This is a genomic window from Actinoallomurus bryophytorum (genome assembly GCF_006716425.1).
GTDB classification, from domain to species: Bacteria; Actinomycetota; Actinomycetes; order Streptosporangiales; family Streptosporangiaceae; genus Actinoallomurus; species Actinoallomurus bryophytorum.
In genome coordinates, this window is the sequence record NZ_VFOZ01000002.1 from 56,707 (window position 1) to 168,060 (window position 111,354).

The following is a 111,354-nucleotide window of genomic DNA, read 5'->3' on the forward strand; positions in this document are numbered from 1 at the left end:
AGTGCGCCGCGGCGTTCTTCATCGGCAGGAAGTGGCCCTTCAGGTGCACCCGCATGACCGCGTCCCACTCGTCCTCGCCGAGGTTGACGAGCATCCGGTCGCGCAGGAACCCGGCGTTGTTGACCAGCACGTCGAGCCGCCCGAAGGCCTCGATGGCGGTGGCGACCAGCGCGGCGGCGCCGTCGGAGGTGGCGATGTCGACCTCGCTCGCCACGGCCTGGCCGCCCAGCGAACCGATCTCGCGCACCACCTCGGCCGCCGGTCCCTCGTCGCCGGGTCCGGCACCGTCGCGTGCCACCCCGAGGTCGTTGACGACGACCGCGGCACCCTGCCGGGCGAACTCCAGGGCGTGCGCCCGCCCGAGTCCGCGTCCGGCACCGGTCACGATGACGACTCGTCCCGCGCAGATCATCGCGTGGCCTCCTCTGCTAGATTCCTTCTAACAAATGTTTGGTGGAAAGGTAACACTTATGGGAGTCTCCACCACAGCCCATCCCGACGGAGTCGCCGAGATCGTCGTGGACGTCCCGCCGGTGAACGCGCTCACCGTGCGAGGCTGGTACGACCTGGCCGACGCGGTCACCGCCGCGGGCCGCGACCGGCGGGTGCACGCCCTCGTGCTGCGAGCCGAAGGCCGCGGCTTCAACGCCGGCGTCGACATCAAGGAGATGCAGGCCACCGAGGGCTTCGACGCGCTGCTGGGCGCCAACCGGGGGTGCGCCGCCGCGTTCGCCGCCGTGTACGACTGCGAGGTCCCGGTCATCGCCGCGGTGCACGGGTTCTGCCTGGGCGGCGGGATCGGCCTGGTGGGCAACGCCGACATCATCGTCGCCAGCGAGGACGCCACGTTCGGGCTGCCGGAGGTGGACCAGGGCGCCCTCGGCGCCGCCACCCACCTGGCCCGGCTCGTCCCCCAGCACCTGATGCGCGCCATGGTCTACACCTGCCGGACCGCGACGGCGCGGCAGCTCCACCACTACGGCTCGGTGCTGGAGGTCGTGCCGCGCGAGGAGCTGCGGGACACGGCGCTGGAGGTGGCCGCCCGTATCGCGGCCAAGGACCCGCTCGTCATCCGGGCGGCCAAGGAGTCGCTCAACGGCATCGACCCGGTGGACGTCAGACGCAGCTACCGGTTCGAACAGGGCTTCACCTTCGAGCTCAACCTCGCGGGCGCCGGCGACCGTCACCGCGACGCCTTCGTCGGCAGGCGGGAGACCCCGGCATGAGCACCACGGACAAGGTCATGTCGATCGACGAGGTGGTCGGCTCGCTGGAGAGCGGGATGACGATCGGCATCGGCGGCTGGGGTTCACGGCGCAAGCCGATGGCGTTCGTACGCGCGATCTGCCGGTCGTCACTGACCGACCTGCGCGTCGTCTCCTACGGAGGACCCGACGTCGGCCTGCTGTGCGCGTACGGCAAGGTCCGCAGCGTCACCGCCCCGTTCGTCACGATGGACTCGATCGCGCTGGAGCCGCACTTCCGTGCCGCCCGGCAGAACGGGTCGATCACGTTCACCGAGTACGACGAGGGCATGTTCATGTTCGGCCTGTACGCGGCGGCGCACCGGCTGCCGTTCCTGCCCACCCGCGCGGGCCTCGGCTCCGACGTGATGCGGGTCAACCCGGACCTGCGGACCGTCCGCTCCCCCTACGACGACGGCGAGGAGCTGGTGGCCATGCCGGCGCTGAACATGGACGTCGCGCTCGTCCACATGAACCGCGCCGACCGGCGCGGCAACGCGCGCTACCTCGGACCCGACCCGTACCTGGACGACCTGTTCGTGAAGGCGGCGACGGCGGCCTCCTACGTCTCCTGCGAGCGGCTGGTGGACACCGCCGACCTGCTCGCGGACGGCCACGTCCAGTCGCTGCTCATCAGCCGCGTGCACGTGACCGGCGTGACCGAGACGCCGAACGGCGCCCACTTCACCACCTGCGAGCCCGACCACGGCCGTGACGAGGCGTTCCAGCGGGAGTACGCCAAGGCCGCCGCCGATCCCGCCGCGTGGGAGGCGTTCCGGCGCCGTTACCTCGACGGAGACGAGAAGGCATACCAGGAGGCGGTCCGATGACCGAGGCCACCCGCGCGGAGATCTGCGTGACCGCGTGCGCCGAAGCGTGGCGGGGCGACGGGGAGATCCTGGCCGCCGCCATGGGCACCTGCTCCGTCCTCGGGGCGCGCCTCGCCCGGCTGACGTTCGAGCCCGGCCTGCTCACCACGGACGGCGGCGCGCTGCTGACCGCCGAGGCGATCCCGCTCGGGGCGGAGGCGGGCGCGATCGAGGGCGGCCTGCCGTTCCGCGACCATCTGTGGCTGGTCGCGGCCGGGCGGCGGCACGTGATGATGGGCGCCAGCCAGATCGATCCCCACGGCAACACCAACATCTCCGCGATCGGCGACTGGGAGCGGCCGAAGTCGCAGCTGCTCGGCGCCCGGGGCGCGCCGGGCAACACGCGGTGCAACCCGACCAGCTACTGGATCCCCCGCCACTCGACGCGGGTGTTCGTGGAGCGGGTCGACTTCGTGAGCGGCGTCGGCACCGACCGCGGCGCGTTCGACCTGCGCCGGGTGGTCACCGACCTGGGCGTGTTCGACTTCGCCGGGCCCGGCGGAACCCTGCGGCTGGTCTCGGTGCACCCCGGCGTCACGGCGGACCAGGTGCTGGCGGCGACCGGTTTCGACCTGCCGGTCCCCGGAGACGTGCCGACGACCCGTACGCCCACGGATGAGGAGCTGCGCCTGCTGCGCGGGTTCCTGGACCCGAAGGCCCTGCGCGACCGGGAGGTGCCCACGTGACCGAGCGAAGCGAGGGAACCAGGCAGCACGGCATTCACACCGCGCTGACCGAGCTCACCGGCGTCCGGCATCCGGTCGTGCAGACGGGCATGGGCTGGGTGGCCGGGCCACGGCTGGTGTCGGCGGTGGCCGAGGCCGGCGGGCTCGGCGTGCTGGGGTCCGCGACGATGACCGTCGACGAACTCGCGTCCGCGATCGGCGAGGTCAAAGACCGTACCGGCGCGCCGTTCGGGGTCAACCTGCGGGCCGACGCCGGCGACGCCGCCGACCGCGTCGACCTGCTGATCAGGGAGGGCGTCAAGGTCGCCTCGTTCGCGCTGGCGCCCAGCCAGGAGCTGATCGGGCGGCTGAAGGACGCCGGGGTCGTGGTGATCCCGTCCGTCGGCGCGCGGCGGCACGCCGAGAAGGTGGCCGGATGGGGCGCGGACGCGGTGCTGGTCCAGGGCGGGGAGGGCGGCGGGCACACCGGCCCGGTCGCCACCACGCTCCTGCTCCCCCAGGTGGTGGACGCGGTGGACATCCCGGTGATCGCGGCCGGCGGCTTCTTCGACGGGAGGGGGCTGGCCGCCGCGCTGGCGTACGGCGCGGCCGGGGTGGCGATGGGCACGCGGTTCCTGCTCACCGCCGACAGTTCGGTGCCGGACGCGGTCAAGCGGGTCTACCTGGACATGGCGGAGACCGTGGTGACCCGGCAGGTGGACGGCCTGCCGCACCGGGTGCTGAGGACCGGCCTCGTCGACGCCCTGGAGACCCACGGCCGGATTCGGCGGCTGGCCGGGGCGGCCCGCAACGCCGCGCGGTTCCGGAAGCTGTCCGGGATGAGCGTGCGGGCCCTCGTACGCGACGGCCTGACCATGCGGCGCGGCAAGGACCTGTCGTGGTCACAGGTGCTGATGGCGGCCAACACCCCGATGCTGCTGAAGGCCGCCATGGTGGACGGCCGTCCCGACCTCGGGGTGATGGCGTCCGGTCAGGTCGTCGGGGTGATCGGCGACCTGCCCTCGTGCGCCGAGCTGATCGAGCGGATCATGCACCAGGCCGTGGCGGCGATCGATGCCTCACACGGCCTCCTCGGGCAGGACGTCACAGGCGCTCGATGATGGTGACGTTGGCCTGACCGCCGCCCTCGCACATGGTCTGCAGGCCGTACCGCCCGCCGGTGCGCTCCAGGTGGTGCAGCAGCGTCGTCATCAGCCGCGCGCCGGTGGCGCCGAGCGGGTGGCCCAGCGCGATGGCGCCGCCGTGGGGGTTCGTGCGCCCGGGGTCGGCGCCGGTCTCCTTGAGCCACGCCAGCACCACACTGGCGAACGCCTCGTTGATCTCCACCGCGTCGATCTCGCCGATGGTCATCCCGGCCTTCTTCAGCGCGTACGCGGTGGCGGGGATGGGCGCCGACAGCATCCGGATCGGGTCCTCGCCACGGGCGGAGATGTGGTGGACGCGGGCGCGCGGGGTCAGCCCGTGGTCGCGTACGGCCTGCGCCGAGGCGATGAGCAGGGCGGCGGCACCGTCGGAGATCTGGGAGGACACGGCGGCGGTCAGCCGTCCGCCGTCGACCAGGGTCTTCAGCCCGGCCATCTTCTCCGGCGAGGTGTCGCGGCGCGGACCCTCGTCGGTCGTGACCCCCTCGTACGGGGCGATCTCCTTGCCGAACAGGCCGTCGTCGATGGCCCGCAGCGCCCGCTGATGGGACTCGTAGGCGAACCGCTCCATGTCCTCACGCGTGATGTCCCAGTCGCGGGCGATCATCTCGGCGCCGTTGAACTGGGAGACCTCCTCGCGGCCGTAGCGGGCGACCCAGCCCTTCGAACCGTGGAACGGACCCTCGGGGAAACCGAGCGCGGTGCCGCTCGCCGATCCGATCGGCACCTGCGACATGTTCTGCACGCCGCCCGCGACCACCAGGTCGGCGGTGCCCGACAGCACGGCCTGGGCGGCGAAGTGCACCGCCTGCTGGGACGAGCCGCACTGCCGGTCGACGGTGACGCCGGGCACCTCTTCGGGCAGCCCGGCGGCCAGCCAGCACGTGCGTGCGACGTCCCCGGCCTGCGGGCCGATCGCGTCGACGCAGCCGAAGACGACGTCCTCGACCGCGGCGGGGTCGGCACCCGACCGGTCCATCAGCGTGCGCAGCACGTGGGCGCCCAGGTCGGCCGGGTGCACCCCGGACAGGCCGCCGCGGCGCCTGCCCACGGGGGTGCGGACCGCATCGACGATGTAGGCCTCGGCCATCGCGCTTTCTCCTTCTAGTCTTCGGGACTCGCCTGGATCCCTTCGAGGACCATGGCGAGGTACTGCTTGGCGACCTCTTCGGCGGACATGCGCGCGCCGGGCTGGTACCAGCTCGCGGCGACCCACACGGCGTCGCGGATGAACCGGTAGACCAGCGGCCGGTCCAGGTCGGACCGGAACTCGCCGTCGGCCACGCCGCGTTCGAGCAGCGCCAGCCACATCTCCTCGTGGCGTTGCCGGGAGTCGGCCAGGTAGCCGAAGCGCTCCCAGGTCGCGACCAGGTACGGAGACTCCTTCTGGTAGATGACGACGGCGTGCCGATGCGCGTCCATGCACCGGAACGACTCGGCGATCAGCGCCTCCAGCGTGTGCCGGGCGCCGAGACCGGCGTCCAGGACGCGGTCGAAGCCGGCCCACATGTCGTCCAGGAAGGTGGACAGGATCTCCTCCACCATCGATTCCTTGGAGTCGAAGTGGTAGTAGAGGCTGCCGCCGAGGATGCCGGCGGCGTCGGCCACCTCGCGCACGGTGGTGGCGGCGTAGCCGCGCCCGGCGAAGACCTCGGCGGCCGCGGCGAGCAGCTCGGCGCGCCGGACCGCGCGTGCGCTGGTGGTGCCCTCGGCATCGCGGCGTCGTGGACTCATCGGGCAGGGTCTCCTAAGGGTGCTGGCTGGACACGGAGACGACCTCCCCGGTCAGGTACGAGGAGTAGCCGCTCGCCAGGAACACTATGACGTTGGCCACCTCCCACAGCTCGGCGGACCGGCCGAACGCCTCGCGGCTGACGAGCTCCTCCAGCACCTCGGGAGGTGTCACCTTCGCCATGTGCGGGTGCATCGCCATCGACGGCGAGACCGCGTTGACGCGTACTCCGAACTCGGCCGCCTCCAGCGCGGCGCACCGGGTCAGCGCCATCACGCCCGCCTTGGCGGCGGCGTAGTGCGACTGACCGCGCTGCGCCCGCCAGCCGACCACCGAGGCGTTGTTGACGATCACGCCACCGCCGTCCTGCTCGCGCAGCACGCGCAGGGCCGCGCGCGTACAGCGCATCGTGCCGCCCAGCGTGACGTCCAGGACGCGGTCCCACTGGTCGTCGGTCATGTCGACGAGGTCGGCGGTGCCGCCCAGGCCCGCGTTGTTGACCGCCACGTCGATGCGGCCGAACCGCTCCAGGGCCGCGGCGTACAGGGCACTTACCTGCTCGCCGGAGGTGACGTCACAGGGCTGGGCGGCGACCCGGTCGGCGCCGAACTCACCGGCCAGGGTCTCGAGGGACGCGCCGAGGCGCCGCTCGTGCGTGTCGCTGACGAGGACGCGTGCGCCCTCCTCCAGACAGCGGTGGGCGGTGGCCCCGCCGATGCCCGCTCCCGCCGACGCGGTGATCACCACGACCCGGTCGCGGAGCAACCCGTGGGCGGGGACGTACGCCGGGGCCCCCTTCTGATGTTCGGTCACGTCGGTTACTCTACCAAACAGTTGTTAGAAAGAAGGTTTCATGGACCTGGATTTCGGCCCGGCCGAGGAGGAGTTCCGCACCGAGGTGCGGGCCTGGCTGCGGGCGCACGTACCCGCCGAGCCGCTGCCGTCTCTGGAGACCGCGGACGGGTTCGCGGCGCACCGGGAGTGGGAGCGCACGCTCGGCGCGGACCGGATGGTGGCGGTCTCGTGGCCGCGGGAGTACGGCGGCCGCGGCGTGTCCCTCCTGCAGTGGCTGGTCTTCGAGGAGGAGTACTACGCGGCCGGCGCGCCGGGGCGCGTCAACCAGAACGGCACCGACCTGCTGGCCACCACCCTGTTCCGGCACGGCACCCCGGAGCAGCTGGCACGGATCCTGCCGCCGATCGCGGCCGGCGAGGTGATCTGGGCGCAGGCGTGGTCGGAACCCGGCGCGGGCAGCGACCTGGCCGGGCTGCGCTCGACCGCCACCCGTACGCGCGGGGGCTGGCTGCTGGGCGGGCAGAAGACGTGGAGCTCGCGTGCGCCGTTCGCCGACCGGGCGTTCGGGCTGTTCCGCTCCCACCCCGAGGCCGGACGTCACCGGGGGCTGACGTATGTGATGTTCCCGCTGGACGCGGACGGCCTGACGGTACGGCCGATCGGGCGGCTCGACGGCAAGCCCGCGTTCGCCGAGCTGTTCCTGGACGAGGTGTTCGTGCCGGACGAGGACGTCATCGGCGTGGCGGGTGAGGGCTGGAAGGCCGCGATGAGCACGGCGGGCAACGAGCGCGGCCTGACACTGCGCCCTCCGGGCCGGTTCATGGCGTCGGTCGACCGGCTGGTCGAGCTATGGCGCGAACGGGCCGACCCGTCTGACACGGCCCTGCGCGACCGGCTCGCGGACGTCTGGATCCGGTGCCAGGCGTACCGGCTCAAGGGTTTCGAGACGATCTCCCGCGAGGACGACATCGGCGTCGAGGCCAGCCTCACCAAGGTGTTCTGGTCGGAGCTGGACGTGGCACTGCACGAGACCGCGCTCGACCTGCTCGGCACGGACGGCGAGCTGACCTCGCCGTGGCTGGAGGGCTATGTCTTCTCCCTCGCCGGGACGATCTACGCGGGCACCAACGAGATCCAGCGCAACCTGATCGCCGAGCGGCTGCTCGGCCTGCCGAGGGGAGCACGGTGAAGTTCGTCCTGGACGCCGAGCAGCGACTGTTCACCGACACCCTTCACGCGCTGCTGACCGGAGCGGACACCGCGCGGGCCGTACGGGCCTGGGCGGCCGGGGACACCAAGCCCGGCCGTGCCCTCTGGTCCGCGCTCGCCGACGCCGGGGTGTTCGCCCTGGCCGTCCCCGAGGCCCACGGCGGAGCCGGGCCGCTGCCGGTCGAGCTGGTCTGCGCGGCCGAGCAGCTCGGCCGGCACGCGGTGCCCGGCCCCTTCGTGGAGACGCTCGCCGCCGCCGAGCTGCTCGGCCGCCTCGGCGACGATCCTCTCGCCGCCACCTGGCTCCCCCGGATCGCCGCCGGGGAGGCGCTCGTCTCGCTCACGCTGCCGCCCGCGGTCCCGTACGCGCTGGACGGGGACGTCGCCGACCTGGTGCTGACCGCCGACGCCGAGACCGTACGGGAGGCGACGGCGCACGGCGGGACGGCCTCGCTCGACCCGTCACGCCGGCTGCTGCCGGTCGTCCCGGGCGAGCCACTGGTCACCGGGGCCGCGGCCGCGTCGGCGGCGGCGTACGACCTCGGCGCGCTGCTCTGCGCGGCGCAGCAGCTCGGGCTGGGCCGCGCGCTGCTGGACGTCTCGGTGGAGTACGCCAGGACGAGGCAGCAGTTCGGGCACCCGATCGGGGAGTACCAGGCGGTCAAGCACCACCTCGCGGACGTCCTCGTGGAGCTGGAGTACGCGCGGCCGCTCCTGTTCGGCGCGGCGCTGGCATACCGGACGCCGGAGTTCTCCCGTGACGTGTCCGCCGCCAAGGCCGCCGCGTCGGCCGCCTCGTACCTCGCCGCCAGGGTCGCCCTGCAGGTGCACGGCGCCATCGGCTACACCGACGAGTACGACCCGTCGCTGTGGATCCGCAAGGTACGTGCGCTGTACTCCGCCTGGGGCTCCCCGGCCTCGCACCGTGCCAGGGTCGTCGACGCGCTGTGAACACCGTGGTGGACTTCGGCGGCCGTGCGGTCCTGGTCACCGGCGGGACGAAGGGCATCGGGGCGGTCATCGCGCGGTCCTTCCTGGAGGCGGGCGCCGACGTGGTGGTGTGCGGGCGCCACGACCCCGGCTCGCCGCCGGAGGCGAACGGGCGCACGGCGCGGTTCCTGGCCGCCGACGTCCGGGACGCGGGCGCCGCGGCGGCGCTGGTGTCGCGGGCGGCGGAGCTCATGGGCCGCCTGGACGTGCTGGTCAACAACGCCGGGGGCTCGCCGGACGCCGACGCGGCGACGGTCTCCCCCCGCTTCGTCGAGCGGGTCGTGCAGCTGAACCTGCTGGCCCCGTTCTACGTCGCGCAGCCCGCCAACGCGGTCATGCGGGCCCAGCCGGACGGTGGATCGATCATCAACATCGGCAGCGTCTCGGGCACCGACCCCCAGCCGGGCACCGCCGCCTACACCGCCGCCAAGGCGGGCCTGCTGGCGCTCACCAGGGCGCTGGCGCTGGAGTGGTCCCCTCAGGTGCGCGTCAACCACATCACCGCCGGCCCGGTACGTACCGAGGCGGACCTCTACGGCGAGGACGGCGGCGCGGCCATCGACGGCCTGGTCCCGATGGGGCGGATGGCCGGCCCGCGTGACGTGGCCAACGCCTGCCTCTTTCTGGCCGGCGACCTGGCGTCGTACGTGACCGGCGCGGACCTGGCCGTCCACGGCGGCGGCGAGGTCCCGGCGCGCTACGTCGTGACGCGGAACTGAGCCCGCCCGCCCGAGATCACCGTCGTCCCGTCGACGGCGGCCTCGAACAGCAGGTCCTCCCCGTCGTTCCAGCCCGACACGTGGATCCGGTCGCCGGGGAAGACCGGCGCGGCGAAGCGCCCGTCCAGCGCGACCAGGCCGGCCGGATGCGCCCCGGCCCGTCGTGCCAGCGGCAGCGTGATCGCGGCCAGGGTGCACAGGCCGTGCAGGATCGGCCGGGGCATCCCGGCGGCTTTGGCGGCCTCCGGGTCGATGTGCAGGTGGTGGCGGTCGCCGAGCAGCCGGTACAGGGCGGCCTGTTCGGGCTCGGTGTCCAGGGTGAACTCCAGGTCGGGCGGCCCGTCCGGCCGTGCACGCGCGGACGGTCCCCTCTCACCGCCGAAGCCGCCGCGGCCGGGGGCGAAGATCGACCAGGTGGCCGCGAAGTACGCGCACTCGACGACGACCTCGAAGACCGCGGCGGTGCCCTTGTCCCAGACCTCCGCGACGCGCGCGGTCAGCTCCAGCTCGCCCTCTTTCGGCAGCGGGCGGTGAACCCGTAGCCGCTGCGAGCCGTGGACGGCGGTGGCGACGTCGAAGGCGCCGGCCTCGCCGAGGGCGTCCGGTGCCCACTGCGCCCGCGTGAGCGCGAAGGTGGGCAGCACCCGTAGCCGCTCCTCGAACACCAGGTCCAGGTCGGTGGCCGGCGCGCCGACGGCGAGCGCGTAGAGGATCGCGTCGCGGTCGTCGTAGCGGACGGTACGGGTGCCGAGATCTCGCCCGCGCCACTGTGGCTGGTCCATGGACGCCTTTCGTCTCTCAGGGGAGGAAGCGTTGGCGGCCGTTCGCGGCGAACTCCGCCTTCAGCGCCGCCTTGTCGTCGGCGGTCATCAGTTCGTACGCGGGCGCGTCCCGGCCTCTCCACCGGTACACCGGGTCCGTGGTGCGCCAGCCTTCGAGCTGGAGTTGCCGCTTGCCGAGCTTGCCCGAGCCGGTGGTCGGCAGCGCGCGGGAGACCCGTACGTAGCGCGGTGCGCCCTTGGTCCCGAGGTCGTCCTGGCGGGCCAGGAAGGCGGCGAGATCCAGGTCCTCGAAGCCGACGCCGTCGCCGACCTCGATCGCCGCCATCACCTGGTCGCCGGACCACGGATCGGGCACGCCGAACGCCGCGGCATCGATGATCTTCGGGTGCCGGCGCAACGCCGACTGGGTCGGCAGCGCGGAGATGTTCTCTGAGTCCACCCGGATCCAGTCGCCCGAGCGGCCCGCGAAGTAGACGAACCCCGCCTCGTCGACGTACCCGAGGTCGCCGGTCCAGTACCAGCCGTGACGGACACGCTCGGCGTCGGCCTCCGGGTTCTTGTAGTAGCCCTCGAACCTCGCCGCGCCGTCGACGTCGACGAGCTCGCCGACGGCCTCCTCGCCGTTGGTCACCCGGCCGTACTCGTCCAGCACCGCGGGCGCGCAGGTCTGGCGCGTCCGCGGGTCCACGATCCGCACTCCGTCACGCGCGGGACGGCCGAGAGCGGCCGGCGGGACGTCCGGCGGCCGTGTGATCATGCCCGCGCTCTCGCTGGAGCCGTAGCCCTCCATGAGCCGGCAGCCGAAGCGGCGCCCGAACGCGACCTGGTCCTCCGGGGATGCCTCGGTCCCGAACGCGTGGGTGAGCGGGTTGTCCGCGTCGTCCTGCCGCTCGGGCGTCGCGAGGACATAGGCGATGGCCTTGCCCACGTAGGAGAAGTACGTCGCGCCGAAGTACCGCACGTCGTCCAGGAACCCGGAGGCGGAGAACCTCGGCGTCAGCGCGATCGTGGCCCCGGCGACCAGCGCGGGCGCCCAGAGCGCCATCAGCGCGTTGCCGTGGAACAGCGGCATCGGGCAGTAGGTGACGTCGTCGCGCGTCACCCCGTACTTGGCGCTCATGACGTGCGCACGGTCGGCGAGCCGGCCCTGCGAGCAGCGGGCCGCCTTGGAGGCACCGGTCGTCCCGGAGGTGAAGAGCAGCAGCATCTGCGTGGCCGCGGTGACCGACGGATCCCGTACGGGACCGCCCTGATGCGTGGCCACCCTCGCGGCGTACCCGGCGTCGTCGACGAGCAGGAACCGGTCGTCCGGGACGCCGATGTCCAGCCCGTCCAGCAGCCCGCGTCCGGCCGCGTCGGTGACCATCAGCTGGAGGTCGGTGTGCCGCACCTCCCGCGCCAGCCCGGCACCGCGCCGGGTGGAGTTGACGCCCACGATGGTGGCGCCGGCGAGCGCCGCGGCACCCAGCCAGAAGACGTACTCCGGCAGGTTGTCGAGCAGGACGCCGATGTGGAACGGGCCGTCGCGCCGCAGTGTTCCTGCCAGCGAGGCGCGCGCGGCACTCTCCCGTACGACCTCGTCCCAGGTCCAGTCCCGCTCCCGGGTACGCAGCCCCGTACGGTCGTCACCGAGCCGGTCGAGCAGCAGGTCCGCGATGGTGTCATGCGTCATGGCAGCGCCGACGTTAGTCAGCGGGACGCTCGTACGGCTCGGGCGTCCCGCTGACCGGGAGTCGGCCGGGGACCATGTGGCTAGAAAAGGGTGGAAGCCTCGCCATTGCTCCCTCCGGGTGGATCGCCGCGTAGCGTTTCGAGCGTCGTGGCGTCGGAGGCGAGACGGACGAACAGGCGGGCCGCGACCAACGCGTCGTAGCCGGCGCGGTGTGGCGTCAGGCCATCGGGCAATCCCTCGGCCAGCTTGAATTTTTCGACCAGCGTGCCGAGCCTGAAGCTGCCCCCGTGAGGCAGCAGCCGCCGGGCGAGCTTGAGGGTGTCGAACACCTCGGGCGTCTTCCAGGCGCCGAGCTTGCGTTCCAGAACACTCACGTCAACGTGCGCGTTGTGGGCGACTAACGCGTCGGCCTCCAGAGCGACCAGCACCTCGTCTTCGACTGCCGCGAACGGCGGCGCGTCCGCGACGTACCGGTCGGTCATGCCGTGGATGCGGGTGGCGAGGTGCTTGATCGGCTGATCCGGCTGAACCAGCCAGGTGGCCGACTCTCCGATGATCCCGCCGACGATCGGCACGGCGGCCAGCTCCACCAGGTCAGGCGGCTGATGACCGTTACCTTCTACGTCCACGGCCACATAAGTGAGCCTCGTCCAGTCAGTCACCGTGACCCGTCCCTCTCTACCGACATCGGCGCGACCATGCCGGCCCTCGGCGTGGCGATGGCGCGGCCGCGCTCCTGGAGTAATCGGTCGACGTGGTGAGCGCCGGCGCGGAGCGAGAGTGGCCGCCGGCCGAACGCGACCAGAGGACGCGGGAATGAGCGACGGAGACATCGAACCCGGTGGACCTTTCGCTGAGCCGCGCAGAGCGCCGCTCTTCGTCATCGGCGACCACGTCGAATGGCGCGGACAGCGTTATTCGGCAACCCGACTGCCGCGCTATCCGACTATCCTGGAAGCCAGCCCGGTCGCGAGGGCAGCCCCAACGCAGACCTACGCGTTTGTTTCTTCGTCGAATTCCAGGATTGCACGCGAAATCAGTACAGCTTGATGCAGCCTCCTCAATAGAATTGCCCGCGGATTAGCCGAGAGCACACGTCATCGCACTCGGTTCATTGTCTCCGTGCGATGTCCCACCGTTCATTCGCGGTCGGCTGGGGCGGTGATCTTCCAGTGGCCGGTTGGTCCGATCCACAAGATGACGCCTGGCCACAGGTGTTCCAGGTGCCATCCTGACGTCACTTTGAGTCGGTGGTGGCGGCGGCAGAGCATCGCGATGTTGCAGGGGCAGGTCGCTCCGCCCCGATGGAACGGGATGGAGTGATCGGCGTCGCAGCGGCGTACCGGGCGGCGGCAGCCCGGGAAGCAGCATCGGCGATCGCGGTGCTCGATCAGACGCCGCATCGCGGCCGGTAGACGATAACCAGGCACAGCATGCCCGAGATCCCTGGGCTCGAGAGCACTGGCCCTGAGATCCCTGAGCACACGATCCCCATGCCAGGGGTCCCCATACTCGAGATCGGTGTACGCGGGAACACCGGGCCCGAGATCCCCGGACCCGAGCGCACCGTGGTGCGGGCCGTGGCGATGCGGGCCATCGCGGTGTGGACTGTCGCGGTGTGGACTGTCGCGGTGCGCGCCATCGCGGTGCGCGCCATCGCGATGCGGGCTGTCGTGGTGCGGGCCATCGCGATGCGGGCTGTCGTGGTGCGGGCCATCGCGGTGCGCGCCATCGCGGTGCGCGCCATCGCGATGCGGGCTGTCGCGATGCGGGCCATCGCGATGCGGGCTGTCGTGGTGCGGGCCATCGCGGTGCGCGCCATCGCGGTGCGCGCCATCGCGATGCGGGCTGTCGCGATGCGGGCCATCGCGATGCGCGCCATCGCGATGCGGGCTGTCGTGGTCGGACCAGCACCAGCGGACCCGTAGAGCGGCCAACGACTCGGTGATACGCGTGCCGGCCTGTGCGATGAGCGCGCCGACGTGGCGGTGCCGGGTCGGTAGGTCCGAGGCGAGCGCGGACAGTTCGGTGCGTGCGGCCCCGGCAATGGCATCAGCGATGGCGTCATCGGTCCCGGACCAGCCCAGATCGGGCGGAATATCCGGTCCGGCGACCAGGCGATCGCTCGTGTCGGCGGGCGGCTCGGTGGTCCTCAACGTGCCACGCAGCAATGCGAGGAACACATCGGCCCGCAACTGATCGATCCGCCGGCCATCACCATCACGCTTGAGGCCGGCCGCGATCGCGGCGACCCGACCATAGGCGGCCCCGGCCGCATCCGCGGGAAGGTCAACGCCGGACAGATGGGCGGTACCGTCATCGGTCTCCATCAGCGTGACATCACGCCCCCGCTCCGCCTCCTCACGCCGCCGGGCCAACGCCTGCGGATCCAACCGCTTGACCAACCGCCGGACCTTCGCCCGGATCTCACCCGTCGTCTGCCCCGGCGCCCGGGGCAGCACCTTCGCCTCGATGGCCGCCGCGACCTCATCACTGACCTGGCCGGTGCCCTGCCACAGCGTGCGGGCCTTGAGATGGTCGACATCTCCGGCGGCCAGCGCAGCGAACGTAGCGGGCAACCGCCCTACCAACTCCGTAGCGAACCGGATCAGCCCATCAGCCGAGGTCGGCGTGAGCGTCAACGCCGCCGCGACCTCATCATTGAGATACTCACGCGGCGAGATCACCTCAACACCCGAAGCATCATCCTCAGCCCGCCGCCGGCGAGCCAACTCCGCCACCGCCGCCAGCTCGACCGCTTGCACCCGCGACGCGAGCCGCCGCGCCGCGATCATCACCTCGACCAACTCACGATCAGGCAACTCACGATCGAGCAACTCACGATCGAGCAACTCATGGTCGAGCAACTCCGGATCGAACCGGTCACGACCGAGCAGATCAGCCGCATCCACCCCAAGTGAGCCGCCAAGCGGTGTCCCCGGTATCCGCATCAAAGCATCCACCCGTTGCACACCCCCCGACGAATTCAACCCCCGGACTCGAACATGATAGCGACTATTCCATCCACGCCACAGCGACATTCCAGACAATACAAAAAGGATCACAAAGGAAAATCACCCGACCCGAAAGAGACCAATGTCCAACCATGGGGCGAATTAATACACTCGATGGCATTACTGGCCGCTCAAAGCTCAAAGCCGGTTATATCTGCCTTACGTTGCCGATCACCCGATCCCACCGGCAATGGTGAAGTGAGAGCGCCTCACCTGGCTGCCCGTGGGGTCGAGCGCGCTGACCAGCACATCCGGTGCGATCTCGCGCGGCTGCACCTCCGCCATGCAAGGAGGCACAAGCCCAGTTCGGCCGACAGAGATGGCTCGGGGACTCGCAGGCGATATCCGGCCGCGACCACCCGTACCTCACCGCGTCGTCGCACGACCTCGTCGATGACGTGCGTCAGAACGTTCGGCGACTCCTCCGAGCGCGCGACGAGGCCGCCGACTCAGCCGATGAACGGTCGCGCCGGAAGATACCGAAACGGCCAGGCCGGCCATGGGCCGGTTGGTGTCCTTGCCGCCCGTACCGCGCGGTGGCCCGCCTTCCCCAGGCCCGCAGCAGGCATCCGCGGTCAGATCAGGCCGTGGCCGCCGTCGACGTAGAGGACCTGGCCGGTGACGTAGCCGGACTCCTCGGCGGCGAAGAACGCCACCGCGTTCGCGATGTCGGCGGGCAGGCCGCCCCGGCGTACGGGGACGGTCGCCGCCACGCCCTCGCGCATCTCCTCGATCGTCGTACCGACTCGGGCGGCCGTCGCGGCCGTCATCGCGGTCTCGACGAAGCCCGGCGCGATGGCGTTGGCCGTGATGCCGAAGGGGCCCAGCTCCACCGCCAGGGTCTTGGTGAAGCCCTGCAGTCCCGCCTTCGCGGTCGAGTAGTTGGCCTGGCCGCGGTTGCCCAGCGCGGACGTCGAGGACATCGACACGATCCGGCCGTACCCCGCCTCCACCATGTGCCGCTGCGCGAGCTGGCTCGCCAGGAAGGCGCCGCGCAGGTGCACGTCCATGACGGTCGACCAGTCCTCGTCGGTCATCCTGAACAGCAGGTTGTCGCGGATGACGCCGGCGTTGTTGACCAGGATGTGCAGGCCGCCGTACAGGTCCACCGTTCCGTCGATGGCGGCCGACAGGTCGGCACGGCTGGTGACGTCCGCGGCGAAGGCGGCGGCCGTGCCACCCGCGGCGGTGATCTCGGCCGCGACGGCCTTGGCGTTGTCGCCGGCGAGGTCGATCACGGCGACGTTCGCGCCGTGGGCGGCGAGGTGGCGTGACACCTCGGCGCCGATCCCCTGGCCGCCGCCGGTCACGACGGCGACCCTGTTGGTGAAGTCGGGCATGGAGCTTCCTTCCTCATGGGCCCGCGACGGCGTAGCGGTCGCGGAGCAGGCGCTTGTAGAGCTTGCCGGTGGGCAGCCGGGGCAGGCTGTCCACGAAGTCCACCGATCGCGGGCACTTGTAGTGCGCCAGCCGGTCCCGGCAGTACGCGATGAGCGAGGCCGCGAGGTCCGGCCCGGCAAGGCGGGAGTCGACGAGCTGGACCACGGCCTTGACCTCCTCGCCCAGGTCGGCGTTCGGCACGCCGATCACGGCGACGTCCGCGACGGCCGGGTGGGTCGCGAGGAGGCTCTCGGTCTCCTGGGGATAGATGTTGACCCCGCCGGAGATGATCATGTGGCTCTTGCGGTCGGTCAGGTACAGGTAGCCGTCGGCGTCGAGGTGCCCGACGTCTCCGACGGTCGAGGCGACGCCACGCTCGTCCTCGATCCGGCTCTCGGCGGTCTTGGCCGGGTCACCGAAGTAGACGAAGCCGGTCGCGCCGCGGAACCAGACGGTGCCGTCGGTCCCGTGCGCGACCGGCCGCCGCGCGTCGTCCAGGATCTCGACCTCGCCGATAATCGACCTGCCGACCGTCCCGGGGCGGGCGAGCCACTGCTCCGAGTCGCACCAGGTGAAGCCGTTTCCCTCGGTGGCGCCGTAGTACTCGAGCACGATCGGGCCGAGCCACTCGATCATCGCCCGCTTGACCGGCACCGGGCACGGAGCGGCGCCGTGCACGATGTGCTCCAGCGACGACAGGTCGTACCGGTCGCGTACCTCCTGGGGCAGCCGCAGCAGCCGGATGAACATCGTCGGCACCATCTGGCAGTGCGTGACCCGGTACTCCTCGACCAGCGCGCACCACCGCTCCGCGTCGAAGCGTTCCATGACGACGACCGTGCCGCCGAGCCGCAGCGCGCCCGCGACGCTCCCCTGTGGCGCCGAGTGGTACAGCGGCGCGGGGTTGAGGTACGTCATGCCCTCGCGGAAGCCCAGCAGGTCACGGACCCAGTCGAGGACCTCGTCCGCGTCCCCGGGCCCCAGGTCCTGGAGCGGCCTGCAGATCCCCTTCGGCCGCCCGGTGGTGCCCGAGGAGTAGAGCATGACGTTGCCGCGCTGCTCGTCGGCGACCGGCGTGCCCGGATAACGGCCGGCGGTGGCCGCGAACGGCTCCCAGAGTGGATCCGGTTCGGAGAGCCCGACCATGAGGAACCGCTCCACCGCCGGGCAGATCGAGGCGGCCTCGGTCGCGACGTCGCGCAGCGCCACCGTGCTGACGAACACCCGCGCCCGGCAGTCGCCGACGATGTAGGCGGCCTCGTCGGCGGACAGGTAGGTGTTGACCAGCGTGTAGTACAGCCCGGTCCGCTCGGCCGCCGACTCGACCACGAGCAGCTCCAGCCGGTTCTCCGCCATGACCGCGACGTGGTCGCCGCGCCGCAGGCCCTGTGAGCGCAGCAGGTGGCTCACCTGGTTGGCGGCGTGCTCGAACTCCGCGAACGTCAGCGAGTCGCCCGAGTCCGCCATGACGAGCGCGGGCCGGTCCGGGTGAGCGACGGCGTGGTGGCCTGGGTACATCGGGTGACTCCTCCGGAACTATGCGACGTCGAACAGCCCGGCGGCACCCATCCCGCCGCCGATGCACATCGTGATCACCACGTGCCGCGCGCCGCGGCGCCGGCCTTCCAGCAGCGCGTGGCCGACGAGGCGTGCGCCCGTCATGCCGTACGGGTGCCCGACCGAGATGCCGCCGCCGTCCACGTTGAACCGGTCCGGGTCGATGCCGAGCTCGTCGCGGCAGTACACCGCCTGCGAGGCGAACGCCTCGTTGAGCTCCCACAGATCGATGTCGTCGATCGTCAGCCCGTGGGCCTTCAGCAGCTTCGGGACGGCGAGGACGGGCCCGATGCCCATCTCGTCGGGGGCGCATCCGGCCACCGCGATCCCGCGGTAGACGCCCAGCGGCTCCAGCCCGCGGCGTTCGGCCTCCCGGCGTTCCATGAGGACGGACGCGGAGGCGCCGTCCGACAGCTGTGAGGAGTTGCCCGCGGTGACACTCGCCCGCCCGCCGGGAAGTACGGGCCGCAGCCCGGCGAGCGCCTCCAGCGTCGTCGCCGGACGGTTTCCCTCGTCGCGGGTCAGCGTGACGTCCTCGTAGTGGGTCTCACCCGCCGAGACGACCTTCTTACGGCTCGGCAGCGGGACGATCTCGGCGTCGAACCGGCCCGCCTCCTGGGCCGCCGCCGTACGCCGCTGGGAGCCGAGGGCGAACTCGTCCTGCCGCTCACGGCTCACGCCGTAGCGTTCGGCGACGACCTCCGCCGTCCGCAGCATCGGCAGGTAGAGGTCCGGCACGTGCTCGACCAGCCACGGGTCGGTCGCGCGGTACGTGTTGAGGTGCTCGTTCTCCACGACCGAGATCGACTCGACGCCGCCGCCGACCGTGATCCGCATGTCGTCGGCCAGGATCTGCTTGGCGGCGACGGCGATGGCCATCAGGCCGGACGAGCACTGCCGGTCGATCGTCATCCCGGCGACCGAGTCGGGCAGCCCGGCGCGCAGCAGGCCCTGACGTGCCACGTTCGCGCCGGAGGATCCCTGCTGGACCGCGCAGCCGAGGACCACGTCGTCGACCTCGGCGCCGTCGACGCCGGCCCGCCGTACGGCCGAGGCGATGGCGTGCCCGGCGAGCTCCTGTGCCTGGGTGTCGTTGAACGCGCCCCGGCGCGCCCGCCCGATCGGCGTACGCGCGGTCGAGACGATGACGGCTTCTCGCATGGTGGGCTCCCCACGACGTCGGGCTGTGCCGCAGACAGTAGGCTATATATGAACATGAACTCAAGTTCTGATCGAAGGAGTGTCATGAGTGCTCCCGTGCGACCGCGCACACTCGCCGACCTGCGGGACCTGACGGGGGCTCCGCTCGGGCCGACCGCGTGGCACGAGGTCACACAGGAGGCGATCGACCGGTTCGCCGAGGTCACCGGCGACTCCCAGTGGATCCACGTCGACCCGGTGCGCGCCGCGTCCGGGCCGTTCGGCGGGACCGTCGCCCACGGCCTGTACAGCCTGTCGCTCGTCCCGATGTTCTCGACGCTGCTCATGCGCTTCGACGGGTTCGCCCACAGCCTCAACTACGGCTACGACCGGATCCGCTTCCCCGCCGCGGTGCCGGTCGGCTCCCGGCTGCGGATGCACCTCACGGTCGCCGCCGCCGAACCGGTGGCCGGTGGCGGAATCCAGCTCCGTACGAGCCAGACTGTGGAGTGCGACGCGGCGGACAAACCCGTACTCGTCGCCGAAGGTCTCGCCCGGGTCTTCGAGGCGAGCGCGAACGCGACAGCGAGGAACGGATGACTGACGACGAGACGACCACGGCGGACCTGGACTCCCGCGTCGACCGCCTGCTCGACGGCGTCGACGTGGACACCGCCGGCCGCGAGGACTTCCTCGGCGCCCGGTGGGACGCGGGCCTGGCCTGGGTGCACTTCCCGCCCGGCGCCGGCGGCCTGGGCCTGCCGGCCGGGTTCCAGGAGCACGTGGAGACGCGCCTGCGTGAGGCGGGCGCCCCGCAGCAGCTGCCCGGCCGCAACGGCATCGGACGCGGGATGGCCGCCCCCACCATCGCGGCCTACGGCACCGGCGAGCAGAAGACACGGATGCTGCGCCCGCTGTGGACCGGCGAGCACGAGTACTGCCAGCTGTTCAGCGAGCCCGGCGCGGGTTCGGACCTGGCCGCCGTGGCCACCCGCGCGGTCCGCGACGGTGACGACTGGGTCGTGAACGGCCAGAAGGTCTGGACGTCGAGCGCGCACACCGCCCAGCGCGCGATCCTCGTGGCCCGTACCGACATCGACGTCCCGAAGCACCGCGGCCTGACGTACTTCGTCATGGACATGACCGGTCCCGGCGTCGAGGTACGCCCGCTGCGCCAGATCACGGGTGAGGCGGAGTTCAACGAGGTCTTCCTGACCGACGTCCGCATCCCCGACGCCGACCGCCTCGGCGCGGTCGGCGAGGGCTGGCGGGTCGCGACGACCACCCTGAACAACGAGCGCGTCGCCATCGGCTCGGGCGGGGTCCCCCGCGAGGGGGGCATGATCGGCAAGACCGCCCAGGCCTGGCGCGAGCGGCCGGAGCTGCGCGACCCCGCGACGCACGACGAGCTGATGCGCCTCTGGGTCGAGGCCGAGGTCGCGCGGCTGTCGGCGGTCCGCATGCGGCAGCGCCGCGCCGCCGGCCAGCCCGGTCCCGAGGGCTCGGCGATGAAGCTCACCTTCGCCCGCCTCGCGCAGGCGATCTCCGGTTTCGAGCTGGAGCTCCTCGGCGGTGAGGGCCTGCGCTACGACGACTGGACGCTGCGCCGGCCGGAGAGCGTCGACTTCACCGGGCGCGGCGCCGGCTACCGCTACCTGCGGGCGAAGGGCAACTCCATCGAGGGCGGGACCTCGGAGATCCTCCGCAACATCATCGCCGAACGGGTCCTGGGCCTGCCGCCGGAGCACCGGACCGACAAGACCCTCCCGTGGAAGGACGTCCCCCGATGACCGAAGCCGACCTGCTGTACGGGGACGTCGAAGAGGAGCTTCGCGCGAGCGTACGCCGCCTGTTCGCCGAGCGGGCCGCCGTGCCCGTGGTGGCCGCGGCCTACGACGGGCACGGCGACTTCTCCGCCCTGTGGCGCGGGCTCGCCCGCGACCTGGGTGTCGCCGGACTGCTGATCCCCGAGGAGTACGGAGGCGCGGGGGCCACCACCCGCGAGGCCGCCGTCGTGGCCGAGGAGATCGGGCGTGCGGTGGCACCCGTCCCCTTCCTCACCAGCTCCGTGATCGCGACCGTCGCACTGCTCCAGGCCGGAGACCGGGAGACGCTCACGGCGCTCGCCGCAGGCGAGGCGACCGCCGCGCTCGCGCTGGGCCTGGACGCCGCGGCCCCGCCCGGGGTGCCGGCGGTGCGCGCCACCCCGGACGGGCTGTCCGGCCAGGTCGCGACCGTCGCCGACGCGGCGACCGCGAGTGTCCTGGTCGTCCCCGTGCAGGGCACCGGCGGGATCGAGCTGCACACGGTCGCGGTGCCCGGGCCGGGCACGACCGTGACACCGGTCCCCTCGCTCGACATGACCAGGCCCCTGGCCGACGTCACGTTCGACGGGGCTCCGTCGCGCCGGATCGACCAGGGCGACGCCCGCCGCGCGGTCGATGAGGCGCTCCTCGCGGGAGCCGTGGTCCTGGCGTCCGAGGAGTTCGGTGTCGCGAGCCAGTGCTTCGAGACCACGCTGGAGTACGTCAAGCAGCGCTACCAGTTCGGCCGCGCCATCGGCTCGTTCCAGGCGATCAAGCACCGGCTCGCCGACCTGTGGGTGGAGGTGGGCCAGGCCGGCGCCGCGGCGCGCTACGCCGCCGACACCCACGCCCGCCGGGACGAGGACCGCGCCGTCGCCGCCGCCGTCGCGCAGTCCTACTGCGCCACCGTGGCCGTGCACACCGCCGAGGAGTGCGTCCAGCTGCACGGTGGCATCGGGATGACGTGGGAGCACCCGGCACACCTGTACCTCAAGCGCGCCAAGGCCGACTCACTCACGCTCGGCACACCGCACGAGGTGCGCGGCGCACTGGCCACCCTGGTCGGCCTGCCACGCGAATGACGTCGAGGGCCGGTCATCCGTGGCACGACGGGTGACCGGCCCTCAGTGGCGCCGGGTGACCGGTACGGGCCCGTGCGCCTGAAGATCAGACGCTCACTCCGGCGCCTCGTTCCAGGTGAAGCAGAACGGCTTTCCGGCGGGGTCGGCGTACACACGCCAGTTGTCGCCCTCGCCGGGCAGCCTCGTCGCGCCGATCGCGAGCACGGCCCGCTCCGCCCGCTCCAGGCCGGCGCGCTCGACGAGCAGGTCGAGGTGGACCTGCTGCGGCGCGGCCGGATCGGGCCAGCGCGGCGCCCGGTAGTCCTCGACCTGCTGGAACAGCACGGGCATCCTGCCGTCCTCGCCGATCATCGCGACACCCGGAGCCTCGTACGTGACCGCCTTGCCCAGCAACTCGGAGTAGAACGTGCTCAGCGCCTTCGCGTCCGGGCAGTCGAGCATCACACCCATCACCGTCGTGTTCGGGTCGTCCTCCTTGACGCACAGGTCGAACGGGTGCCCGGCCGGGTCGGCGAGCGTGTGCCAGCGCTCGTTGCGCCGCAGCAACGTCGCGCCGAGCGCGACCGCCTTGTCCGCACCGGCGTCGATGTCGGGTACGCGCAGATCGAGGTGGGCCTGCTGCGGCGCCGCCGGGTCGGGCCACCGGGGCGCCACGTGATCCGGCGCGTACTGGAACGCCATGCGCCACCCGTCCGGCGTCCTCATCGTGATCCACTCGTCGTCGGCGTGGCTCCGCGTCCAGCCCGCCAGGGCGGCGTAGAAGTCGGCCTCCGCGGCGATGTCCGGTGCGTCGAACACCACCGTCTTCAGCTCGGCGATCATCTGCTCTCCCCTCCGTCGTCAACCCGCCCATCCTTCACGACGGGTCCGACACTCGCGACCACCCGGCAGTGGCCGTGCCTCAGCGGCCTTCGAAGACCGGCGTCTCCTTGGCGGCGAAGGCCGCGACGGCGGCGGCGTGGTCGGCCGTCTCCCCGCACCGCATCATCTCGTTCACCTCGAGGTCCATGCAGGTCAGCAGGTCACCGTCGACCGCGCGCAGGACATTGCCCTTGATGGCCCCCATCGCGATCGACGGCCCGGCCGCGAGCGTACGGCCCCAGTCGAGCGCCGCCTCCAGGGCCTCACCGGCCGGCACGACGCGGTTGACCAGGCCGGCCTCCGACGCCTGCGCCGCCGTCATCCGGGGCGAGAACAGCAGGAGCTCCATGGCCTTCGCCTTGCCGAGCATCCGGGTCAGGAACCACGTCGCGCCGTAGTCGCCGCTCAGCCCGACGCGTGCGAACGACGTCACGAACACACCGGCGTCGGAGGCGACACGCAGATCGCACGCCAGCGCGAGCCCGAGGCCGGCTCCCGCGGCCGCGCCCTCGACACACGCGATCGTCGGTTTGGCCATGGCGTGCAACCGCCCGGCGGTCGCACGCTGCAGCCGCCGCTGACGCTCGATCCGCTCGTGCACGGGCGTCTGGGAAGGGCCACGCGCGACCCTCTCGGCGAACCCCTTCACGTCACCGCCCGCGCAGAACGCGCCACCGGCGCCGGTCAGGACGACGCAACCGACCTCACGGTCGGCCTCGCAGACCGCCAGCGCGGCGGCCATCCCCTCCAGCATGGCGTCGCTCAGCGCGTTGCGGCGTTCCGGCCGGTTCATGGTCAGGACCGCGACGCCCCGGTCGATCTCGGCGAGCAGGTCGTCGGTGCCCGTTTCGAGGACACGATGTGTCACGTTCACTCCTTCGAAGCGTCGGGGGGAACGGTCAGCCCGAGAGCGGCGCCCCACAGCATGGACAGCGTGCGTGCCGATTGGTCGAAGTCGACCGGTTTCTTCACGGCCGGGTTCCCGACGAGCAGCGAGTACGCCGTCCGGCTCACCATCGAGGTGAGCGCGATCGCCGTCGAGTAGGGGTCGAGGCCCTCGGGCAGCACGCCGAGGCGGCCGACGGCGAGGATGTGCGCCTCGGTACGGGCGAGGTAGGCCTCCGAGCGCTCGGTGAGCATCTCCTGCACACCGGGGTCGAACGTCGCCACCTGCTCGATCACGCCCATCAGCGCCGCGTTCTCGCGATACCTGACGAGGTATCGCCGCGTGGCGCGCGCGATCCCGCGTGCCGCCTGCTCGGTGCTCGTGTACTCGATCGCGCGCGTCGTGGGCGCCGTCGTGGACAGGACGCTGGAGGCGACGACGCGGAAGAGCTCCTCCTTCGTCGCGAAGTACGTGTAGAAGGTGCCGTGCGCCACGCCCGCCTCACTCGCGATGTCGGTGATCCGCGCGTGCAGGAACCCGTCGCGTTCGAACACCCGGCGTCCGGCCTCGACCAGGGCGTCGCGGGTGCGCCGGCCTCGCGGCGTCCGTCGTGCCGTCGTCAACGCGACTCCGCCGGCGCGGGCGTCCCGGCGACGGCGGGCTCGGGCTCGCCGCCTCCCGGTGCGCCGCCCCCGCGACGGCGCACGGCGTGGGTCCCCTTCTCGATCACGCCCGCGAGCCCGCCGGGCAGGAACAGGACGAACAAGATGAAGACGACGCCGAGCAGGAGCTGAGGCTGGGCGAGCGGGATCCGCAGGGCCTTGGGCAGCGCGGCGACTCCGGAAGAGGACGAGACCGCCGGCAGCCGCTGCTGCAGCAGGGTGTACACGACCGCCCCGAGCAGCGCGCCCCACACGCGGCCTCGGCCACCCAGAATCAGCATGATCACCAGTCCGATCGAGAAGCTCAGCGACGTCTCGCCGGGGTCCGCCGCGCCCAGCAGTATGGCGTACACGATCCCGGCCACACCGGCGATCGTCGACGCGATGAGGGTCACGGCCAGCTTGTACTTGTAGGTCGTGTACCCCATCACCCCGGCGCGCAGCTCGTTCTCCCTGATGGCACGCCACACGTGCCCGATCCTGGTCCGGGTCAGCCATCGCGCGAACGTGTACACCAGGACGAGCAGCCCGAGCGCGAGCCAGTAGACGTGCTTGGTGTTGACGATCCCGACCAGGCCGTGAGGGAGCTTCTCGTACGGGATCGTCACCCCGTCCGCGCCTCCGCTCCTGAGGTAGTTCTGGCCGATCGCGATGGCCATCAGCTGCGCGGCCGCGAGCGTCACCATCGAGAACGCGATGAGGCTGGCGCGCAGCGCGACGGCGTTCACGACCGCGGCCACCACGATCGTGATCCCGGCGGCCGACAACGCCGCGACGCCGAAACCCGCCGAGGTGAAGGCCAGCAGCATCACGAAGGTGTACGAGCCCAGGGCGAAGAACATGCCGTGACCGAAGGAGACCAGGCCGGTGTATCCCATCAGCAGGTCATAGGAGATCGCCAGCACGGCGATGACGCACGCGGTGCCGAGGATCTGCATACTGGCGATGCTCCCGACCGTGTCCGGCAGGATGCCCAGGCCCGGCACGGCGAGGTAGGGCATGCAGGCCATCAGCACCACCACGGCCACCAGCACGAGCGGGGTCCAGAACCTTCTCAGCGTGTTCAAATCAGCCGGCCCTTCTTCCCGCCGACGCCCTCGGGCCGCAGGAGCAGCATGCCGCCCATGAGGACGAAGGAGAGGATCTCGCCGAGCCCCGGATTGACGTAGAAGTTCGCGAACTGCTGGAGCAGCCCGACGGCGACCGCCGCGATCGCGGCCCCGCGCAGGGAGCCGAGGCCTCCGACCACGAGCACGATGAACGCGTACAGCAGGTACGAGTCGCCGATCGAGGTGTTGACGGCGTTCGCGTACAGGGCGGCGAGCACACCGCCCAGCCCGGCCACCGCCCCGCCGATGGTGAAGACCAGCGTGAACGACCGCCGTACGTCGATACCGAGCGCGCGCACCATCTCGCGGTTCTCGACGCCCGCGCGCACCACCAGCCCGTGCCGGGTGTACTTCAGGAACACCTCGAGCGCGACAAGCAGCAGGATCGCGGCGCCGACGAGCACGAAGTCGCCGCGCGCGATGTGGGCGCCGAGGATGTCGGTGGTCGTCCGGGTGAACCACGCCGGGGTCGGGACCGCCCGGTTGTCCGGACCCCACACCCCGTTCAGCAGCGCGACGAGCGAGAAGCCCAGGCCCGCGGTGATGAGCAGCTGGTCGAGGTGGTCCCGCTTGTAGAGCGCGCGCAGCAGGATCCGCTCGGTGAGAAAGGCGAGCGTACCGCCGACCGCGATCCCCACCAGCAGCGCGAGCAGCAGGCTCGCGACGGACGGCGGGCTGGCCAGGCTCGAACGCCGCAGCACCAGCCAACCCGCGTACGCGCACGCGGTCAGGTACGCGCCGTGCGCGAAGGTCAGCACCCGCATCAGGCCGAAGATCAGTGCCAGGCCGGACCCGAGCAGGAAGTACACCGCGCCGACGGACAGGCCGGTGAAGATCAGCAGGATCACGTCGCTCACGAGCTCGCCCCCGATACGGCCGATCCGACGCTGAGATAGGCGCGTACGGCCCCGTCGTCCTCGGCCAGCCGGCCGGCGGGTTCGCGCAGCACCACCGCGCCGTCGACCATCACGGCGATGTGGTCGGCCAGGCGGCGCGCGACGGCGAGGTTCTGCTCGACCATGAGCACGGTGGTCTGCCCGGCGGCGCGTTCGAGGACCTCGACGACCTCGCGCACCACCACCGGTGCGAGCCCCTTGGTCGGCTCGTCGACCAGCAGCAGCTCGTTGTCGTTCAGCAGGCCGCGGGCCAGCGACAGCATCTGCTGCTGGCCGCCCGACAGCGTCCCCGCCAGGTGCTTCGTGCGTTTCTTCAGCTCGGGAAAGAGCTCGAACACCAGGTCGTGGCGGGGCTGCCCGCCGCGCCGTACGGCCAGCCGGAGGTTCTCCCCGACCGTGAGGCCGTGGAACACGTCGCGGTCCTCGGGGACGTAGCCGATCCCGCGGGCCACGATGTCGTGCGTCTCCTCCCCCGCGATGTCGGCCCCGGCGAACGTGATGCGGCCCGTACGGCGGACGAGCCCGAGGATCGCTCGCATCGTGGTGGTCTTGCCGACGCCGTTGCGGCCGAGCAGCACCGTCACCCGGTGCCGCGGCACCCGCAGGGAGACGCCCTGCAGAATGTGGGACTCCCCGAGGTAGGCGTGGACGCCGGCCAGCTCCAGGGCCAGGTCCGGCTCCTCCCTAGACAGGCTCGTGTCCGGTGGGCTCACAGCGGCTCCCCCAGGTAGGCGTCGCGGACGGTGGCGTTCGTGACGACGTTCGCCGGTGTGTCGAAGGCGAGCAGGGAACCGTGGTGCATCACGGCGACACGGTGCGCGAGCTCCATGACGACGTCGATGTGGTGTTCGACCATCACGATCGTGGCGTCGGTGTCACGCTGCACGTCCCGGATCAGCTCCATCAGCGAGGGCAGGTCCTCGCTGTTCACCCCGGCCATCGGCTCGTCGAGCAGCACGATCGTCGACTCGCTCGCCAGCATGAGCGCCAGCTCCAGCTTCCGCCGGTCGCCGTGCGAGAGCGATCCGGCCAGGTCGTGCCGTACGCCGTCGAGCCCGACCCGCGCCAGGTGCTCGCGGATCGGGCCGAGCGCGGCGGCGGACGAGCCCGGCGCACGCCAGAGCCCGCGGAACCGCTGCTCCTTCGCCTGCCGGGCCAGCCGCACGTTCTCCAGGACGGTGAGGCCCAGGAAGAGGTACGAGGTCTGGAACGTGCGGCCCAGCCCCAGCCGGGCCCGGCGCGCGGGACCGGCCGAGGTGACGTCCTGCTCGTGCAGCATGACCCGGCCGCTCGTGGCGCGCAGGGTCCCGCTGACGACGTTCAGCAGGCTCGTCTTGCCGGCCCCGTTGGGCCCGATCACCGCGACGAGCTCGCCGGTGGCGACGCCGAGCGTGACGTCGCGCAGGATCTGGGCCCCGTCGATGACGAGGCTCAGCTCCTCGACCCCGAGGGCCGCCGACTCCGTACGAAGCACGCCTACCTCTTGATGGGGTCGGTCACGGCGGTCGCCATCTCCTTGGACGTGTACGCCTTCACGAGCTGCGGAGTCCATGTGTCGCCCGCGCCCTTGGCGAGCTTCACGGCGAACTGCGGGGTCAGCTCGGCGTGGTCCGCGGCGCGCATGGTGACCTCACCCTGCGGGCTCGTCCACGTGTAGTCGTCCAGGGACGCGGCCATCTTCTTGGTGTCGTCGGTGCCGCCGGCCTGGATCGCGTGGACGATCATCGCCGCCGCGTTCCAGCCCGTCGGGTCGTCGTACTCGACCTGGTGTTTGTGCTGCGCGGCCCAGGTCATCAGGAACTTCTCCTCGGCGTTGCCGGAGAAGCCCGGGTAGTAGTAGAGGCTGAACAGCGCGTTCTCCACGCCCTTCGGCCCGAGCGCCTGGCCGATCGAGGCGTAGGTGTTCCGCGTGATCAGGTAGCCGATGAACTGACTGGTGTCGAAGACCCCCTGGGCGCGCAGCGCGGCGAAGAGCTGGTCCGTGCCGGCGCCGGCCCACGAGCTGTAGATGTAGTCGGGCTTCTCGGCCTTGATCTGCGCCGCCACCGCGGTGAAGTTGGTGGTGCTCATCGGCAGCAGGTGCTTGGTGGACGTGACGTGCACCTGCTCCAGCGGCACCTTCAGCGACGTGTAGGTGTCCTGCCCGTACGCGTAGTCCTGGCCGACGTAGGCGAGCTTCTTCTTCGACAGGTCGCCGCCGCCGAGCAGCTTCTGGAAGATCTGCGAGCCGTTCTTGTTGGCGTTGCCGAACACCAGGGGGTTCACGCCGGTCAGCTGGTAGCTCGCCGAGCCGCCGGGCAGGTAGATGATGTTGTTCTGCACCGCCTGCTGGGCGACCGGGATGGCGATCGACGAATCCGTGATGCCGGTCAGGAACTTGGCGCCTGAGGCGATCATCGCCTTGGCCTTGGCGATGCCGACCGGCGCCTGCCCCGTGTCGTTGGCGTAGGTGACCTCGATCTTGTGCCCGTCGACGGTGTTCGTGCCCTTGGTGAGGTAGTTCAGGCCGGCCTCGAGCCCGTCGCGGAAGTCGGCGGACTGCACGGAGTACGTGCCGGTCTGCGATGAGATGACGCCGACCTTGACGGTGTCGGAGCCTCCCCCCGACGAGCCCGAAGCCGCGCAGGCGGTCATCGCGAGTCCCAGCGGGACGATGAGCAGCGCCGTGCGAAGACGTCCACCGGTGACGCGCATAGACACTCTCCTGAAATTTTCGTGGTCGTCCGTCGACGAGCTGCGCCGCCACGCGGAGCGGACGGAAGAGGGAGGAATACCCCGGGACTGTCGAGGTGCGTCATTGTTAGTTGACTATGAGGTCAGTGTCAAGTTATAGACCTCCAACATAGCCAGCTCGCGCCACTTTCCTCCCGTATCCCCCCGGCCGACCAGGGATTTCGACACCTGCCGAGCCGCCGGCCACGGATTCATACTTGACGGTGACCTCAATCTCAGTTGTAGTGTGACCCATGCAACACCGGTGCCTCCAGCCCCAGCTCAGCAGGCCCTCCGCGGGCCGGTCCCAGCCCAGGCTCGAAATCCCCCCGCCGAACTGTGCGCCGGGGGGCGCACAGCCCTGCCTCCGGGTTTCGGCACGCGTCCCGCGACGAGGCGGTCGCGGTGCCGGACGTCCGGTGTGCGCTTCGTGATCCCGACCCGCCGGCCGGACGCGGCCGTCTGCGGTCGTTCACGCGTTGCCGACCCGATCCCCCTCAAACCGTTTGGGAGATGGCAGTGAAAGCACCGAGAGTTCCACGCCGCCCGCGGACCAGCACGTGGCGCCGCCTGACCCACGCCGTCCTCGGCACCGCACTGGGCGCCGGCCTGCTCATGGCGCTGGCGCCGGCGGCGTCGGCGGCGAGCGCGGCGTACGTCGCGATCGGCGACTCCTACACTTCGGGCTACGGCCTGCCGGGGCAGCTGTCGAGCCCGCCGATCATCGCCGGATGCGGCCAGTCCTCGAACAACTACCCCCACCTCGTGGCCCGCCACTACAACACGACGGTCGACGACCGTAGCTGCGCCGGCGCCACGACGGCGCAGTTCACCGGATCGCAGGGGGCGAACCCTGCCCAGGACAGCGCGCTCGGCCCGAACACCGTGCTGGTCACCGTCAGCATGGGCGGCAACGACGTCGACTTCTCCACCACGACCTCGCAGTGCCTGGCGGCGGGCGCGGCGAACCGCAGCTGCCAGACGACGCAGCTGAACAACCTGATCAACAGCGACCTGTCGAGGCTGGCCTCGCACCTGCCCGGCGACATCGCCCACATGAGGTCACTGGCGCCGAACGCGACCATCGTCTACATCGGCTACCTGTCCGGCCTGCCGGACCAGGCGACGTGGAGTGCCACGGGATGCCGGTCGAACCTTCCCTACTACCCCGGTGACATCGCCTGGCTGAACACCCAGGGCCAGCGCCTCAACAGCGTGCTCAGGTCGGCCGCGCAGTCACAGGGCGCGATCTTCGTGGACTCGCTGGCCAAGAGCGCGGGCCACGACCCCTGCCGCCCCGTCGGCACCCGCTGGACGGAGGGCCTCCACCCGGCCGCCCCGGCCACCGCGACGTTCCACCCGAACCTCGCCGGCCACTCCGCCTACGCATCAATGATCATCAGCGCCCTCGGCGGCTGATCCCCGAAGGGTCCGGCCGATCACCCCCCGGCCGGGCCCTTCGCATGCCCCGCCCCCGGGCGGCCGCTGGACGGGGCGGCGATCGTCACGATGAGACAGGCCCAGGCCGCGAAGCTGCTGAGCGCCCGGCTGATCTGTCCGTCACGGGCACGGGGTGTGGTTTTTGGTTCGCGGTCAGGGCGCGGTGAATGCCCGGCCGCAGGCCTGGGGCGCGGCGGCAGACCCCGCGCGCGGCGGGACAGAGACAGCGGAAGGCCGATGGATCCCGTCGGCGGCGGCCGGTGCGCGGGCGCCCCTCGCGCACTGCCCCGAGGACACCGGTCAGTCGGCCGCGCGCCTCGGGCGGCTGGCCCTCGCCGGGGTGCGGACGGGCTTCGCGACGGAACGCGGGGCCGGCGCGTCGTCTTCGCCGCCGGTCTTGATCTTCAGGGCGTTCACCCACAGCCGGGTGAGCATCGAGACGAGCTCCTCGAACGGGCACTCGTCGCCGAGGACGTAGACGCCGTAGGCCATCCGGCCGACCATCGCGTCGACGGCCTTCGCCGCGAGCAGCGGGTCGAGGTCCGGGTCGGCCAGCCCGCGTTCCTGGAGCTCCTTGATGCTGCGGGCATTGCGCCGCGCGAACGCCTCGCCGCGCTTGCGGCGCAGCTCGCGCAGGTTGTCATCGCAGGTGGCCGCCTGCTCCAGCGCGCGCATGAGCCGCGCGTTGCGGCGGTACCAGGTCAGGTAGGCGCGGTTGCCGGCCTCGATCTCGGCGATGGGGCCGCTGCCCTGCGTGGCCGTGCGCACATGCGGGTGCAGCGCCGAGTCCTGTACCTGCTCCAGGACCGCCGCGAAGATCTCTTCCTTGCTGGTGAAGTACACATAGAAGGAGCCGACGGACACGTTGGCCTCGGCGCTGATGTCGCTCAGGCGGGCGTCGAGATATCCGTCGTGCTCGAAGACGCGGCGGGCCGCCGCGATGAGCCGCTCGCGGGTGCGCTGCCCTCGCGCGGTGGTGGGCAGCGATCGCTGCCCCGCGTTGTCGGGGTCACCGACGACGGCGTCATCCGGGGAGTCTGTTGAGGTGGCACGGGATCGCGAGCTCATGTCGCCATCAGAATAGCTGAGGACGAAGTCAGCGCCAAACGACGGCGCGCCATGGACGATGGGGAACGCCTCCCCAGCTCGGCACGGGTTTTGGTCGCATCGAACCACCCGAACCGGCCAGAATTGACGTTGACCTCAATTTCAGATAGAACCACGGAGCCGGTGCCCGCTCCCGGGACGGCCCCTTCCCACAGCGAAAGGTCGGTGGTGACGTGCCGTACTCGGAGATCGAGCGGCAGCGCGACGACTCGGGCGTGGTCACGATCACGATGAACCGCCCACAGAAGCTCAACGCGTACACCACGAAGATGTGCGAGGAGCTGTCGGAGGCCGTCGACGAGTTCGCCCGTACCGACGCCGACCGGGTGCTGGTTTTGACCGGCGCCGGACGCGGCTTCTGCTCCGGCGGCGACCTCTCCGGTCACTTCGAGGCGCTGAAGGCCACGACGCGCCGGCTCGGGCACGCCGCCGTGATGCGCGAGGGCATGCACCCGCTGTCCCGCAGGCTGTTCGCCCTGGACAAACCCACGATCGCGATGGTCAACGGCCCTGCCATCGCCGGCGGCCTCGCCCTCGCGCTGCTGTGCGATCTGCGCATCGCCGCCGACACGGCGATCCTCGGCGACACGAGCGGCGCCGCCGGAGCGCTCCCGGACGAGGGCGGCGCGTGGCTCTTCCCCCGTGCCATGGGGTACGACCACGCGTTCAGGATGGTCGCGCTCGGCGAGAAGTACGACGCCGCCACGGCGCACCGGCTCGGCCTGGTCACCGAGGTCGTTCCCGCCGCCGAGCTGCGCGAGCACACGATGACGCTCGCGCGTGACCTCGCCTCCCGCGCCGCCGTGACCGTCCGCATCGCCAAGCGGATCATGCGGCGCGGCCTGGAGTCCACGTTCGAGGCATCCCTCGGCGACGCGGAGATGGCCGTCGTGATGAACAACGACACCGAGGACGCGCAGGAAGGCGTCAAGGCGTTCCTGGAGCACCGCCGGCCACGCTTCGAGGGCGCGTGAACGCCGTCGGGGACCGTGCGGCCCCCCTGGCGGGCCGTACGGCGCTCGTCACCGGCGGGTCGCGCGGGATCGGCCTCGGCATCTCCCGGTTGTTCGCCGAGCTCGGCGCGAACGTGCTCATCGTGTCGCGCCGCGAGCCGTCGCTCACCGAGGCGGTCCGCACCATCACCGAGGCCGGCGTCGACCCGGGCGCGGTCGCCTACCGCGTCGGCAGGGCCGACTCCGAGGAGGACGCCGACGCGAGCGTCGCGCTCGCGGTCGAACGCTTCGGGAGCCTCGACATCCTGGTCAACAACGCCGCGACCAACCCCTACTTCGGCCCTCTCACCGGCATCGGCCGGAGCCAGGCCGACAAGACCCTCGGCGTCAACCTCTGGGGCCCGCTGCGGTGGATCCAGGCCGCCTGGGAGCAGTACCTGCGCGACCACGGCGGCGCGGTGCTCAACATCTCCTCCACCAGCGGTACCGCCGTGGACCCCGGTCTCGGCTGGTACGGCACCGGCAAGGCCGGGCTGATCCACCTCACCCGCCAGCTCGCGATGGAGCTCGCCCCGGGGGTCCGGGTCAACGCCATCTCCCCCGGGCTGATCAAGACCGACATGTCACGCGCGCTCTGGGAGAACGGCGAGGAAGAGCTCGCGGCCACGATGCCGCTGGCCCGGCTCGGGACCCCGCGCGACATCGCCGAGGCCGCGGCCTTCCTCTGCTCCGGCGCCGCGGCCTGGGTCACCGGCCAGACGCTGACCGTCGACGGCGGTTACCTCGTACGGCCGTCGTCGTGAGCGACCTTCCGGGCCTCGATCTCCCGCGCCTGACCGCCTGGCTGGACGAACACCGGCCGGGACTGCGCCAGGGCGGGCTGCGCGCGGGGCTGCTGGCCGGGGGAAGGTCCAACCTCACCTACCGGCTCACCGACGACGTGCACGCGTGGGCGCTGCGCCGGCCGCCGCTCGGCCACGTCCTGCCCACGGCGCACGACATGGCACGTGAGTATCGCGTGATCAGCGCGCTGCGCGGCACCGGGATCCCGGTCGCCGGCGCGGTCGCGTTCAGCGAGGACCCCGGCGTCATCGGAGCGCCGTTCTACCTCATGGACTTCGTGGCCGGCCGGGTCCTCGCCACCGCGCAGGACACCGCGGCGCTCTCTCCCGTGGAGGCGGCCCGTACCGGACAACTCCTGGTGGACACGCTCACCGCGCTGCACGAGCTGGACCCCGTGGCGGCCGGGCTGGGCGGCTTCGGCCACCCGGCCGGGTTCCTCGAACGTCAGGTGAGGCGCTGGCACCGGCAGTGGCGCTCGTCCGAGACCCGGCCTCTCGACCTCGTCGGGACGACCGTGGACCGGCTCTCGATGTCCGTCCCCCAGGGGGGACGGCCGGGCATCGTCCACGGTGACTACCGCCTGGCCAACACCATCCTCACGCCCGCCCTCGACCGGATCGCCGCCGTCATCGACTGGGAGATGGCCACGGTCGGCGATCCCCTGACGGACCTGGGCCTGCTGGTGGTCTACCAGTCGCTCGCCGCGGACGGGGAGTTCGGCCTGGCCCCGCTTCGGCCCGCCGACGGCCACCTCACCGCCGGGCAGCTGGCCGCACGCTACCGCGACCGGTCCTCCCGGGACCTCGGGAGGCTGAACTGGTACGTCGGGTTCGGTTTCTTCAAGCTGGCGGTCATCTCCGAGACCATCCGCCACCGCCACCTCGCCGGCCAGACCGTCGGAGCGGGCTTCGAACGCCCCGGCGACGACGTCCCGGCGATTCTCGAGGCGGCTCAGCGCGCCCTCGCCGACGATTAGGGAGACAAGCATGGACTTCGCCCACAGTGAACGGTCCCTGGAGCTGCAGGCCGGCCTGCGGAGGTTCCTCGACGAGCAGGTCTATCCGGCGGAGCCGGTCTTCGAGGAGCAGGCGGCCGCGAACCGCGCGGCCGGCACCCCGTTCCGTACGCCCGCGGTGCTCGCCGACCTCAAGGTGGAGGCACGCAAGCGCGGGCTGTGGAACCTCTTCCTGCCCGACGAGCGGCACGGCGCCGGGCTGAGCGTCCTGGAGTACGCGCCGATCGCCGAGCTCAGCGGCCGCTCGCACGCGATCGCGCCCGAGGCGATGAACTGCTCCGCCCCCGACACCGGCAACATGGAGCTGCTGTCCATGTTCGCCACCGAAGAGCAGGCCGCGCGGTGGCTCACGCCGCTGCTCGAAGGGGAGATCCGGTCCTGCTTCTCCATGACCGAACCGGCCGTGGCCTCCTCCGACGCCGCCAACATCGCCACCACCATCACCCCGGACGGCGAGGAGTACGTCGTCAACGGCCGCAAGTGGTGGTCCACCGGCGCGCTGCGCGAGGAGTGCGAGGTCGCGATCGTCATGGGCGTCAGCGACCCGGACGCCGGCAAGTACGAACGGCACTCGATGATCCTCGTCCCGCTGGACACCCCCGGGGTCAGGGTCGAGCGGTCCACCAGCGTCTTCGGCTACGACGACGGCCCGCACGGCGGGCACGGGGTCATCCACTACGACAACGTCCGCGTGCCGCGCGACAACCTCCTCGGCCCGCAGGGCGGGGGCTTCAAGATGGCGCAGGCCCGGCTCGGACCCGGCCGGATCCACCACTGCATGCGCTGCATGGGCATGGCCGAGCGTGCCCTAGAGCTGATGTGCGACCGCGCCGCCGCGCGTACGACGTTCGGGCGGCCGATCGCCTCACACGGCGTGGTCCAGGAGTGGATCGCCGAGTCCCGGCTGGCGATCGAGCAGGCACGCCTGATGGTGCTCAAGGCAGCGTGGCTCATCGACACCGTCGGCGCCGGGAAGGCACGTACCGAGATCGCGGCGATCAAGGTCGCCGCCCCGCGCGCGGCGAGCTACGTGCTCGACCGCGCCATCCAGGTCCACGGCGGCGCCGGAGTCTCCTCGGACACTCCGCTCGCCGAGGCCTGGGCCCAGGTCCGTACGCTGCACCTGGCCGACGGCCCGGACGAGGTGCACCTGCGGACGCTCGCCCGGCAGGAGCTGCGCCGCCGGAGCGGCGCGTGAACCCGGCGGGTTCGGTCGTCGTCGTCACCGGCGCCGGCGGCGGCATCGGCGCCGCCCTCGCGGCCCGGTTCGCCGCCGACGGTGCTTCGGCGGTCGTCGTCGCCGACCTCGACGGCGACGCCGCGCGGGCGGTCGCCGCGCGGATCGGCGGGGTGCCCGAGACGCTGGACGTCGCCGACGCGACGGCCGTGACGGACCTGGTCGAGCGTACGGTGGGCCGCTTCGGGCGCGTCGACCTGTTCTGCGCGAACGCCGGGATCACCACCGAGCTCGGCCTCGACGCACCGGAGGCCCTGTGGCGGCGGTCGTTCGAGGTCAACGTGATGGCGCACGTCCACGCGGCGCGTGCCGTCGTGCCGCACATGCTCGCGGGCGGCGGCGGCCACTTCCTGGCGACGGCGTCGGCGGCCGGGCTGCTCACGGCGCCCGCCGACGCGCCGTACTCGGTCACCAAGCACGCCGCCGTCGGCTTCGCCGAGTGGCTCGCGATCGCCTACGGTGACCGCGGCATCGGGGTCAGCGTGCTGTGCCCGATGGGCGTGGCAACTCCGATGCTGATGGGACCGCTCGACGCCGGTGCCGCCTCGGCCAGGGCGGTGGCCGCCTCCGGGGAGATCCTCAGCCCGGAGGCGGTCGCCGACGCGGTGGTCGGGGGTCTGGCCGCGGGTGAGTTCCTGATCCTCCCGCACCCGGAGGTCGGTACGTTCTGGGCGAAGAAGGCCGCGCGCCCGGACCGCTGGCTGGCGGCCATGCGCGGGCTCGCCGGCCGGTCCGCCTGATCACCAGGGAGTACGCACCATGGGCAAGCTCGAGGGCAGGGTCGCCGTCGTGACCGGCGGCTCCTCCGGCATCGGGGCGGGAACCGCCCGCCACCTGCGCGACGAGGGTGCCAGAGTCTGCGTCACGGACATCCAGGCCCCGGGCGCCGACGACGGCCTCCTGTTCCTCGAACACGACGTGTCCTCGGCGCACGCCTGGCTACGGGTACGCGACCAGGTCCTCACCGAGCTCGGCGGAGTGGACATCCTGGTGAACAACGCGGGGATCTTCGTGCCCGGCATGATCGCGGACATTCCGCTGGAGGCGTGGGACCGCACGCTGGCCGTCAACCAGACCGGCATCCTGCTCGGCATGCGGACCTTCGCCGACGCGCTGGAGTCCTCAGGCCACGGCTCGATCATCAACATGTCCTCCTACGCGGGGATGCAGGGCTACGGCACGTCCGTCGCGTACCAGGCGGCGAAGTGGGCCGTGCGCGGCATGACCCGCTTCGCCGCCCACGAGTTCGCGCCTCGCCGGATCCGCGTCAACGCCGTCGTGCCGGGCTTCATCGACACCCCCATGCTTGCCGCCGGCGGCCAGAAGCTCCGCGACACCGTCGTCCGCCGCACCCCGCTCGGCCGGCTGGGCGACGTCACCGACATCGCGCACGCGATCGCCTACCTGGCGAGCGACGAGAGCTCCTTCGTCACCGGCACCGAACTCGTCCTCGACGGCGGAATGCTCGCCTAGCACGCCGGCGTGACTCACGCCGGTCAGGTGGCCAGAATGGGGACATGCTGGTGGATCATTTCCCGCTGCTGGGGCTGAGGCTGAGGACACCACGACTCGAGCTGCGGCTGCCTTCGTCCGCAGAGCTGGCCACCCTCGCCGAGGTGGCGGCCGGCGGCATTCACGCTCCTGATGTGATGCCGTTCCTGGTCCCCTGGACCGATCGGCCGCCGGCCGAGATCGCCCGCGGCGTTGTCCAGCACCACTGGCTGCGGCTGGGGAACTGGTCTCCGCAGGACTGGTCGCTCAACCTCACCGTGTTTCACGCGGGTGAGGTCGTCGGGCAGCAGACCATCAGCGCGCATGACCTGGCCGTCATCCGCGAGGTACATACCGGCTCGTGGCTGGGACGGCGCCATCAGGGGCAGGGAATCGGGACCGAGATGCGAGCCGCCGTGCTGCGCCTCGCCTTCGCCGGACTGGACGCCGACGAGGCGGTCTCGGGCGCGTTCGAGGACAACCCGGCGTCACATGCCGTCTCGCGCAAGCTCGGTTACCGACCCGACGGCGTCAACCGTCACGTCGTCCGCGATGCCATGGTCATCGAACATCGCATGCGCCTCACCCGGTCGGCGTGGGAACGCCAGCGCACCATCTCCGTCACCATCGACGGGCTGGCCCCATGCCTACCCATGTTCGGGATCGGCACCGCGTGACGGCAGGCGGCCGGATAACTCCCCGCTGGTCCCCTGGGACCTGGGCCGTTGGCTCTGCCAGGGCCAGCGGCCCTCCAGCTCGACCTCGAGGGAGAAGCTCAGGAAGGTCCGCACCAGGACGATCACGGCGAGGACGCCGACGCTGGTGAAGGTCGGCGAAACGGCGACGGTGCGGATGATGTCCCCGGCGACCAGGAACTCCAGCCCCAGCAGGATCGCCCGGCCGAGGCTCTGCCGGTAGAGGCGGTACACGGCCTCACCGCGGCGGGTCAGCAGCCGGTGGGCCAGGACGGCCGTCGCGAACAGCGCTCCCCCGACGATGACCGCGACCCCGGCGACGTCCACGGCGGCGCCGACGTCCTCCACGGTGTGCGCGAAATCCACGCGATCGCCCTCAGCTCACTCGAACCACCGGCCACGGTCCACCTGAGTCTTTCCGCCCAGCGGCCCACGAACACCGCCGCCCGGAAATACGGATGCCCTGGACGTATGTGCGCCGCCATACTCATGCGGAACTCACTTGGGGGTGAAGCCCATGAAGCTTGCCGAAGCACTGGCCGAGCGCGCGGAGGCCACGCGGCGCGTCGAACGACTGCGTGCCCGCGTGGTGGGCAGCGCGCGCTACCAGGAAGGCGAGACGCCCGCCGAGAACGCGGCGGACCTGCTCGCGGAGGCCGGAGAGGCGCTCGACTCCCTCGAGTCCCTGATCCGGCGGATCAACAGGACCAACGCCGCGGTTTCGATGGGCCGGGACGGCACCGTCACCGACGCGCTCGCGCGCCGGGACGTGCTCCGGTTGCGGCACGGGGTGGTCACCGCGGCCGCGGACGCCGCCGCGGGCCAGCGCGGAACCGTCCGCCAGCTGCGGTCGGAACTGATGATGCTCTCCGCGCTTCCCGTCGCCGACCTGCGGGCGCAGGCCGACGTCCTCGCGCGTGAGATCCGCGAGCTCGACCTGCGGATCCAGCGCACGAACTGGGAGGCCGACCTCCTGGACTGAACGCGGCGAGACGATGGGAGCAGGTAGTCGTACCGGAGGCGTTGCACACACCGCGGGCCGGCGGTTCATCCGGTCCCTCCTGGTGCGCGAAGAGCAGTGCGCGGGGTTCGATTCCCCGATACAGAGCAGCTCAGCATCGCGCACAGGTGACCGTGCACGGCGCACAGCACACAACCGCGTGCAGATCCGGGACGACGAGGGCGGGAATGGGGCATTCCCATCGTCTTAGGAGGTCGTACGGCGGACGTTGACGCCGCCGACGATGCCGTACGCGTGGACCCGCACGACGGGGGCGCCGGGGGCCACCTCCCCCTCCTCGACGCGCCTGCGGCCGATCAGGTTGAAGCCCTGGACCTGGACGTCCGTGCCGGCCGGTACGACGAGCTTGAGGCCGCCCGCCAGTGACACCTTGACCACGGTCGTACCGCCGTCGGGGATCACGGCCTCGGTGAGGTCCAGGTCGGCGCCGCCCACGGCCGCGACCGAAACGGTCCGGTCGCGCGTCTCCCAGCGGCCCCGGCGGTCCAATCCGCCCAGCAGACTCAGATGCCAGTTCGTCTCGCCATTCTGGTTTCGCATGACCATTCCTTTTTCGATGCTTTTATCTGCCACGCCCCAATGTACGGATCGGCCCGGCGGCTGATTAGTCCCGCCTATAATCACCTGACCATGACTTTTGTCATGCGATTCATCTCTGTCCGATCGGGCGCCGGCAGACGAGACCTAGATTCCCAGGTAGATGCGCCGGACCCGGACGTCATCGCGCAGCTCGGCGGACGTTCCCGTCATGGCGACCTCTCCGTTCTCCATGACCAGGCAGTCGCTGGTGGCCTCGAAGGTGAGCTTGGCGTTCTGCTCCACCAGCAACAGGCTCAGCCCGTCCTCGCGCAGGCGCCGCAGGACGGCGAGGATGTCCTCGACGAGCTTGGGCGACAGGCCCATCGACGGCTCGTCCAGGAGCATCAGCCGCGGTTTGGCCATCAGTGCCCGGCCGACCGCCAGCATCTGCTGCTGACCGCCGGACAGGGCACCGGCCAGCCGGCCGCGCATCTCCCCCAGCACCGGGAACAGCTCGTAGACCTCGGCGAGACTCTGCCGGGTCTGCTCGCCGCGCCAGGACCGGGCGTACGCACCGAGCAGGAGGTTCTTCTCCACGGCGAGACCGGGAAAGACGTGCCGGCCTTCGGGGACGTAGCCGATCCCGTGCCGTACCACGTCGCGGGCCCTGATCCGGGTGAGGTCGGTCCCGCCGAAGCCGATCCGGCCGCCGCTGCGCGGCACGAGGCCCATCAGCGCCTTGAGCGTGGACGTCTTGCCCGCCCCGTTGGCGCCGATGATCCCGACGGCCTGGCCCGGCGCGACGGTGAAGCCGATCGAGCGCACCGCGCAGACCCCGCCGTAGTGCACCGAGAGGTCCTCCACGGTGAGCGTGCCGGCGGCGGTGGCCGGGTCTGCGGGTTCGCTCATTGCGACACCTCCGGCAGCGGCAGCCCGGCCATCGCCGAGTCTCCGAGGTAGGCCTCGATCACGGCGCGGTCGCCGGCCACCTCGGCCGGCGTGCCCTCGGCGATGACCTCGCCGCCCGCCAGGACGGTCACGCGTTCGCACAGTGACATGACCAGTCCCATGTTGTGCTCGATGAGGACGACGGTGACGCCGCTGTCGCGGATCGACCGTACGATCTCGGCGAGCCGGCGTACCTCCTCGCCGTTGAGGCCCGCGGCCGGTTCGTCCAGCAGCAGGAGGCGCGGTGACCCGGCCATCGCACGGGCGATCTCGATCCGGCGCTGGATGCCGTACGGCAGCGAGCCCGGCGGAGCGTCGGCGAACTCCGTCAGGCCGAAGCGGGCGAGCAGGTCGTCCGCCTGCCGGTTCAGCGCGTGCTCCTGCCGCCAGATCGCCACCGGCCACAGCGCGTACCGCCAGATCGCGCGGGTACGCGTCCGGTCCAGCGCGACCAGCAGGTTGTCCCTGACCGTCAGGTCGGCGAACAGGCGCAGGTTCTGGAAGGTGCGTGCGACACCGAGCATGGACAGCCGGTACGGCCGGGCGCCGCCGACGGCGCGCCCGGCGACGCTCACCTGACCGCCCGACGCCTTGTAGAACCCGCTGATCACGTTGAACAGCGTGGTCTTGCCCGAACCGTTGGGCCCGACGATGCCGCGGATCTCACCCCGGTCAACGCTCAGCGAGACGCCCTTGAGCGCCTTGAGCCCGCGGAACTGCTTGGCGACCTCGCGGATCTCGAGGATCTCCGCGCCGTCCGCCGGTCCGTCCGCGGGCTCGACGGGATCGTAGGGCCGGAACGGCAGCAGCGCCGCCCGCCCGGCCGGGCCGCGCCGGCGCTCCAGCACACCGCGCACCCGGGCCGGGATGCCGGCCAGCCCGGTGGGCGCGAAGACCACCATGGCCACCACGACGACGCCGAAGCCCAGCTGGGCGTAGGTCGGATAGTCCGACAGCCGCTCCCGGATCAGTGTCAGGCCGGCCGCGCCGATGACGCACCCGACCAGGCTCTGCCGTCCGCCGATGACGACCATCGCGAGCAGCAGGAACATGTTGGCGATGTTGAAGGTGTCGGGCGCGACGAAGCGGATCAGGCCCGCGTACAGGACGCCGGCGATCCCGCCGTACACGCTGGACAGCAGGAACGCGGTCATCCGCAGTAGCGGAATCTCCGCGCCGATCGCCCCGGCGGCGAGCGGGTCGTCCCGCATCGCCCGCATCCGGCGGCCGAGCGACGTGCGGACCACGAACAGGCCGAAGGCCAGCGCGGCGGCGAAGACCACCACTTCGAGGTAGTAGTAGAGGTACTCGCTCGACAGGTCGACGCCGAACATCGGCGGGACCGGGATCGCGGAGATGCCGTCGGCCCCGCCGGCCGGCCCCGCGTTGGTGGTCCAGTTGATGAAGCCGAGCGCCAGGCCGAGGGTGACGATGCCCAGGTAGTGCGACTGCATCCGCAGGGCCGGGATGGCGACCAGCAGACCGGTCAGCGCGGCGGCGAGGATGGCCAGGACCGCGGCCGGCCAGAAGCCGAGGCCGCTCCGCGTGGTGAGGATCGCCGTCGTGTAGGCGCCCACCCCGAAGAAGGCGATCTGGGCCAGGTTGATCTGGCCCGCGATGCCCATGGCCAGGCCCATCCCGATCGCCAGCAGCGCGAAGACCAGCGCGATGTCGACGACGTGGATCGCGTACCCGCCGAGCCCGTACGGCAGCGCCCAGGCCAGGACGGCGAGCAGCAGCAGCCCTCCCGGCCGGGAGAGTCGTCGCAGTCTCGGGCTCATGCTCGGCTCACCGTCGTCTCGCCGAACAGGCCGGTCGGGCGGATCATGATGAGAACGGTGAAGACCAGGAAGACGACCAGCTCGGAGTAGCCCTGGAAGTGGCCCGCGGCGTAGGAGTCCAGCACTCCGATGGCCAGGCCGCCGACGATGGCGCCGGGGATGTTGCCGCAGCCGCCGAGCATGGCGGCCGCGAACCCCTTGATGCCGAGGGTGCCGCCCATCGTCGGGTTCACGTACAGCATCGGCCCGGCCAGGCCGCCGGCGAGCGCCGCGAGGCCCGCGCCGATGGCGAACGCGATCGCGTTGCTGCGCCCGACGTGGATGCCCACGGCGGTGGCCGCCTCGTGGTCCATCGCCACGGCCTGCATGGCCGCACCGCGCTTGGTGCGCTGCAGGAAGGCGACGAGCAGCACGACCGCGATCGCGGCGATGGCCACCACGACCAGGTCGTAGGTGCGGATCCGCAGGCCGAAGACGTCCAGCGGCGCGGACTTGACCGGCGAGGCGACCGCACGCCCGGTCGCGCCCCAGATGAGGATGGCCAGCGCCTGCAGGACCATGCCGAAACCGATCGTGCCGATCAGCATCAGCGTGACGTCCTTGTTCTCCAGCGGACGCAGCACGCGCTCGATGACGAGGCCGATCAGTCCGGTCACCGCGATGGCCGACACGATGGCCACCGCGAACGGAAGCCGGGTCGAGGTGTAGAACGTCGACGCGGTGTAGGCACCGATCATGAGGACGTCACCGTGGGCGAAGTTGACCAGCCCCATGGTGCGGTAGACGAGGGAGAAGCCCATGGCGACCAGGGCGTAGACCGCACCCAGGCTCAGCCCGCCGACCAATGTCTGAAGAAAGACCTGCACGGCTCAGCCCTCGGCCTTGACGAGGGTTCCCTTTCTGATGATCCCGATCGAGGTCGCGGTGATGCCCACTCCGGTGGCGTCGAAGGCGAAGTCGCCCATCAGGCCCTCGTACTTCACCGCCCGGATCGCGTCCGCCAGCTTCTTGCCGGTCGCGACACCGGAGTTCTTCATCGCGGTCAGCATGATCTGGGTGCCGTCGTAGGCCTTCGCGCCGTGGAGTTCGGCCTCCTCGCCGAAGGCGGCCTTGTACGCGGCGGCGAACTTCTTGGTGGCGGCGCTGGTGTCGTTGCTGAGGTAGGGCGAGCTGACGATGGTGCCCTCGGCGTTGGCCGCACCCGCCGTGTCGCGGAAGACCGGTGTGCCCTGCGGCGCCGCGCCCGCGAACGGCGCGTTGATGCCCAGGTCACGGGCCTGCTTGACGATCAGCCCGGACTCCACCTCTTCGGCGCCGATGAAGACCACCTGCGGCTGCCTCTGGCGGATCTTGGTCAGCTGGGCGCTGAAGTCCTTCTGGTCGGTCGTGACGACCTCGTCGTCCACCGGGGTGATCCCGCGCCCGGACAGCGCCTTGAGGAAGGCGTCGTGCTCGCCCTTGCCGTAGGCCCCGTTGTTGCTGATGAAGGCGATCTTCTTCAGCTTCTTGGTGTCGACGAGGTACTTGGCGAGCGTCTCGTCGTAGGTCGTGCTCGTCGGCCCGTTCAGGAACAGGAACGGGCTCTTCAGCGCCACCATCCCCGGGGACTGGCCGGAGGCGATGTTGGGGATCTCGGCCTGGCGCAGCGTGGGGGCCATGGCGATCGTGACGGCGCTCTCCGCCGTACCGATCATCGCGAGGTACTTCTGACTGTCGATCTTGCGGGCGATGTTGGTCCCCACCGTCGGGTCGCCCTGGTCGTCGAAGACATCGAGCCGGATCTTGCGGCCGTTGATGCCGCCCGCCGTGTTCCACTCGTCGACGGCGAGCTTGGCGCCCTTGTACTCCCACTTGCCCAGCGAGCTCAGCTGCCCGCTCTGCGCGTCGACCAGGGCGATCTTGATGGGGCCGGTGCCGCTGGAGCCGGAGTCCTTGGACTCACCGGGGGCCGCGCAGCCGCCGGCGAGTACTACGGCGAGGACGCCGGCGGCGAACGTGAACGTACGGAACCGTGGAAGACCGGGAAGATCGGACATGGAGGTCACCTCTGCAAGGGGGGATGGTGGAGGAGATCGGTCAGGTTCGGGCCGCTGCCCCGGGCGGCTCACGACGTCCCCTGCTCGGGGAAGACACCGTGGTAGATGTCCTTGATGTTCCAGTGCCCGGGTGTCGGCACCGGTTCGTTGACCATGGGCACGTCGAGTACGGCGGGGCGCCGCCCGGCGATGGCCGAGCGCAGCGCCGTCGCCAGGTCGCCGGGTGCGGCGATCGCGTATCCGTCGGCCCCGCAGGACCGGGCGAACGCGGCGAAGTCGGGGCTGTAGGCCTGGCCGTCGCGGTCGCGGAACTCACAGCCGTACGCGTTGCCGAAGTTGGCCGTCTGCAGGTCGGCGATGGTGCCGTGGGCACGGTTGTTCATGACCACGAAGATCACCGGAAGTCCCTGCTCGACCGCCATCGGCACGGCCGGAAGCTGGGCGCTCATGCCGCCGTCACCGACGAGGGCCACGACGACACGGCCTGGCGAGGCGAGCTGGACCCCCACGGCGGCGGCCGGCCCGAACCCCATCGTGGAGGCGCCACCGGGGGTGATGAAACCTCCCTCGGGCGGGAGCTCGTAGCACTGGGCGACACCGTTCTTGTTCCAGCCGACGTCGGTGACCAGCACCGCGTCGGCGGGCAGCGCGTCGCGCAGGTCGCGCAGGATGCGTTCGGGGCGGAGGGGGAAGTCGTCGCTGCGGCCGCGTTCGCGGCTGCCGGCGAACAGCTCGGCACGCGCGACGCGGATCCGCTCGCGCAGCGCCGGGCGGCCGACGGGCTCGGCCTCACGTACGGCCCGCGCGATCGCCTGGACCGCGAGCGTCACGTCGGCGACCGCGCCGATCTCGACCGGGTAGTTGCGGCCGATCTCCGCCGGATCGATGTCGATCTGGATCAGCCGGGACTCCGGTGCGCCGAGGTTCCAGGTGTGGTCCGGATCCCAGGAGCTGGCGTCGGTCTCGGCGAACCGGGTCGCGAGGGCGAGGACGACGTCGGCGCCGCGCGCGTAGTCGTTGGTGGCCTCCAGACCCCAGAATCCGGGCATGCCCAGCAGCAGCGGGTGTTCGTCGGGGATCGCGCCCTTGCCCATGAGCGAGTGCAGGATCGGGACGTCCAGCCGCTCGGCGATCGACAGCAGCGCGTCCCGGCCGGCACCCCGGCGCAGGCCGCCGCCGAGATAGATCAGTGGCCGCCGGGCCTCCGCGAGCAGGGCCGCGATCCGCGCGGCCGCCGGGGCCGGCAGGTCGGGCACCGCGTCCTCGGCCGGCAGCGGGCAGGCGGTCCACGCGACCTGGCGGGAGAACAGGTCCATCGGGACATTGAGGAGCACCGCGCCCGGCCGGCCGGAGGTCGCGGTCCAGAACGCCCGCTCGGTGAACCGGCTCAGGTCCTGAGCGCGGTGGACGTGCCAGGCGCGCTTGACGAAGGGACGGTAGATCGCGGTCTGGTCGGCGTCGGCGTGGAGGTTGACCTCCTGGTGCGGATGCCTGCCGTGGTAGTAGGACGGCACGTCACCGGAGATCGCGATCAGCGGCACCGAGTCCATGGCGGCGGTCGCCACTCCGGTGACGGCGTTCATCATCCCCGGCCCGACGTGGGCCAGCAGCACGCCCGGACGGCCCGAGGCCCGTGCGTAGCCGTCCGCCGCGTGCGCGGCCGCCTGCTCGTGCCGGGCGATGACGAACTCGATCGAACTGCCGCTCAGCGCGTCCAGCAGCGCGATGTTGGTGTGGCCGCAGGTCCCGAAGACGTACTCCACGCCATAGGATTCCAGCTGCCCGGCGAGCGCGTGCGCCGCCGTCAGGGTCGTCGCCTCTGCTGCGGGGTGGTCGGCCACGGTCATGAGGCCATCTCCTCGGTACGGGGCAGGCTGATCCAGGATTTGCCGGGAACGCGGGAGGCCTGGGCGAACGCCTCGGGCGCCTCGGCGAGCTCGTACCGCTCGCGTAGCACCCGGCCGGGCCGCAGGTCGTGGCTGCCGAGCATGGCGATCGTGTGGGCGAACCCCCCCGGGTGGTCGTAGATGAGGCAGCCGCGTACGGTCAGCCTGCGCTGCACGAGGGTGAACGTGGACAGGCGTGCGGGCCGGCTGCTCAGGCCCACCGCGATGAGACGGCCACCGTCGGAGACGAGGTCCACCGCGTCCTCGAACGCCTCGGGGACTCCCGAGGTCTCGATCACGACGGGGAACGTCGTGCCCGGCTTACGCGGCTCGGCGCTCCGCGCGCCGATCCGCAGGGCGAGCGCCCTGCGGCCCTCATGGGGCTCGATCACGTACGGCACGCCGCCGGCCTGCAGGACCGCCAGGCACACGAGCAGGCCCTGGGCCCCGGCGCCGACGACCAGGCACGCGTCCCCGTTCCGCAGGCCGCTCGCCTGGACGGCTCCCACGGCGACGGTCAGCGGTTCGACGCAGACCACGTCGGCCTCGTCCCATGAGTCGGGGACGGGCCAGGTGAACCGCGCCGGGACCGCGACGCGTTCGGCCAGCAGGCCGTGTTCGGAGATGCCGGCGGCGCGACGTGCCTCACAGCCCGCCGTGGCGCCGGCGCGGCACGGCCCGCAGACCAGGCAGGGGTAGTTCGGCTCCACCACCACGCGCTGACCGGGACGCCGGTCGGCGACGTCGCCGCCGACCGCGAGGATCACGCCGAACGCCTCGTGGCCGAGCACCCAGGGCAGGGCGGGTACGGAGCGGCGGCCGGACACCACGGCGAGGTCGGACCCGCACAGGCCCACGCCGTGGACCGCGACGATGACCTCCCGCGGCCCGCACGAGGGCTCCGGCCAGTCGTTCACGACCGCCACGGTCGCCGGGGACACCAGGGTGACGGCCCTCACGCGTCCTCGCCCCACAGGGAGGTGCCGCGCAGCAGCAGCGTCTTGACGACGGTGTAGTCCTCGACCATCCAGCGGGGGGCCTCGCGCCCGAAACCGGAGTCCTTGACCCCGCCGAAGGGCACGTGGTCCAGCCGGAAGTTGGAGGATCCGTTGACGACCAGGCCGCCGACCTCCAGATCCCGCCAGGCGGTGATGACGCGGTCGAGGTCGCGGGTGAACAGGCCGGCCTGCAGTCCGGACCGGCCGGCGTTGCACTCCTCGATCACCGTGGACAGGTCGTCGTAGGGCAGCACCGCGACGAGCGCCCCGAACACCTCGTGGGTGATGACCGCGGCGTCCGGCGGTGGTTCCGCCACGATGGTCGGAGCGACGGTGGCACCCTCTCTGGTCCCGCCGAGCAGGATCCGCGCGCCCGCCCCGGCGGCCTCCGCGCTCCAGCGCACGACCCGGTCGGCCGCCTGCTCGTCGACCATCGACCCGATGTCGGTGGCGGGATCGAGCGGGTCGCCGACCCTGAGCTCGGCCACGAACGCGGTGAAGTGCTCCAGGAACTCGGCGAACCGGGACCGTTGCACGTACACGCGCTGGACCGAGACGCAGCTCTGCCCGGAGTTCGTATAGCCGGTACGCGCGCACGCCCGTGCCGCCTCGGCGACGTCGGCGTCCTCACAGACGATCGAGGCGGCGTTGCCGCCCAGCTCCAGCACCAGCCGCTTGGCGCCCGCGGCCCGGGCGACCGCCGCACCGGTGGCGACACCGCCGGTGAAGCTGATGACGCCGACCTCCTCCGCAGCACACAGCTCGGCGCCGACCTCGCCGTCACCGTGCAGCAGTTGCACGGCCTCGACCGGCATCCCCGCCTCCACCAGCAACGCCACGATCGCGGTGGAGATCGCCGGCGCCTGCGGCGGCGCCTTGACGATCGTGGTGTTGCCCGCGGCGAACGAGGCGCCCAGCTTGTGCGCAAGCAGGTTGGCCGGGGCGTTGAACGGGGTGATGGCCAGCGCCACGCCCACCGGGGCCCGGTAGGTGAAGGCGGTGTTGCCCACCCCTCGCGCCCAGCCCGCCACCGGCAGCGTCTCCCCGCCGATCCGGCGGGCCTCCGCCGCGCAGACCGCGAAGGTGTCGGCGACCCGGTCGATCTCACCGCGCCCGTCCTTGAGCGGCTTGCCCAGTTCGAGCGCGAGGAGGCGGGCCAGCTCCTCCCGGTGCCGTGCGGCACTGGCCGATGCCCGCTCCAGAACCGTGGCACGGGCGGCCGGGGACAGCCTCGCCACCGTACGGGCGGCGTCTCGTGCGTAGGTGCGCACGGCGGCGATGTCCGCCGGCCGGGCCGCGGGCGCCCGGCTGACCGTACGCCGCAGATATGGTCCGACCCGTCCGCTCTGTGGGCCCTCGGTGATCCACTGACCACCCACGAGTGCGGCGGCCTGCACGACCGAGTCCTCGGCTCCGGGCTTGAGGATGGCTTCCAACACGAGTTCCTCCAGAACCGTTCAGCGGTCTGTTGGTCCGGCAAGCCCCCCGGCCCCGCACTACCTAATGTTCGAACCAGTGAGTTAGTTATAGGTGACGGGCTCACACGAGGGAAGGGCCCGTCGCGAATTTCTCAGATCTGCGGATCAGGACCGCCCAGTGGACCGGATAGACCGCTCTACGGACTCGATGTAACGTACGGACCGTGGGAGGGCACTGTCGGGCGAGGCCGCCGCGCGGGATCGGGGAGCAGGACCAATGGGCACAGCGAACGGTTCCGGCGACTCCGCGCCGGACGCCCCCGGCGTACGCAGCGTCGAGCGGGCCCTGGACATCCTGTCGCTGCTGAGCGAGGAGCGCCCCGCGGTGTCGATCCGCGAGATCGTCCAGGAGACCGGGCTGGCCAAGACGACGGTGATCCGGCTCGTGCAGACCCTGGAGCAGAACGGCCTGCTGTGGGCCGCTCCCCACGGTTACCTGGCCGGGCCGGGCCTCTGGCGCTGGGCGCACCTGGCCCGCAGCAGCTGGGAGCTCCCGCCCGAGACGCGGAAACTCATGCGCGACCTCGGCGCCCGCCGGCGCGAGACCGTGAACCTCTACATGCTCCGCCACGTCCACCGGGTGTGCGTGGCCCAGCAGGAGAGCCCGCAGCCCCTCCGGCACGTGGTGCACGTCGGCGACGAGCTGCCGCTCTGGGCCGGAGCCTCGTCGAAGGTGCTGCTCCACGACGCCCCGGAGAGCCTGCTGACACGGGTGGCGCGCAGCTCCCCGTACGGGGACGGGCACGTTGAACGGCTGCGCGAATGGACCGAGGAGGCGGGCCACCAGGGCTGGGCGGTCAGCCACGGCGAGCGGGAGGACGGGCTGTCCGCCGTCGCCGTCCCCGTCCTCGGGCGTTCCGGCGCGGTCGTGGCCGCGCTGTCGCTGAGCGGTCCCACCGTCCGCTTCTCCGGCGACCAGGTCGAGCGGTTCACCAAGGATCTGCGCCAGGTCGCCCGGCAGATGTCCGAACGGGGGTTCGACCACCCGCTCAGCCCCACGATCTGACCACACGCGGCGCCGGGCCCCGGGGCTTCGTCGAAGGAGCAGGCGAATGCAGGAACGACCGCTGAGCGGAGTCCGGGTACTCGATCTGACCAACGTGCTCGCCGGGCCCTACTGCAGCTACCAGCTCATGCTGCTCGGCGCGGAGGTCGTCAAGATCGAGGTGCCGGGGCAGGGAGATCTGGCCCGGCGTCTCGGCCCGGATCCGGAGCTCAACGAGGCCGGCCTGGGCACCTCCTTCCTCGCCCAGAACGCCGGCAAGAAGTCCGTCGAGCTCGATCTCAAGTCCCCTGCCGACCGGGACGCGTTCGTGGACCTGGTCCGCGGCGCGGACGTGCTCCTGGAGAACTTCCGTGCCGGGACCCTCGCCCGGCTCGGCTTCGGCTGGCCACGGCTGCGGGAGCTCAACCCCCGCCTCGTCTACTGCGCCATCTCCGGCTTCGGGCAGACCGGGCCGATGAGCCAGGCACCCGCCTACGACCAGATCATCCAGGGCCTGTCCGGGATGATGAGCGTCACCGGCACTCCGGCGACCGCTCCGTTGCGGGTCGGGTTCCCCGTCTGCGACACGGTGGGCGGCCTGGCCGCCGCCCTGCACATCTCCGCCGCACTGGCCGGGCGCGCCCGTACGGGCCAGGGCGCCTACCTGGACGTGTCCATGCTGGAGGCCGCCATCTCCGCGATGGGATGGACGATCTCCAACTACCTCGTGAGCGGGGTCGCGCCCGAGCCCATGGGCGACCAGAACGCGACGGCGGCGCCGTCGGGCACCTTCGACACCGCGGACGGCCCGCTGAACATCGCGGCCAACCGGCAGCGGCAGTTCGAGACGCTCTGCGCCCTCGTCGACCGGCCCGAGCTCGTCACCGACCCGCGCTTCGCCGATCGCGAAGCGCGCAAGCGTCATCGCGGTGAGCTCAACGACGAGCTCAACACCGCGTTGCGCCGCCGGCCGGCGGCGGAATGGGAGCGGATCCTGGCGTCCGCCGGAGTGCCGGCCGCGCGGGTCGCCACCGTGCCCCAGACGCTCGACCTCGACCAGCTGAGCCATCGCGGGTTCCTCACCGACCTGCCGTTTCCCGGCAGCGACGGCCGTACGCTGCGCGTCGCCGGCAGCGGGGTCCTCCACGACGGCGCACCCCTGCCGCCCGTCGCTCCGCCTCCGCTCCTGGGCGAGCAGAACGCCGAACGCGAGGCGCTCGCCGCCCGCTGGGCCGCTACGGCGGAGGACGTCAGGGTGAGGGGGCCGCATGAATGACATCGACCCGACCGGGGCCGTCGCCGGCTGGTGGGCGACCGCCGTCTCCCGCATGGAACCCGGCGTCATCGAGCTGCGCGGGCATCCCGTTCAGGAGCTCATCGGGACGACGAGCCTCACCTCGATGATCTGGCTGATGCTGCGCGGCGAGCTGCCCGGCGCACGGGAGGCGGCGCTGCTCGAGGCGGCCCTCGTCGCCGGCGTCGACCACGGGCCACAGGCGCCCTCGATCGCCATCGCGCGCATGGCGGCCACCTGCGGAGTCGGGCTCAACAGCGCCGTCGCCAGCGCCGTCAACACCCTCGGCGACTCGCACGGCGGGGCCGGCGAGCAGTGTGTCGAGCTGCTCACCGAGATCCTCCAGGCCGAGGCCACCGGCATCGGCCTGGAGACCGCCGTCCGGCAGGTCATCGCGGCCCGGCCGCGCTACCTTCCCGGATTCGGGCACCGGTTCCACCCGGTCGATCCGCGCCGGGACCCGCTGCTGTCCCTGGTGGACTCCGCGGTGGCGGACGGTGTCGTCCCCGGTGACCACCTGCGGGCCGGACGGGCGGTGGAGGACATCCTCAACCGCGGGCGCGCCGAACCCGTGCCCATGAACATCGACGGCGCCACCGCCATCATCTACGCCGAGCTCGGCTTCCCGGCGCCGCTGGCCCGTGGCCTGTTCGTCCTGAGCAGGAGCATCGGCATCCTCGCGCACGCCTGGGAGGAGACCGAGCAGGGACGGCGCAACAAGGGCCCGATCCCCCGCTCGATCCTGCCCGCCCATCTTCCCTGACACGTCCGCGCGGATATCCGGCTCAGCCCGACCGGGGGTCGATATGGTGCCGATGTGAGTGATATCGGGGATTTCCGTGCAATTGACCCGGATGAGTTTGGTAAACCGCCGGTGGACATCGACACATCCGTGCCCAGCCCGGCACGCATGTACGACTACTATCTGGGCGGCAAGGACCATTTCGCCTCCGACCGGAGAGCGGCCGAGGAGATCTACACGCAGATCCCCGACCTGCCCGAAGTCGCGCGCGACAACCGTGCCTTTCTGCGGCGCGCGGTGCGAGCCCTGGCCGACGCGGGGATCCGCCAGTTCATCGACGTGGGCACCGGCCTGCCGACCCAGGGCAGCGTGCACGAGATCGCCCAGGCGATCGACCCGGCGTCGCGGATCGTCTACGTCGACAACGACCCGATCGTCCTGGCCCACGCACGCGCGCTGCTGACCAGCGCTCCCGAGGGTGCCACCGCCTATATCGACGCGGACCTGCGGAAACCCGAGGAGATCTTCGACCATCCGGACGTGCGCGCCCTGATCGACCTCGACCAGCCGGTCGGCCTGCTGATGGTCGCCGTGCTGCACTTCATCACCGACGAGGAGGACCCGCGGCGGTTGCTGTCCCGCTACCGGTCCCGGCTGGCGCCCGGCAGTCACATCGCGCTCGCGCACGCGACCAAGGAGGATCGCCCACCCGAGGCCGTCCAGAAGATGACCGACGTCTACCGGCGGGCATCGGCGCCGTTCAACTTCCGGACCAGGGAGCAGATCCTGTCGTTCTTCGACGGGACCGACCTGGTCGAACCCGGCCTGGTCCACTGCCCGGACTGGCGCCGCGAACCGGGCACGCGACCCTCGCGGTCCGCCGGATGGAACTTCGCCGGTGTCGGCGCACTGCCCGCGACCGCGCTCTAGACCAATGGTGGGGACGGGCGGAAGGTCGTGGTGGACCCGGGGCCTCCTCCTGGCCGGCGCCGCTCTGCTGCATCGTGAGCGCGGATGCTCGTCGACCCTCACGGCCTGCTGCGGCCCGAGCTCGCCGAACGGGTTCACGTGCACAAGGACGAGCTCGCCCTCGTGCTGTCACTGCTGCCGGCGCCGGCACAGTGGTCGCCGCCCTGATCAACCGGCGCCGCGACGACGGCCGCGTACGCCCGGTCGTCTCACCGCGCGGGACGACCTCCCCGTAGGGAGCCGGTACCGCGGTGGCCAGGTGGCGCCGGACCGGGTGCAGGCCGTGGCGGGATAGCGTTGGCGTTCTATGAGCGCAACCCTTGTCGCGAAGGAACTCGCCGCCGGGCACGGCGACCATGCCCTGTTCTCCGGGCTCGACCTGGTCGTCTCCCCCGGCGAGGTCATCGGCCTCGTCGGGGTCAACGGCGCGGGCAAGTCCACTCTGCTGCGCACCCTCGGAGGCCTGCTCGCCCCCGAGGACGGCTCCGTCACGCTCAGTCCCTCGTCGGCGGCCGTCGGCTATCTGCCGCAGGAAACGGAGCGGCGCGACGGTGAGACCGTGCTCGGCTTCCTCTCCAGGCGTACGGGAGTGGCGCGGGCCCAGCGGGAGCTCGACACCGCGACCGAGGGCCTGGTCGGCGGACGTGCCGGCGCCGACGACGAATACTCGGCCGCCCTGGAGCGATGGCTGGCGCTGGGCGGCGCCGACCTGGACGACCGGGCCGGCGAGGTGGCCGCGGAGCTGGGGCTGGCGGTCGCTCTCGACCAGCCGATGACCTCGCTCTCCGGCGGCCAGGCGGCACGCGCGGGGATGGCGTCGCTGCTGCTCAGCCGCTATGACATCTTCCTGCTCGACGAGCCGACCAACAACCTGGACCTCGGCGGGCTGGAGCGGCTGGAGCGGTTCGTCACGGGCCTGCGGGCCGGCACGGTGCTGGTCAGCCATGACCGTGAGTTCCTGGACCGTACGGTCACCCGGGTGGTGGAGCTGGACCTCGCGCAGCAGCAGGTGAACGTCTACGGCGGCGGCTACGCGGGATACCTGGCCGAGCGTGAGGTCGCGCGCCGGCACGCGCGGGCCGAGTACGAGGAGTACGCGGGCCGGGTCGGCTCGCTGGAGGACCGTGCCCGTACTCAGCGGGACTGGGCGGCCAAGGGCGTCAGGAACGCCAGGAAGAAGGCCAGGGGCGCCAACGGGGGCGACAACGACAAGGTCGGCCGGAACTTCCGCGTCGACGCGAGCGAGAAGCAGGCCTCCAAGGTCCGGCAGACCGAACGCGCGATCGAGCGCCTCGACGTGATCGAGGAACCCCGTAAGGAGTGGGAGCTCCGGATGGAGATCGCCGCCGCTCCCCGTGCCGGTGCCCTGGTCGCGACCCTGCGCTCCGCGGTGGTACGGCTCGGAGCCTTCACCCTGGGCCCCGTCGACCTGCAGATCGGCTGGGCCGAGCGGGTGGCGATCACCGGAGCGAACGGAGCCGGCAAGTCGACGCTGCTGGCGGCGTTGCTGGGCCGGACCCCTCTCACCGAGGGCCACGCCTCGCTCGGTCCCGGTGTGGTCGTCGGCGAGGTCGACCAGGCGCGTGCCCTGTTCCTCGGCGAGATGCCGCTGCTGGACGCCTTCGGCGCGGTGGTCCCGGAGCTGCCGCCGGCCGAGATCCGTACCCTGCTGGCGAAGTTCGGCCTCCGTGCCGAGCACGTGACCCGCCCGGCGGCGACGCTGTCCCCCGGCGAGCGCACCCGTGCGGCCCTCGCCCTGCTCCAGGCGCGTGGCGTGAACCTGCTCGTCCTGGACGAGCCCACCAACCACCTGGACCTTCCGGCGATCGAACAGCTGGAGTCCGCGCTCGACTCTTATCCCGGCACTCTGCTGCTGGTGACCCACGACCGCCGCATGATCGACGCGGTGCACACCACCCGCCGTCTGCGGGTCACCGACGGCCGCGTCACCGAGACGGACCCGGGCTGACGGACTCGCCGGTGGCCGCACGGCGTCCGCCGGCACAACCGGCCGTACGGGCGTACCGGCGCGGCCACCGGCCGGTCGCTCAGCTCGCGGCCACGAGACGCTGGCGCTGCCGGCCGAGACCGTCGATCTCCAGCTCCATGACGTCGCCCGCGGTGAGATAGGGAAAACGTCCGGAGAGTGCGACGCCCTCGGGGGTTCCGGTCAGGATGACGTCTCCCGGTTCGAGCACGAGGTACCGGGACAGGTCGAAGACGATCTGCGCGACCGAGAAGATCATGTCCCCGGTGGTGGAGTCCTGGCGAGGCTCGCCGTTGACCCAGGAGCGGAGCCCGAGCCCGTGTGGGTCCACCTCGTCGGCCGGGATCAGCGCCGGTCCCAGCGGGCAGAACGTCGCGCACGACTTGCCCTTGGACCACTGGCCGCCGGACAGGTCCATCTGCAACCTCCGTTCGGAGACGTCGTTGCCCACCGTGTAGCCGGCGACGTGTCCGAGGGCCTCCTCGGCGGAGCCGAGATACTGGGCGCGGCGGCCGATGACGGCGGCCAGTTCCACCTCCCAGTCCGTCGTGGTGCCGCCCCGTGGGATGGTCACCGGGTCGTCGGGGCCGACGACGGTGTTGGGGTGCTTGAAGAACACGATTGGCTGTTCGGGCGGGGCGTTCCCGGACTCGGCGGCGTGGGCCGCGTAGTTCTGGCCGATGCAGATGACGGCCGCGGGCCGCGCGATCGGCGGGCCCGTACGCAGCGCCTCGGCGCCGTCCAGCAGCGGCAGCCCGCCCTCGCGCAGGGCGGCTCGGGTGCGTTCGACGCCGCCGGCGGCGAGAAAGGCGCCGTCGATCTCCGTGGTGACCGGCGACAGGTCGTGGACGGCTCCCTCATGCCGTACGGCGGGCCGTTCCTGTCCCGCCGGGCCGAGACGAAGTAGTTCCATGATTCACGTTCCTCGTGGTCGGGGTCGATCGCGTCGCGCCGTGTCGTGTCGTGTCATGTCGTGTCGGTGAGGACATCGGTAGTCGACATTCGGCTCAAAGCGTGCCAGAGACCGTTTCCAGGCCACGACCAGGGCCGGCCGGTCCCGACCACCACGACTTTTCATACTTTGGTATTGCCGGGTGCCGACCCCTCGGCCGATGCGGTCGCGGATGGGGCAGGGAAGCCTCTGCGCCATGAAGAAACCCGAGAATGGCCGGCTGGCGTGGCCGGTGGTCGTGCTGGTCGCCGTCGCGCTGGCCGGCGCCGTATCGACGGCAGCGGCCGGTGCGATGACCGGTGGCCGGACCGGTCAGGACCCACACGGCGATCCGGCCGGGCAGCGGCGGTTCGCGAAGTTCTACGGGCAGGCGGTGACCTGGACCTCCTGTGACATTGAGGCGATCCCGCTGCAGTGCGCGCGGGTGCGGGTGCCGGTGGACTGGTCCCGGCCGGACGGGCCGGTGGTGTCATTGGCGGTGAGCCGGCACCTGGCCACCGGGAGCCGTCGCGGTTCCCTCCTGCTGGATCCGGGCGGTCCCGGGGCCTCCGGAGTCGACTTCGTGCCCCAGGCCGTGGGCGGGATCGGCGCGGACCTCGTCGCCGCCTATGACCTGGTCGGCTGGGATCCGCGCGGCTCGGGCAGGTCGCACCCGCTGACGTGCCCAGCCGGTGCGGACGCCGCGTTCGCCTCGGCCGACGGCTCACCGGACACCCTGCGCGAACGCCGGGCGTACGAGACGGCGGCAGCCGGCTGGGCGCGGGCGTGCATGCGTGCCTCTGGGCCGCTGTTCGCGCATGTGGACTCTCTCAGCACCGCACGCGACATGGACGTGCTGCGGGCCGTCCTGAAGGAAGACAGGCTGGACTACGCCGGATACTCGTACGGGACCGTGCTCGGCTACCACTACGCCGACCTGTTCCCGTACCGGGTGGGGCGGATGGTCCTCGACAGCGCCGGGGACCCCACGCTCGACTACCGGGCGTGGATGCGGGGCAACACCTCCGCCAAGGAGGACGCCCTGAACGGTTATCTGCGGTCGTGTGACGACCGCGCCGGGTGCCCGTTTCACGGCATGACCGCGGCCCGGGCACGCGACTGGCTGCTCGCGCTGCTCAAGCAGGCCGACACCACGCCGCTGCCGGTCACCGGCGGCGGCACCGTCACCCAGTCGATGCTCTACGACGCCGTGTACGGCCAGCTCATCCAGCCCCACACGTGGGCGCGGCTCGACCAGGTGCTGGCCGCGCTGCGGCACGGGGATGCCGGGCCGGCGTTGGAGGCCTCCGGCGAGAAGGACACCGACCCACCCATCACGATCGCCAACGCCGCGCCGCTCTGCCTGGACCTGCCGGACCACCGGGACGCGCGCCAGGTCATGGCCGACGCGCGACGCGGTGAGCGGCGGCAGCCCGTGTTCTCGCGGCCGACGATCGCCGGCACCAACACCGTCTGCGCACGCTGGCCGGTGCCGCCGGTGGTACGGCCGCATCCGGTCGGGGCGTACGGCGCCGCGCCGATCCTCGTGGTCGGCATCACGCACGACACGGCCGGTCCGTACGCCTGGGCCCGGTCACTCTCCCGGCAGCTGACCAGCGGGCGGCTACTGACCTACGACGGGTACGGCCACGGTGCCGTCATCGCGAGCGCCTGCGCCCGGACGGCGGAGGGCCGGTATCTGATCGGCGGAGTGCTGCCCGCGCCCGGTACGGTCTGCCGTACCTGAGCGGACCGGCCCGAGGCGGGTCATGGTGTGTCCGGGCCTCAGGCCGGCTCGGAGTCGTGCACGATGAGCGCGACCTCGACCCGGTTGCCGACGCCGAGCTTGCTCAGCACGCTCGAGACATGGGTCTTGACCGTGGCCGTGCTGAGGAACAGCTCGGCACTGATCTCGGCGTTCGACCTGCCACGGCCGACGGCGTACGCGACGTCACGTTCGCGGTCGCTGAGCCGGGCGAGCGCCTCCCGTGCACGTGACCGGCGCTCGGCCCGGGCGGGATCGCTGATCTGGGCGAGCAGCCGCCGGGTGACCGCCGGGGACAGCATGGCGTCTCCGCCGGCCACGGTCTCGATCGCACGGAACAGCTCATCGGGCGCGCAGTCCTTGAGCAGGAAGCCGGCGGCTCCGGCCCGAAGCGCCCGCATGACGTACTCGTCCGCGTCGAAGGTGGTGAGGATGATGATCCTCGGCGCCGCGGCCCGGACACAGAGCCGCTCCGTCGCGGCGAGGCCGTCCATCCCCGGCATCCTGATGTCCATCAGCACGATGTCGGGGTGATACCGGTCCACCGCCGCGATGACCTGGGCGCCGTCGCCGGCGGTGGCCACCACCGACGTGCCGTCGTTGGCGGACAGCATGGTGGTGAGGGCCGAGCGGACGAACGCGTCGTCGTCGGCGACGAGCACACGCACCGGCCGGTCCGTGGACACCATTCCTACTCCCGAAGAGGCAGCCAGGCGGCGAGCCGGAACTCGTCTTTCGCGGTCCATCCGTACTCCAGCCGTCCGCCGACGAGCCTAGCCCGTTCGGACAGGCCTACGAGCCCTTGGCCGGCGCCTGGAATCGGCGAGGCCAGGTCCGCGCGAGCCGTCCCGCGCGGATTGCGGACCTCGACGTCCAGGCCGGTACCGAGCGACGCCCTGACCGTGACCGCGGCGCCCGGTGCGTGCTTGCGCGCGTTCGTCAGTCCCTCCTGCACCACGCGATAGGCCGTCCGGCCGACGTGTGCCGGAACATCGCCGTACGCGTCGCCGGGGTCCTCATGCAGTGACACGGCCATGCCCGCCCGTACGGACTCCTCGACGAGCCGGCGCAGGTCGGCCAGCGTGGGCTGCGGGACCAGGGGCGAGGTCTCGTTCTCCCCCGCCCGGAGTACCCCGATCACCCCGCGCAGGTCCTCCAGTGCCTGGTGTGCGCTGGTACGGATCAGCGCGGCGGACTCGGCGACGGCGTCGTCCTGCCGCCGGCTGACCTGCAATGCGCCGGCCTGCAGGCTGATCAGCGAGATCCGGTGGGCCAGGACGTCATGCATCTCCCGTGCGATACGGGCGCGCTCGCCGCTCCGCGCCTGCTCGATCCGCAACCGCTGCTCGGCCTCGGCCTTGTCGGCCCGCTCCCGCAGGGACGCGACCAGCTGGCGCCGCGCCCGGATGTACAGCCCCCAGGCGATGACGATCACGAGCAGAAGCGCCGAATTGACGGCGCCGTTTCCGTCGCCGCGCTCCGAAGAGATCTTCAACGTGAACCGGGGAACGGAGAGCTCGTCGACATAGCGCGTCACCGTGGCGGCCACCAGGACGAGGGCGACCGCGATGAGCGGGCGTACGGGTCTGCGGCTGGCGACGGTGCCCAGACAGACCAGTGCCGGGACCTGTGCCGCCGGAGTGAGACAGGTGAGCACGCCCAGCACGACGGCGATCGGAACGGGCCACCGACGCCGCCACCACAGCGCCAGGCAGGCGGCCGCCGCGGCGGCGGTGTCGGCGACCTCGGCCAGGGAGGACGTCGCCGACCGAAGCTGAGATCCGACCAGACCGACGGCGATCAGCACGCTGACGCCGAACCAGGCGGCGTCGGCGATCCGCCCGCGTGCGCGTCCCAGGACGCGGGCCGAAGTGCGGGCGAAGGTCGCCACGGGCCGCGTGTTCACCTGTCCACCGCCCTGACGCTCACAACTGTCCACCGTAGGCGCCGGCACGGGGCTCCCACCCGAATCCCGGATCATTCCCACGGTCGCGCCGACGGGTACGCCTCATGCGCCGGGGCGTCAGCGCGACAGCTTGCGCTCCCGCTGTCTCTGTTTGCGCTCGAGCCGGCGCCGGGCGCGTTCCAGCCGGGGATCAGGTGCCTCCGCACCGGCGGGACGCCGCTGGACCTGGACACTCCCGCAGAACGCCAGGCCGGTGATCGTGACGCGGGGCGCACCGGGTGTTCCCGGCCCCTCGCCGTGATGGTCGAAGCCGCCGATGATCCCGGTGCCGCCGATGTGGACATCGGCGTCCTCGGGCACCACGACGGTGATGGTGCCGATGATCGCGGTGGCGTGGATGGTCGTCTCGCCGTCGATGAACCGCGCCTGACGGAGGTCGATCTCGCCGTTGCCGATCACCGCCAGCCCGCGGAAGGCGCGCCCCACCATCCACCGGCCCCCGCGCTCGAACCCGGCGATGATCCCGACGTCTCTCGTCGAGGTGGGTGTCGCGCCTGCCTCGCCGGCCGGCCGTGGTGGAGAAACCCTCAGGTCGTGCGTGAGCGTCGTGAGCTCGGCGCCGGTCCTGGCGGCGTAGGCCGCGGCCAGCCGCTCCTCCAGCTCCGGCATCGTGAGCCGGCCCTCCGCGAACGCCGCCCGCAGCGCGACCGTGACGCGCTCGCGGTCGTCATCGGACGCTCGGACGCCGGGTACGGCCGGGCGATTCTCGGGCCCCACGGCCTCGGGCGAGTCTCCCACGCGGCGAGCTTACGGCGCGGGCGCCGCACAGTCACGAGGGCCGTCCGCGCCGCCGGACCGCCGGTCAGACCCTTGTGCACCGGTTCGTCAGCTCACGATCTGGGTGACCTCGCAGCCGGCGAACCGGTCCGGCTGCTCCGGGAGACCCGTGAGGTCGGAGATGCAGTGGTCGGTGCCATCGCCGCCGTCGACGGTGCCGCCGCCCCGGCCGGTGAGCTGGTCACCGCCGCCCAGGCCCTGGAGCACGTCGTGGCCGCCCACGGCCGTGAGGGTGTTCGGGCCCGCGTTGCCGGTCAGTACGTCGTCCCGGATGGTGCCCTGGAGGTTCTCCACATCCGCGCCGATGGTGTCACGGGACCCCGCGGGGCCGTCCTCCGAGCCGCCGTCGTCGCCCGGCGCGCCGTCCAGATCGGCACGTACGCCGGTCCTGATCGACGTTTCGGAGTAGTCGGCGGTGTCGGACCCGCCGCCGCCCAGCAGCACGTCCGCGCCGAACTCGCCGGTCAGCAGGTCATCCCCCGAGCCGCCGACGAGGCGGTCGTCGCCCGCGCCGCCCATGAGGTGCGCGCCGAGGCTCGTCGTGTTCGTGATGACGTCGTCGCCGTCCAGGCCGCGTACGACGATGGAGAAGTTGGATGAGGCACACCGCGCCTGGTGCGCGGTCACCATCGTGCATCCGGCACCCGCGGTGAAGGTCGCGGTGGTGTCGGTGACCGTGAGGAACCCACTGCCGGCGGCGATGGTGATGTGGTCGTCCACGCCCACCGGCGCGTCGTACTTCAGGACCCCCGCGGCGCGCACGACGCCGGGCTGGCAGTCGCCGTAGCAGGGCTTCGCCGTCGCGGCCGGTACGGACAGCGCGCCCGGCAGGGCCGCCAGCGCCGCCGCACCCCCGGCGACGCGTATCGCGTCGCGCGAGAAACGGTGCTTTCGCCTGTGAACGGACATGGAATCCCCCTCGTCTCGGCAGGGACCCCGGTGCCTCGACCGGCGATCCCGCACTTCCACAGCTGAGGCGTTCCATCCCGTTCCACGCCACCGTCTCGCCCGCGGCGAGCCCTGCGCCGTCATCGGCTACATCGCGGTGAGCAGCTTCCGCATCGCCCGGATCTCGGCGGACTGGGCGGTCACGATGCTGCCCGCCATGGCCCTGGCCTCCGCGTCGGAGCCGCGGGCCTGTTCGGTCCTGGCCATGGTGACGGCGCCGTGGTGATGTTCGATCATCATCCGCAGGAACGCCTCGTCGAACCGCTCGCCGGACAGCGCGCCGAGCCTCTTCATGTCCGCGTCGGACATCATCCCGTCGCCCATGTGCATGCCGCCTGGCGAGGGCATGGGTGTCCCCCATTCCTTCAGCCAGCCGGTCATCGCATGGATCTGCGGGTCCTGGTCCCGCGCGATCCGGGCGGCGAGCCGCCTGACCTTCGAGGAGGACGCCCTTTGGGCCGCCTGCTCGGCCATGGCGACCGCCTGTTGATGGTGCGGAATCATCATCTGCACGAACCTCGCGTCCTGGGCGTTGTGCCCGGCCGTCGCCGCCACGGAACCGGCGCCCCTGGGGTGGCCGGCCGTCGAGTGGCCCGCGTCCTTTTCGTCCACGCCGCCGCAGGCGCCGAGAGCGAGCGCGGCGACCAGCACGGACATCGTTCGTTTCATGCGTGTAGACATTCCGCTCCCACGCTGCGCCGAACCAGGCGGCCTTTCGCGCCGGCGAGGCACCCGGCCATCGGCTCGGTGACCCGGCATGGACCGGGCCCGCGTACGGAGCGCCGGCTACGGCATGCGCCGCAGGGTCAGCAGGGCGATGTCGTCGCGTACCGTCTCACGGCCGACGAGCGCCGCCATCACCGACGCGCAGACCGTGTCGGGCGGCCCGGGTACGACGGACTCACACAGGCGGGCCAGGTTGGTCTCGACCGTGGTATCCCGGCGTTCGATGAGACCGTCGGTGTAGAAGCACAGCACGGAACCCGGGGGGATCGGCACTCTGGTCGACCGGCGTCGCGGGACCTCGTCGACCCCGATCAGGATGCCCTGGTCGATCTCCAGCAGGGTGGCGGCACATCCGGGGGCGGCGAGCACCGGAGGCCAGTGACCGGCCGAGGCGATCCGCGCCGACTCCAGTTCGGGGTCACAGACGGCGTACAGCACAGTGGCCATGATGCCGCCCTCGAAATGCTGCATCTTCCGATCGAGCTTGTCGAGCACCTCTGCCGGATCGTCGAACTCGAGCGCGTAGGCGCGGAGCGCGCTGCGCATGCGACCCATGATCACGGCGGCACGCAGTCCCTGGCCGGCCACATCCCCCATCACCACGCCCAGCTCACCGGACGGAAGCGTGAACACGTCGTACCAGTCTCCGCCGACGATGGCCGTCCCCGGGCTGTACCGGGCGGCCATCTCGATGCCGGGGATCACCGGCAACGCCGCAGGCACCAGGCTGCGCTGGAGCTCCCTGACCGCCGCCCGTTCGGACCCGGCGCGCAGCGAACGCGCGGCCATCGCCGCACGGTCGGCGGCGAGCCGGAGGAACTCCACCTCATCGGGGGTGAACCGGCGGCCGGTGAACGTACCGACGTGAAGCACACCCAGCAGGTCGCCTCCGATCAGCAGCGGCGTACCCAGCAACGAACGTATGCCGCGCTGCACCAGGAGCGGATTGACGACGTCCGCGCTGTCGATGTCCTCGATGATCACCGGACGACGTTCGGCGGCGACCCGCCCGGCGAAGCCCCTGCCCACGGGGACCTGAACGCTCTGGCGGACCTCTTCCTCTATCCCACGGGCGGCGACCGCGACCAGCCGGCGGCCGGAGTCGTCGAGCAGCAGCACGACAGCGGTGTCGACCTGGAGGATCTCGCGGACCCGTTCGAGGAGCTCGCCCAGCAGACCCTCGTCGTCCAGGTGCGAGAGCGCGGCATCAGTGATCGCCTGGATCTGCTGGAGCCTGACCTCGGCGGTAGCCGACAAGTCGGTGGGTGTCGTCACAGACCAAAGCCTACGGCTCGCCCCAGGTCCGAGCTCTCCCCAGCATCGGCGGTCACCGGATACCAGGCGGCCGTCAGCCGGCCGGTGCCTGCCCCCCGGGGTCCCGCCGGGTCGCCGAGACGACGGCGCTGCCGTCACGGACGGCACTGATGGCGGCCTCGACGGTGTCGCACACCGCGACGACCCGGACCAGCTGGGTGATCTGCAGGACGTTGCGAGCCTGGGGCGATGGCGCGGCCATGGCCAGCGAACCATCGTGGGGACGGAGCCGGTGCACCATGCCGACGATGACCCCCAGGCCGATGGAGTCGATGAAGTCCACACCACTCAGGTCGAGCACGAGCCGATGACGGCCTTCGTCGACGAGACGAACCAGCTGGTCGCGGAGTGGTGGCGTGGTCTCCACGTCCATCGGCCCGCTGATCGTCAACACGGCGATGCCGTCGTCGGTGACGGTCGACTCGACGCTGAGATCCATGCATCCTCCAGCGACTAGGTGTTCTGTCCCGTGAGGTTGGGGATGCGGCTGGCGGGTGGTTGGCCTTTCAGTGCGGTGTGTCCGCGGTGGTGGTTGTAGGCGTGCAGCCAGTCGGGGAAGGCTTGGCGTCGTTCGGTCTCTGATCGGTAGGGGCGGGCGTAGGCCCATTCCTCCAGCAAGGTGCGGTTGAGTCGTTCGACCTTGCCGTTGGTCTGGGGCCGGTAGGGGCGGGTGCGTTTGTGGACGATGCCGGCGGTGGCCAGGACGTCGCGCCAGGGGTGGGATTTGTAGCAGGCGCCGTTGTCGGTCAGGACGCGTTGGACGATGATGCCGCAGGAGGTGAAGAAGGCCTGGGCGCGGGTCCAGAACGCGGCGGCGGTGTGTTTCTTCTCGTCGGTGAGGATTTCGCTGTAGGCCAGGCGGGAGTGGTCATCGACGGCGGTATGGATGTAGCTGTACCCGGCGCCGGAGCGGGTCTTACGCCCCGCCTGGCGGCCTAGGGTCTTGTGTCCGCCGCCGTCGGGGATGTTGCCGAGTTTCTTGATGTCGACGTGGACCAGGTCGCCCGGTGCTTGGTGTTCGTAGCGGCGGATCACCCGGCCGGTCGCCCGGTCGGTCCAGGCCAGCCGGTTGAGCCGGTAGCGCACCAGGACCCGGTGCACAGTGGCCGGGTTCAGATGCAGCAGGCCGGCGATCCGCGCCGGTCCCCACCGCCGCGCCACCCGGACCTTGATGATCCGCCGCTCGGTCCGGGTCGGGGTACGCCGTGGGCTGGTGTGTGGGCGGCTGGAACGGTCGGCCATCCCGGCCTCACCGTGGGTGCGGTAGCGGCTTGCCCACCGCTGGGCGGTCGTGACCGAGACCTGGAAGCGTTCAGCGGCCCGCCGTAGCGGCCAGCCGTCCTCCACGACACAGCGGGCCAGGCGAAGGCGTCCGGTCTCACTCAGGGGTGCGTTACGGTGCGGCATGAGGGCCTTTCTGGTCGCCGGTGCAGATGTCGCAATCCACACCGAGCCAGAAGGCCCTCACCTATTTCAAGATCATCGCACCGTGTCGCCGTCACCAACCTCCGTGGTCAGTACAACTAGGGCCCGCACGCCCCGCAAGTCCTCGGCGCGCCTGCCGAGACTAGCCGACGGGTACACCGCACCCGAACCGCCCTCGGACTCGGGTCCGGACAGCCCGCGGCTAAGGGAGGGCCTCGTCGAGGGTGGCGTGGATGGCGAAGGCCCGGTCCAGCCCGGTGAGCTCGATGATCCGCGATACCGATGGAGTCAGCCCGGCCAGCGCGATGGTCCCCTCGTGTTCGGTGGCCCGGCGACGGGCGCGGACGAGGACGCGGACGCCCGTCGAGTCCATGAACGCCAGACGGCTCAGGTCGAACACCAGATGCGCAGACGGGTCCTGCCAGGCGATCCGCACCGCCTCTTCGGCCTCGGCGGCATTGGTGACATCGAGCTCTCCCGCGAGCGTCAGGACCACGCACTCCCCGGCCGTGTGCGTGACGACGGTCAGCTGTTCCCCCATCTGGTCCCCCACCTCGACCTCGGCCATACGTCAGTAGCTCCAGCGGGATGATAGCCCGACGATCAACGGCTCGATCGAGGGTGGCGCGGTCACCGTATCGGCGTCGTTCCGCGGCCTGCACGTACCATCGCATCGTACGACGGGGATTGGAGTACGCGCGCGATGAGTTCAGCGAGTTCCGCACAGGTAAGGCCGGTCACGGAGCCGTTCGTTCATCCCGCGCTGTTCTACCGCGGTGTCCAGGGCTACCTGGCCGGCACGGTGCCCTTCATCCGCGAAGGGCTGAAGCTCGGCGAGCCGGTCGCGGTGGCCGTCCCGGGGCGGAACCTGCCGTTGTTGCGCTCCGAGCTGGGTGATTCCGCCGCCCAGGTGCGATGGGTCGACATGGCCCAGGCCGGCCGTAACCCCGGGTGGATCATCCCCGGGGTCCTGCGCGGATTCGCCGACGCTCATCCCGACGGCCGGGTACGCATCATCGGACAGCCGATCTGGCCGGGTCGCAGCGAGGACGAGTATCCGGCGTGTGTCCAGCATGAAGCGCTCATCAACCTGGCGTTCACCGGCCGCGCGGTCACCATCTTGTGCCCGTACGACGCCGACGAGCTGCATCCCCGTGTCCTCGCCGACGCCGCCGCCACCCATCCCCTCCTGATCGACGACGACGGAGAACACCACAGCGCCGCGTACGCGCCCGAAGACATCAGGGAGACGTACGACCCGCCGCTGGCCGAGCCCGACGGCCGGCCCGTGCTGCTGGCCTTCGACGAGACGAACCTCGGCCAGGCCCGGGCGCTGGCCGCCGAGCACGCCCGCCGGGCGGGCCTGGCCGCCGACCGCGTCATGGACGTGGAGCTCGCCGTGAACGAGATGGCCGCCAACAGCCTCGCGCACGGCGGCGGAGCGGGCAGCCTGCGAGTCTGGAGTCAGGACGTGTACCTGGTCTTCGAGGTCCAGGACACCGGGTTCATCTCCGACCCGCTCGTGGGACGCCACCCCCTCACGCTCGACATGGCCGGCGGCCGGGGCGTACTCGTGGTCAACCAGCTGTCCGACCTGGTCCGGATGCACACAAGGCCGGGCGGTACGACGGTTCGAGCCCACTTCGTCCTTTGACGGAGGCACGACGTCCTTTGACGGAGGCACGACCGACGCGGACTCTGACGGGGACGGTGAGTGCCCGTGCGGGCTCAGGCTTGCTCCAGCACTTCGCCGACCTGCCGGAGAGCCTTGTTGTTGCGCTTGGCCGCCAGGAGATGACCCGCCCCGACGACGGCGGCCACCGGCCACTCGATCACGCCCACCACGGCGAGCAGCCCCAGCCCGCCGAAGAAGACCAGTTGATCGCGGCAGGGAAGGGTGACCAGGCCCAGCCCGGGCACGTTCAGGCGAGTGCCCTGCCCGATCCGGGGCACGGCTCGGCGGCCGCCGGACCGTCGTACCGGCCCATGGCCCGCCGGCCTGGATGACGCGCGCTCACGCGGCGTACGTTCGGTGACTTTCGCCGTCGGCATCACAGATTCCCCCCGGAAACACTCGGCAGCACGTAGTTGAGTGTTTCCCCTCGGCGATCCCGCCGACGCGGATGACCGCGGCCCGGCTGACGGTCGACGGCAAGGATGAGCCGGGTGAAGCAGGCAGGTCCGATTACCTGCGCATCGGGTTTCAACCGCGCCAGCCGGGAAGCGGACCCGGTAGAGCCGATATCCCCGCGGAGGATCTGGTCATGGCGCTCACTGTTGGGGACTACCTGCTGAAACGTCTACGTGAATGGGATGTGGAGTATCTGTTCGGCTACCCCGGTGACGGCATCAACGGGATCATCGCGGCCCTCGGCCGTGCGGACGACCGTCCCGAGTTCGTCCAGGCGCGGCACGAGGAGATGGCCGCCTTCCAGGCCGTGGGGTACGCCAAGTTCAGCGGCAGGCCCGGCGTGTGTCTCGCCACCAGCGGGCCCGGCGCGATCCATCTGCTGAACGGGCTGTACGACGCCAAGCTCGACCATGTGCCGGTCGTGGCGATCGTCGGCCAGACCGCACGCAGCGCCATGGGCGGCAACTACCAGCAGGAAGTCGATCTGCTCAGCCTGTTCAAGGATGTGGCGAGCGCGTACGTGCAGATGGCGACCGTACCCGCGCAGTTGCCCAACCTGATCGACCGGGCGATGCGGATCGCCATCGCCGAACACGCACCCACCGCCATCATCATCCCCTCCGACCTCCAGGAGGAGGCCTACCAGCCGCCCGCGCACGCGTTCAAGAACGTGCCGTCCTCCGCGCCCGGCCACACACCCTCGGTGACCCGCGCCGCCGACGACCAGATCGAACGTGCCGCCGAGATCATCAATGCCGGCTCCAAGGTGGCGATCCTGGTCGGCCAGGGCGCCCGTTCCGCCGCCGCCGAGGTCATGGAGGTCGCCGAGCTCACCGGTGCGGGCGTGGCCAAGGCCCTGCTCGGCAAGGACGTCCTGCCCGATGACCTGCCCTACGTGACCGGCGCCATCGGCCTGCTCGGGACCCGGCCCTCCTACGAGCTCATGCGTGACTGCGACACGCTCCTGATCGCCGGCTCCAACTTCCCCTACTCCCAGTTCCTGCCGCCGTTCGGCCAGGCCCGCGGAGTGCAGATCGACATCGACGGCCGCATGATCGGTATGCGCTACCCCACCGAGGTCAACCTCGTCGGCGACGCGGGCGAGACCCTGCGGGCGCTCATCCCCCGCCTGCGCCGCGCCGAGGACCGTTCCTGGCGCCGGACCGTCGAGGAGAACGTCACCCGCTGGTGGGACACGGTCGAACGCCAGGCGATGGTGGAGGCCGACCCGATCAATCCGATGCTGCTGTTCTGGGAGCTGAACTCACGGCTCCCGGGCAACGCCATCCTCGCCGCCGACTCCGGCTCGGCCGCGAACTGGTACGCCCGCGACCTGAAGATCCGAGCCGGGGTCCGCGGCTCGCTCTCGGGCACCCTGGCGACCATGGGATCCGGAGTGCCGTACGCGATCGGCGCGAAGTTCGCCCACCCGGACCGGCCCGCCATCGCGTTCGTCGGCGACGGCGCCATGCAGATGAACGGCCTCGCCGAGCTCATCACGATCAAGCGCTACCACTCCCGGTGGAGCGACCCGCGGCTGATCGTGGCGGTGCTGCACAACAACGACCTGAACCAGGTCACCTGGGAACTCCGGGCCATGGGCGGCGCGCCGAAGTTCGAGGAGTCCCAGACCCTGCCCGACATCTCCTACGCCGCCTTCGCCCGCTCGATCGGCCTGGAGGGCATCGAGGTCGACAAGCCCGAGGCGGTCGGACCGGCCTGGGACCGGGCTCTGGCCGCCGACCGGCCGGTCGTCCTCGACGTGCGCTGCGACCCCGATATCCCGCCCATCCCGCCACACGCGGACTTCGAACAGATCAAGGACGCCGCCGAAGCCATCATCAAGGGCGACCCGGACGCCACCGGCATGGTCAAGAAGGGTCTCAAGACCAAGGCCCAGGAGCTGTTCGGCCGCGGAGGAGACAAATGACCAAGGTCGGATACTTCCTGTCCAGCGAGGAACACGCGCCGCGAGAGCTGATCCGGCAGGCGCGACTCGCCGAACAGGCCGGTTTCGAGGCGTTGTGGATCTCTGACCACTTCCATCCCTGGCTCGACGAGCAAGGACAGAGCTCGTTCGTGTGGTCGGTCATCGGCGCGATCTCCCAGGCGACCTCTCTGCCCATCACCACCGCCGTGACCTGCCCGCTCGTCCGTACCCATCCGGTGGTCATCGCCCAGGCCGCGGCCACGAGCGCCACTCTGACGGACTTCACGCTCGGCGTCGGTACCGGCGAGGCGCTCAACGAGCACATCGTCGGATCCTCGTGGCCGCCGGCGGAGGAACGCCTCGAGATGCTCGAGGAGGCGGTCGGGATCATCCGCCGCCTGTTCACCGGCGAGCTCGTCACCCATCACGGCAAGCACTACGACGTCGACACGGCCCGGCTCTACACCCTGCCGGACCGCCTCCCGCCGATCTACATGTCCGGCTTCGGCGAGAAGGCGGCGACGCTGGCCGGGCGCATCGCCGACGGCTTCATCTGCGTCGAGCCCGACCCCGGCCTGCTGGCCGCCTTCCATTCCGGTGGAGGCTCGGGCAAGCCGGCGCAGGGCGGCCTCAAGGTGTGCTGGGCCCCGGACGCCGCGCAGGCACGCGGCACCGCGTACCGGCTGTGGCCCAACGACCAGCTGCCGGGCGAGGCCGCCCAGCTCCTCCCCCTGCCCCGGCATTTCGGTCAGCTCGCCGAGCTGGTCACCGAGGAGGCGGTCGGCCGCAACGTCCCCTGCGGCCCGGATCCGCAGACGCACCTCGAAGCGCTCCAGGCCTACCTGGACGCGGGCTACGACGAGGTGTACGTGAACCAGATCGGCCCCGAGCAGGACGGCTTCTTCGCGCTCTACGCCGAGCAGGTCCTTCCCGAACTGAAGAACCACGAATAGGGCACCGGCGTGCGCCCACGGACCGGCGACCGCCCCGCAGCCGGTGTCCGGCACGGACATACGGGGCGGCATGCCGCGGATTCGCCTTCCCGGGCGCCGGCCGGACCGGGAGGCACTCCGCCGGGAGTCAGCTGGTGTCCATGGAACGCTGCTGGCCGGGGTAGCCGGGGATCTGCTCCGGCAGCCCGACCATCTCGTCCGGACGCGCCTCGTTCAGCTCCCGTGTCGTCGGCGGCACGGGACCTTTCTCCGGCGGATCCTCGTGGGACGTCTCCGCGTCGACGGCGGCTCCCGCGTTCACTCCCTGCGGCTCGATGAGGGAGTCCTGAAAGTCCGCTTGACCGTTTTGACTCATACGTCCCGCTTACCCGGTACGAGAAAAACAATCATGAAGGCAGGGCCGTAGAGGCGCAGGTCAGGTGACCGGCATCTTCTCTCGCATGCTGGCCTTCATGTGCTCGACCTTCTCCGAGGGGCGGGTCTCGCCCATCTCCTCCTCCATGCGCATCGCGTTGCCCAGCGCGAAGAAGGTCGGTGCCCACTGCCCGACGAAGATCCCCCAGCGGTCGGCCCGCGCGATGCCCTTCGACTCGAGGTTGCGTGAGGTGACCCACGACGCGATCGACAGACCGATCGACGCGAGACCGGCCGTGTAGAGCATCGACGAGCTGATACCGGCCTTCCGCATAATCTTGATCATGACATCCCCCCTGAGCTGCCTGTTTGCTTGTCGTCTTGCCTACCCCGATCGCGAGAGGCCACCCTGACGAGGAGCTTCCCCGCTGCGGTGGCCGGCCCGCGAGGGTCCGCCCATGGCGCCGGCGCACCGTCGGAGCGCGGACACGATCCGCCCGGCGCCGACGAGAAGGCCGCCGCCGACCGCCCGGCTTTCCGGGCGGTTCAACTCTCCGGCCCGTACGAGCCCGGTGACGTGCTCATGGATCCGTGCGCATCGCGGACGGGCTGTGCGAGAGCGTTCTGGCGCCGCGTCAGTGCGTCGAGTCGTTCGCCTGACATGTTCAGGGCCTGGAGTACGGCTCCCAGGAGCTCGTGTTCCTGGTCGCTGAGCACCTCACCACTCGCCCGTAGGGCGGTGACCAGCCTGTCAACGGCCTGCTCCCACCGTCCGGCCGCCGCGGCGGCGTTGACCTGCTCTCGAACCTGCGCCGAGACCCGGCCGGCAAAGCGGCCGGGCAGCCGGCGCATCGCCTCGGCCAGCTCCCGTTGCTCTGTACGTGTCCCCGGCATGGCCAGCTCATAGGGATCATGCGTGTTCGACCTCGCGGACAGACCGAGGAACTCCAACGCCTCATCCAGCACACTCATCCATCCCCCTAGACGGTGTCCCCAGGCCGGACCGGCCGGTCATCCCCTTCGCCGCGCTACATCCGCACGGATCGCGGCCGGCTCGGCACGATCTTCCGGCATCCGTGAGGAATCCCCTTGCGGAGCGGTCGACAAACGCCGGGTGCGGGCGGGGCCCCCGGCGATCCCACCCGCGCGGATACGCGGCGCGCACCGTGCCCCGGCCGCGACAGGACGGTGCCGCGCGATCCAGACCGGCCGCTGGCCCCGGCTCGATCTCACCGGGCCCCGGCCGGCCGCCTGACCGCGCGGCACGACGCTGAGACGCTTACGGCAGCCAACGCCTCCACCAGCCACGCCGCGAACGGCGCACCGGCTCAGCCGGGTCGGCGGGTACGTCTTCGAGCGCGTTGCTGAGGTACACCAGGCGGAACTTGCCGATCTGGACCTCATCGCCGTTGGACAGTACTGCCTCGTCGATCCGCTGACGGTTGACGTAGGTGCCGTTGAGGCTGCCGGCGTCGCGTACCGAGAAGTGCGCGCCGTGCCGGTAGAACTCGCCATGGCTGCGGGACACGGTCACGTCGTCAAGGAAGATGTCGCTTTCCGGATGGCGGCCCGCGGTCGTGGTCCTACGGTCCAGGAGAAACCTGCTTCCGGCGTTCGGTCCTCGTCTGACGAGGAGGAGGGCGGTGTTCGCGGGGAGTGACTCGACTCCGAGCTGTTCGGCCGCCGGCTCCTCGGCCTGCTCGGCTTCGACGGCCGCTTCGATCGCGCTCAGCGACATCGTCGACGTCGAATCGCCGGACTCGCCCATCACCGGCGGAACGCCCCGGGTGAGCGGAGTGCCGCAATTCGAGCAAAAGTGGGCACCCTCTGCATTGGCGTGACCGCACTGCGTGCAATAGACGCTCGGCATATTCGGCTCGGCCTCCTTTCTTTGGCCTCAGGGGGCTCGTGGCACCGTACGGCACGGACGACGAACACTCACCACCGGATCGTCCGCCCCCTCCACGGCACACTCCCGAAGCCTCTCGCGTACGCGGCGACTCAGCGTCACACCTATGGTTGATCTTTCCCGAAGTTCGGTGCCGTCGAATGTGGAAGGAGCACGTGTGAGGATCCCGAGGCGTCTCAACGCCGCGCTGGACGGGGCCGCCCGAAATGCCCGAGTCATCCTGGTCGTCCTGCCTCTGGTGGTCGCCGCGGTCGTCGTGCTGTGGATGCCCGCACTGGCAGCGTTCGCGGTTGGCGTCGGTGTCGGCGGTGTGGTGGTCCACGTCCGGATGAGTGCGAGGGTGGCCCGGCTGCGGGCCGAAGCCGACGACCTGCTGCGGGAGAACGGTGCGCTGCGACACGAGAAGACCGTGATCGCCAAGGCGACCGTCACGTCCGGGAGCGTGCTCACGCAGAAGTTGCCGAGCATCCCCGAAGAGGACGGATAGCGGCGGCCGCCTCCCGGCCGTGGTGCGCGTTCCTCAGGGAAGCCGTGATCGGCCGGTGAGGACGGCCTGACCGAGCGGCGTGAGCGTATGCCGCACGGCGCCGCCGTCCCGGCGGGTACTGATCAGGCCCGCTTCACGCAGGACCGTCGCGTGCTGGCTGGCGGATGCCACCGAGGTGTCGGTTCTGCGGCTGATGTCCGTGGTGGTGCCGCCGCTCTCCACGGCGCGGAGAACGGCGGCGCGTGTACGGCCCAGCAGCTTGACCAGGGACCGGTCGTCCGCGTGCGCGGGCGCTTCGGAGGCGAGGCGGGCCTCGGTCGCGATCGGGTACACCAGTACGGGCGGCAGCTCCGGGTCGACCAGCGTGACGGGAGTGCGCCAGCAGAAGTACCCCGGCACCAGGAGCAATCCGCGGCCGTCGAGGACGAGGTCCTGCCGGACCGGGTAGTCGGCCTCCAGGACGGGCGGGTTCCATCGCATCAGCGGCTGGAAGCTGTTGAGCAGGCTTTCGCAACCGCCCACCGCGAGGGAGCGTACGCGCCGCTCCCGGTCCGCCTCGACGGACGCCTGGACCAACGCCCAGTCGGGAGCGATGACGGATCCGTGGTACGCGCGGAACGCGCTGTCGAGAACGTCGACGGTCTCGATGTCGCCGGCCGCCAGCCGGCCGGTCCAGCTCGGCAGCCGGCGGAGAGAGGCGAGGATCCCGAGGTCCTCCCGCAGCCGGGTACGGGGGGTGGAAAGGACCTTGTCCAGGCCGTGCTCCAGGCTCGGGCTGCCCTCGGGCGGGGTCAGGAAGTCCGGGAAGTACGCCGCGTGCGGCGCGAGAGTGATCAGCGGGCGGACCCATCGGCCGAGCCGGCCGCGGACCTGGCGTCGCCAGCGGTCGAAGACGACCGCGCCTTCGCGGTTCTGCAGGAGTTGCAGGCTGGAGACGATCTCCCACATGACGTCCGCACCACGCATGATGCGCGTCCGTGCCAGGTCATCGGCCGTGAAATGGATCCGCAGCATACGCCCTCCGGCGATCCACCGTCGCCAGCGGTGAGACCACTGTCGCCGAACCCACTTTCACGGACCGTTCGCGCCGCCGCCATCGGGGAAAACACTGACATTGCCAACGAACCGGCGGCGACGCCGTTCAGGCGGTGACCACTGACGTCCCGCCGTGACCACGCGACGGCCGGTCGCGTGATCACGGCGGGACGAGATCGTCAGCGGGGGGCGACGGGCAGATGAAGGACGTTGCCTCCGGGCCGTAGCGTGACCTTCGTACCGGCCGGGTAGCGCAGCGTGTAGTCGTAGTCCGTGGAGATCACGACCACGCCCAGCCGGTGACCGGCCTTGAAGACGTAGTCGTTCGGCTGGAAGTCCCAGCGGAAGTCGTACGCCTTCCCCGCCTTGAGCGGCTCGGTGCGTGAGGGGTCGTGCCGGTTGCGCGCGTCCAGCCAGCCACGGGTCACGATCTTGAACGGCTGGGTCTCGGTCACGTGCGCCGTGCGGGTCGTGCAGCCCGAGTCGCCGGGAACGCTCTCGCCGTAACAGACCTGCTCCCCCGTGCTCGCCACGGCACCCGTCGGCCGGGTGTCGGTGCCGTAGTCGACGAGCAGCGCGGTCAGGTACGGCGAGCGGCCGTCCAGAGAGGCGCGCAGCGAGATCGTCGGCGTGCCGCCCACGCGCATGGGCTTCGTGAGCGCGGGCGTGAGGTAGACCAGCCGGTTCGGATCCGGCTGCGTCCAGTTGTCCGCGAGCTGCTCGGCGGTGCGGGTACGGCCCTCGTCGATGAGCGACTGCGGCGCGCCGTACCGCGCCTTCGTGCTCAGCTCACCCGAGGGGTTCAGATGCAGGTCGAGCGTGCGGGTCCCCGGCTCCGGCCAGTCCGAGTGCTGCTCCCACTGACCGGGAGCCCGCTCGATGTCGACGCGCGGCTCCTTCATGATTCCGTTCTGGATGCCGTACAGCCAGTAGTCGAACCAGTGGTGCGTCTGCCGCAGCCATTCCTCGACCCGCCAGCGGAACGGCGTGTTGTGGTTCGCCTGGTGCAGCCAGAGCTTGCGGGGCACGTTGTTGCGGGCAAGGGCGTTCCACCACTGCACCGACTGCTTGGTCTTGACGTTCCAGTCGTTCAGCCCGTGCACCACGAACACGGCCGCGCGGACCTTGGCTGCGTCCTGGACGTAGTTCCGCTCGTTCCAGAACCGGCTGTAGTCGCCGGTGTCGCGGTCCTGTCTCGCCTCGATGTCGTCGATGACCTTCTTGCAGATCTCGCGGTCGGCACGCGTGTAGACGTACTTCGCCAGGACGTCGAGGTCCTCGCCCTGGAATCCGCCGGGTGCGAGCACGCCGCCGTTCGCACGGTAGTAGTCGTACCAGGAGGAGATCCCCGCGATCGGCACGATCGCCTTGAGGCCCTTCACCCCGGTCGCCGCCGCCATGTTCGGCAGCGTCCCGTCATAGGACTGGCCGATCATGCCGACGTTCCCCGTGGACCAGGTCGCGGTGACCGGCGTGCCGTCCGGCGCCCAGCCGCGCGCCCGGCCGTTCAGCCAGTCGACGACGGCCTTGGCACCGGCCTGCTCGTTGCGGGCTCCGGAGGTCGGGCAGCCGGTGGAGCCGCCGGTGCCGAGGCTGTCGACGTCGGCGACGGCGTAGCCGCGCGGCAGGAAGTAGTTGTCGTAGTAGCCCGGGAAGGTGGCGGCCAGGGCGTCGTCCGGGCGGTTCTGGCGGGCGTTCCGTGCGCCCAGGGTGCTCACGTCGTCGATGTCGACGTCGTGGTTGGTGATGTCGTTGCCACCGGCCCAGTACGGGCTGGGCTCGACGATGGTGGGCACCCGGAGTCCCTGGTCGGTCTCCTTCGGGCGCATGATCCGCAGCTGCACCCGGTCCCGCGTTCCGTCCGAGTCGCTGTCGACGGGGACCTCGATGTTGACGGTCTGGGTGACCGCGTCGGCGCGGGAGAAGATCGGCTGCGTCTCGCCGCCGGTGACCTTGATCGCGGGTTTGTGATCGGCGTGGGCCGGTACGGCCGACCCGGTCACGATCGCGCCCGTGAGGGCGATCGCGCCGAGCATACGTCGTCGCATGGGGGGCTCCGTTGACGGGGGATTACGGCATGTGACATTTCATGCAAAAAGGTTAGAAGTCGCAATAGCTAGCGAGCAGGCGACCGATTCCGGTCGGGCCGTCGGGTGCACCGCGGAATGCCGTACGGCAGGGCACGCATGCGCCGGCACGACCGGCCCCCGAGACCGGCGATGGTCGCGGCCGCAGGCCGCAACGACGGCGAGCGCGGCGGGGATCCGACGGGGGCCCCGACCCCGAGAGCCCGCTTCGGACCCACCTCCCCACCGCGCGTCCGTTCTGGCGCCTATCTGCGGTGAATGCCACCTAAAGCGGCTTGAAGAGGATGCCGATTAAGAATTTTGACATGGCTGGAAAACGGGGATCGTCAACGGCGAGCCCGTGTTCTCTCGTGGCGTGACAAAGCCGCACCTGGGCCGATCCCGCTTTGTCCGGCCCTCACCGTGGGAGCGACCGAGCCGGATGGGGAGACGACCTGACCTTCTGGAGGAGAACACAGAAGGAGCGCCGGCCGCCTGGTCGCCATCAACGACCGCTTCGCGGATCCGCCCGGTCCGGCCGGGCGGAACCGCGTGGGGCAGTGCGCTCCGGCCTGTGAACTCGGTGACCGCCTTCGCAGGCCGGAGCGTCCGCCCTGGCCTGGAGTGAGATCCCGACCGTCCCGGCGATCAGGGAATGATGACCTCGGTCGAGGAGACGACGCGCACCGACGTGACGGGGATCCCCTCACGCTTACAGCGGTCCAGGACGTAGGCCCGTAGCGACGGGCTCAGGTCCTCCAGGTGGTTGCGGCTCTCGATGGGGCCGTTCTTAGACGTACGCGGTCTCTGAGAAGTCAACTCGATGATCGCCTCAATGGCAGAAGGGGTTGTCCGAACGCTGTCACGAATAGTATCCGTGTATGGTCAGCGGTCCCGTCGAGCCGGTACGGCGGGCGGGTCGTCCCAGTCGAAGGGGACGCCGAAGGTCGCGTGCAGGCCGGTACGGCCCGCCTCGGTGAGCTGGACGACGCGCCGGGCCCGACCCCGGCGCAGCCATTCCAGCGCGAACAGCCGGGCCGCCATGGCCGCGCCGAGCGCACCGGCGAGGTGGTGGCGATTCTCGCCCCAGTCGACGCAGTACCGGATCGCCGGCCGCCGCCGGGAGAACTCCTCGACGTCGATCCCGAACTCCCCCAGCCTGCCGAGGCCGTCCGGGGTGATCCGGTAGCTGCCGGCCGTACTGGCGAGAACACCGCCGTCCACCAGCGCGGCGAGCAGTGCGACCCCGAGCCGTCCGGCGAGGTGGTCGTAGCACAGCCGGGCACGCAACAGCGCCTCTGCGCGCAGGCCGTCACGCAGCGATCGGACCGGCAGTGGCCGCGCGATCCTGGCCAGCTCCTCCAGTGCCCGTGCCACATCCGTACCGGCCAGGCGGTAGTAACGGTGCCTGCCGTCGTGCTCGACGGTGAGCAGCTTCGCCTCGCGTAGCCGGGTCAGGTGGCCGCTCATCGTGGACACGCTCACACCGGCCTCGGCCGCCAGTGCGCTGGCCGGGAGCACTCCGCCGTCGGCGAGCGCGCGCAGCACCTTGGTCCGTGACGGATCGCCGATGGCCGCCGCGACCTCGGCGATGTCGGTCTCCGTTGCCGCGTTCCACATGACACCAGTGTAGGACGGCGACATTTCGGCGATCACCGTAGTGATCCGGCCGGAGACTGGCGGCATGACGGTCACCATGCGGGAACGGAATGCGTCCCCCACCAAGACCGGCCGGCTGCCACTGGCCGCGGTCTGCCTGGGATATTTCCTCGTCATCTTGGACGTCACCGTGGTCACGGTCGCGATCTCGGCGATCGGCACCGACCTGCGCGCGGGGCTGACCGCGTTGCAGTGGGTCGTCGACGGCTACACGCTGGCGTTCGCCGGACTGCTGCTGTTCTGCGGCGGGCTGGGCGACCGGCTCGGCGGGAAGCCGGTGTTCCTGGCCGGGCTGGTGGTGTTCACCGCCGCCTCGGCCGGCTGCGGGCTGGCGCCGTCCGCCGGTGTGCTGATCGGTGCCCGGCTGGTGCAGGGTGCCGGCGCCGCGGCGATGGTGCCGGCCTCGCTCGCGCTGCTCCGCAATGCCTATCCCGACCGCGGGTCGCGGGCACGGGCGTTCGGCGTCTGGGGCATGGTCGCCGGAATCGCCGCCGGTGCCGGTCCGGTGCTCGGCGGGGTGCTGGTGTTCACGGCCGGCTGGCGGTGGGTGTTCTTCGTCAACATCCCGTTCGGCGTGCTCGGGTTCCTGCTGACCATGAGGTACGTGCCGGCGCCGTCACCGGTCCGCGGCCGGGCGGGGCCAGACGTGCCGGCCCAGCTGACCGGCGCGCTCTGCGTCGGCGGTCTGACCTGCGCGCTGGTCGAGGCCGGGGCGCGCGGCTGGACCTCGCCGGTGGTGCTGGGTGGCCTCGGCCTGTTCGTGCTCGCGTTGCCTGCCTTCCTGCTGCTCGAAACCAGGTCGCGGGCGCCGATGCTGCCGCTGACACTGTTCGGAGGACGGCGGTTCCGCGCGTCGGCGGTCATCGGCGTACTGCTCAACCTCGGGTTCTACGGCCTGCTGTTCGTCGTGCCGCTGTACTTCCAGCGGGTACAGCACCTCAGCCCGCTGATGACCGGACTCGCCATGCTGCCGATGGCGATGATGCCCCTGATCTCCTCGCCGCTGAGCGGCCGGATCGCCGCACGCACCGGCCCGCACCCGCCGATGGCGATCGGGCTGGTCATCGGCGGGGCCGGGCTGCTCGGCTGGCTCCTGGCCGGCCCGGACACGAGCTACTGGACGCTCGTGGCGCCGATGACCCTCAGCGGTTTCGGGACCGGTCTCACGATGCCGGCGGCGACCTCGGCGATCATGGAGGCGGCACCGGCCGAGCTCGGCGGGGCGGCGTCCGCGGTGTTCAACGCCGCCCGCCAGACCGGAAGCGCGATCGGGGTGGCCCTGGTCGGCACCCTGGTCGCGGGCGGTGGTCTCGTGGCCGGCCTGCACGCCGATGTCATCGTCGGCGGTCTCGGCTTCCTGGCCGCCGCCGCCCTCACCGTGGTCACCATCCGCCCGTGAGCTCATCCACCGCACACGGTCTGGAACTCTCCGCGCTCGATGTGCCGCCGCCACAGCACTTCGGCGATCGCGGCGGGTTCGTGCCGCAGTCCGGGACCGAGCGCACCGACGATCGCGGTGTGCGCCACGTGGATGCCCTCGTCCGCCAGGACCTCGTGGAGCATACGGGCGTAAGCGACCTCGGCGGCGCATGAGATGGCGGAGCTCGCGCGCTCCGCGCTCGGTGCGACCGCCGCCCCGCCCGTGGTGAACAGCAGGGTCCCGCTGCCGCGCCGCCGCATCACGGGAAGCACCGCCTGCACCGCGTCGACGGCACCGAGGACGCTCAGCTCCAGCGACGCGTGGACGTCGTCGGAGGTGGTGTCGGCGACCGGCTTGATCCAGTCCAGGCTCGGCAGCGGGCTGTACAGCAGGACGTCGACCGGGCCCAGCCGGTCGGTGAGTTCACTCAGCGCCGACGCCACGCCGGGCGGACGTCTGACGTCCGCGACCGCGCCGGCGGCCTTCACCCCGCTCGACTCCAGGCCGTGAACGAGGTCCTCCAGCCGCTCCCGGCCGCGCGCCACGAGGCCGACGTCGAACCCCTCGGACCCGAACCTGGTGGCGGTGGCCAGACCGAGGTTCGGCCCCGCTCCGATGATCGCCAGTGTGGGCATCCATCCTCCTCAAGGTGCGGTCAGCCGGTGACCGTGCCGTCGTCGGGGTAGTCGGCTCCGAGGGTCACGTCACGCCACGCGTCGACGCCGCTCCTCAGGTTGTCGAGCCTGGCCGTGACCACGTCGAGCGCGGCCTTGCCCAGGAGCAGGCGCAGCGGGGGTTCGTCCGCCTGGACCGCGCCGATGATGGCCTGGGCGGCGCGTCCTGGGTCGCCGGGCTGGTTCCCGTAGGTGTCCATGGTGCTCTTCCGCCGGGCGCCCGCGGTCTCCGCGTAGTCCTCGATACGGGTCGCGGACTGGCGCATGGAAGGGCCGGACCAGTTGGTACGGAACGCCGCGGGCTCGACGATCGTCACCTTGATGCCCAGCGGCGCGACCTCCGCCGCGAGTGACTCCGACAGGCCCTCCACGGCGAACTTCGTGGCGTGGTAGTAGCCGGTGGCGCCGAAGGCGGCCAAGCCGCCGAGCGAGGAGATGTTCACGATGTGGCCGCTGCGCCTGGCGCGCATCCCCGGCAGCACGCTCCGGGTGACGTCGGCGAGGCCGAAGACGTTCGCGTCGAACAGGGCGCGGATCTCGTCGTCCTCGCCCTCTTCGACGGCGGCGAGGTATCCGTAGCCGGCGTTGTTGACCAGCACGTCGATCCGTCCGAAGGCGGCGTGGGCCGCCTTGACGGCCGCCGCGACCCGCGTGGCGTCGGTCACGTCGAGTGCGAGGGCCAGGGCGCGGTCCTCGTGACCCGCGACGATGTCGGCCACCTTCTCGGGATCGCGGGCGGTGACCACCGCTCGCCAGCCCCGTTCGAGGACCGCGGTGGCAAGGGCCCGGCCCAGTCCGGTGGAACAACCGGTGATGAACCAGACGGGTGCGTCGTTGACGGGCATGGTGGAACCGCTCCTTGTCCATACGTGAGTGGCCGGGTGATGTCACCGCGGCGATGGGCCGGCGGCAGGCGCGGTCGCGGGCGTCGCTCAGCCGGCCGGGCGCTCCGCCGGGGAGGAGGCTTCGGTGGCGGTCAGGGTGCCCAGCAGAGCCAGCGCGTGCTCCGAGGGGCTACCGGGTTCGGCCTGGTAGATGACCAGTTGCTGGCCGGGCGCGCTGTTGACGGTCAGCGACTCGTAGTCGAGGGTGAGCTCTCCGACGACGGGATGCTGGAAGCGTTTCGTCTCATGCGTCTTCTGGCGGATGTCGTGGCGTGCCCATAGCCTGCGGAACGCCTCGCTCTTCAGCGACAGCTCGCCGACCACCTCGACCAGCTGAGGGTCGTCGTAGTCGGTTCCCGCCTGCTGGCGCAGCCCGGCGACCGTGTTGACGGCCACCCGGTCCCACTCCGGGTAGAACTCCCGTGCGTCGGGGTCGAGGAAGACCAGCCGCACCAGGTCACCGCTGTAGGTGTGGCCGGCGAACAGCGCTTCGCCCAGGGTGTTGTGGGCCAGCACGGTCATGCGCCGTCCGAGGATGACGGCAGGCGTCCGGTCCCAGTCGCCCATCATCCGGAGGAGGCCCGGGCCGACCCGCTCGCGCCGTGCGGTCCTGCGGGACCGGCCCGGCACGGGCCGCGCCAGCCGGTGCAGATGAGCGATCGCGTCGTCGTCCAGCAACAGCGCCCGCGCCAGCGCGTCGATCACCTGAACGGACGGACTCCGCTCGCGTCCCTGCTCCAGCCGTACGTAGTAGTCGGTGCTCAGCCCTGCCAGCATCGCGACCTCCTCCCGGCGCAGACCCGCCACCCGGCGGCGGGCACCGGCCGGCAGGTTCAGGTCCTCGGGAGCCACGAGCCCACGCCGGGCTCGCAGGAACCGTCCCAGGAGGTTCTCGCTGTCCATGGCTTCGACACTAACCCCGTGGCCCGTACGGGAAGGCCCCGTAAAGGGGGTGTGGTACTCCTAGGGTCATTCGACCGTCGTACGATCGGCTCCGATCAGGCGACGGTCGAGATGTGGCCGGTCTTGACGTCGTATACGTGGCCCGAGACGTGGACCTTGCCGGACAGGTGGGGATGGTCGCGCAGCCGCTGAACATCGATCGCCACCGTGAGCTGCGGATCGAGGACCGGGAGTTCGGCGAGCGTCGCCACCTCGAGCCCGCTTCGCCGGGCGAAGTCCTGCCGGAGTTCCTCGTCGGCCAGCAGCCCCGATCCGCAGTCGGTGTGATGGATCACCGCGATCTCGAACCAAGGCCCCTGCGGAGCCTTCGTCTCGACCAGGTAGCTGATGTAGGCGACGTCGGCGAGGACCGCCGGCGTGACGCGTCCACCGACGTCACGGAGCACGATCGCGTCGCCGAGCTCGAGCCCGAGGATGTTCGCAGGGTCGACTCGCGGGTCGACGCAGGTGATGACGAACAGGCCGCGGTGGGGGATGAACGGGATCGCCGGCACCTTGTCCTTGGCGTCGGTCGCCGCGAAGGACGCGTTGCGGTAAAGGAGCGATGCGAGGTTGCCGGCCGTGCCGTCTATCGTGTCATCGGTCATCCCCCCATGCTGGTGAGCACCAGGGGGACCGGCGAGTGGCAGGACTGCCGCGTTCGAAAAGAATCCTGCCGCGGCGCCTGATCCGCTCGGCGGTCGTCCGCCGGCCCGAGTCGCTCGGGTGGTGAGCGGCAGAAAAGTGCGACATCGGTAGAATGCTGCCATGCATCGAGTGACCGTACTCGCGCTGCCGGACGTCGTCGCCTTCGACCTGTCGATTCCGGCTCAGATCTTCGGCCACCGCATCGAGAGCGGCCGCTACGCGTTCAGCGTCTGCGCCGAACGGCCCGGAGCGGTACCGACGACGACCGGTTTCTCCGTCCAGGCCGATCACGGTCTGGAGGCACTCGAAACCGCGGACACGGTCGTCGTCCCGGGTTTCCTCCCGCTGTCCGACCCGTCGCCGGCGGTCGTGGAAGCGCTGAACGGCGCGGCACGCCGGGGCGCCCGAATCGCCTCGGTGTGCATCGGCGCGTTCGCGCTCGCCGGGGCGGGCCTGCTGGACGGCCGCGAGGCCACCACCCATTGGCAGCACGCCGACGAGTTCGCCGCTCGCTTCCCCGCGGTCCGCCTGCGCCCCGACGTCCTCTACGTCGACGAGGGCGACATCCTTACCAGCGGCGGCATCGCCGCCGGCATCGACCTGTGCCTGCACATGTTCGAACACGACCACGGCGCCGCGGCCGCCGCCGACGTCGCACGGCGCATGGTGACGGCGGTTCACCGGCCCGGCGGTCAGGCGCAGTTCGCCCGGCGGCCCCTGCCCAAAAACGGCTCCGGGCTGGCGAGGACCTGCGAATGGGCGGTCGGTGAGATCCAGCGGCCGCTCACCGTCGCCGAACTCGCCGACCATGCCGGGCTGGCTCCGCGAACGTTCGCCAGGCGATTCGTCGCCGAGACCGGTATGACCCCGCTGCGGTGGCTCACCGCTCAGCGGCTGCTCGAAGCCCGGCGGCTGCTCGAAGCCACCGACATCACCGTCGACGAGGTCGCGCAACGGAGCGGACTCGGAACCGCGGCCAACCTGCGGCTGCAGATGGCCCGGGACACGACGACGACTCCGTCGGCGTACCGGAGGGCGTTCCGCGCCGCGGGCCACCCGTGAGGGGGATGTACGGCGCGTTCTCCGGCGGCCGGGATCACCGGGACAGGGCTTGGCGGAGGTCGAGTCCGGCGCCCTCCCGGTACGCGGCGTCGAAGGACCTTCGCCCGAGTGCGCCGGCCAGCCGATCGCGGAGGGCCTCCTGCTCGATCGCGTCGTCCGGGTCCAGAACCTGCTGGAGCTCGCGAAGGGCACTGTCGGCCGCGGCGAGGAGCCGCGCCGCCCGGCGATGGTCGCCGTCGGCGGCGGCGATGACGGCGGCATCGACGGCCACGCAGGGGATCAGGTCGTCGTGACCGTGGCGGAGCGTCTGCCGGCGGGCCGCCGTGAACAGCTCCCTGGCACGGTCGGCGTCGCCTGCCCGCAGCTCGACGTAGCCGAGGTTGTGCTGTTCCGCCACGACCATGCGCGACTCACCGAGGGACTCGTTGAGTGCGATGCTCTCCCCGTACAGGGAGCGGGCGGCGGCGAGATCTCCCGTGATACGCGCGGAGGCCGCCAGTACGTGGATCGGCACTCGCTCGAGTCGCCGTTCGCCGGTGCCGCGTGCCAGGGCACGCGCCTCCGCGGCCAGCCGTACGGCCTCGCGGGCATCGTCACCGCGCAGGGCGACCCGTGCCAGCATGCAGAGCGCCTCCACCTCCGCGGCGACGTCGGCGGACGCGCGAGCGCGGTCGAGCTCCTGTCTGCTCAGCCGCTCCACGACGTCCGTGTCGCCGCGCCGGAACGCGTCCCTGGCTTCCTCGTAGTAACCCATAGGTGATCAGAGGCACGATGCCGCGGTGCGGATCGTCCCCATCCCCCTTTCGGCGGGTGGCTCGGCGTGGGGCAGCGTACGTCCCGGTCCGCCTCGGGGTGATGAACGGCCCCCGGCCTGCTACGGTGCGGCCGTCTAGAATTACTAGAACCGGATTCTGTTCCAGGACGGATGGATCTCCAATGGCGATTGCGGCGGCGGCTGCGAAAAACATGATCGGCGGACTCGGCGGCGCCTTCATGATCTCGCGTGAGGCGAAGGCCTATACCAAGGAGACGGGCTTCGCCGGCTGGGCCCCGTACATGCGCGGCCGGTGCGGCGTGCTCGGTGAGGTCGATGCCGACATCGTCGCCTCGGCGGTCGGTTTCTTCCCGGTCGAGGTCGTACGCGAGGTCTGGGAGGCGGGCCGGAGCCTGCCCGCCGAGGAGGCGGCACGCCGCTACGCCACGGTCTGCCAGGATTTCGCCCGTCGCAAGCTGGCGGGGCTCGCCGAGACCGACGCGGACCGGCTCGCCGAGCTGCTCGAGGCGGTCGCCGGGAACGCCGACGTGATCGGGGCACCGCTCGCGGCCGGCTGGCGGGCCATGCCACTGCCCGACGACGGGCGGGCACGGGTCATCCAGCTCGCGCACGTACTCCGGGAGCTGCGCGGCGGCCTGCACCTGGTGGCCGTGCTCTCCTGCGGGCTGACGCCGCTGGAGGCCATTCTCACGGGCGGCTCGCCGCTCATCCCCGCCGGCGAGGGCAACGCCCGCTACTTCGGCTGGCCGGAGCCCTACTCCCCGCCGGACGACACCCTGCGAAAGCGTCGCACCGACGCGGAGGACCTGACCGACACCCTGGTCACGCCCGCGTTCCGCGTGCTGAGCGAGGCCGAGGGCGAAGAGGTCCTCTCACTCCTCGGCAAGGCGTTCAACGTCGTCTTCGGCTGATCGGCCGTCGAGCCGGGGCGGCTCGACGGCATTTCACCGCGGACCGCATGAGCGTCAGGGCTTACGGCCGACGGCCGCGTACTGGTCGACCTCATGCGTGACGCCGAGATCCACGTCGCCCGGGCGCCATCGCGTCGTCGTGACGACCCCCGGCTCCAGGAGTTCGAGGCCGTCGAAGAAACTCGCGATCTCCTCGACGGTACGCGGGATGAGCGGGGGTTTGCCGACCCGGTTCCACTGCCGCGCGCCTTCGTCCATGGTCTCGCTGTGCACGGCGTGGGCGATCGCCAGGTGGCTGCCCGAGGGCACCGCGTCCATCAGCCGGGCCACGATGCTCTGGGCTTCCGCGGTGTCGGTGACGTGGTGCAGGATCGCGATGAGCATGATCGCAACCGGCCGGTCGAGGTCCAGGATCGCCGAGGCCTCGCTCAGGATCGAGTCCGGGGCGCGCAGGTCGGCCTCGATGTAGCGGGTGGCGCCGGGCACCGTGCTGGTGAGCAGGGCCCCGGCGTGGACCAGGACCAGCGGATCATTGTCGACGTAGACGATGCGCGACTCCGGCGCGATTCCCTGGGCGACCTCATGCGTGTTGTTGAAGGTGGGCAGTCCCGTGCCGATGTCGAGGTACTGCCGGATCCCGGCCTCGGTGGTCAGGTGGCGGACGGCACGCACGAGGAATGCCCGGGACGCCCGTGCGAGTTCGAGAATGGGCGGATTGACCTTGGCGATCCGCTCACCCGCCTCCCGGTCGGAGACGAAGTTGTCCTGGCCGCCAAGGAAGTAGTTCCAGACGCGGGCGGTGTGGGGCACGCCCGTATCGAGTGCCCACTGCGGCTTCGGATCGGAATCAGCTGACATGTCGGTCACGCTCGTCCCTCCGCACTGAGACCGGTCGCGATCTCCGAGCGTAACCCCTAGAAACCCGGCATCCACGCACGTTTCGGAGTGTCGCGGACGCTTCTTCGCACTCCGGGGCAAGACGACCTCCACGGCGCAGGCCGTACGGCACTCGTCGTACAAACCGCGAGATGGGGCGCCGGGCATGCGTCCGCCCGGCGCCCGTGATCACGATGTCTAGCCGAGCTCGGCCCGCAGCAGTCGCGCGGCGTCGGCCATCGCCCGCATCTTGCCCTCGGCGGACTCGCGCGGCAGGTACTTCATCCCGCAGTCGGTGGCGATGACGAGCTGCTCGGGCCGCATCCGGTCGAACGCCCGGCGAACGCGGTCGGCCACCAGCTCGGAGGTCTCCACCTCCGGCGTGGACAGGTCGATGACGCCCAAGATGATCGTCTTGTCGGTGAGGTCGGCCAGCACTCCGAGGTCCAGACCCGACTGCGCGGTCTCGATGGAGATCTGGTCGGCCGGGCACCCGGCGAGCTCGGGCAGGAACGAGTAGCCCTCGGGACGCTCGTGAATGATCGCCGCGTAGCCGAAACAGATGTGCACCGCCGTCGTACCGGTCACCCCGGCGAGGGCGGCGTTCAGCGCGGCCAGGCCGTAGGCGCGGGCGGCGTCCGGGCGTGCCTGCATGTACGGCTCGTCGATCTGGACGATGTCCGCGCCGGCCGCGAACAGGTCGCGTACCTCGGCGTTCACCGCCTCGGCGTACGCCATCGCCGCCGACTCCGCGTCCGGATAATGATCGTTCTGTGCCTGCTGGGACATCGTGAACGGACCGGGCACGGTCATCTTGATCGTCCGGTCGGTGTGCGCCCGCAGGAACCTCACATCGTCGACCTCGATGGGGTACGGCCGGTGGATGGGACCCGAGATCCTCGGCACCGGATTGGGGTGCCCGCTACGGTCCAGCGCGGTACCGGGGTTGTCGATGTCGACGCCTTCGAGCGCGGTGGCGAAGTGGTTGGAGTAGCTCTCCCGGCGGATCTCCCCGTCGGTGAGGATGTCCAGCCCGGCCTCCTCCTGCGCCCGGATCGCCAGCAGTGTGGCGTCGTCCTGCGCCGGAGCGAGGAACTCGGGCGCCACCCGCCAGAGCTCCTTCGCCCGAACCCGCGGCGGGAACCGCCCGGCCAGCTTCGAACGGTCGATCAACCAGTCGGGTTGGGCATAGCTGCCGACCAGTGAGGTCGGCAGAAGGGGCAGCGCGGCCATGAACACTCCTCGGGAGAACGAGCACGGTGCCGCCGCCCGCGGCTCCGCTCAGGTCACGCAGCACCGCGGCATCGTCGAGCGGCAGCATGTCACAGGCTACGACCGGCACACGCGGGCGCGTGCTCCGCGTCCGGCGGGCACCGGGTACGGACCGCTCGTTCGTTCGGCCCCGGCCGGGGGTCGAGGCCGGGTGCCCCCCGCCAGGCCTCGGGTCCTCCCGTACGGTTCGAGAGCTCCACGGCGAAGACTCCCCCGCCGCGGCTCGCCGACACCGGGCCCGTTCCGGGCACGTTGGTCAAAAAGTGGAGCCTGGCCAGTCCGTTGATCGTACAAGTCGATCGGCGTCGACGACGTCGTGTGGCTGGGCGCCGCCGGAGGCTCGCTGTACGTCGCCGGTGTCACCGATCGCAAGGAGACGGTGACGGCCTACGACGCGCCCGTACGCGGCTCGCCGGCCGAGCTCGGGGGCGTACCGGTCTCCGGCTGGCCGGACGCCTGCGAGGTCGCGCCCGGCTACGCCGTGGACCAGAACTCCTACGATCCACGAGAAGACGACGTCTACGTGGGCTCGATCCGGCTCCGGCGCCCGCACTGCGTCTACGACCGAGGTAAGCCGCTGGACGTCGCGATCGCCTGGGTGGCCGGCTGACCGGTCCGGAACCGCACGGGACCATGGGCCGACGGCGCGGTGCTCACGTCACGCCTCGACGAGGTCGCCCGTGTCGGCGGCGTCGGCCGCGCGGGCGGTGGCGGCGGCCGTACGGCGGCGGACGACCAGCCCGGAGAGCCAGTAGCCGGCGATCATCACCGCGATGACGGCGATGGTCTCGGCGGTGCCGAGCACCCAGGTGGAGGTGCTGGCCTCCTTGGCAGGGATCTTGGGCAGACCCGCAAGGGGAACGGCGGAGTGCTCGGCCGCGTCGGCCTGGAATGCCTGGTTACGGGCGGAGCCGTGAAGGAAGGGCGCGACGAACAGCACTGTCATTCCCAGCAGCGTCTCGACGGTGACCACGGCGGGGAACCGCCGCACCAGGACGGTGTGCAGGGGGCGCTGCTCCCCCGCGGCGCGCAGCGCGTCGATCCGCGGGTGGAGCCAGAACTGGTTGAAGGCACCGAGCAGCAGCAGTGTGCCGAAGATGAGGATCTTCACCCCGAGTACGCGGCCGTACATCGTCGTGAACAGCTGCGAGGGGCCGTCGACGTGCTCCCAGTACAGGAACAGCCCCGACAGGGCGATCGACGCGACGCAGCCCATGGCGGTGGCGGAGAAGCGCCGGACCGCGGCGGACCAGAAGGCGCCACGGTCGGCCGGGGCGACCGCGCCGGGGACGGTGAGCAGCGCCAGGCCGGCCAGGCCACCCAGCCAGACCGCGCCACCGGACAGGTGCAGCATCCACATGACGGTCTCGAAGGTGGTACGGCCCCAGTCGTCGGGTACCGCGTCAGGGAACTTGGTGGTGCCCAGCGCGACCGCTCCCGCGCCGAGCCCCGCGGCGAGCAGCCACCGCCTCGCCGCGCCGGACGCCGCCCGGCGGAAGGCCAGCGGGGCGACCAGGGCGGCGCCGACCAGGATCAGCGTCACTTCCAGGCCCGACAGGCGCCCGGCATTGCTGCCGTCGTACAGAGAGTTCCAGGCCGCACCGTAGTGGTAGCCGCCGTCCTCCCCGGAGTGGGCGAGATCGGTGAGCACGGCGGGCACCGCCAGGACACCGAGGACGACGGCCGCGCGGGCGAGCCGGGCGGTCACCGCCGCGAGCGTGCCGGCACTGATCCGGCGGGCCGCGGGACCCGCTGCCACCAGGGCCAGAGTGGTCACGCCAACGAACCCCATCATCGTCACCCAGGTCGTCCACGCCACCGCGCTGTCCTCGAACGGGCCGAGCGGGGTCGATGGGGCCGGAGCCGCGGACAGCGACAGGAAAGCGGGCAACTGGTCGGATAGAGGCACGGGCGATCACTTTCAGGCATGAGCAGGGAGAAACTGGAGTTAGGTTAGGCAAACCTAAGCACTCCAGTCAATCCGGCCACCTGGGAGATCACCGGCACCACAGGCAACCGCCGGCCTCTCGGGGGAGAGGCCGGCGGGTACGCGGTCAGCTGTGGGCCACGGTCAGGGCGTAGAACTTGACCTTCGCGCCGTTGCTGGTGCTGCTCGACGAGGACTGGTTGTAGTCGCCGGCCTTGAAGTACTGGTGATAGGCGTTGAAGCCCGAGGCGATCGGATAGCTCTTCGTGCTGCCGTTGACGGTGACCTGGATCTTGCCGCCGACGATCGCGATGACGTAGCTCCACTGGGTGCCGAGCGGCACGTTGGTCAGGGTGGAGGTGTCCTGACCGCCGTCGGGTGACCTCTCGAGGCCGAGGACGACGTCGCCGTTGGAGTGGTAGTACAGCTCGAGCAGCGGCTTCGTCGACGAGCCGCCACTGCCGAGGTGGATCTGCCCGACGCAGACGTTCTTCGTCACCGAGACGATCCGCAGGGTCGCCGACAGCTTGTGCGTGCCGGACAGGGACCAGTCCGCGGCGCTGCCGTTCGAGTTCATCTCGCGCAGTTCGGAGCGAGCGTAGCTCGAGTTCGGCGTGGTGACTCCGGCCTCGGGGTCCCAGAAGGTCATCGAGCCGTCGTTCTTGTCGGTCCAGAAGTACGCCGGGTTCGTGTACCCGCTCGCGCCCTTCAACTGCGCCGGCTGGATCGTGGTCGGCGAGCCGGGCGACCCGATCGGGAGCTGGAGGGACCACACCGACAGGTTGAAGTTGCCGCCCGGTGCGACGGTCGGATCAAGGCCGGCCGCGCTCGGGGCGGAACCGGCGGCCATGGCGTCACCGGCGCCGATGGCGCCTGCGCCGATCATCATGACGCCGCCTGCGACCGCCGCGAGGATCTTGCGGCGGGTACGGCGCGTCCGGTCGTTCTCTGCTGTCACGAACGTTCTCCTTCACGTGCGGGGGGCACACGCGTCCTGGCGGGGGCGCAGGTGTGGCCGTGCGGGCACAGTTCATGAACTCCTGGGCAGAGGCGGGAGGTCTCCCCCAGGCCATGACGTAACAGTAAGTACACGACGGGCGATTGTAAAGATACTTAACCATTAATGTCGATCATGGCCGGCGGCAGAACGCGCGTGTCTCCGACGCCGGCCGGTCACGGCGTGCAGGCAGCTGCGCGATCATGCTTTCAGCCATCGTGATCACGTCCGGAACGGCGTTCGGCACGATGTGTAATCTGATCCTTGTGCAACTTCGCCATCTGGAGTCGTTTCTCGCCGTGGTCGAGGAAGGACAGTTCGCCGCTGCCGCGCAGCGGCTGTTTCTGTCACCTCCAGCCGTCACCGCGCACGTGCGTGCTCTCGAGCGTGAGCTGAGCACAAGGCTGCTGGAGCGCCATCCCGTCTCGCTGACGCCGGCGGGTGAACGTTTTCTCCCGCACGCGTTCGCCATGGTCACGGCGGCCGGCGCCGCCTCGGGCGTCGTCGAGGCGTGTGGCAGGAGCAAGAGCGCCCCGCTGCGCGTCGGCGTGGCGGCGCCCGGCTCAGGTGAGCTGACGCCGGCAATCTTGCGAGCGTACTGCGACGCCGACCCCCAGAACACGGTGCGGATCGAGGGTTTGAATTGTACGGACTATGTGTCATCTCTGGTTGAGAAAAGGGTCGACGTGGCCTTTGTCAGACCATCCTTTCAGGACGAGCGCGTCAGAAACGACGTCCTCACGGTCGAACCGCGCGTCGTCATCGCGAACATCGAGTACGAAATCGCCGACGCCGACCATCTAAGGCTGACCGATATCCTCGGCCTCCGCTTCATGGGCCTTCCCGAGAACACGCCACGGGATTTCGCCAATTATCAGCACCTCGTCGAAGAGCGTAACGGAATGGCGCCGGAAACGGCCTTGGACAAGCCGGCGACCGCGCAGGACTTGATCATTAGCGTCGCCGCCGGCCGGGGCATCGGCACGAGCCTGCTGTCCCTCCAGCGCTACTACACGTGGCCGGGCGTCCGGTTCATCCCGATCATCGACGCGCCGTGGGTGCCGACCGTCCTGCTCACCCGCCGTGACGACCTCCGGCCGGAGATACAGGGCTTTCGTACGCTGGCGAACACCCTGGTCCGAGACCTCGGGCCGGAGCTGGCGTCGTTTTCAGGCGTGCCGCCTCAGGGCTCCGCATCAGGCGGTTGACGTCGTATTTCGCGAACACCGACCGCCCCTCACGCCGGGGTCCCGTCACGGCGGCGTCACGGCAGGCGGCCCGTCGAGAGGGCGGCCGAGCAGGTGGGAGACCAGGGCGCGGAACTGCGGGGAGGGCCGGAGACCCAGTTCGCCGTACAGGAGCCGCCGGTACAGGTCGTACTGGCGCAGCGCTTCGGCCGGGTTGCCCTCGGCCAGGTGCACCCGGACGACCGCTCGGTGGGCGCTCTCACGCAGGGGTTCGCAGTCGAGTGCGGCCATGCCGGCTTCCAGCGCGGCGTCGTACCGGCCGTAGCGGCAGTGCCGGACGCACAGCGCCTCCAGGGCGTGCAGCCGCAGCTGGCGGAACCATTCGCGGGTCATCAGCAGCCACTCATCGGTCCAGTCCGGGAGGACATCGTGCCTGAGCTGGGCGGGATCCAGGTCGGACGCGCTGTCCGGTACGGAGGACAGAACGGCGATCCTCGCGTGGATCGCGTGAATGTCGATCGTGGTGCGCGGGTCCAGTTCGAGGCCTTGCGGGGTCGACCGGATCGGGCCGCCCTGATGCTCGTGCCGGAGCCGCCACAGCGTCGAGCGCAGGTTCGCGGCGGCGCGCGCGTCGGAGTGGTCGGGCCACAATGAGCGTGCGGCGGCCGCCCGTGTGATCGTTTTGGTCCGGGTGGCGACGTACGCCAGGAGCCGCTGGGCCGCCGGCGTGGCGGTCACCGTCCGGTTCTCCCGGCGGAGTTCGAAGGAGCCGAGCACGTTCACGGCGAACGTTCCGGGCTGTCGCGTCGTGGTCATCGCATCCTTCCGGACGTTGAGCCGGCACCTACGCGCATGCTCCGGACCTACCCTGAACGCCGCAAATGCCCGCTTTGGCGCTGGTAACGCGATGGTGACGGACCGGAGATGAGCGCTTCCTATCGTCAGGACGGACAGGGTCACCAACGCGAAGGAGTGCGAGATGTTCCGGCATACCGACCATCTACAGTTCGACGCCAAACCCGAAAAGCCCGACCCGGTCTACGCGCACAAGCTCCAGGAACTGATCGGCGGCGCGTACGGCGAGATGACCGTCACCATGCAGTACCTGTTCCAAGGATGGAACTGCCGGATGCCCGGCAAGTACAAGGACCTGATCATGGACGTCGCGACCGAGGAGATCGGCCACGTCGAGATGATCGCCATCATGGTCGCCCGCCTGCTGGAGGGGGCTCCGGCCACCGCGACGACCAAGATGGCCGCGGCCGACCCGGTGGTGGGCGCCGTACTGGGCGGGATGGACCCCCAGCAGGCCATCGTCGCCGGAGGAGGCGCGCTGCTCGCCGACAGCAACGGCTACCCGTGGAACGGCCGCTTCATCATCGCCAGCGGCAACCTGCTCGCCGACTTCCGCGCGAACGCCGCCGCCGAGGCCCAGGGCCGGGTGCAGACCGCTCGGCTCTACAACATGACCGATGACCCCGGCGTACGGAACATGCTGAAGTTCAACCTCGCCCGGGACACGCTGCACCAGAACGTGTGGCTGAAGGCGATCGAGGAGCTCCAGGCCGACGGCCTGGAGACCACGGTGGCCCCGAACGCGCTCTTCGACGAGGAGTACGCCGAGCACGCGACCTCCGTCTGGCACCTGTCCGACGGGACCGCCGCCCAGGAGGGCGGATGGGCGTCCGGGTTGCAGCCGGACGGCCAGCACGAGTTCGGGTACCTCACCGACCCCGAGGCTCTCGGGGACGACGGGGCGCCGCCTCCCCCGGACCCGGCGCTGTACGCGACCTACGACGGCGGTATGGGCAAGCCCAGCGGGCCCGCGCTCGGCACCGAGACCGGCATCGCCGGCAAGATCAAGGACAAGTTCACCTGATCGGAGCCCGGAGACCGGCGGCCCGCCGGTCTCCGGACCCCTCAACGCGTCGTGAGCGGGAAACCATCGTCGGCGAGGCGCGGCGCGATCGGAATGATCCGGTGGATGCCGGTGAGCTTGAGGATCCGCAACACCCCCGGCATAGGGGCCCTTAGGCACAGCCGGGTGCCGCAGGCGCGTGCGCGCTGGTAGACGCGCTCGATCGCTCGTACGCCGGCGACGTCGCAGAAGGTCGTGGCCGACATGTCGATGGTCAGCGTACGTGGGGTGCCGTTCAGCGTCCGTAGCAGTACTTCACGCACCTCGGCGGCGTTGGTGTAGTCGACCTCGGCGGGCATCACCGCGACGACGTCCTGGGGACCGGCCTGCCGGATCTCCACGGTCATGACGGTTCTCCATGTGACGAATCGGCCAATGGCTCATTGCCTGGTTGCTGTGGGCGGGGTTCTCAGTCGACGCGGCCGGCGGAGTCGGCGACGGCAAGACTGGAGAGCCAAGAAAATCTCATGCGGCCACAGTAGACATTCGATGGGCACGTGGGTAGTCTTCTCAATGTAACGAAGGAAGACAACATCAAAGAGGCACGGGAGACAAGCGAACTACCCGTGAGATGTCAGCAGGACGTCAGGTGCACTGGAGCCGGTTAAGGGACGTGGTTCCAGGCGGGCAGGCGGCCGCCGGACGCATTGGGACCGGGCTCGCGGGTCCCAAGAGGTCCTCGGCCGGTACGGAAAGGTTTTGAGGAAGATCAGAGGAGAAGGGGAGGGTCATACGCCGTCGGATCGCCCGCTGCCGGTTGTGTTCCGCCGCGCGGGTACCGCAGTCCCATCGGAACGAAAGGTGGTCTTCGGTCACGCTTACGCGATCCCCGCACTCCGCGCCGTCTCAGATGGCCGGTGCGGATACGACAAGCCGACGTACTCGTCGGTAGATGGTGTTGATACCTAAAACCCTGGGCCCCGGTGCTACGGCACCGGGGCCCTTATGACGTGGAGGTTCAATGGAACCAGCCGAGCAGAGCATGGCCGACAAGTTCGACGATGACGACTACCCCGCCTACACCATGGGCCGCGCCGCGGAGATGCTCGGCACCACCCCGGGATTCCTGCGCAGCCTGGACGAGGCGAAGCTGATCACCCCGCAACGCTCGCCGGGCGGCCACCGGCGCTACTCCCGCTACCAGCTCCGCCTGGCCGCCCGCGCCCGCGAGCTCCTCGACGATGGCACCCCGCTGGACGCCGCCTGCCGCATCATCATCCTCGAAGACCAACTCGCCGAAGCCCAACGCCTCAACGACGCCGAGGCGCACCAGGACCGCTGAACACGGCGCCCGTCCTCAGGGCACGTCCAGCTCGACGAGCTGGACCAGTGCTTTGGCGTCCGTCCTGCTGTGCCGGGCCAGTTCGGTGAAGAAACGCGCCACATGGTCGGTGGTCAGGTGGACGCGGAACGCGTCAGTGTCGGCGTAGATCTCATAGAGGTAGAGGACTCCGGGGTCCGCGACGTCCTGGAACGCCCGGAACTCCAGGCAGCCCGGCTCCCGTCGTACGGCGGCGGTGAGCGTCGCGACGGCGGCGGCGAGCCGCCCTTCGTGGCCGGGGATCGACCGGATGGCGGCGATCATGGGCCGCTCCCCCGGCGGTAGGCCGGCGCCGATCCGTGGCATGAACTCCCGGCCGCCGGCCGGCGCGGTGCTCATGGGACCGTCACCGGGGTGCCGGGCAGGACCAGCCGTACGTCGACCTCCGGGGCGATTCTCGCGACCGCGTCGGCGTAGTGCCGCGGGTCCTGGTCGCCCTTGGTGATGATCCGGTCGCCCAGCCGGCCACTGTGGAAGGCGTAGTGGTGTGGCACGGCCAGCGTCGGGTTGAGCGCGGCCGTCAGCCCGGCCGCCTCCTCGGCGTCCATGACGACCTGCCGCAGATTCATCGGCCGGATGCACAGGCCGTTGGTCGGCAGGATGGCCAGGTCGACGTGGCCGAATCTGTCCGGGATGGTGTCCAGCTCGGGGACGCGCAGCGAGTCGCCGCCGAAGAACACGGTGCGCCCGCCCGACTGGAGCACGAAGGTGACCTCGTGGACGCCGTGCTGGCCGGGGGTCGCGGTCACGGTGAGGTCGCCGATGGTGGTGGCCTCCCATGCCTCGATGGCGCGGACGTCGCGGAATCCCCTGTCCCGCGCGATGGCCGCGACGGTGCCGGGCCCTGCCAGCGGCACGTCGAGGTCGAAGCCCGCGGCGACGAGCGCGTCCAGGTCGCAGTGGTCGTAGTGCTCGTGACTGACGATGAGGGCGTCGATGCGGCCCAGGTCCTCGACGGTCGAGGCGACCGGCTCGCCCTGGTAGTAGGTCGCGGTCTGGGTGAACCATGGGTCGGTGAGGACACGGGTCCCGCCGATCTCGATGAGCTGGCAGGCGTGACCGATCCGGGTCGCCTTCAGTGGGGTGGTCATGATGGTCTCTCCTTGCGGGTCGAAGGTCACCGGTCGCCGAGGTCCAAGAGCGCGCCCAGCAGTTCCTCGGGCGTCTCGACCTGGGGCATGTGGCCGGTACGGGGCAGCAGGGTGAAGGTCGACATCGGGATCGCGGCGGCGTAGGCCTTGCCGTAGTCCGGGTCGACGATGCCGTCGCTCTGGCCCCACAGCACGTGGACCGGGAGGTCGAGGCCGCCGAGCCGATCGGCCAGTGCCGGGTCGGACATGGCGGGGCCGGCGTAGCCGATCAACGCCTGCACGTCCGGGCTCGGCCCCGTGCCTCCGGTGCTCGGCGGGCCGGGCGCCTTGCTCGGGTCGTGGAAGGAGTAGGACCGGAGCTCGGCCGGCGACATGCCGCGGACGTCGGTCATCGGGTGGCCTTCGACCTGGATGCCGACTCCGTCGATGATGACCGCGCCGCTGACCCGCGGGCTCTCCTGCAGGGCGATCTCGGCGGCCAGCCAGCCCCCGAAGGAGTTGCCGATCACGGTCACATCGGTGAGGTCGAGTTGTTCGAGCATGGTGACGTAGGCCCGGGCCAGCTCGGGGACGCCGGTCAGCCCCTCGGCCTTCCGCGTGCCGCCGAAGCCGGGGTGGGTGGGCAGCAGCACCCGGGAGTGGGTGCGTTCGGCGAGCAGGTCGGCGAAGCCGGCCATCGTCTGCACGCCGCCGCCTCCGTGCAGGAGCAGGAACGGCCGGGTTCGGTCGCGGTCCTGGACGGTGATCTCGACGGGGCCGACGGAGTCGGTCTGGAGCGTGCGGATCTCGGTGCGGGTGGGCCGGAGGGTACCGGCCGCGGTCAGGGTGGTCATCGTTCCTTCTCTCCACGGTGTCCATGACGAGCTATATAAGGAACCTTACATCAGGATGCTTAGATAAGTAACCTGGCTTTGCTGCGGTAAGGTGTCTCGGGTGAAGTACCGACCGGCCGACGTCGCACTGGCCGTCAAACGCCTGCAGTACCGCCACCACCGCGCGCTGAGCCACGCCCTGGCGCCGCTGGGGCTCTCACTCGTGCAGTGGGACACCCTGCGTCATCTGCACCGGCAGCCGGACGCCTCGCTGCACGACCTCGCGGTGCTGACCTTCCAGACCGACCAGTCCTTCGGCTCGCTCGCCACCCGCATGGCCGACCGCGGGCTGATCGAACGCGTCCCGGGTCCGGGCCGGGCCGTCAAGCACCGGCTCACCCCGGAGGGCGCGCGGCTGCGCGCCGCCGGCCAGGACGCCGTGGACGCCGTCGTCACGTCCTCGTTCCGCACCCTGTCGACCGCCCAGCTCGACCAACTGGGCGAGCTGCTGGACACCGCCCTCGGCCCCGACCCGACGGCGTAGGAGCCGCGTCGCGGGCGTCCTACCCGGACTTCGCCGCGGCGTGCCTGCCGGCTCGCCGGCCGAAGTAGGACCCCTCGCCGAGCTGCGTTCCCGAACAGTAACCCGCGCCGTCCTGTGCGATGTTCGACGCACAGGCGCCCGCGGCGTAGAGGCCGCGGATGAGGGAGCCGTCCTCGCGCTTCACCTCGCCGTCGACCGTGGTCGCCATCCCTCCGAGCGTGAAGCCGGCGTAGAGCGCGACGCCCAGGGTGAGGTCGAGAACGGCCCATGGCGCCTCGGTCTGCGGCGCCAGCCAGTCGGGGTGCTTGTGGAAGTCGGGGTCCGCACCCTTCGCGGCGTGTTCGTTGTAGCGGCCGAGCGTCGCACGCAGGGCCTCGACCGGGATGGCGAGGCCCTCTGCCATCTCCTCGACCGTCTCGTAACCGTCCTTGAGCGGCACGAGCGGCATGCGCTGTTCGCCGTAGTGAGCGGAGTCGACGATGAGGTACGCCGTCGCGTCCGGCTGCCGCATCACGTGGTAGGACGTCCGGGCGTGATAGCCGTCCTCCGCGACGAACCGGCGGCCGTGTTTGTTGACGATCAGCCCCTTGACCAGTTGGGACGGCGGGTAGAACGGCGCGGTGATGAACGGTTCCTCCATGTTCTCCAGCGCCGCCCCGACCGACTGGCCGAGCCGGATGCCGAGCCCGTCGTCGTACGTCGAGCCGAGGGTGAAGAGCTTGGCGCCCAGCGCCGGGGTGTACCGGGCGACCATGTCGGGGTTCATGACGAAACCACCGGCGGCGATGAGGACCGACGAGGCTCGGACGACGCCGGTCTTCTCGAAGCATCTCCAGGTCACGCCGGCGACACGGCCGCCGGCGCCCTCGCCGTCCACCACGAGGTTGGTCACGCCGGTCTCGTAGCGGACCTCGACGCCGATCTCCTCGACCCTGTCGCGCAGCAGGTCCATCACGATCCTGGTGCCCTCCGTGTCGCCGGGCACGGGCACCTTGTGGCCGCGCGGCGCGGGGGCGACCTCGTCCCGGTAGGGGTGGACCTTCTCGTTGCCGGTGAACATCAGGCCCTCCGTCCCCGGCTGGATCACGGCCTTGCCGGGAAAGTAGGACCGCTCGAACCGAAAGCCGAGCGCCTCGAGCCAGTCGAAGTGCTCGACGGAGTCCTCGCAGTAGGCGCGGATCTTCTCCTCGTCGGGGGCCTTCGTGCTCGCCGTCAGGTATCGCGCCATCGCCTCGGCCGAGTCCTCGTGACCGGTGGCCCGCTGCACCGCCGTACCGCCGCCGAGGTAGAAGTGCCCGCCGGACAGCGAGGACGTGCCGCCGTGGACGGCCGCCTTCTCCAGGAGCAGCACCCGCGCACCGGCACGAGCGGCCTCGAGTGCCGCACAGCCACCGGCGATGCCGAAGCCCACGACGACGGCGTCGTAGGTCTCGGCGTCGGAGGGCACGCTCGAGACGGGAACCGCCGCGGGTACGGCGAGGCCGGATGGCGTACGCGATGTCATCGATCGCCTCTCAGCTCTTGCGGAATCTGGTTCACGGTGCCGCCGTCCATGATGACCTCCTGGCCGGTCAGTCCTGTCGCTTGGCCGCGGCACGGGCCGCCTTGGCGATCGTCTGCTCCACTATGGAGTTGATCCGGGCGCCGTTGGGCCAGCCGGCGTAGTGGCTGAGGAAGACCACGATCTCGCGCAGGGCGGCGTCGTCGAGCTCGCCCGCCGCGTGGGCGGCGGGGATCTGGATGCCCAGCACGTCGGCGGCGCCCTGCCCGGTGAGCAGGCCGATGAGCAGCAGCCGCCGGTCACGGTCGGACAGGCCGGGCCGGTTCCAGATGTCGGCGAAGAGGTGGTCGGCGGTGTAGGCGAAGAAGTCGCCCGTGCCGTCGGTCATGTCGAAGCCGTAGACTTGCTCCATCTTCTCCAGGCCCTCCCTGCGGACCTCGGGAAGGTCATCGAACTTGCCCATCATCGTGCTCCTTCCCCGGCGGGGAGGCCGAGCCCCGGGCCGAGACGGTCCAGGGCCAGCCGGGACAGGGGTACGTCGACCTCGAGCTGCTCGGCGAGGGAGATCGCGAACGCCAGGTCCTTCTCTCCCAGCGCGAGCGCGTGGGAGAGGACCCGGTGCCAGAAGTCGCCCTCCGGGATGGGTGCCGTGGTGGCGCGGTGCATGATCGCGCCCGGCCCGCCGGTGATCGCGTCGGTGTGGCGGACGACGTCGCCGAGCGCGACCAGGTCCAGGCCCGCCGCCTCGGCGAGGCGCTGCGCCTCGGTGGCCGCCGTGAAGGCGACGAAGTGCAGCAGGTTGCGCGCCAGCTTGAACTTCGTGCCGGCGCCGACCGGACCGGCGTGGACGACCTTGCCGCCCATCGGCGCCAGGATCGGGCGCACCGACGCGAACTCCTCCTGTGAGCCGCCGACCATGATCGCCAGTGTGCCCTCCGCCGCGCCCATCGGACCGCCCGAGACCGGCGCGTCGAGGACCCGCACGCCGTGCGTACGGGCGGCCTCCGCCAGTGCGGCCGGCGTGTCGGGGGCGATCGTCGAGTGCACCACCACCGTGAGCGGCCGGTCGGGGGTGCGCCGGTCGCTCACCTCGAGCACCTGCAGCAGCACGTCACGGACCTGGTCGTCGTCGCGGACCATCACGCAGAGCGTGTCCACCGCCACGGCGAGCTCGCCGACCGACCCGGCGGCCCTGGCCCCGGCGGCGGTCAGCTCGGCGACCGGGGCCGGCGCCACGTCGTACACCCGCAGGTCGACGGCATCGGCCGCCGCGAGCCGCTTGGCCATCGGCTTGCCGATGCTGCCCAGTCCGACGAATCCGGCGCGGAGGGTGTTCATGCGCGGAAGGTCTGGCCGCCGTCGACGGCGATGATCTGCCCGGTCACCCACGCCGACTCGTCGGAGAGCAGGAACAGGCAGGCGCCCACCATGTCTTCCGGCTGCCCCATGCGCTTGAGCGCGAAGTTCTTCACCATCTCCTTCGCCGCACCGCCGGCCTGGGTGCGGGTGGCCTGGGTGTCGGTGGGGCCGGGGGCGATCGCGTTGACCCGGATGTTCCTGCCGCCGAGCTCGTGCGCGAGCTGCTGGGTGAGCCCGTTGACGCCGACCTTGGCCAGCCCGTAGAAGCCGGAGTAGACGTACGCGGCGGTGCTGGACTGGTTGACGATCGAGCCGCCGCCGCGTTCTTGCATGGCCGGGTAGACCGCGCGGGTCATCACCAGGGCACCGTCCATGTTCACCGACATGAACTTGCGGTAGTAGTCCCAGTCGACGGTGATGAGCAGGTCGAACTCCATGTCGCCGTAGATCGCCGCGTTGTTCACCAGGCCGTCGATGCCCCCGTACGCCGCGGTGACGGTCTCGACCAGCGCGGCGGCGGACTCGGCCGAGGAGACGTCGCACGGGACGGCCATCGCGGTGCCGCCGCCGGCCTCGATCCGCTTGGCCACCTGCTCGGCGGCGCCGGCGTTCAGGTCGGCCACCACGACGGAGGCTCCCTCCGTCGCGAGTCCCTTGGCGTAGGCCTCCCCGATGCCTCGCGCCGCCCCGGTGACGACGATGACCTTGTCTTGAAGACGCATCTCTCTCCTCCGGTGTGGCGGCTCAGGCCGGCTCGGCGATCGTCTTGAACTCGAGGTACTCCTCGAACCCGGCGACCCCCATCTCCCGGCCGAAGCCGGACTGCTTGTAACCGCCGAACGGCGCGTCCGGGCTGAACCAGACGCCACCGTTGACGGCGAGGGTGCCGGTGCGGATCCGCCTGGCGACCGCCTTGGCACGCTCGAGGTCGCCGGAGTCGACCGATCCGGACAGCCCGTACGCCGAATCGTTGGCGATGCGGACCGCGTCGTCGTCGCCGTCGTGGGCGATGACGACGAGCACCGGGCCGAAGATCTCCTCCTGCGCCGGCCGGGAGGAGTTGTCCAGACCGGCGACGACGGTGGGCTCGACCCAGAAGCCGGGCCGGTCGATGACGTGGCCGCCGGTGACGATCCGGCCGCCCTCCTCCTCGGCCAGCCGGAGATAGCCCTCGACCCGGTCGCGCTGCGCCCGCGAGATCACCGGGCCGCAGATGGCGCGGGGGTCGGCCGGGTCCTTGGCGCCGATCGAGTCCATGGTCGCGGCGGCGACGGCGACGGCCTCGTCGTACCTCTCGCGCGGGACGACCAGCCGGGTGGTGAGGGCACAGCCCTGGCCTGCGTGGATGCAGGCGGCGAAGGCGGTCGCCCCCGCGGCGGCGGCGACGTCGGCGTCGTCGAGCACGATCGCCGCAGACTTTCCGCCGAGCTCGAGGAAGACCTTCTTCAGCGTGGGGGCGGCCGCGGCCATGATCGCCCGCCCGGTGTTCGTGGAGCCGGTGAAGGAGACCATGTCGACGCGCGGGTCGGTCGTCAGCAGGGCGGCGACCTCGTTGGAACGCGGCGTCACCACGTTGAGGACGCCTGCCGGGATATCGGTGTGCCCGGCGGCGAGGCGGCCGAGCTCGCAGGCCACCCACGGAGTGTCCGGGGCCGGCTTGAGGACGACGGTGCAGCCCGCGGCGAGCGCGGGGCCGATCTTGGCGAGGTTGATCTGGTTCGGGACGTTCCAGGGAGTGATGGCGGCGACGACGCCGGCGGCCTCACGCCGGATCGTCCGCCGGCTCGGGATGCCCATCGGCTTCGCGACGCCGAGATCGGTCTCCCACTCGTAGGACTCCAGCAGGTCGGTGACCCACTTCAGGCCCTCGACCGGGACGTCGAAACCGGCGGCGCCCATCATGAATCCCGGCATGCCGACCTCGGCGGTCGTCAGGGCACGGAACTCATCGCTGTGGTCGAGCAGTGCCCGGTGGAGCTGCCGCAGGCAGCGGACCCGCAGCTCCACGTCGGTCGCCCAGCCGGTCGCGTCGAAGGCCCGGCGGGCAGCGGCGATCGCGGCGTCCACGTCGGCGGCCGTGCTGTCCGGCGCCTGGCCGATCACCTCCCCGGTGGCCGGGTTGAGGATCGGGTACGACGACCCGCCGCCCGCGCCGCCGAGCGTGCCGTCGATCAGCTGCCGGGCCGGTGGTCTCACTGGGCCGGCTCCTGGGTGATGAAGTCGCCGCGCTCGACCGGCGGCGGCCACACGGTGCTCGGAAGGTCCTTGTGGTGGTAGTGGCCGGGTACGCCGTGGCCGGCGACGGACATCCGCTTCAGCAACGTGCCGGGTGCCTTGCCGGCCTGGAGGATCTCCATGAAGGTGTGCGCGGTCGACGGCATGTCGAACCAGTCGCGCTGCCAAGCGATCTTGAGCTGGCCGGCGTCCGCGCCCTTCGTCCGGCGCTCGATGCCGAACCAGGAGCCGCCGATGCCGAGGACCTCGTACTCCTGCCCGGTGGCGTCGTCGGTGATCCCGGACCTCTGCTTCCAGAAGCCGACGACCATGCCGTTCTTCTCGTCGATGAGGGTCGCCTGGTAGTCGTAGCGCCAGCCGTCGAGGCCGTCCATCTCGATGCCGATCGCCCAGTCCCGTATCTGGTCGCGGCCTACCGCCATGAAGTGCTCGTCGGGCGCGTACATCCACCCGTACGTGGCGTCCTCTGCGTAGTGGCCGGCCAGCACGCGCCAGTCGCCGGTGCGCTCCGCCTCCCGGTTGATCGCCAGCCAGGAGTCCCAGAACCCCTCGATCTCGGCACGCGTCAGTTCCGTCATGAGACCGACTCCGTCGGCCTCATGACCAAGGTGCTGTGCTTGTTGATTCTCTCGCTCCGCTCGGTCATGTTCAGGCCTCTTCTTCGATCGAGAGTGCAAAGGCGGGGCAGTACTTCACGGCGGTCCCTACGTCGGCGCGCAGCGACTCGTCCGGATGCTCCTGGAGGAGGACCACCACGTCGCCGTCCTCGTCGAAGCCGAAGACCTCGGGGGCCTCGCCCTGACAGAGCTGGTGTCCCTGGCACAGGCTCGTATCGGCGACGACCTTCATCGCGCGGCCCTCCTGCGATAGCGGACGCGGCACGGCTGCTCGAGCTGGATGACCATCTTCGAGTGGTCGTCGCGGTAGGACTCCGCGGGCTGCGCCATCGCGAACTCGAAGTCACGCAGGATGACCGAGAAGATCGCCTTCAGCTGCATCATCGCGAACGCGTTGCCGACACAGCGATGCTTGCCGGCGCCGAACGGGATCCAGGTCCAGCGGTTCCGCAGGTCCTCCTGGCGCGGGTCGATGTAGCGTCCGGGGTCGAACTCGCCGGCCTTCGGAAAGTCCTGCTCGATCCGGTTGGACACCCGTGGCGAGGCGGCGATCATGGTGCCCTTCGGGATGACGTGGCCGAGCAGGTCGAAGTCCTCCTGCACCAACCGCATCAAGATGACGAGCGGCGGGTGGAGCCGCAGCGTCTCCTTCAGCGCCCCCTCCAGCACCGGGATCGACCGCAGCGCCTGGAACGACACCTCAGAACCGTCGGAGTAGAGGTCGTCGAGCTCGGCGACGACGTCGGCCATCGCGCCGGGGTGCCGCATCAGTTCGATCATCGCCCAGGACGCCGTACCCGAGCTGGTGTGATGCCCGGCGAACATCATCGAGATGAAGATCCCGGTGATGACGTCGGCGTCGAAGTGATCGGCGCCGTCCTCCTTCTTCAGCGAGATGAGGACGTCGAGCAGGTCGCGGTCCTCCCGGGACACCGTGCCGCGCGCCTTGCGCCGGTCGATGATCCCCTGCACCAGCGCGACGAGCTTCGCCCGCGCCGTGTCGCGCATCCGGAAGCTCTCGATGTCGGCGTAGGGGTCGACGTACGCGATGGCGTCGGTGCCGCGCTCGAGCTCGTGGTAATGCCGGGCGAAGGAGGAGTCGAGCTCCTCACGGAACGGCCTGCCGACCAGGCACGACGAGGTGGTGTAGATGGTGAGTTCGGCGAAGAAGTCGAGCAGGTCGATCTCGCCCTCCTCACCCCAGCCGTCGACCATCCGGCGGATCTCCGCCTCGATGGTCCGCGCATGGCCGCGCATCATGTCGCCGCGCAGGGCCTGGTTCTTCAGCATCTGCTGCCGCTCCTCGGGCGAGGCGTCGAAGACCACGCCCTTGCCGAAGATCGGCGTCATGAAGGGGTACGCCGCCGCCTGGTCGAGCACCTCGTCGGGCGCGCGGAAGAACGCCTCATTGGCCTCCGCGCCGCTGGCCAGCACGACGTCCTTGCCCGCCAGCCGGAAACGGCCGACGTCGCCGCATTCCTCCCTGAGCCGGGTGAAGAGCCGGATCGGGTCGACCCGCATCTCGGGCAGGTGGCCGGTACCGCGGATGATCTCGGGCACTTCGGGACTCTGGTCGTCCAGGACCATCGAGACCTCGGGAATGCCGGCGAGCGGATGGGCCGGGGTGACGGCCATGGCTACTCCCCCACGGGTGCTTCGGGATTGACGTCGAGAAGGCTCAGATGGACACCGCGGGGTGCGCCGACGATCGTGGCGATCGCGTCGGCGTGCGCCTTGGCCTTGAGGAAGTGCGGATGCCGCGCGAGGCCGAAGCGCGTCCACTGGTCGATCACGAACGCGGCCTCGTCGGCGTCCCAGTCAGCGCCCATGCCACTCCAGGTCGGCCCCGGCCGTACGATCGAGGCCCGCACGCCGGTGCCCTCGAGTTCCATCTGGAGAGCGTTGACCAGACCCTCCAGCCCCCACTTGCCGGCCGAGTACGCCGCCATGAACGGCCGGGCGCGGACGACCACGTCGGAGGAGACGAACACGATGTCGCCGCGCCGGCGCTCGACCATCCCCGGCACGAACGTGCGGACCACCCGGTGGGTGCCGACGAGGTTGAGATCGATCTCGCGGGCGAAGCGCTCGGAACTGATCTCGATGGTGGCGCCCGGAGCGACCCGGCCGGCATTGCTGATGACGACCTCGACGTCGCCGAGGTCGGCGGTCACCTGGTGGGCGAAGCCGGCCACCGAGGCGTCATCGGTGACATCGAGCCGATGCGCGACGGCCTCACCGCCCTCGGCACGGATGGCGGTGGCGAGTTCCTCGAGTACGTCGACGCGCCGCGCGCCGAGGGCGACCGGGTGGCCCGCGGCCGCGAGGACCTTCGCGGTCTCCGCGCCGATGCCGGAGGACGCTCCGGTGATCACCGCCGGGCGACGGTCGGGGTGGCGGTACTTCTTGCCCATGGTCAGGCCCTCGGAAGGGTGAAGGTCGCCGGCAGGTTCGCGAACCCGCGCACGCTGGTCGAGTGCACCCGGACGGCCCGGTCGGCGTGTACGTGGAAGTCCACGACGCGGCGCACCAGCTCGGTCAGGACCACCCGCGTCTCCAGCCGGGCGAGATTGGCGCCGAGGCAGAAGTGCCGGCCGGTGCCGAAGCTGAGGATCTTCCCCAGCTCGGCCTTGTCGCGATGGACGTCGAACCGGGCCGGCGCGGTGAACACCCGCTCGTCCCGGTTGGCCGACCCGAGCAGCACGATCAGCTTGGCGCCGGCCGGGACGGTGGTGCCGTGGAGCTCGATGTCGGTCGTGACGTAGCGCGCCAGCATCTGGCTCGAGGTGTCGTGGCGCAGCGTCTCCTCGATCCACGGCGCCACGAGGGCCTCGCCGGACGCGGCCAGCACCTGCTCCCGCTGCCGCGGATGGGCCGAGAGATGGAACAGGGCGTTGCCCAACAGCTTGGTCGTCGTCTCGTTCCCCGCGACGACCATCAGGAAGAGGAACGCGATGATCTCGCCGTCCGTGAGCCGGTCACCGTCGACCTCGGCGGTAGTCAGCGCCGAGGTGAGGTCCTCCGTCGCCGCCCGCCTGCGCTGCTTCACCATGGCGCCGTAGTAGGTGATCAGCTCGATGGCCGCGTCCATGCCGGCCTGCGGCACGTCCCGCACGCCTTCCTCGCGGTGCACGACCAGGTCGGCGAGCCGGCGCACCTCGTCCCGGTCGGGCTCGGGCACGCCCATCATCTCGGAGATGACGTCCATGGGCAGCTTGCCGGCCAACCGGGCGATCCAGTCGGCCTCACCGTGCTCGGCGTTCGATGCGAACGTGGCGGCCAGATAGCGGTCGGTGAGCCGCTGGATCCGCGGCTCCAGCTCCTTGACCCGCCGGGGCGTGAACCCGGCGGAGACCAGCCTGCGCAGCCGGGTCTGCTCCTGTCCGTCCAGCGCCAGGAACGACATCACCCGGTGCGCGTGCGGGCTCCACGCGCTCGCGTCGAGAGACACGCCCATGCGGTTCGAGAAGGTCACGTCGTCGCGGAGCACCTCGAACACGTCGGCATGCCGCGACACCACCCACAGGTCGTCGGCCTCGGCGCGGAAGACCGGCGCCTCGTCCCGCAGCCGCGCGTACAACGGATAGGGATCCTCGTGGAACTCGTAGTCATAGGGATCGAACACCAACGGGACGCCCGTCGTGGCGGCGGTCACCGGCCCACCTCGTTTCCCCGGAGGATCACGGCCACCGCGGACTCCAGGCGGCCGGCCATGGCGTCGTAGGTCAGCAGCCCCATGCCGGCCTGCAGCAAGGCACCCGAGAAGGTGAACACCAGCACCTCGAGCACCGCCGGGTCGGCAGGCTCGTCACTTCCGGGCTCCCTCAGCGCGGCCTCGAACCGGGCGAGGAACTCGCCGCCGATCCGCAACCGGAGCCGTGCGACATCGGGGTCGGCGCCCAGCAGCGCCGGCGTCACCGCGGCGGCCAGCTCGGGCTCCGCGACGATCCGCGCCACCATGCCGTGCACCGCGTTCTGGACGCGCTTGACCGCGTCCCCGTGCCCGCCCGCGCGTGCCGCGTCGTCGGCCGCCAGATGGCGCCAGAACAGCTCGGCGAAGAGGTGGTTCTTCGACGCGAGATAGGTGTACGCCGTGGCCGGCGAGACACCTGCCCGCTGGGCGACGGTGCGAATGGTCAAGGCCTCGTGACCGACCTCGCGCACCTCGGCCAGGCCGGCCGCCAGGAGCTTGTCGACGGTCTCGGCCTGACGAGCGTTCAGCCCTTGTCGCGGGGACTCGCTGGTCATCTGACTGGACATGTGTCCAAGCTAATTGCCTCCCGCGGCTCTCGCAAGGTCACCTCACACCTCGAATACACGAACCGGACAGCTGTCCAGCCACTATTCCGAGATAGTAGAACACGTTCTACAGTGGCGTCATGCGCAACGGAATCGTGCTCTTCACCTCAGATCGCGGCATCAGACCGGCCGCCCTTGCCAAGGCGGCGGAGGAGCGCGGCTTCGACACCGTCTACGTGCCCGAGCACACCCACATTCCGGCGCGCCGTGACGCCCTGCACCCCACCGGCGGGGCGGAGCTGCCCGACGACCGTTACCTGCGGACCCTCGACCCGTGGATCTCGCTCGCCACCTGCGCCGCGGTCACGGAGCGGATCGGACTGGCCACCGCGGTGTCGCTCCCCGTGGAGTCCGATCCGATCACCCTGGCCAAGACCCTGGCCACGCTCGATCACCTGTCCGGCGGGCGAGTCACCATCGGCGCCGGCTTCGGGTGGAACACCGACGAGCTCAGCGACCACCACGTGCCCGCGGCCAAGCGCCGTACCGTCCTCAAGGAGTACCTCGAGGCGATGCGGGCGCTGTGGACCGAGGAGGAGGCGTCCTACGACGGCGAGTTCGTGTCGTTCGGACCGAGCTGGGCCTACCCCAAGCCGCCCCAGGGCCGGATTCCGGTGATCATCGGCGCTGGGGGCGGCCCGAAGACGATGAAGTGGATCGCGCGGAACGCCGACGGGTGGATGACCACGCCCATCGAGACCGATATCGCCGAGAAGGCGGCGGTCCTGCGCAAGGAGTGGGCCGACGCGGGCCGCGAGGGCGAGCCCGATGTCCGGATCCTGGTCGCGAAGAAGCCCGCCGAGGAGGACTTCGCCGCCTGGACGGCCGCCGGCGCCTCGGAGTTGATCTGGGGCCTGCCCGACGCCGAGGAGAGCCAGGTGCTCGGCCATCTGGACAAGATGGCCGCGCGGCTCGGACTCGGCCCGGGCGCCTGATGACACCGCCGGCCGGCCGCTACGCGGAGCTGACCCGCGCGGAGCTCGCCGTGGTCGTCCCCGAGCTTCTGCTGATCGGGCACCTGATCGACCGCGCCGGCATGGCCTGGTGCATCAGCGCGTTCGGACGCGAGGAGATGGTGCGGATCGCGATCGAGGAGTGGGCGGGCGCCAGCCCGATCTACACCCGGCGCATGCAGCGCGCCCTCCGCTTCGCCCCCGTGACCCCGGGCGAAGGCGACGTGATCACGATCTTCAAGGGCCTGCAGCTCGACATCGGCGCACCACCGCAGTTCATGGACTTCCGCTTCACGGTGCACGACGCGCGGCACGGCGAGTTCCAGCTCGACCACTGCGGAGCCCTGATGGACGTCGAGCCGATGGGAGAGGAGTACGTCGTCGGCATGTGTCACGACATCGAGGACCCGACCTTCGACGCGACCGCCATCGCGAGCCATCCCAGGGCCCAGGTACGCCCGGTCCACCGGCCGCCGCGCGTACCGGCCGGCCGGCGGCCACACTGCGCGTGGACCGTGGTCATCGACGACTCCCATCCCGAGGCCGTACCGGTACCCGCCTTGTCGACCAACGCGAGCTCGCGAGCGTCGACGCTCGACCTGGCTCCGATCGACCCTTCCGACGACGGCGCGGCCGACTACGCCGGTCCCCTGCTCTCGGACCTGGACTTCTCCGCGTTCTCCCGGTCCGCGCTGATCCGTATCGCCGACGAGGTGTGCCTCCAGATGGCCTTGCTGGACAACAGCTTCGCGCTGGCCGTCGCCGCGCGCGCCGACTCCGCCGACACCGTGAGGACGATTCGCCGCAGACAGCTCGTCGGCTTCGCCGGCATCGCGGCACACCGCCTGGCTCGCGCCCTCGGCCTCCCGCACACCGAAGCGGGCGCCCTGCGGCTGCTCGCGCTCCACCCGGTCCTCAACCCGGGCGCGTACGTCCACGCGGAGATCGTCGACGGGGCGATCGTCGTACGCCGATCGCCCGCGCACGCCGACGGCGCGTGGATCTCCTTGTGCGGGCCGGACTGGGCCGCCGCGCTCCAGGCCATCGTCCGCGTTCTCGATCCGCGCCTCGACGTCGAACTGGAGCCGTCGGCCGACGCCGCCTGGCGGCTGAGGGTCGTCCGGCGAGACGTGCACACGCCGGAGGCGCAGGAGGTGACCGTGGCCAAGTTCAGCACGGGCACCGACTTCGCCTTCGAGCACCGGCGCTCGCTACCGATCACCCCCGTCTGAAGGCGGCCGCGAACCTGCCACCCGAGAACACCAGGAGACGGCGATGACCTTCGGCTGACCGCGCGAGGAACCGCGGACGGCGCACGGCCTCCGTTACGGCGAATAGCGACTAGAACCTGTTCTTATTCTTAGATGGGGTGTTGGTATGGCCGGTCAGGACAGTACGGACGTGTTGGAGGGCAAGGCGATTCTCGCCGCCCGGATTCGTGAACTGATCGAGCTGACGGTGCTCGTGGACGGCCCCGAGTCGATGTTCGCCGAAGCGGCCGATCGGGTCGCCGCTGTCGTCTCGATTCTGCGCGCGGCGACCGACAGCGAGCCCGGAGTGCCGGCCGGCCGGGGGTGGCCACCCGGCGTTGACGATGCGTTGGAGGGGGTCGGCAATCCGCTCGCGCCACCGATGATCATCGGCCACCCCGGCGAGAGCGGAGCCGACGGCGAGGTCGCGGCGCTGGTGACACTGGGCAGCGCACACGAGGGCGCCCCGGGGCGGGCGCACGGCGGCTGGGTGGCCGCCATCCTCGACCACGCCGTGGGCAGGGCGGCGGCCCAGGCGGGCTCGCCGGGAATGACCGTGTCGCTGACCGTCGACTACCACCGGGCCACCCCGTACGGCGTTCCGCTCGATGTCCGGTCGCGCCGGGTGGACCAGGCGGGCCGCAAGGTGTTCGCCAGTGCGGAGATCCTGACGGACGGCCAGGTCACCGCGAGTGCCACGGCGACGCTGGTGACCGTCCGCGCGTTGGCGAACAAGGCCGGCGGCGAACGTCCCGGGCCGGGCTCGGACTGATCCGCGAACCGGAGGGCGATCGAGGAGCTCATGATGCCGGGAGACGTCTCAGACCAGCCGATCAACAGTGCGATCAATCTGACGAGTGGCCGGTTCTGGGGCCGTAACCCCCACGCGGAGCTGGCCTGGATGCGGGAGAACTGCCCGGTCTACTGGGATCCGTCCGGCGCCGTATGGGGGGCGTCGACCTATTTCGAGATCAAGCAGGTCTCCCGCCGCCCCGATCTGTTCTGCAGTGGGGAGGGCATCCGGCCCGACGCCGACCGGATGCCGATGATGATCGACATGGACGACCCCGAGCACAAACTGCGCCGCAAACTCGTCTCGGCCGGCTTCACCCCGCGCCGGGTCTCCGGCCGGCGCGCCTACCTCGAGCGGGTCTGCGACGAGATCATCGACAAGGTCTGTGAGCAGGGCGAGTGTGATCTGGTCGCCGACCTGGCCGCCCAGCTTCCACTGATCGTGATCGGGGACGCACTCGGCTTCGAACCCGAGGACCGTCAGTCGCTGCTCAAGTGGTCCGACGACATGCTGAGCGCGCTCACCGGTGGTGACGATCCGGCCCTGATCGAGGACGCCGCCGAGGCCTTCGCCAGGTTCAACGACCACACCGCCCACGTCATCGCCGACCGTCGCCGGTGCCCCCACGACGACCTCATCAGCACGCTCATCGACTCGAGAGTGGACGGCAGTCACCTCGACCAGGACTCACTGCTGGTGGAGTTGCTGCTGATCCTCATCGGCGGCGACGAGACCACCCGCCACGTCATCTCCGGCGGCGCGTGGCAACTGTTCCTGCACCCTGAGCAGCGGCGCAGGCTCACCGGCGATCTCGCGCTCATCCCCACGGCGGTGGAGGAGATGCTGCGCTGGGTGTCCCCGATCAAGAACATGGCCCGTACCGCCACCCGCGACACACGGCTGAACGGCCGGACCATCCACGAGGGCGACAAGCTGCTGCTGCTCTACCCCTCCGCCAACCGCGACGCGCTCGTCTTCGCCGATCCCGGCACCTTCGACATCGGCCGTAGCCCCAACGAGCACCTGGCCTTCGGCAACGGCCCGCACTTCTGCCTCGGCAACAGCCTCGCCAGGCTGGAGATGACCGTCATGTTCGAAAAGCTGCTGACCCGCCTGCCCGACATCGAGCCCGTCGACCGGCAGGAACCTGCCTACCGGCCGGCCAACTTCGTCTCCGGCTACGAGACCATGCCGGTCCGCTTCACGCCCACCCGCCGCTCCGGCGCGACCGCATGACGCGCAGGCGTCCCTCACCGCCGGGCTCCCCGCCCGCGACCACCCGCCGGCCCGCGTGAGAAGGGTGCCCACCGTGAGCCTCACCCCCCGTCCTCTCAACCTCGCCGTCGTCCTCGAGGCCATGGCGGACGCCGTCCCGGACCGGAACGCGCTGGTCACCATCGACCGTGAGTACACCTACGCCGAGATCGACGAACGCGCCACCCGCCTGGCCAACCACCTGGTCCGCCTCGGAGTAGCGCCGGGCGACCACGTCGCCGTCCACTCGGCCAACCGCATCGAGTGGGTCGACGCCTTCTACGGATGCATGAAGGCCGGCGCGGCGCCGATCAACATCAACTACAAGTACCTCCACGACGAGCTGGCCCACGTCTACCTGAACGCCGACTGCGTAGCCGCGATCATCGCTCCCGAGCACGTCACGGCGCTCGACGCGCTCGACCTCCCGGCACTGCGGCACCGCATCGTCATCGGCCCGGAGTACGACGCCACACTCGCGGCCGCCTCGCGGACCCGTATCGCCGGCCGCTCGGCCGACGACCGCTACGTCCTCTACACCGGTGGCACCACGGGCTATCCCAAGGGCGTGATCTGGAGGCACGAGGACCTCATCAGGGCCGCGCTCAACGCCAGCCGGTTCGGCGCGCCGCTGGAGTCGGTCGAGCAGCTCGCCGCCGAGGCCGCGGCCAACGAGAACCCCATGGTCATGCTCGCCTGCGGGCCCCTGATGCACGGCGGCAGCCAGTGGATCCTCGGCAACGCCCATGTCTCCGGCGCCACCGTGGCGTTCTACACCGAACCGAACTTTCACGCCGACAAGATCCTTGACCTCGTCCAGAAGGCCGGCGTCGCCTCACTGACCTTCCTCGGAGACGCCATGGGACGTCCGGTCGCCGAGGCCATCCTTGCCGAACCGGACCGCTGGGACCTGTCCAGCCTGGTCGCGGTCTCCAACGGAGCGGCGCCCCTTTCCGAAGGCGTACGCGCCGAGATCCGGCGCGCGCTGCCCGGCCGCTTCATCCTCGACACCTACGGGTCCTCGGAGTCCGGGGCCGCGGCATCGAAGATCGACGACGGCACCGGCGCACCGGCCGGCGCCCCGAAC

The 111,354-nt window shown here is 70.9% G+C and carries 117 protein-coding genes (2 of these 117 cut by a window edge); 44 read left to right on the top strand and 73 right to left on the bottom strand.

Features of this window, described 5'->3' with window-relative positions:
* A protein-coding gene (locus tag FB559_RS36450; RefSeq protein ID WP_141962194.1) for an SDR family oxidoreductase crosses the window boundary here: on the bottom strand, positions 1-412 show its start. Its footprint begins 494 nt before the window's first position; the window shows 412 of its 906 coding nt (coding positions 1-412); the start codon lies at positions 410-412; its stop codon lies off the left edge, out of view.
* A gap of 58 nt (positions 413-470) precedes the next feature.
* Between FB559_RS36450 and FB559_RS36455 the strand changes: the two genes are divergently transcribed.
* The 4 genes from FB559_RS36455 to FB559_RS36470 are packed head-to-tail and all read left to right on the top strand — an operon-like array spanning position 471 to position 3,899.
* The gene (locus FB559_RS36455; RefSeq protein ID WP_141962195.1) at positions 471-1,226 is read left to right on the top strand and encodes an enoyl-CoA hydratase family protein; all 756 of its coding nucleotides are present in this window, start codon (positions 471-473) and stop codon (positions 1,224-1,226) included.
* A complete protein-coding gene (locus FB559_RS36460; protein WP_141962196.1) occupies positions 1,223-2,074 on the top strand; it encodes a CoA transferase subunit A in 852 nt (283 codons plus the stop codon). Before FB559_RS36455 ends, FB559_RS36460 begins: the two co-directional genes overlap by 4 nt.
* On the top strand, positions 2,071-2,799 hold the full coding sequence (locus tag FB559_RS36465) for a CoA-transferase subunit beta (protein WP_141962197.1): 729 nt from the start codon (positions 2,071-2,073) through the stop codon (positions 2,797-2,799). The genes FB559_RS36460 and FB559_RS36465 overlap by 4 nt, the downstream gene beginning before the upstream one ends.
* Entirely contained in the window at positions 2,796-3,899 is a 1,104-nt protein-coding gene (locus FB559_RS36470; RefSeq protein ID WP_246122710.1) for an NAD(P)H-dependent flavin oxidoreductase, read from the top strand. The genes FB559_RS36465 and FB559_RS36470 overlap by 4 nt, the downstream gene beginning before the upstream one ends.
* Here the strand turns inward: FB559_RS36470 and FB559_RS36475 are convergent.
* The 3 genes from FB559_RS36475 to FB559_RS36485 are packed head-to-tail and all read right to left on the bottom strand — an operon-like array spanning position 3,883 to position 6,486.
* Positions 3,883-5,031, bottom strand: a complete 1,149-nt coding sequence (locus tag FB559_RS36475; RefSeq protein WP_141962198.1) for an acetyl-CoA C-acetyltransferase — start codon at positions 5,029-5,031, stop codon at positions 3,883-3,885. The two genes, FB559_RS36470 and FB559_RS36475, sit on opposite strands and share 17 nt — an antisense overlap.
* Positions 5,032-5,045: 14 nt before the next feature.
* Positions 5,046-5,675, bottom strand: a complete 630-nt coding sequence (locus tag FB559_RS36480) for a TetR/AcrR family transcriptional regulator (RefSeq protein ID WP_141962199.1) — start codon at positions 5,673-5,675, stop codon at positions 5,046-5,048.
* Between the two features lie 13 nt (positions 5,676-5,688).
* Positions 5,689-6,486, bottom strand: a complete 798-nt coding sequence (locus FB559_RS36485; RefSeq protein ID WP_141962200.1) for an SDR family oxidoreductase — start codon at positions 6,484-6,486, stop codon at positions 5,689-5,691.
* Positions 6,487-6,526: 40 nt separating this feature from the next.
* On the opposite strand from FB559_RS36485, the gene FB559_RS36490 reads away from it, so the two are divergent.
* Genes FB559_RS36490 through FB559_RS36500 form a run of 3 tightly spaced genes read left to right on the top strand, consistent with a single transcriptional unit; the run spans position 6,527 to position 9,386 of the window.
* Positions 6,527-7,657: an acyl-CoA dehydrogenase family protein gene (locus FB559_RS36490; RefSeq protein ID WP_141962201.1), complete on the top strand. Its 1,131-nt coding sequence runs from the start codon at positions 6,527-6,529 to the stop codon at positions 7,655-7,657.
* Positions 7,654-8,628, top strand: coding sequence for an acyl-CoA dehydrogenase family protein (locus FB559_RS36495; protein WP_141962202.1), 975 nt, complete (start codon positions 7,654-7,656; stop codon positions 8,626-8,628). Before FB559_RS36490 ends, FB559_RS36495 begins: the two co-directional genes overlap by 4 nt.
* Complete coding sequence (locus FB559_RS36500) at positions 8,625-9,386, top strand: SDR family oxidoreductase (RefSeq protein ID WP_342781039.1); 762 nt, start codon at positions 8,625-8,627, stop codon at positions 9,384-9,386. The genes FB559_RS36495 and FB559_RS36500 overlap by 4 nt, the downstream gene beginning before the upstream one ends.
* On the opposite strand, the gene FB559_RS36505 is transcribed toward FB559_RS36500, so the two are convergent.
* The 3 genes from FB559_RS36505 to FB559_RS36515 all read right to left on the bottom strand — a co-directional run bounded on the left by FB559_RS36505 (position 9,365) and on the right by FB559_RS36515 (position 12,502).
* Complete coding sequence (locus tag FB559_RS36505) at positions 9,365-10,168, bottom strand: MaoC/PaaZ C-terminal domain-containing protein (protein ID WP_141962203.1); 804 nt, start codon at positions 10,166-10,168, stop codon at positions 9,365-9,367. The two genes, FB559_RS36500 and FB559_RS36505, sit on opposite strands and share 22 nt — an antisense overlap.
* Before the next feature lie 16 nt (positions 10,169-10,184).
* Entirely contained in the window at positions 10,185-11,840 is a 1,656-nt protein-coding gene (casI, locus tag FB559_RS36510) for a steroid-22-oyl-CoA synthetase (protein ID WP_141962204.1), read from the bottom strand.
* A gap of 80 nt (positions 11,841-11,920) precedes the next feature.
* A complete protein-coding gene (locus FB559_RS36515) occupies positions 11,921-12,502 on the bottom strand; it encodes a 3'-5' exonuclease (RefSeq protein WP_141962205.1) in 582 nt (193 codons plus the stop codon).
* Between the two features lie 154 nt (positions 12,503-12,656).
* Here FB559_RS36515 and FB559_RS36520 point away from each other — a divergent pair, with 154 nt between their 5' ends.
* Positions 12,657-12,890: a hypothetical protein gene (locus FB559_RS36520; RefSeq protein WP_141962206.1), complete on the top strand. Its 234-nt coding sequence runs from the start codon at positions 12,657-12,659 to the stop codon at positions 12,888-12,890.
* Positions 12,891-12,979: 89 nt separating this feature from the next.
* Here FB559_RS36520 and FB559_RS36525 read toward each other — a convergent pair whose 3' ends face one another.
* The 4 genes from FB559_RS36525 to FB559_RS36540 all read right to left on the bottom strand — a co-directional run bounded on the left by FB559_RS36525 (position 12,980) and on the right by FB559_RS36540 (position 18,952).
* Positions 12,980-14,803: an HNH endonuclease gene (locus tag FB559_RS36525; RefSeq protein WP_185792643.1), complete on the bottom strand. Its 1,824-nt coding sequence runs from the start codon at positions 14,801-14,803 to the stop codon at positions 12,980-12,982.
* 626 nt (positions 14,804-15,429) lie between these two features.
* On the bottom strand, positions 15,430-16,194 hold the full coding sequence (locus FB559_RS36530; RefSeq protein ID WP_141962208.1) for an SDR family NAD(P)-dependent oxidoreductase: 765 nt from the start codon (positions 16,192-16,194) through the stop codon (positions 15,430-15,432).
* Between the two features lie 13 nt (positions 16,195-16,207).
* Complete coding sequence (locus tag FB559_RS36535; protein WP_141962209.1) at positions 16,208-17,752, bottom strand: AMP-binding protein; 1,545 nt, start codon at positions 17,750-17,752, stop codon at positions 16,208-16,210.
* A gap of 18 nt (positions 17,753-17,770) precedes the next feature.
* Entirely contained in the window at positions 17,771-18,952 is a 1,182-nt protein-coding gene (locus FB559_RS36540; protein ID WP_141962210.1) for an acetyl-CoA C-acyltransferase, read from the bottom strand.
* An 84-nt stretch (positions 18,953-19,036) separates the two neighbouring features.
* Here FB559_RS36540 and FB559_RS36545 point away from each other — a divergent pair, with 84 nt between their 5' ends.
* The 3 genes from FB559_RS36545 to FB559_RS36555 are packed head-to-tail and all read left to right on the top strand — an operon-like array spanning position 19,037 to position 21,818.
* The gene (locus tag FB559_RS36545) at positions 19,037-19,531 is read left to right on the top strand and encodes a MaoC family dehydratase (RefSeq protein WP_185792644.1); all 495 of its coding nucleotides are present in this window, start codon (positions 19,037-19,039) and stop codon (positions 19,529-19,531) included.
* Positions 19,528-20,721, top strand: a complete 1,194-nt coding sequence (locus FB559_RS36550) for an acyl-CoA dehydrogenase family protein (protein WP_141962212.1) — start codon at positions 19,528-19,530, stop codon at positions 20,719-20,721. Before FB559_RS36545 ends, FB559_RS36550 begins: the two co-directional genes overlap by 4 nt.
* On the top strand, positions 20,718-21,818 hold the full coding sequence (locus tag FB559_RS36555; RefSeq protein ID WP_141962213.1) for an acyl-CoA dehydrogenase family protein: 1,101 nt from the start codon (positions 20,718-20,720) through the stop codon (positions 21,816-21,818). Before FB559_RS36550 ends, FB559_RS36555 begins: the two co-directional genes overlap by 4 nt.
* Positions 21,819-21,911: 93 nt before the next feature.
* On the opposite strand, the gene FB559_RS46510 is transcribed toward FB559_RS36555, so the two are convergent.
* From FB559_RS46510 to FB559_RS36595, 8 genes are all read right to left on the bottom strand, one after another.
* Positions 21,912-22,640: a VOC family protein gene (locus FB559_RS46510; protein WP_141962214.1), complete on the bottom strand. Its 729-nt coding sequence runs from the start codon at positions 22,638-22,640 to the stop codon at positions 21,912-21,914.
* A gap of 79 nt (positions 22,641-22,719) precedes the next feature.
* Positions 22,720-23,547, bottom strand: a complete 828-nt coding sequence (locus FB559_RS36565) for an enoyl-CoA hydratase-related protein (protein WP_221640603.1) — start codon at positions 23,545-23,547, stop codon at positions 22,720-22,722.
* Positions 23,548-23,549: 2 nt separating this feature from the next.
* On the bottom strand, positions 23,550-24,188 hold the full coding sequence (locus FB559_RS36570) for a TetR/AcrR family transcriptional regulator (protein WP_141962215.1): 639 nt from the start codon (positions 24,186-24,188) through the stop codon (positions 23,550-23,552).
* A complete protein-coding gene (locus FB559_RS36575) occupies positions 24,185-25,294 on the bottom strand; it encodes a branched-chain amino acid ABC transporter permease (protein WP_141962216.1) in 1,110 nt (369 codons plus the stop codon). The genes FB559_RS36570 and FB559_RS36575 overlap by 4 nt, the downstream gene beginning before the upstream one ends.
* Positions 25,291-26,193 (bottom strand): branched-chain amino acid ABC transporter permease, encoded by a 903-nt coding sequence (locus FB559_RS36580; RefSeq protein WP_141962217.1) that lies wholly within the window; start codon positions 26,191-26,193, stop codon positions 25,291-25,293. The genes FB559_RS36575 and FB559_RS36580 overlap by 4 nt, the downstream gene beginning before the upstream one ends.
* Complete coding sequence (locus tag FB559_RS36585) at positions 26,190-26,945, bottom strand: ABC transporter ATP-binding protein (RefSeq protein ID WP_246122712.1); 756 nt, start codon at positions 26,943-26,945, stop codon at positions 26,190-26,192. The genes FB559_RS36580 and FB559_RS36585 overlap by 4 nt, the downstream gene beginning before the upstream one ends.
* A complete protein-coding gene (locus FB559_RS36590) occupies positions 26,942-27,706 on the bottom strand; it encodes an ABC transporter ATP-binding protein (RefSeq protein WP_246122715.1) in 765 nt (254 codons plus the stop codon). The genes FB559_RS36585 and FB559_RS36590 overlap by 4 nt, the downstream gene beginning before the upstream one ends.
* Positions 27,707-27,708: 2 nt before the next feature.
* Positions 27,709-28,926: an ABC transporter substrate-binding protein gene (locus FB559_RS36595; protein WP_141962219.1), complete on the bottom strand. Its 1,218-nt coding sequence runs from the start codon at positions 28,924-28,926 to the stop codon at positions 27,709-27,711.
* 537 nt (positions 28,927-29,463) lie between these two features.
* Between FB559_RS36595 and FB559_RS36600 the strand changes: the two genes are divergently transcribed.
* The gene (locus tag FB559_RS36600; protein WP_185792645.1) at positions 29,464-30,363 is read left to right on the top strand and encodes an SGNH/GDSL hydrolase family protein; all 900 of its coding nucleotides are present in this window, start codon (positions 29,464-29,466) and stop codon (positions 30,361-30,363) included.
* A 321-nt stretch (positions 30,364-30,684) separates the two neighbouring features.
* Here FB559_RS36600 and FB559_RS36605 read toward each other — a convergent pair whose 3' ends face one another.
* A complete protein-coding gene (locus FB559_RS36605) occupies positions 30,685-31,452 on the bottom strand; it encodes a TetR/AcrR family transcriptional regulator (RefSeq protein WP_141962221.1) in 768 nt (255 codons plus the stop codon).
* A 212-nt stretch (positions 31,453-31,664) separates the two neighbouring features.
* Between FB559_RS36605 and FB559_RS36610 the strand changes: the two genes are divergently transcribed.
* The 7 genes from FB559_RS36610 to FB559_RS36640 are packed head-to-tail and all read left to right on the top strand — an operon-like array spanning position 31,665 to position 37,707.
* Positions 31,665-32,465: an enoyl-CoA hydratase/isomerase family protein gene (locus tag FB559_RS36610; RefSeq protein WP_141962222.1), complete on the top strand. Its 801-nt coding sequence runs from the start codon at positions 31,665-31,667 to the stop codon at positions 32,463-32,465.
* Positions 32,462-33,247 (top strand): SDR family oxidoreductase, encoded by a 786-nt coding sequence (locus FB559_RS36615; RefSeq protein WP_246122717.1) that lies wholly within the window; start codon positions 32,462-32,464, stop codon positions 33,245-33,247. The genes FB559_RS36610 and FB559_RS36615 overlap by 4 nt, the downstream gene beginning before the upstream one ends.
* Complete coding sequence (locus FB559_RS36620) at positions 33,244-34,263, top strand: phosphotransferase family protein (protein ID WP_246122719.1); 1,020 nt, start codon at positions 33,244-33,246, stop codon at positions 34,261-34,263. Before FB559_RS36615 ends, FB559_RS36620 begins: the two co-directional genes overlap by 4 nt.
* A 10-nt stretch (positions 34,264-34,273) precedes the next feature.
* Positions 34,274-35,500: an acyl-CoA dehydrogenase family protein gene (locus FB559_RS36625; RefSeq protein WP_141962223.1), complete on the top strand. Its 1,227-nt coding sequence runs from the start codon at positions 34,274-34,276 to the stop codon at positions 35,498-35,500.
* Positions 35,497-36,279 (top strand): SDR family oxidoreductase, encoded by a 783-nt coding sequence (locus FB559_RS36630; protein ID WP_141962224.1) that lies wholly within the window; start codon positions 35,497-35,499, stop codon positions 36,277-36,279. Before FB559_RS36625 ends, FB559_RS36630 begins: the two co-directional genes overlap by 4 nt.
* A 19-nt stretch (positions 36,280-36,298) precedes the next feature.
* Entirely contained in the window at positions 36,299-37,012 is a 714-nt protein-coding gene (locus FB559_RS36635) for an SDR family NAD(P)-dependent oxidoreductase (RefSeq protein WP_141962225.1), read from the top strand.
* Between the two features lie 44 nt (positions 37,013-37,056).
* Positions 37,057-37,707 (top strand): GNAT family N-acetyltransferase, encoded by a 651-nt coding sequence (locus FB559_RS36640; protein ID WP_141962226.1) that lies wholly within the window; start codon positions 37,057-37,059, stop codon positions 37,705-37,707.
* Here FB559_RS36640 and FB559_RS36645 read toward each other — a convergent pair.
* Entirely contained in the window at positions 37,678-38,091 is a 414-nt protein-coding gene (locus tag FB559_RS36645) for a DUF1622 domain-containing protein (RefSeq protein WP_141962227.1), read from the bottom strand. The genes FB559_RS36640 and FB559_RS36645 overlap by 30 nt on opposite strands.
* A gap of 151 nt (positions 38,092-38,242) precedes the next feature.
* On the opposite strand from FB559_RS36645, the gene FB559_RS36650 reads away from it, so the two are divergent.
* Positions 38,243-38,707 (top strand): DIP1984 family protein, encoded by a 465-nt coding sequence (locus FB559_RS36650; RefSeq protein ID WP_141962228.1) that lies wholly within the window; start codon positions 38,243-38,245, stop codon positions 38,705-38,707.
* Between the two features lie 225 nt (positions 38,708-38,932).
* Here the strand turns inward: FB559_RS36650 and FB559_RS36655 are convergent, their stop codons facing one another.
* The 8 genes from FB559_RS36655 to FB559_RS36690 all read right to left on the bottom strand — a co-directional run bounded on the left by FB559_RS36655 (position 38,933) and on the right by FB559_RS36690 (position 48,353).
* On the bottom strand, positions 38,933-39,286 hold the full coding sequence (locus tag FB559_RS36655) for a LiaF domain-containing protein (RefSeq protein ID WP_185792646.1): 354 nt from the start codon (positions 39,284-39,286) through the stop codon (positions 38,933-38,935).
* 144 nt (positions 39,287-39,430) lie between these two features.
* Positions 39,431-40,174 carry an ABC transporter ATP-binding protein gene (locus tag FB559_RS36660; protein WP_141962230.1) on the bottom strand — a complete coding sequence of 248 codons (744 nt, stop codon included), beginning with the start codon at positions 40,172-40,174 and terminating at the stop codon, positions 39,431-39,433.
* Positions 40,171-41,994: a branched-chain amino acid ABC transporter ATP-binding protein/permease gene (locus FB559_RS36665; protein WP_141962231.1), complete on the bottom strand. Its 1,824-nt coding sequence runs from the start codon at positions 41,992-41,994 to the stop codon at positions 40,171-40,173. Before FB559_RS36665 ends, FB559_RS36660 begins: the two co-directional genes overlap by 4 nt.
* Positions 41,991-42,860 carry a branched-chain amino acid ABC transporter permease gene (locus FB559_RS36670; protein ID WP_141962232.1) on the bottom strand — a complete coding sequence of 290 codons (870 nt, stop codon included), beginning with the start codon at positions 42,858-42,860 and terminating at the stop codon, positions 41,991-41,993. Before FB559_RS36670 ends, FB559_RS36665 begins: the two co-directional genes overlap by 4 nt.
* 3 nt (positions 42,861-42,863) lie before the next feature.
* Positions 42,864-44,030, bottom strand: coding sequence for an ABC transporter substrate-binding protein (locus tag FB559_RS36675; RefSeq protein ID WP_141962233.1), 1,167 nt, complete (start codon positions 44,028-44,030; stop codon positions 42,864-42,866).
* A 68-nt stretch (positions 44,031-44,098) separates the two neighbouring features.
* Positions 44,099-45,877: a thiamine pyrophosphate-binding protein gene (locus FB559_RS36680; RefSeq protein ID WP_141962234.1), complete on the bottom strand. Its 1,779-nt coding sequence runs from the start codon at positions 45,875-45,877 to the stop codon at positions 44,099-44,101.
* Complete coding sequence (locus FB559_RS36685) at positions 45,874-46,875, bottom strand: zinc-dependent alcohol dehydrogenase (RefSeq protein ID WP_141962235.1); 1,002 nt, start codon at positions 46,873-46,875, stop codon at positions 45,874-45,876. Before FB559_RS36685 ends, FB559_RS36680 begins: the two co-directional genes overlap by 4 nt.
* On the bottom strand, positions 46,872-48,353 hold the full coding sequence (locus FB559_RS36690; protein WP_185792647.1) for an aldehyde dehydrogenase family protein: 1,482 nt from the start codon (positions 48,351-48,353) through the stop codon (positions 46,872-46,874). Before FB559_RS36690 ends, FB559_RS36685 begins: the two co-directional genes overlap by 4 nt.
* A 256-nt stretch (positions 48,354-48,609) precedes the next feature.
* On the opposite strand from FB559_RS36690, the gene FB559_RS36695 reads away from it, so the two are divergent.
* The 6 genes from FB559_RS36695 (at position 48,610) to FB559_RS36715 (ending at position 54,351) form a co-directional block, all read left to right on the top strand.
* The gene (locus FB559_RS36695) at positions 48,610-49,398 is read left to right on the top strand and encodes an IclR family transcriptional regulator (RefSeq protein ID WP_141962237.1); all 789 of its coding nucleotides are present in this window, start codon (positions 48,610-48,612) and stop codon (positions 49,396-49,398) included.
* A gap of 46 nt (positions 49,399-49,444) precedes the next feature.
* Positions 49,445-50,653 carry a CaiB/BaiF CoA transferase family protein gene (locus tag FB559_RS36700; protein ID WP_141962238.1) on the top strand — a complete coding sequence of 403 codons (1,209 nt, stop codon included), beginning with the start codon at positions 49,445-49,447 and terminating at the stop codon, positions 50,651-50,653.
* Positions 50,646-51,434: a citryl-CoA lyase gene (locus FB559_RS36705; RefSeq protein WP_141962239.1), complete on the top strand. Its 789-nt coding sequence runs from the start codon at positions 50,646-50,648 to the stop codon at positions 51,432-51,434. Before FB559_RS36700 ends, FB559_RS36705 begins: the two co-directional genes overlap by 8 nt.
* Before the next feature lie 111 nt (positions 51,435-51,545).
* Positions 51,546-52,343, top strand: coding sequence for an SAM-dependent methyltransferase (locus FB559_RS36710; protein WP_246122721.1), 798 nt, complete (start codon positions 51,546-51,548; stop codon positions 52,341-52,343).
* 84 nt (positions 52,344-52,427) lie between these two features.
* Positions 52,428-52,550 (top strand): hypothetical protein, encoded by a 123-nt coding sequence (locus FB559_RS46355; RefSeq protein ID WP_281286347.1) that lies wholly within the window; start codon positions 52,428-52,430, stop codon positions 52,548-52,550.
* A gap of 139 nt (positions 52,551-52,689) precedes the next feature.
* Positions 52,690-54,351 carry an ABC-F family ATP-binding cassette domain-containing protein gene (locus FB559_RS36715; protein WP_141962240.1) on the top strand — a complete coding sequence of 554 codons (1,662 nt, stop codon included), beginning with the start codon at positions 52,690-52,692 and terminating at the stop codon, positions 54,349-54,351.
* 79 nt (positions 54,352-54,430) lie between these two features.
* On the opposite strand, the gene FB559_RS36720 is transcribed toward FB559_RS36715, so the two are convergent.
* Positions 54,431-55,282 carry a fumarylacetoacetate hydrolase family protein gene (locus tag FB559_RS36720; RefSeq protein WP_141962241.1) on the bottom strand — a complete coding sequence of 284 codons (852 nt, stop codon included), beginning with the start codon at positions 55,280-55,282 and terminating at the stop codon, positions 54,431-54,433.
* 235 nt (positions 55,283-55,517) lie between these two features.
* Here FB559_RS36720 and FB559_RS36725 point away from each other — a divergent pair, with 235 nt between their 5' ends.
* A complete protein-coding gene (locus tag FB559_RS36725) occupies positions 55,518-57,047 on the top strand; it encodes an alpha/beta hydrolase (protein ID WP_185792648.1) in 1,530 nt (509 codons plus the stop codon).
* Between the two features lie 38 nt (positions 57,048-57,085).
* On the opposite strand, the gene FB559_RS36730 is transcribed toward FB559_RS36725, so the two are convergent.
* The 9 genes from FB559_RS36730 to FB559_RS36770 form a co-directional block, all read right to left on the bottom strand.
* On the bottom strand, positions 57,086-57,754 hold the full coding sequence (locus tag FB559_RS36730; protein ID WP_141962243.1) for a response regulator transcription factor: 669 nt from the start codon (positions 57,752-57,754) through the stop codon (positions 57,086-57,088).
* Positions 57,755-57,756: 2 nt separating this feature from the next.
* Positions 57,757-58,971, bottom strand: coding sequence for a sensor histidine kinase (locus FB559_RS36735; RefSeq protein WP_185792649.1), 1,215 nt, complete (start codon positions 58,969-58,971; stop codon positions 57,757-57,759).
* Positions 58,972-59,088: 117 nt separating this feature from the next.
* Positions 59,089-59,769: a DUF1707 SHOCT-like domain-containing protein gene (locus tag FB559_RS36740; RefSeq protein ID WP_246122723.1), complete on the bottom strand. Its 681-nt coding sequence runs from the start codon at positions 59,767-59,769 to the stop codon at positions 59,089-59,091.
* A gap of 87 nt (positions 59,770-59,856) precedes the next feature.
* Positions 59,857-60,717, bottom strand: a complete 861-nt coding sequence (locus FB559_RS36745) for a calcium-binding protein (protein WP_141962245.1) — start codon at positions 60,715-60,717, stop codon at positions 59,857-59,859.
* A gap of 126 nt (positions 60,718-60,843) precedes the next feature.
* Positions 60,844-61,425, bottom strand: a complete 582-nt coding sequence (locus FB559_RS36750; RefSeq protein WP_221640604.1) for a DUF305 domain-containing protein — start codon at positions 61,423-61,425, stop codon at positions 60,844-60,846.
* 117 nt (positions 61,426-61,542) lie between these two features.
* Positions 61,543-62,757, bottom strand: a complete 1,215-nt coding sequence (locus FB559_RS36755) for a PP2C family protein-serine/threonine phosphatase (RefSeq protein WP_221640605.1) — start codon at positions 62,755-62,757, stop codon at positions 61,543-61,545.
* Positions 62,758-62,830: 73 nt separating this feature from the next.
* Complete coding sequence (locus tag FB559_RS45005) at positions 62,831-63,235, bottom strand: STAS domain-containing protein (RefSeq protein WP_141962248.1); 405 nt, start codon at positions 63,233-63,235, stop codon at positions 62,831-62,833.
* 14 nt (positions 63,236-63,249) lie between these two features.
* The gene (locus FB559_RS36765; protein ID WP_141962249.1) at positions 63,250-64,203 is read right to left on the bottom strand and encodes an IS481 family transposase; all 954 of its coding nucleotides are present in this window, start codon (positions 64,201-64,203) and stop codon (positions 63,250-63,252) included.
* A gap of 220 nt (positions 64,204-64,423) precedes the next feature.
* Entirely contained in the window at positions 64,424-64,789 is a 366-nt protein-coding gene (locus tag FB559_RS36770; protein WP_141962250.1) for an STAS domain-containing protein, read from the bottom strand.
* 135 nt (positions 64,790-64,924) lie between these two features.
* On the opposite strand from FB559_RS36770, the gene FB559_RS36775 reads away from it, so the two are divergent.
* Positions 64,925-65,875, top strand: coding sequence for a sensor histidine kinase (locus tag FB559_RS36775; protein ID WP_141962251.1), 951 nt, complete (start codon positions 64,925-64,927; stop codon positions 65,873-65,875).
* 74 nt (positions 65,876-65,949) lie between these two features.
* On the opposite strand, the gene FB559_RS36780 is transcribed toward FB559_RS36775, so the two are convergent.
* Entirely contained in the window at positions 65,950-66,273 is a 324-nt protein-coding gene (locus FB559_RS36780; RefSeq protein WP_221640606.1) for a hypothetical protein, read from the bottom strand.
* 212 nt (positions 66,274-66,485) lie between these two features.
* Between FB559_RS36780 and FB559_RS36785 the strand changes: the two genes are divergently transcribed.
* Both FB559_RS36785 and FB559_RS36790 read left to right on the top strand, forming a co-directional pair.
* Complete coding sequence (locus tag FB559_RS36785) at positions 66,486-68,282, top strand: thiamine pyrophosphate-requiring protein (RefSeq protein ID WP_141962252.1); 1,797 nt, start codon at positions 66,486-66,488, stop codon at positions 68,280-68,282.
* On the top strand, positions 68,279-69,235 hold the full coding sequence (locus FB559_RS36790; protein ID WP_141962253.1) for a TIGR03557 family F420-dependent LLM class oxidoreductase: 957 nt from the start codon (positions 68,279-68,281) through the stop codon (positions 69,233-69,235). The genes FB559_RS36785 and FB559_RS36790 overlap by 4 nt, the downstream gene beginning before the upstream one ends.
* 127 nt (positions 69,236-69,362) lie before the next feature.
* On the opposite strand, the gene FB559_RS36795 is transcribed toward FB559_RS36790, so the two are convergent.
* The 4 genes from FB559_RS36795 to FB559_RS36810 all read right to left on the bottom strand — a co-directional run bounded on the left by FB559_RS36795 (position 69,363) and on the right by FB559_RS36810 (position 71,459).
* Positions 69,363-69,590, bottom strand: a complete 228-nt coding sequence (locus tag FB559_RS36795) for a hypothetical protein (RefSeq protein WP_141962254.1) — start codon at positions 69,588-69,590, stop codon at positions 69,363-69,365.
* Positions 69,591-69,650: 60 nt separating this feature from the next.
* On the bottom strand, positions 69,651-69,935 hold the full coding sequence (locus FB559_RS36800) for a hypothetical protein (protein WP_246122725.1): 285 nt from the start codon (positions 69,933-69,935) through the stop codon (positions 69,651-69,653).
* Positions 69,936-70,135: 200 nt separating this feature from the next.
* Complete coding sequence (locus FB559_RS36805; protein WP_141962255.1) at positions 70,136-70,561, bottom strand: hypothetical protein; 426 nt, start codon at positions 70,559-70,561, stop codon at positions 70,136-70,138.
* 307 nt (positions 70,562-70,868) lie between these two features.
* On the bottom strand, positions 70,869-71,459 hold the full coding sequence (locus FB559_RS36810; RefSeq protein ID WP_141962256.1) for a double zinc ribbon and FHA domain-containing protein: 591 nt from the start codon (positions 71,457-71,459) through the stop codon (positions 70,869-70,871).
* Between the two features lie 196 nt (positions 71,460-71,655).
* Here FB559_RS36810 and FB559_RS36815 point away from each other — a divergent pair, with 196 nt between their 5' ends.
* Entirely contained in the window at positions 71,656-71,985 is a 330-nt protein-coding gene (locus FB559_RS36815; protein WP_141962257.1) for a hypothetical protein, read from the top strand.
* A gap of 33 nt (positions 71,986-72,018) precedes the next feature.
* On the opposite strand, the gene FB559_RS36820 is transcribed toward FB559_RS36815, so the two are convergent.
* From FB559_RS36820 to FB559_RS36830, 4 genes are all read right to left on the bottom strand, one after another.
* Positions 72,019-72,999 (bottom strand): ArsR/SmtB family transcription factor, encoded by a 981-nt coding sequence (locus FB559_RS36820; protein ID WP_141962258.1) that lies wholly within the window; start codon positions 72,997-72,999, stop codon positions 72,019-72,021.
* 200 nt (positions 73,000-73,199) lie between these two features.
* On the bottom strand, positions 73,200-75,068 hold the full coding sequence (locus FB559_RS36825; protein WP_141962259.1) for a Xaa-Pro dipeptidyl-peptidase: 1,869 nt from the start codon (positions 75,066-75,068) through the stop codon (positions 73,200-73,202).
* Positions 75,069-75,734: 666 nt separating this feature from the next.
* Positions 75,735-75,905 carry a hypothetical protein gene (locus FB559_RS44280; RefSeq protein ID WP_185792650.1) on the bottom strand — a complete coding sequence of 57 codons (171 nt, stop codon included), beginning with the start codon at positions 75,903-75,905 and terminating at the stop codon, positions 75,735-75,737.
* Positions 75,906-75,971: 66 nt separating this feature from the next.
* Positions 75,972-76,706, bottom strand: a complete 735-nt coding sequence (locus tag FB559_RS36830; protein ID WP_185792651.1) for an ArsR/SmtB family transcription factor — start codon at positions 76,704-76,706, stop codon at positions 75,972-75,974.
* A gap of 64 nt (positions 76,707-76,770) precedes the next feature.
* On the opposite strand from FB559_RS36830, the gene FB559_RS36835 reads away from it, so the two are divergent.
* Positions 76,771-78,144, top strand: coding sequence for an MFS transporter (locus tag FB559_RS36835; RefSeq protein ID WP_221640607.1), 1,374 nt, complete (start codon positions 76,771-76,773; stop codon positions 78,142-78,144).
* A 2-nt stretch (positions 78,145-78,146) separates the two neighbouring features.
* Here FB559_RS36835 and FB559_RS36840 read toward each other — a convergent pair whose 3' ends face one another.
* The 4 genes from FB559_RS36840 to FB559_RS36855 all read right to left on the bottom strand — a co-directional run bounded on the left by FB559_RS36840 (position 78,147) and on the right by FB559_RS36855 (position 81,273).
* Positions 78,147-78,800 carry an SDR family NAD(P)-dependent oxidoreductase gene (locus FB559_RS36840; protein ID WP_141962260.1) on the bottom strand — a complete coding sequence of 218 codons (654 nt, stop codon included), beginning with the start codon at positions 78,798-78,800 and terminating at the stop codon, positions 78,147-78,149.
* A gap of 20 nt (positions 78,801-78,820) precedes the next feature.
* The gene (locus FB559_RS36845) at positions 78,821-79,684 is read right to left on the bottom strand and encodes an oxidoreductase (protein ID WP_141962261.1); all 864 of its coding nucleotides are present in this window, start codon (positions 79,682-79,684) and stop codon (positions 78,821-78,823) included.
* 87 nt (positions 79,685-79,771) lie between these two features.
* Positions 79,772-80,626 carry a helix-turn-helix transcriptional regulator gene (locus tag FB559_RS36850; protein WP_141962262.1) on the bottom strand — a complete coding sequence of 285 codons (855 nt, stop codon included), beginning with the start codon at positions 80,624-80,626 and terminating at the stop codon, positions 79,772-79,774.
* A gap of 95 nt (positions 80,627-80,721) precedes the next feature.
* Positions 80,722-81,273 (bottom strand): carbonic anhydrase, encoded by a 552-nt coding sequence (locus tag FB559_RS36855; protein ID WP_141962263.1) that lies wholly within the window; start codon positions 81,271-81,273, stop codon positions 80,722-80,724.
* 160 nt (positions 81,274-81,433) lie between these two features.
* Here FB559_RS36855 and FB559_RS36860 point away from each other — a divergent pair, with 160 nt between their 5' ends.
* On the top strand, positions 81,434-82,375 hold the full coding sequence (locus tag FB559_RS36860; RefSeq protein WP_141962264.1) for a GlxA family transcriptional regulator: 942 nt from the start codon (positions 81,434-81,436) through the stop codon (positions 82,373-82,375).
* Positions 82,376-82,409: 34 nt separating this feature from the next.
* Here FB559_RS36860 and FB559_RS36865 read toward each other — a convergent pair whose 3' ends face one another.
* Complete coding sequence (locus FB559_RS36865) at positions 82,410-83,129, bottom strand: tetratricopeptide repeat protein (protein WP_141962265.1); 720 nt, start codon at positions 83,127-83,129, stop codon at positions 82,410-82,412.
* 182 nt (positions 83,130-83,311) lie between these two features.
* Here FB559_RS36865 and FB559_RS36870 point away from each other — a divergent pair, with 182 nt between their 5' ends.
* On the top strand, positions 83,312-84,061 hold the full coding sequence (locus tag FB559_RS36870) for an SCO6745 family protein (RefSeq protein WP_141962266.1): 750 nt from the start codon (positions 83,312-83,314) through the stop codon (positions 84,059-84,061).
* A gap of 54 nt (positions 84,062-84,115) precedes the next feature.
* Here FB559_RS36870 and FB559_RS36875 read toward each other — a convergent pair whose 3' ends face one another.
* Together FB559_RS36875 and FB559_RS36880 are read right to left on the bottom strand one after the other, a co-directional pair.
* On the bottom strand, positions 84,116-84,919 hold the full coding sequence (locus tag FB559_RS36875; RefSeq protein ID WP_141962267.1) for an SAM-dependent methyltransferase: 804 nt from the start codon (positions 84,917-84,919) through the stop codon (positions 84,116-84,118).
* Positions 84,920-85,135: 216 nt separating this feature from the next.
* Entirely contained in the window at positions 85,136-86,170 is a 1,035-nt protein-coding gene (locus FB559_RS36880; protein ID WP_141962268.1) for a uroporphyrinogen decarboxylase family protein, read from the bottom strand.
* A 355-nt stretch (positions 86,171-86,525) separates the two neighbouring features.
* Between FB559_RS36880 and FB559_RS36885 the strand changes: the two genes are divergently transcribed.
* Positions 86,526-86,819 (top strand): hypothetical protein, encoded by a 294-nt coding sequence (locus FB559_RS36885; RefSeq protein WP_141962269.1) that lies wholly within the window; start codon positions 86,526-86,528, stop codon positions 86,817-86,819.
* A 48-nt stretch (positions 86,820-86,867) separates the two neighbouring features.
* Here the strand turns inward: FB559_RS36885 and FB559_RS36890 are convergent, their stop codons facing one another.
* Entirely contained in the window at positions 86,868-88,118 is a 1,251-nt protein-coding gene (locus FB559_RS36890; RefSeq protein ID WP_221640608.1) for a copper resistance D family protein, read from the bottom strand.
* A gap of 145 nt (positions 88,119-88,263) precedes the next feature.
* Complete coding sequence (locus FB559_RS36895; protein WP_221640609.1) at positions 88,264-89,094, bottom strand: polysaccharide lyase family 7 protein; 831 nt, start codon at positions 89,092-89,094, stop codon at positions 88,264-88,266.
* A 242-nt stretch (positions 89,095-89,336) separates the two neighbouring features.
* On the opposite strand from FB559_RS36895, the gene FB559_RS36900 reads away from it, so the two are divergent.
* The gene (locus FB559_RS36900) at positions 89,337-90,341 is read left to right on the top strand and encodes a LysR family transcriptional regulator (RefSeq protein ID WP_221640610.1); all 1,005 of its coding nucleotides are present in this window, start codon (positions 89,337-89,339) and stop codon (positions 90,339-90,341) included.
* 45 nt (positions 90,342-90,386) lie between these two features.
* On the opposite strand, the gene FB559_RS36905 is transcribed toward FB559_RS36900, so the two are convergent.
* Positions 90,387-91,136, bottom strand: a complete 750-nt coding sequence (locus FB559_RS36905) for an AfsR/SARP family transcriptional regulator (protein ID WP_141962270.1) — start codon at positions 91,134-91,136, stop codon at positions 90,387-90,389.
* Positions 91,137-91,299: 163 nt separating this feature from the next.
* On the opposite strand from FB559_RS36905, the gene FB559_RS36910 reads away from it, so the two are divergent.
* Positions 91,300-92,199 carry a manganese catalase gene (locus FB559_RS36910; protein ID WP_141962271.1) on the top strand — a complete coding sequence of 300 codons (900 nt, stop codon included), beginning with the start codon at positions 91,300-91,302 and terminating at the stop codon, positions 92,197-92,199.
* Between the two features lie 41 nt (positions 92,200-92,240).
* On the opposite strand, the gene FB559_RS36915 is transcribed toward FB559_RS36910, so the two are convergent.
* Entirely contained in the window at positions 92,241-92,585 is a 345-nt protein-coding gene (locus tag FB559_RS36915) for an STAS domain-containing protein (protein WP_141962272.1), read from the bottom strand.
* Positions 92,586-93,199: 614 nt separating this feature from the next.
* Here FB559_RS36915 and FB559_RS36920 point away from each other — a divergent pair.
* Positions 93,200-93,520 (top strand): MerR family transcriptional regulator, encoded by a 321-nt coding sequence (locus FB559_RS36920; protein ID WP_141962273.1) that lies wholly within the window; start codon positions 93,200-93,202, stop codon positions 93,518-93,520.
* Positions 93,521-93,535: 15 nt separating this feature from the next.
* On the opposite strand, the gene FB559_RS36925 is transcribed toward FB559_RS36920, so the two are convergent.
* Genes FB559_RS36925 through FB559_RS36935 form a run of 3 tightly spaced genes read right to left on the bottom strand, consistent with a single transcriptional unit; the run spans position 93,536 to position 95,483 of the window.
* Positions 93,536-93,898: a putative quinol monooxygenase gene (locus FB559_RS36925; protein WP_141962274.1), complete on the bottom strand. Its 363-nt coding sequence runs from the start codon at positions 93,896-93,898 to the stop codon at positions 93,536-93,538.
* Positions 93,895-94,650, bottom strand: a complete 756-nt coding sequence (locus FB559_RS36930; RefSeq protein ID WP_141962275.1) for an MBL fold metallo-hydrolase — start codon at positions 94,648-94,650, stop codon at positions 93,895-93,897. Before FB559_RS36930 ends, FB559_RS36925 begins: the two co-directional genes overlap by 4 nt.
* A 26-nt stretch (positions 94,651-94,676) precedes the next feature.
* Positions 94,677-95,483, bottom strand: coding sequence for an alpha/beta fold hydrolase (locus FB559_RS36935; RefSeq protein WP_141962276.1), 807 nt, complete (start codon positions 95,481-95,483; stop codon positions 94,677-94,679).
* A 100-nt stretch (positions 95,484-95,583) separates the two neighbouring features.
* Between FB559_RS36935 and FB559_RS36940 the strand changes: the two genes are divergently transcribed.
* Positions 95,584-96,006 (top strand): MarR family winged helix-turn-helix transcriptional regulator, encoded by a 423-nt coding sequence (locus tag FB559_RS36940; protein ID WP_141962277.1) that lies wholly within the window; start codon positions 95,584-95,586, stop codon positions 96,004-96,006.
* Positions 96,007-96,025: 19 nt separating this feature from the next.
* On the opposite strand, the gene FB559_RS36945 is transcribed toward FB559_RS36940, so the two are convergent.
* The 11 genes from FB559_RS36945 to FB559_RS36995 form a co-directional block, all read right to left on the bottom strand.
* Positions 96,026-97,510 (bottom strand): FAD-binding protein, encoded by a 1,485-nt coding sequence (locus tag FB559_RS36945; protein ID WP_141962278.1) that lies wholly within the window; start codon positions 97,508-97,510, stop codon positions 96,026-96,028.
* 67 nt (positions 97,511-97,577) lie between these two features.
* Positions 97,578-97,970, bottom strand: a complete 393-nt coding sequence (locus FB559_RS36950) for a carboxymuconolactone decarboxylase family protein (RefSeq protein WP_141962279.1) — start codon at positions 97,968-97,970, stop codon at positions 97,578-97,580.
* A complete protein-coding gene (locus tag FB559_RS36955; protein ID WP_141962280.1) occupies positions 97,970-98,845 on the bottom strand; it encodes an NAD(P)-dependent oxidoreductase in 876 nt (291 codons plus the stop codon). Before FB559_RS36955 ends, FB559_RS36950 begins: the two co-directional genes overlap by 1 nt.
* Entirely contained in the window at positions 98,842-99,588 is a 747-nt protein-coding gene (locus FB559_RS36960) for an SDR family oxidoreductase (protein ID WP_141962281.1), read from the bottom strand. The genes FB559_RS36955 and FB559_RS36960 overlap by 4 nt, the downstream gene beginning before the upstream one ends.
* A gap of 22 nt (positions 99,589-99,610) precedes the next feature.
* Positions 99,611-101,062 (bottom strand): aldehyde dehydrogenase, encoded by a 1,452-nt coding sequence (locus tag FB559_RS36965; protein ID WP_141962282.1) that lies wholly within the window; start codon positions 101,060-101,062, stop codon positions 99,611-99,613.
* Positions 101,059-101,679: a nuclear transport factor 2-like protein gene (locus FB559_RS36970; RefSeq protein WP_141962283.1), complete on the bottom strand. Its 621-nt coding sequence runs from the start codon at positions 101,677-101,679 to the stop codon at positions 101,059-101,061. Before FB559_RS36970 ends, FB559_RS36965 begins: the two co-directional genes overlap by 4 nt.
* Positions 101,680-101,749: 70 nt before the next feature.
* The gene (locus FB559_RS36975; protein WP_141962284.1) at positions 101,750-101,950 is read right to left on the bottom strand and encodes a ferredoxin; all 201 of its coding nucleotides are present in this window, start codon (positions 101,948-101,950) and stop codon (positions 101,750-101,752) included.
* Positions 101,947-103,353 carry a cytochrome P450 gene (locus FB559_RS36980; protein WP_281286348.1) on the bottom strand — a complete coding sequence of 469 codons (1,407 nt, stop codon included), beginning with the start codon at positions 103,351-103,353 and terminating at the stop codon, positions 101,947-101,949. Before FB559_RS36980 ends, FB559_RS36975 begins: the two co-directional genes overlap by 4 nt.
* 2 nt (positions 103,354-103,355) lie before the next feature.
* A complete protein-coding gene (locus FB559_RS36985; RefSeq protein ID WP_141962285.1) occupies positions 103,356-104,132 on the bottom strand; it encodes an SDR family oxidoreductase in 777 nt (258 codons plus the stop codon).
* Between the two features lie 2 nt (positions 104,133-104,134).
* The gene (locus FB559_RS36990) at positions 104,135-105,373 is read right to left on the bottom strand and encodes a cytochrome P450 (protein WP_141962286.1); all 1,239 of its coding nucleotides are present in this window, start codon (positions 105,371-105,373) and stop codon (positions 104,135-104,137) included.
* Positions 105,370-105,978: a TetR/AcrR family transcriptional regulator gene (locus FB559_RS36995; protein WP_221640612.1), complete on the bottom strand. Its 609-nt coding sequence runs from the start codon at positions 105,976-105,978 to the stop codon at positions 105,370-105,372. Before FB559_RS36995 ends, FB559_RS36990 begins: the two co-directional genes overlap by 4 nt.
* Positions 105,979-106,097: 119 nt before the next feature.
* Between FB559_RS36995 and FB559_RS37000 the strand changes: the two genes are divergently transcribed.
* From FB559_RS37000 to FB559_RS37020, 5 genes are all read left to right on the top strand, one after another.
* Positions 106,098-106,952: an LLM class F420-dependent oxidoreductase gene (locus FB559_RS37000; protein ID WP_141962287.1), complete on the top strand. Its 855-nt coding sequence runs from the start codon at positions 106,098-106,100 to the stop codon at positions 106,950-106,952.
* Positions 106,952-108,202 (top strand): hypothetical protein, encoded by a 1,251-nt coding sequence (locus tag FB559_RS37005; RefSeq protein ID WP_141962288.1) that lies wholly within the window; start codon positions 106,952-106,954, stop codon positions 108,200-108,202. Before FB559_RS37000 ends, FB559_RS37005 begins: the two co-directional genes overlap by 1 nt.
* Positions 108,203-108,347: 145 nt before the next feature.
* On the top strand, positions 108,348-108,992 hold the full coding sequence (locus tag FB559_RS37010) for a PaaI family thioesterase (RefSeq protein WP_141962289.1): 645 nt from the start codon (positions 108,348-108,350) through the stop codon (positions 108,990-108,992).
* A gap of 30 nt (positions 108,993-109,022) precedes the next feature.
* Entirely contained in the window at positions 109,023-110,249 is a 1,227-nt protein-coding gene (locus FB559_RS37015) for a cytochrome P450 (RefSeq protein WP_246122728.1), read from the top strand.
* 73 nt (positions 110,250-110,322) lie between these two features.
* On the top strand, positions 110,323-111,354 hold the 5' portion of the coding sequence (locus FB559_RS37020) for an AMP-binding protein (protein WP_141962290.1). The gene runs 543 nt beyond the window's last position; 1,032 of the gene's 1,575 nt are visible here — the first part of the coding sequence; the start codon lies at positions 110,323-110,325; the stop codon falls past the right edge of the window.

Excerpts from the sequence above, each read along its gene's own strand:
- FB559_RS36455 (WP_141962195.1), top strand. The coding sequence starts at position 471 with ATGGGAGTCTCCACCACAGCCCATCCCGACGGAGTCGCCGAGATCGTC.
- FB559_RS36460 (WP_141962196.1), top strand. The coding sequence starts at position 1,223 with ATGAGCACCACGGACAAGGTCATGTCGATCGACGAGGTGGTCGGCTCG.
- FB559_RS36465 (WP_141962197.1), top strand. The coding sequence starts at position 2,071 with ATGACCGAGGCCACCCGCGCGGAGATCTGCGTGACCGCGTGCGCCGAA.
- FB559_RS36475 (WP_141962198.1), bottom strand. The coding sequence starts at position 5,031 with ATGGCCGAGGCCTACATCGTCGATGCGGTCCGCACCCCCGTGGGCAGG.
- FB559_RS36480 (WP_141962199.1), bottom strand. The coding sequence starts at position 5,675 with ATGAGTCCACGACGCCGCGATGCCGAGGGCACCACCAGCGCACGCGCG.
- FB559_RS36490 (WP_141962201.1), top strand. The coding sequence starts at position 6,527 with ATGGACCTGGATTTCGGCCCGGCCGAGGAGGAGTTCCGCACCGAGGTG.
- FB559_RS36505 (WP_141962203.1), bottom strand. The coding sequence starts at position 10,168 with ATGGACCAGCCACAGTGGCGCGGGCGAGATCTCGGCACCCGTACCGTC.
- casI (WP_141962204.1), bottom strand. The coding sequence starts at position 11,840 with ATGACGCATGACACCATCGCGGACCTGCTGCTCGACCGGCTCGGTGAC.
- FB559_RS36520 (WP_141962206.1), top strand. The coding sequence starts at position 12,657 with ATGAGCGACGGAGACATCGAACCCGGTGGACCTTTCGCTGAGCCGCGC.
- FB559_RS36530 (WP_141962208.1), bottom strand. The coding sequence starts at position 16,194 with ATGCCCGACTTCACCAACAGGGTCGCCGTCGTGACCGGCGGCGGCCAG.
- FB559_RS36535 (WP_141962209.1), bottom strand. The coding sequence starts at position 17,752 with ATGTACCCAGGCCACCACGCCGTCGCTCACCCGGACCGGCCCGCGCTC.
- FB559_RS36540 (WP_141962210.1), bottom strand. The coding sequence starts at position 18,952 with ATGCGAGAAGCCGTCATCGTCTCGACCGCGCGTACGCCGATCGGGCGG.
- FB559_RS36545 (WP_185792644.1), top strand. The coding sequence starts at position 19,037 with ATGAGTGCTCCCGTGCGACCGCGCACACTCGCCGACCTGCGGGACCTG.
- FB559_RS36550 (WP_141962212.1), top strand. The coding sequence starts at position 19,528 with ATGACTGACGACGAGACGACCACGGCGGACCTGGACTCCCGCGTCGAC.
- FB559_RS36555 (WP_141962213.1), top strand. The coding sequence starts at position 20,718 with ATGACCGAAGCCGACCTGCTGTACGGGGACGTCGAAGAGGAGCTTCGC.
- FB559_RS46510 (WP_141962214.1), bottom strand. The coding sequence starts at position 22,640 with ATGATCGCCGAGCTGAAGACGGTGGTGTTCGACGCACCGGACATCGCC.
- FB559_RS36595 (WP_141962219.1), bottom strand. The coding sequence starts at position 28,926 with ATGCGCGTCACCGGTGGACGTCTTCGCACGGCGCTGCTCATCGTCCCG.
- FB559_RS36605 (WP_141962221.1), bottom strand. The coding sequence starts at position 31,452 with ATGAGCTCGCGATCCCGTGCCACCTCAACAGACTCCCCGGATGACGCC.
- FB559_RS36625 (WP_141962223.1), top strand. The coding sequence starts at position 34,274 with ATGGACTTCGCCCACAGTGAACGGTCCCTGGAGCTGCAGGCCGGCCTG.
- FB559_RS36635 (WP_141962225.1), top strand. The coding sequence starts at position 36,299 with ATGGGCAAGCTCGAGGGCAGGGTCGCCGTCGTGACCGGCGGCTCCTCC.
- FB559_RS36640 (WP_141962226.1), top strand. The coding sequence starts at position 37,057 with ATGCTGGTGGATCATTTCCCGCTGCTGGGGCTGAGGCTGAGGACACCA.
- FB559_RS36650 (WP_141962228.1), top strand. The coding sequence starts at position 38,243 with ATGAAGCTTGCCGAAGCACTGGCCGAGCGCGCGGAGGCCACGCGGCGC.
- FB559_RS36655 (WP_185792646.1), bottom strand. The coding sequence starts at position 39,286 with ATGCGAAACCAGAATGGCGAGACGAACTGGCATCTGAGTCTGCTGGGC.
- FB559_RS36660 (WP_141962230.1), bottom strand. The coding sequence starts at position 40,174 with ATGAGCGAACCCGCAGACCCGGCCACCGCCGCCGGCACGCTCACCGTG.
- FB559_RS36665 (WP_141962231.1), bottom strand. The coding sequence starts at position 41,994 with ATGAGCCCGAGACTGCGACGACTCTCCCGGCCGGGAGGGCTGCTGCTG.
- FB559_RS36675 (WP_141962233.1), bottom strand. The coding sequence starts at position 44,030 with ATGTCCGATCTTCCCGGTCTTCCACGGTTCCGTACGTTCACGTTCGCC.
- FB559_RS36680 (WP_141962234.1), bottom strand. The coding sequence starts at position 45,877 with ATGACCGTGGCCGACCACCCCGCAGCAGAGGCGACGACCCTGACGGCG.
- FB559_RS36695 (WP_141962237.1), top strand. The coding sequence starts at position 48,610 with ATGGGCACAGCGAACGGTTCCGGCGACTCCGCGCCGGACGCCCCCGGC.
- FB559_RS36700 (WP_141962238.1), top strand. The coding sequence starts at position 49,445 with ATGCAGGAACGACCGCTGAGCGGAGTCCGGGTACTCGATCTGACCAAC.
- FB559_RS36705 (WP_141962239.1), top strand. The coding sequence starts at position 50,646 with ATGAATGACATCGACCCGACCGGGGCCGTCGCCGGCTGGTGGGCGACC.
- FB559_RS46355 (WP_281286347.1), top strand. The coding sequence starts at position 52,428 with ATGCTCGTCGACCCTCACGGCCTGCTGCGGCCCGAGCTCGCCGAACGG.
- FB559_RS36715 (WP_141962240.1), top strand. The coding sequence starts at position 52,690 with ATGAGCGCAACCCTTGTCGCGAAGGAACTCGCCGCCGGGCACGGCGAC.
- FB559_RS36720 (WP_141962241.1), bottom strand. The coding sequence starts at position 55,282 with ATGGAACTACTTCGTCTCGGCCCGGCGGGACAGGAACGGCCCGCCGTA.
- FB559_RS36725 (WP_185792648.1), top strand. The coding sequence starts at position 55,518 with ATGAAGAAACCCGAGAATGGCCGGCTGGCGTGGCCGGTGGTCGTGCTG.
- FB559_RS36730 (WP_141962243.1), bottom strand. The coding sequence starts at position 57,754 with ATGGTGTCCACGGACCGGCCGGTGCGTGTGCTCGTCGCCGACGACGAC.
- FB559_RS36745 (WP_141962245.1), bottom strand. The coding sequence starts at position 60,717 with ATGTCCGTTCACAGGCGAAAGCACCGTTTCTCGCGCGACGCGATACGC.
- FB559_RS36750 (WP_221640604.1), bottom strand. The coding sequence starts at position 61,425 with ATGAAACGAACGATGTCCGTGCTGGTCGCCGCGCTCGCTCTCGGCGCC.
- FB559_RS45005 (WP_141962248.1), bottom strand. The coding sequence starts at position 63,235 with ATGGATCTCAGCGTCGAGTCGACCGTCACCGACGACGGCATCGCCGTG.
- FB559_RS36765 (WP_141962249.1), bottom strand. The coding sequence starts at position 64,203 with ATGCCGCACCGTAACGCACCCCTGAGTGAGACCGGACGCCTTCGCCTG.
- FB559_RS36770 (WP_141962250.1), bottom strand. The coding sequence starts at position 64,789 with ATGGCCGAGGTCGAGGTGGGGGACCAGATGGGGGAACAGCTGACCGTC.
- FB559_RS36775 (WP_141962251.1), top strand. The coding sequence starts at position 64,925 with ATGAGTTCAGCGAGTTCCGCACAGGTAAGGCCGGTCACGGAGCCGTTC.
- FB559_RS36780 (WP_221640606.1), bottom strand. The coding sequence starts at position 66,273 with ATGCCGACGGCGAAAGTCACCGAACGTACGCCGCGTGAGCGCGCGTCA.
- FB559_RS36785 (WP_141962252.1), top strand. The coding sequence starts at position 66,486 with ATGGCGCTCACTGTTGGGGACTACCTGCTGAAACGTCTACGTGAATGG.
- FB559_RS36790 (WP_141962253.1), top strand. The coding sequence starts at position 68,279 with ATGACCAAGGTCGGATACTTCCTGTCCAGCGAGGAACACGCGCCGCGA.
- FB559_RS36795 (WP_141962254.1), bottom strand. The coding sequence starts at position 69,590 with ATGAGTCAAAACGGTCAAGCGGACTTTCAGGACTCCCTCATCGAGCCG.
- FB559_RS36800 (WP_246122725.1), bottom strand. The coding sequence starts at position 69,935 with ATGATCAAGATTATGCGGAAGGCCGGTATCAGCTCGTCGATGCTCTAC.
- FB559_RS36805 (WP_141962255.1), bottom strand. The coding sequence starts at position 70,561 with ATGAGTGTGCTGGATGAGGCGTTGGAGTTCCTCGGTCTGTCCGCGAGG.
- FB559_RS36810 (WP_141962256.1), bottom strand. The coding sequence starts at position 71,459 with ATGCCGAGCGTCTATTGCACGCAGTGCGGTCACGCCAATGCAGAGGGT.
- FB559_RS36820 (WP_141962258.1), bottom strand. The coding sequence starts at position 72,999 with ATGCTGCGGATCCATTTCACGGCCGATGACCTGGCACGGACGCGCATC.
- FB559_RS36825 (WP_141962259.1), bottom strand. The coding sequence starts at position 75,068 with ATGCGACGACGTATGCTCGGCGCGATCGCCCTCACGGGCGCGATCGTG.
- FB559_RS36830 (WP_185792651.1), bottom strand. The coding sequence starts at position 76,706 with ATGTGGAACGCGGCAACGGAGACCGACATCGCCGAGGTCGCGGCGGCC.
- FB559_RS36835 (WP_221640607.1), top strand. The coding sequence starts at position 76,771 with ATGACGGTCACCATGCGGGAACGGAATGCGTCCCCCACCAAGACCGGC.
- FB559_RS36840 (WP_141962260.1), bottom strand. The coding sequence starts at position 78,800 with ATGCCCACACTGGCGATCATCGGAGCGGGGCCGAACCTCGGTCTGGCC.
- FB559_RS36845 (WP_141962261.1), bottom strand. The coding sequence starts at position 79,684 with ATGCCCGTCAACGACGCACCCGTCTGGTTCATCACCGGTTGTTCCACC.
- FB559_RS36850 (WP_141962262.1), bottom strand. The coding sequence starts at position 80,626 with ATGGACAGCGAGAACCTCCTGGGACGGTTCCTGCGAGCCCGGCGTGGG.
- FB559_RS36855 (WP_141962263.1), bottom strand. The coding sequence starts at position 81,273 with ATGACCGATGACACGATAGACGGCACGGCCGGCAACCTCGCATCGCTC.
- FB559_RS36860 (WP_141962264.1), top strand. The coding sequence starts at position 81,434 with ATGCATCGAGTGACCGTACTCGCGCTGCCGGACGTCGTCGCCTTCGAC.
- FB559_RS36865 (WP_141962265.1), bottom strand. The coding sequence starts at position 83,129 with ATGGGTTACTACGAGGAAGCCAGGGACGCGTTCCGGCGCGGCGACACG.
- FB559_RS36870 (WP_141962266.1), top strand. The coding sequence starts at position 83,312 with ATGGCGATTGCGGCGGCGGCTGCGAAAAACATGATCGGCGGACTCGGC.
- FB559_RS36875 (WP_141962267.1), bottom strand. The coding sequence starts at position 84,919 with ATGTCAGCTGATTCCGATCCGAAGCCGCAGTGGGCACTCGATACGGGC.
- FB559_RS36880 (WP_141962268.1), bottom strand. The coding sequence starts at position 86,170 with ATGGCCGCGCTGCCCCTTCTGCCGACCTCACTGGTCGGCAGCTATGCC.
- FB559_RS36900 (WP_221640610.1), top strand. The coding sequence starts at position 89,337 with ATGCTTTCAGCCATCGTGATCACGTCCGGAACGGCGTTCGGCACGATG.
- FB559_RS36905 (WP_141962270.1), bottom strand. The coding sequence starts at position 91,136 with ATGACCACGACGCGACAGCCCGGAACGTTCGCCGTGAACGTGCTCGGC.
- FB559_RS36910 (WP_141962271.1), top strand. The coding sequence starts at position 91,300 with ATGTTCCGGCATACCGACCATCTACAGTTCGACGCCAAACCCGAAAAG.
- FB559_RS36915 (WP_141962272.1), bottom strand. The coding sequence starts at position 92,585 with ATGACCGTGGAGATCCGGCAGGCCGGTCCCCAGGACGTCGTCGCGGTG.
- FB559_RS36920 (WP_141962273.1), top strand. The coding sequence starts at position 93,200 with ATGGAACCAGCCGAGCAGAGCATGGCCGACAAGTTCGACGATGACGAC.
- FB559_RS36925 (WP_141962274.1), bottom strand. The coding sequence starts at position 93,898 with ATGAGCACCGCGCCGGCCGGCGGCCGGGAGTTCATGCCACGGATCGGC.
- FB559_RS36930 (WP_141962275.1), bottom strand. The coding sequence starts at position 94,650 with ATGACCACCCCACTGAAGGCGACCCGGATCGGTCACGCCTGCCAGCTC.
- FB559_RS36935 (WP_141962276.1), bottom strand. The coding sequence starts at position 95,483 with ATGACCACCCTGACCGCGGCCGGTACCCTCCGGCCCACCCGCACCGAG.
- FB559_RS36945 (WP_141962278.1), bottom strand. The coding sequence starts at position 97,510 with ATGACATCGCGTACGCCATCCGGCCTCGCCGTACCCGCGGCGGTTCCC.
- FB559_RS36950 (WP_141962279.1), bottom strand. The coding sequence starts at position 97,970 with ATGGGCAAGTTCGATGACCTTCCCGAGGTCCGCAGGGAGGGCCTGGAG.
- FB559_RS36955 (WP_141962280.1), bottom strand. The coding sequence starts at position 98,845 with ATGAACACCCTCCGCGCCGGATTCGTCGGACTGGGCAGCATCGGCAAG.
- FB559_RS36960 (WP_141962281.1), bottom strand. The coding sequence starts at position 99,588 with ATGCGTCTTCAAGACAAGGTCATCGTCGTCACCGGGGCGGCGCGAGGC.
- FB559_RS36970 (WP_141962283.1), bottom strand. The coding sequence starts at position 101,679 with ATGACGGAACTGACGCGTGCCGAGATCGAGGGGTTCTGGGACTCCTGG.
- FB559_RS36975 (WP_141962284.1), bottom strand. The coding sequence starts at position 101,950 with ATGAAGGTCGTCGCCGATACGAGCCTGTGCCAGGGACACCAGCTCTGT.
- FB559_RS36980 (WP_281286348.1), bottom strand. The coding sequence starts at position 103,353 with ATGGCCGTCACCCCGGCCCATCCGCTCGCCGGCATTCCCGAGGTCTCG.
- FB559_RS36985 (WP_141962285.1), bottom strand. The coding sequence starts at position 104,132 with ATGGGCAAGAAGTACCGCCACCCCGACCGTCGCCCGGCGGTGATCACC.
- FB559_RS36995 (WP_221640612.1), bottom strand. The coding sequence starts at position 105,978 with ATGTCCAGTCAGATGACCAGCGAGTCCCCGCGACAAGGGCTGAACGCT.
- FB559_RS37000 (WP_141962287.1), top strand. The coding sequence starts at position 106,098 with ATGCGCAACGGAATCGTGCTCTTCACCTCAGATCGCGGCATCAGACCG.
- FB559_RS37005 (WP_141962288.1), top strand. The coding sequence starts at position 106,952 with ATGACACCGCCGGCCGGCCGCTACGCGGAGCTGACCCGCGCGGAGCTC.
- FB559_RS37010 (WP_141962289.1), top strand. The coding sequence starts at position 108,348 with ATGGCCGGTCAGGACAGTACGGACGTGTTGGAGGGCAAGGCGATTCTC.
- FB559_RS37015 (WP_246122728.1), top strand. The coding sequence starts at position 109,023 with ATGATGCCGGGAGACGTCTCAGACCAGCCGATCAACAGTGCGATCAAT.